This is a genomic window from Ensifer sp. ZNC0028 (genome assembly GCF_000799055.1).
Lineage (GTDB): Bacteria > Pseudomonadota > Alphaproteobacteria > Rhizobiales > Rhizobiaceae > Ensifer.
The window spans coordinates 1-115,343 of record NZ_JTLA01000031.1 but is presented as its reverse complement, the minus strand read 5'-3'; the positions used below and the strand labels follow the sequence as shown (position 1 = coordinate 115,343).

Genomic DNA, 115,343 nt, shown 5'->3' with positions numbered 1-115,343 from the left:
GGGCGACTGGGCGATCCATTGCCACAAGTCGCACCACACGATGAACGCCATGGGTCACGATATCCCGACCTTCATCGGCGCCGACAAGAAATCGGTCGCGGAAAAGATCCGCAAGGTGAAGCCCGACTACATGCCCATGGGTACGGCCGGCATGGCCGACATGGGCGAAATGGAAATGCCGCTCCCCGACAACACGATCCCGATGATGACCGGCTGGGGTCCGCACGGCGCGTTGGAGATGGGCGGCATGTTCTCGGTGGTGAAGGTGCGCGAAGGCATCTCCGCCGGCGATTACAGCGATCCTGGCTGGTACGAAAACCCGCCGGGAACACAGGCCTGGGAATGGACCGGTGCGTTGCCGGAACCGACGCGGGCCAAGGATGCCAAGACCGTGCTCACGCCCAAACCGTGAGAGGGCGGCCGACTGCAATGAACTCTTTCAAATCCATCAGGAACATTACGATGAAGAAATCAGCATTCGCTCTGGCGCTCGTTGTCGCCTCCGCCCTGTCCTCCCAGGCCCTCGCCAGCGGCAGCCACGCCGGTGGCCACGACAAGGTGTCGATCGGCGAGCCCGGCGACAGCAAGAAGTCGACGCAGACGATCCGCGTCACCATGAAGGAAACCGACGACGGCAAGATGATCTTCACGCCCTCGACCATCAAGGTTCGCCAGGGCCAGACGGTCCATTTCGCGATCAAGAACGCCGGCGAACTCGCGCATGAATTCGTGCTCGACGACAAGGCGACGATCCAGGAACACAAGATCACCATGGAGAAGTTCCCGGACATGGAGCACGACGACCCGAACGCCATCCGGCTCGAGCCCGGCAAGTCCGGAGACATCTACTGGACCTTCACCAATGACGGCACCTTCGAATTCGCCTGCCTGGTGCCGGGCCACTACGACGCCGGCATGCACGGCCCGCTCGACGTCGTGAAGAAGTAACCCGAGAAAACAGGAAAGGATGAAACCATGAAAACCGTAGGTACCCTCTTTGCAGCGCTCGCGCTCACCGTTTCCGCCACCTTCGCTCTGCCCGCTTATGCGGCGGAGTTCACCAAGGGCGTGGTCAAGAAGATCGACACCAAGGCCAAGAAGGTGACGATCGACCATGAGGATCTGAAGAACCTCGACATGCCGGCCATGACCATGGTGTTCCGCGCCGACGACGCGGTGCTTGCCAAACTCAAGGAAGGTGCTGCGATCGAATTCGTGGCCGATCGGGTCAACGGCAAGCTCACGGTGACCGAGGTCAAGTAAACTGCGGCAAACCGCCCGGGTCGACTTTGCGCGGCCCGGGCGTCACAATCCTTAAAATCAGGAAGAAACGGAAAGGAGTGTTCGATGAACGTGTTACGCAGGCATTTCGTTGCAGGCACGATTGCGGGCATCACCCTCTTGGCAACAGGCGCAGTCGCGGCAACCGGAACCATGGCGGTCTACAAGGATCCGCAATGCGGTTGCTGCGAACTATGGGCGGACGCGATGGAAGCGGCCGGCTACAAGGTCGAGGTGCGCGACGAGGCCGACATGTCGGCGATCAAGACGCGCTTTGCGGTTCCCGCCGACATGGAAGGCTGCCATACCGCCGTCATCGACGGCTATGTCATCGAGGGGCATGTGCCGCTCGAAGCGGTCAGGAAGCTGCTCTCGGAAAAGCCTGATGTCGCAGGCATCGCGGTTCCCGGCATGCCCTCGGGCTCGCTCGGCATGGGCAACGATCCGCAAGCCTCCTACGATGTCTACACGATCGCCAAGGCAGGCGGCGCGAAATCGACGGTCTATTATCAGGTCCGGCCGGCGAACTAAGAGCCGATCCCAGCCGTTCAACGCCCTCTGGGCGGTCTTGCACGAGACAGTTCGGGCGCCGCCGCGATCGCGGCGGTGCCCGAACTTTGACGTCGCCTCGCCAATTGACATGCCCTAGGCTGCCGTGCCGGCGGCGCCCAAGTCCTGTGGCTCTCCGATCTCGATTGCATGCCCGTCCGGGTCGTAGAATCGAAAGACGCGCTGGCCCCACGCCTGCAGCTCGATCGGATGGATCAACTCCACATGCGGTGCGATGCGCGCGAAGGCTGCGTCTACATCGTCATCCTCGAAGTACAGGAGCACGTTTTTCCGCCCATAGGGTTCGCCCGGAGACAGGTCCTGCCGCCAGATCGTCCGCTCGAGCGCGCGTCCTTCGTGGATGGCAAAGCCGCCCTCGAAAAGCACGAAGTCGCCGAAGTCCTCGCGGATCGTCAGACCAAGTACTGTCTCGTAAAAGATCCGAGATCGGTCGATGTCGCCGACAAAGGGGATCGGATTGATGAAGCGCATGAATTGCCTCGCTGCCGCAACGCCGGGTCGAGGCTAGCGCGCTGCGGTCGCAGGAGGCAAAGGAATTTGTTCGGGCAAGAGCGCTGGCACGTTCGGGCGACTGGGTGGCAGCCGTCGCTCGATCAAGCCCCTCGCCAGCTGGCGTCCTCGTTGCGGGTCAGCAGCGGCGTCCGGAACACCTCGACGACACGCTCCGGCCAATGCGGCGCGCGGTCGGCGAGCGGCTGGCGCCAGCGCTCGGTCTGCAGCATGGCGGCACCGATCGCGACCGGCTCGATGCCGCAGGTCTCCATCAGCGTCAGCCCGGCAAGGATAGACGTACCGCTGGAAATTACGTCGTCGATCAGCGCCACCCGTTTTCCTTCAAGCAACGGCAGCATGCGCGGATCGACATAGAGCCGCTTCTTCTGGTCGGGCGTCGTGATCGAGGAAAGTGGGACGGAGAGATCGTCGACATACCAGAATTTTCTCGAGGTCCCGAGCGGCACGTAGCGGCTGTGGCCGAGCTTGCGGGCGACGGCCGAGGCGAGCGTGAGGCCGAGCGTCGGCAGGCCGGCGACGACTTCAGGCTCATAGGGCGCGAGCTTGGCGGCCAGTTCCGTTGCCAGCGCATCCTCGACGGCAAAGCTCGCCTGATTGACGATCATGGAGGCCAGCGCGTGCTTGCCGTCGGAAAGCGGGCGGATCGGCAACAGGATCTGCCTGCCATCGCCGAGAGACGCCGGGAAGAAATCGCGATAACCTGCCTGAATGTCGAAGCTTTTCGGCGGGTAGATTTCCTGCCAGAAGTCGTGGGGCTGCATCGGTCCGGTCCTCGTCTGCGCGCTTTCGCCCGAAATGAAAGGCGATCAAAAAGGCCGGCTTGCTGTTCTGGTTCCGGCCGTTTTCGTCTATACCGTTTGCGACTTCGATCAAACCGAAAGGGCGCCGCGGCTGAAGCAAAGCACGCGGAATTCACAAGCCCCTTCGCGCAATGAACATGGGAATGCCAGCCGATGCGCCTGCCAGACGGAATAGCCGACGACCTCACCTTCCTCACCGACTTCCGTCGCGATCTGCACGCCCATCCTGAACTCGGCTTCGAGGAGGTCCGCACCAGCGACCTCGTTGCCAAGTGGCTTGAGGATGCGGGTCTAAAGGTCCATCGTGGCCTAGGAAAAACCGGCGTCGTCGGTACGCTGCAGGTCGGCAACGGCACCCGCTCGATCGGCCTTCGCGCCGATATGGATGCGCTCGCCATGCCGGAGATCGCCGACCGTCCCTACAAATCCCGCGAGGCCGGCAAGATGCATGCCTGTGGTCATGACGGCCACACGACAATGCTGCTCGGCGCTGCCCGCCATTTGGCGAAGACCCGCAATTTCTCCGGCACCGTACATTTCATCTTCCAGCCGGCCGAGGAAGGCCGCGGCGGCGCCAAGCGCATGGTCGAAGACGAGCTGTTTAAGCTCTTCCCCTGCGACGCCGTTTATGGCCTGCACAACATGCCCGGTCTCGATCCGGACGAAATGGCCGTCGTGGCCGGCCCGCAGCTCGCCTCATCCGATAGCTGGCGTGTCACCTTCCGCGGCGTCGGCACCCATGGGGCCAAGCCGCATCTCGGCCGCGATCCGGTAACGGCATCAGGCACCTTCCTTGCCTCGCTGCAGTCGATCGTCGGCCGCGTCGTCGACCCCTTGCAGCCGGCCGTCGTCAGCGCCTGCTCCGTGCGCGCCGGCGACCCGAAGGCGCTCAACGTCATCCCCGATATCGTCGAGATTGGCGGCACCGCCCGCGCCTATACGCCCGAAGTGCGCGACCAGCTCGAAACAGAGATCGGCCGTCTCGCGCGCGGTACGGCAGAGATGTACGGGATTTCCGTCGATTACGAATTCGAGCGCCGCATTCCGCCCGTCGTCAACGACGCCGATGCCACGGCCCGGGCGTTGAAAGCCGCTCGCGCCGTCTTTGGCGACAAGACCCGCACGGCGTTTCCGCCGTCGACCGCCGGCGACGATTTCGCCTTCTTCGGGCTGGAGGCGCCCGGCTGCTACGTCTGGCTCGGCAACGGCCCCGCCGTCGACGGCGCGCTGCATCACAACACCGCCTATGATTTCAACGACGAAGCGATCGGTCCGGGCGCCGCCTTCTGGTCGACCCTGGTGGAGCAGGAACTGGCACAGGCGGAGTAACGCGTGCACCGCGAAGATGCTCGCGGGAACCCGTGTTCTCAAGGATTTAGAGCCAGCGCTTAAAGAGCGAGGCTGCCCGCCTCGACGGAAGTGACTTCGGACTTCAACGGCCGCCCAGGCAGGGCGGCCGTTGAATGTCAGGCTTCAAGGATCTCGAGGATCGGGCTTTCCATGACCGTGCCCGTCGCCACGTCGGCAATGCCGCGATCGGTTTGGTGCGGGCCGGCATTGCAGGCAAGCGTCGCGCCGAAGCAGGCCTTGAAGACCAGGTATGGCGGCTGCCAATCGACGATGCGGCCGACCGCTTCGCGGAGTGCTGCAAAGCTGTCCGCCACCTCTTCCAGCGGCGTCTCGGAAACCAGCCCGGCAAGCGGCAACGGCAGGAGCGCGTCAACCTTGCCACCGGACGCGACGGCCATGCCGCCGCCGGCAGCAATCACCGCATTGGCCGCGATCGCCATATCCTGCGCATTGCCGCCGAAGACCGTGAGGTTGTGGCTGTCATGCGAAACCGTGGTCGCAAAGGCGCCGCGCCAGGTGCCCCAGCTCGACAACAGACCAACGCGCGGTCGGCTGTCGGCGCGCCCATGTCGATGCGCGACGGCGATCAGCGTCGTGCCCTCAGGCGGGACGACGAAGCCGCCCTCGACCGTAGCAACGGCTTCGCCCCACTGGGTGAAGCGAGGCCGGTCGATGGTCGCGACGCGGACCTTCGTGCCATCTGCCGGAATACGGAAATCGTTCTCCGACAGCGGCGCGATCTTCATCGTGCCGAGTAGCGCTTGAGAAGCGATACCGCTCAGCGGCTCGATCATCCGTCCGGCATCTGCAATCACTTTGCCATCGACAATGACGGTGCGCGCACGGAAATCAGCAAGATCCCCGAAGAGCACGATATCCGCCCGGCGGCCCGGCGCCACGAGCCCGAGATCGTGGCGGCCGAGGCGCACCGCGCCGTTCAGCGTTGCCGCCCGAAGCGCCCATTCGGCGGGCAGGCCGTAGCGCACCAGTCGACGAACGACGTCGTCGAGGCCGCCGGCATGGGCGAGATCGTCGGGGAAGACGTCGTCAGTGCAGAGCGTTACCGTCTGAGGAAGATGGCCCAGAGCCTTGATCGTCTTGACGAAATCCGGCAGCAGGTGGTCGTGCGAGCCGCGCAGTTCGATCGACAGACCAGCCCGGAGCTTTGCCAAGAGATCGTCGCCCGAGACCAGCTCATGGTCGGAGCTGACGCCAGCCGTCACGAAGGCCTGGAGATCAGAGCCGGCAAGACTGCGCGCATGGCCGTTGACCGGCTTGCCGGCCGCAAGCCCCGCCTGGACGATCCCGGTGATGCGCGCTTCGCCGTCGATGACGCCGCGCATGTTCATCATTTCGGCGATACCGCCGATTTCCGGCCAACTCAGAATGTCGGCAATCACACCAGCGTCGAAATCGGCACCGGCCAATTCAAGGCCGGGTGCCGAGGGCACGCTGGAGGGCGCCAGCAGCACCGTGCGCAGCGGCAGATCGCGACTGGCGTCCGCCGCCCAGCGCACGCCGGCAACGCCGTTGACATTGCCGAACTCATGCGGATCCCAGACGACGGTCGTCACGCCACGCGGCAGCACCGCATTGGCGTAGGTCGCCGGCGTCACCATGGAGCTTTCGACGTGCATGTGCGTGTCGATCAGGCCGGGCGAAACGAAAGCGCCGGTGGCATCAACGACGGTTACTGCGTCACTGCGCGCGCCCGGTTCGTGGACGCTTGCGATCAACGATCCGACGAGGCCGATATCGGCCGGACGAAGCTCTCCGGTCACCACGTCGACGAGCGTGCCGCCCGAAATCAGAACGTCGAACGGCTCGGCACCACGCGCTGCGGCCACTGCCCGGCTGCGGAGCGCCGCATCCATCAAGTCCCGAGGCTGCTCTATGAAACTCACTTCTGCGCTTCCTTCATCAGGGCGCCCAGGATTTGTGCCCGCGTCGTCTCGACATGGGCATCGACAGCATATTCGGCATTGAAGATCGCATGGCTTTCGCGCGTTTCGACGACGGTACGCCCGCGCGTCAGCGTCCCGCCGAGTTCGACATCGATGCGCGCCTTACGAAACGAGATCGCGCCTGGATTGACGAAGGCAACGGCGGCGCAAGGATCATAGATCGCCATGCCGGGCCGGCCACGGCTGGTGCCGATCGAGATGAAGCCGGCAAGCAGATCGGCGATGAGGGCGGCATGGACGCCGCCGGCCGAGCGGATCGGCGCGACGTCATCGGGGTAGGCAAAGACCTTGCGGCAAAGATCGAGATCGACCATGCGCAGCGGCAGGCCATGCGCGATCACGATCGCCAACGCTTCAGGATCGGCAAAGGCGTTGAACTCTGCAGATGCCGTATGGTTGCCGCTGGTGACACCGCCGCCCATCCAGGTGAGATCGGTGATCCGGCTGGCCAGATCCGGACGGGCAAGGCAAAGGGCAGCGAGATTGGTGAGCGGTCCGAGTGCCAGAATGCGCTTCGGCCCCTCCGGCTCCAGCCAGGCGCAAAGGGCGGCAAAGGCGTCGCTTGCCGGCAAGGCGTCAGCCTCCGGCAGCGTCAGGCCGGCGGTCGGCATGCCGGCTTCGCCGAGAATGCGTTCGGCGGTTTCGAGCTTGCCGAGCACCGGAAGGGCACGGCCTTCGTGGATGGGGAAAGCCCAGCCGAAGGCGCGCGCGGCACTGGCTGCATTGCGCTTCACCCGGTCAAGCGGCGTGTTGCCGAAGACGAGCGAAACTCCGTCGATTTCTTCACCGGCATGAAGGACGACAAGCACGGCGGCGATGTCGTCGAACCCCATGTCCGTATCGATCCAGACACCCATTCGACCTTACCCGAACTTCTTGAGGCGCGCGGCCTTCTCGACCGGCAGGTCGAAGGCGATGGCAGAGCCGGTTTCACGGGCTGCAAGCGCTGCGTCCTCTTCCGCCTTGATGGCGCCGAGCGGCGTGTCGAGCAGATACTCGCGCGTGCTGCCGGAGAAAGAGGCTCCGCGCACGGTGCCTTGGAAAGGACCTGAACCAAGGGTCACCATGCGCGGACGCCACGCAAGCCCTGCCGTGTCAGGCGGCAGGGATCCGGAAAGATCGATCGGGCCGTTTTCGGCCTTCAGCTTGCCGCCTTCGACGGCAAAGATGTTTTCGAAACCGACGAAATCGGCGACGAAGCGCGAGATCGGGCGGTTGTAGATATCCTCGGGCGTGCCGATCTGCTCGATCGCGCCGTTCAGCATGACAACGATGCGGTCCGCCAGCGACAGGGCTTCGCCCTGATCGTGGGTGACGAAGATCATCGTGACGCCGGTTTCCTTCTGCACGCGCTGCAGCTCCGTGCGCATTTCGAGGCGCAGGCGAGCATCGAGGTTCGACAGCGGCTCGTCGAGAAGCAGCACCTTCGGTTCCATCACCATGGAACGCGCCAGCGCCACGCGCTGCTGCTGGCCGCCCGAAAGCTCGCCCGGCTTGCGGGCCGAGAACTTGGAAAGCCCGACCGACTTCAGCCCGGCCGTTACCTTGCTCTCGATCTCGGCCGCCGGCAGCTTCTTCAGGCGCAGGCCGAAGGCGACGTTCTCGAAAACCGTGAGGTGCGGGAACAACGCATAGGACTGGAAGACGAGACCGACGGAACGCTTGTTGGCGGAGACGCGGGTGATGTCGGCACCATCGAGCTTGATTGCACCGGAAGCGGGCGTCAGGAGACCGGCAATCGAGCGCATCGTCGTGGTCTTGCCGCAACCGGACGGTCCGAGGAACGCCACCAGTTCGCCCTTGCGGATCGAAAGGTCGAGGTCCTTCACCGCAACGGTGTCGCCATAGGCGAGCGTCAGTTTTTCAAGGCTGAGGAAAGCGGCGTCAGACATAGCGAGAGAATCCCAGGAAGCGTTCGGCAAGGAAGACGATGCCGATGGACATGAAGGCAAGCAGCGCGGAGAGGGCGGCGACCGACGGATCGTAGGTGATCTCCATGTAGGAGAGCATGTCGATCGGCAACGTGCGCACACCGGGGCCGGAAAGGAAGAGCGACACCGGCACCTGGTTGAAGCTCGTCACGAAGCCGAGGATGAAGGCGGCAAGAATGCCGCTGCGGATGTTCGGCATCACCACGCGGAAGAAAGCGCCGGCGCGCGACGAGCCGAGCAGCACGGCTGCCTCCTCGATGTCGGAGCGCAGGTTGTTGAGGCTCGCCGAGACGACCCGTACCGCATAGGGCAGGACCAACGCGGTATGGGCGAGAAACAGCGTCAGCGTGATGTTGAGGCCGAAGGGCACGACGATGTAGCGCAGCAGTGCCAGGCCGACGATGATGCCGGGCACGATGATCGGCAAGGAGACGATCGTGCGGATGGTTTCGCCGAAAGGCAGCTTGTAGCGCGACAGTGCGTAAGAGGCGGGAACGCCGAGCACGAGAGCGGCCGCGGTGCCGCCGATCGCCAGCAGCATCGAGATCGCGAAGCTCTCCTGGAAGCTCTCGACCGTGAAGACCTTGGCGACCCACTTGAGCGAGAAGCCCTGCGGCGGGAAGGCCAGCGTCTCGCCGCCCGAAAGCGACGCGGCAACGATGATGAAGAACGGCCCGATCAGGAAGGCGATCACCAGGAAGAGGACGAGCGGAGTAAAGATACGAGGGGTCATCGCTTGTTCCTCGCAGTGGCAAGCCGTTTCAGGAGAAGATTGGCGGCAAAGCTCATGACGATCAGGATGAAGGCGATGACGCTTGCGGCGACGAAGTCGTTGGCGACGGTGACGCGCTGGTAGAGCAGCGTTTCAAGCATCAGCACCTTGGAGCCGCCGAGGATCGCAGGCGTGATATAGGCGGTGAGCGAACCGGTGAAAACCAGCGTTCCGCCGATCACAAGGCCTTCCTTGGTCAGCGGCAGGATCACCTTGAAGAACACCTGGAACCAGTTGGCGCCGAGAACGCGGGCGGCCGGGATCGCATCCTTCGGCATGTTCTCGAGCGCGCTGATCAAGGACAGGATCATCAGCGGCAGGAACAGCTGCAGCAGACCGATGAACACGGCGGTCTCGGTGAAGAGGAAGCGGATAGGCTCATCCGAAAGGCCGACGAGCTGGAGCGCCTGGTTGACGATGCCGGTGCGGCCGAGGATGACGATCCAGGCATAGGTGCGCGCAACCGACGAGATCATCAGCGGCAGCACGACAAGGCCGATCATCTGTCCCTTGTTGCGCGGCGACAGATTGACGATCGCAAAGGCCGCGGCATAGCCGATGACCGCCGAAACGACGGTAACCATCAGGCCGAGCCGGAAGGTGCGCAGGAAGACGGTGCGGTTCAGCGGATCGGAAAAGAAGGTCGTATAGGCCGACAGCGACCAGCTGTCTGCGCTGCGAAAGCCTTCCGCCAGCAGGATCACCACCGGCGCCAGAAAGACGATCGCCGCAAAGACCGCTGCGGGCAGAGCGAGCGCCAGGGCTTCGGCGCGGTTCTGGAACATCCTTCTTCCTTTCAAGGCATTCCTGGGCGCGTCTCATCGCGCCCGTCGCATCAGGTCTCCACCGGCGATCACGATCCGCCGGTGGAGGTCGCAATGGCTTGGTCTTACTGGCCGACCTGGGCGTTCCACTCCGACAGCCACGCTTCGCGGTTGTCGAGGGCGACGGCCGACGGGATCAGCTTGAGATTCTTCACGGTCTCTTCGCCGTAGGTCAGGTTTTCGGCGATCTCGGGCGACACCTTCACATCCTTGTTGGCCGGGCTGTCGACCAGCTTTTCGGCAAGTGCGGTCTGAACTTCGGTCGAAAGCCAGAAGTCCATGAACTGAAGTGCGAGATCCTGGTTCTTGCCGCCCTTGGTCAGTACCATCACGTTCATGCCGCCGGTCTGGCCTTCCTTAGGCGTTGCCCACTTGATCGGCAGGCCGAGCTTGGTGAAGCCTTCCCAGGAGAAACGACCGATCGGGGCGGCCCAGATTTCTTCCTGCTGCATCAGCTGAACGAGCTGCGAGGACTTGACGTAGAAGGTGACGATCTCGTCCTTCTTGGCGCCGACGGCGGCGATCGCTTCCTTGAGGTCAGGCGTGTTCTTGCCGATGGCTTCGCCGACCATGTAGAGCGCCGGCGGGCCCTGGTTGGTGGTGACGTTCGGGAAGGCAACGTGGCTGGCGTTCTTGTCGTCGAGAAGATCGGCCCAGGAGTTCACTTCCATCTTGTCCGAGCGATAGACGATCGAGGTTGCATAGAAGGTGTAGCCGACGCTCATGCCGTCGCCGTTCGGGTCTTTGGCAAGGTCATAGAGCTTGTTGAAGTTCGAAAGCTTCGAGGTATCGATCTTCTCGATCAGATCGGCGCGGGTGGCCGAAAGTGCGTCGGCCATCGACACGACGGCCATGTCGACCACCGGGCTTGCCTTGTTGGCTTCCATCTTCGCCAGACGCTCGACGCTGTTGCCGGTCTCGACGACGAGCTTGCAGCCGCACTTCTGTTCGAACGGCGTGTAGACCAGTTCCTTGAAGGCGTCTTGGGCAAAGCCGTAGACGGAAATGGTGAGGGTCTTTTCCTGGGCAGACGCAGGGGCGGCGACGAGCAAGAGCGCGCTCGAGGCAAGCAGGAACTTCTTCATGGCTGGGGTCCTCCTTCGGTGACGGATGTGGCTGCGGTGACAGTGGTATGAACGGGTTGAGACGCGGGCGGCGCTGCGGCCGATTGCCGGACGACCAGATGCATTGGCACCTTGGAGGTCGCCGCCGTAACCGGCGCACCGATCTCAGGATCGGACGGGTCGCGCTCGCTGATGGCCTTGACGAGCGCCGCGACGGCGACCGCCGCGATCTCGGTCATGTCCATGCGCGCCGTCGTCAGCGCCGGCGTGATGACCGGCGACCAGATCAGGTCGTCGAAACCGGTGACGCTTGCCTTTTCCGGCACATCGATGCCGGCGCGCTGCAATTCGGTGAGCGCCCGGAGCGCATGAAGATCGGAGATGCAGGCAAAGGCGGTGTAGCCTTCGGCCACCTTATCGGCGAGGCCGAGCGGACAGCCTTTGCCCGCCGCTTTTTCCAATGGCTCGATCCAGAGCGTATCGGTATGGCAGCCCTCGGCAAAGACCGAGCGGATGCCGCCGGCGCGGTCGTTCTGTACGTTCGAGGCGGGATTGTTGCCGATGATCAGCACCCGGCGGTGGCCGAGCGCCTTCAGATGCTCGGCGATCTGCTGGCCGCCACCCCAATGGTCGGCGGCAACCGTGTTTCCGGGGGTCGAGGGCGTATCGATGACGGCGACCGGACAGCCGACATCGGCGATGCGGGTGCCGCGCCTGGGCACGATCACTAGGCCATCGACGTCGCGATCGATCAGACGCTCGATCGCCTTGGTCTGGGTCGAGACGTCGCCGCGGGAGTCGGCGATCAGCACGCCATAGCCCGACGACGAAGCGGCGAGCTCGATTGCCTGGGCGATCTGCGGGAAGAGCGGATTGGCGATATCGGGAAGGACGAGACCGAGAACGCCGGTGCGGCCGGTGCGCAGGGCCCTGCCCGCCTGGCTCGGCACATAGCCGAGCTCGGCAGCGGTCGCGCGGATCTTTTCCACCATCTCGGCGGAGACGCGCCCCTTGCCAGAGAGCGCGTTGGAAACCGTCGCCGCGGAGACGCCCAGCGTTCTGGCAATCCTCGTCAGTTTTGGTCCGGAACGCGCCAAGACAGTGTTCCCGCTATCGCGTGATTAAACGATTAATCAGCCGATATATCAGAATCTCCCGACTGTCGAATCCTTTTGTCGACTCGTTGCATTTTGCAATTTTCGAGGGAAAGCCTACGCGAACAACAATCGATTTCTGTCTGACGCCCGGCATTCACAGCCAGCGGAAGGAATTCGCGCCAATTTGTCAAAGGGTGGCGGGCCTATCCGGGCCGGCCTGATATATCTCTGTCCACACCACGCGGTGAAAAGCGAAATGCGCATCTGCCCAACCGCCGCAATCGCGGGTACAAATTTCAACTTCGCCTGACAAAAGAAATCAATTTTCCCACTAAATTACTAGGGAATAAGTATGATGCACGGCAATCGTCCGATGGCTAGAATTCGGGCGGCGGTGCGATCCGCACAACAGGCATAAGCAGGAGTTTGGGACATGACTGGCACTATCATCGGCTTTGGCAAGACCGCGGGACAGGCCCGCCGGGCGCGCGGCGCAACCTTGGCAGCCACCACGCTGGCACTGGCTCTTGCGTCGAGCACGGCCGTCTTTGCCGAAGACGCCAAGTTCGACCCCAACGCCTCGATCACCATCGGCTCGCTCTATGAGCCGCAGAACCTCGACAACACCGCCGGTGCCGGCCAGGGCATCAACGAAGCCTTCAACGGCAATGTCTATGAGGCGCTGTTCACACTGACCGATGCCGGCGACGTCCAGCCGGGCCTCGTGGTCGAACAGAGCGTCAGCGAGGACGGCCTCACCTACACCTTCAAGCTTCGCTCGGGCGTGACCTTCCATTCCGGCGATCCGCTGACGGCAACCGACGTCAAGTACAGCATCGAGCGCGTGACGGCCGAGCAATCCAAGAGCTCGCGCAAGAAGAGCCTCGCGACCATCAGTGCGATCGAGACCCCCGACGACCAGACCGTCGTCGTCAAGCTGTCGGCGCGCTCAATCTCGCTGCCCTACAATCTGAGCTATGTCTGGGTCGTCAACGACGCGGCCAAGGACCTCAACGCCGGCGAAGACGGCACCGGCCCCTACCGCCTGGACGAATGGCGTCGCGGCTCGTCGCTGGCGCTTGTCCGCAACGACAAGTATTGGGGCACCGCCCCCACCAACGGCGAGGTCGTCTTCCAGTATTTCACCGACGCGACCGCGCTCAACAATGCGCTTCTGACCGGCGCCGTCGACATCATCACCAGCGTCCAGAGCCCGGACTCAATCGCCCAGTTCAAGGACAATCCCGACTTCACCGTCACCGCCGGCCAGTCGACCACCAAGGAACTGCTCGCCTTCAACGATCGCGTCGCGCCTTTCGACAACGTCAAGGTCAGAAAGGCCATCGCCCGCGCCATCGACGACAAGAAACTCCTGACCTCGATCTGGGGCGACTACGGCACGCTGATCGGCTCCTTCGTTCCGCCGACCGATCCGTGGTACGTGGACCTGACCGCCGTCGACGCCTATGACGTCGAAAGCGCAAAGGCGCTTCTGAAGGAAGCGGGCTTTGCCGATGGCTTCACTTTCAAGCTCGACACGCCGAACTACGATCCGCATCCGATCGTCGCGCAGTTCATCCAGAGTGAACTCGCCAAGGTCAACATCAAGGTCGAGATCAACGTGATCACCGCCAACGAGTGGTACACCAAGGTCTACAAGGCGCATGACTTCCAAGCGACGCTGCAGGAACACGTCAACCACCGCGACATCGTCTTTTACGGCAACCCGGACTTCTACTGGGGCTACAACAATCCCAAGGTCGTCGACCTGATCAAGGCGTCGGAAGCGGCCGCCAACACCGACGAGCAGACCGCCAAGCTCAAGGAAGCCAACACGATCATCGCCGAGGACGCAGCCAGCAACTGGCTCTACCTCTATCCGCAGATCGTCGTTTCGAGCTCGGCCGTGTCAGGCTATCCGGTGAACGGACTGAACTCGCAGTTCTTCGCCTACGGCATCAAGAAGAGCGAGCAGTAATCGAAACTGCTCCGCCATCCATGGCGACAGGAGCCCCTGGACCCGATCCGGGGGCTCTTGCCGTTTTCGCACTCGCGCCAGCCCTTTCGGGACCGTTCATCCCGTTCGATGTAAGTTGTTCTAAACTGTCGCCCTTGCTCTAGCCTCCCCCTCTGTTTTGATGCAAAAGCCAGCTCTCTGATCACGGGACCCTGTGAGAAGAAAGGAATGCAGCCATTCTCACCTATCTCGTCCGCCGCTTTGCCATCCTCCTCCTGTCGCTGTTGATTGCGGCGGTGGTGCTGTTCGTGCTTCTGCGCCTGCTGCCCGGTGACCCCGCCAATGCGCTTCTCTCCGTCGGCGCCGATGCTGCGCAGATCGAGAAGGCCCGCGAGCAGGTCGGTTCGAACCTGCCGCTCTGGCAGCAGTTCCTGCGTTTTGCCGGAAGCCTTGCAAGCTTCGATCTCGGCACCTCCTTCGTCAGCGGCAAGCCGGTGATCGAGGAAATCGCCGCGCGGTTGACCGTGACCGTACCGCTGGCGCTGATGGGCTTCGTGCTTGCCATCCTGATCGCCGTTCCACTCGGCATCCTCTCGGCCGTCAAAGCTGATCGCTGGTATGGCGGACTGATCTCGACTATTTCACAGCTCGGCATCGCCATCCCCGTCTTCTGGGTCGGCATTCTGCTGGTCACGCTGTTCGCCGTCACCTTCCGGCTGTTTCCTTCGGGCGGCTTTCCCCGCCGCGGCTGGCAGAACGAGGGACAAGTGCTCTATGCGCTTGCATTGCCCGTCATGACGATCGGCCTCGTCATGGGCGCGTCCCTGCTGCGCTACGTCCGCTCGGCGACCCAGGATGTCCTCGGCAGCGACTATCTGCGCACCGCACGTGCCCTCGGCGCCAGCTTCCCCGAGGCACTTATTCGTCACGGCATCCGCAACGGCGCCGTGCCGATCGTCTCCATCCTCGGCATCGAGCTTGCAACGACCTTGCTCGGCGCGGTCGTCGTCGAGCGCGTCTTTGCCCTGCCGGGCCTTGGCTCGATGCTGCTGCTTGCGATCGAGCAGCGTGACTATCCGAACGTTCAGGGCGTGCTGTTCATCTCCACCCTGCTGGTGCTGCTCATCGGTTTTGCCGCTGATCTCACCCAAAGGCTGATCGATCCGCGTCTGCGCGAACGCGCCGTCGGAGGCAACGCATGAGCCCCGTCGACACAGCCGTTTCCGCGCCGAAGCGCCGGCGCTCGCTGGCGCTTACCGTCGGCCTTGCCCTCGTCGGCCTCAACGTCGCCGTCGCGGTACTGACGCTTTTCTGGACGCCCTATGATGCGCTGAACGCCTCGGGTGGACGACTGGAAGCGCCGTCACTTTTGCACTGGCTCGGCACCGACCGCCTGGGCCGCGACCTGCTTACCCAGTTGATGATCGGCGCCCGTACCGCTCTGCTGGTCGGCACCGGTGCAGTTGCGATCGGGGCTGCGATCGGCGTCAGCCTCGGCGTTGTCGCCGCCTTCGCCACGCGCCTGGCCGACGACGTGATGGCTGCGACGCTCGATATCCTGATCGCATTCCCCACCCTGCTGCTTGCCATGCTGGTGGTGGCGGCAAGCGACAGTGCCAGCCTCTGGTCGGCGATCCTGGCACTCGGGCTTGCCATCTCGGCGATTGTTGCGCGGCTGACCCGCATCCTCGCCAAGCGCGTGCTTAGGCAGGACTACATCGTCGCCTCGCGCACATCGGGAACCTCCTGGGCCGGCGTCGTCTTCCGCCACGTGCTGCCCAATATCTGGCCGACACTGTCGGTCAATTTTGCCCTGCAATTCGGCCTCGCCGTCATTGCCGAAGCGTCGCTCTCCTATCTCGGCCTTGGCGCGCCACCACCGAATGCCTCGTGGGGGCGGCTGCTGCAGGAAGCACAGGGGACCGTCTATACGGCGCCGATCGGCGCGATCGCACCAGGCATCGCCCTCGTTGCGCTCGTCATCGGCATGAATCTTCTGGCCGACGGCCTGCGCGATATCGCCGATCCGACGCGGGGGAGATCGCGATGACAGCGCTGCTCGACATCCAGGGTCTCGACATCCGCGCCGGCGACAAGCCTCTGGTGTCCGGCCTCTCTTTCGCCATTCGCCCCGGTGAACGCATCGGCCTGATCGGCGAATCCGGTTCCGGCAAGTCGATGACGGCGATGGCCGCGACCGGCCTGCTGCCGCCGTCGATCACTGTCACCGGTTCGATCACGCTTGACGGGCAACAGGTTGTCGGCGCCACCGACCGGGTGATGAACCGGCTGCGCGGCGTCGCCGCAGCGGTCGTCTTCCAGGAGCCGTTGACCGCGCTCGACCCCCTGATGAAGATCGGCCGGCAGATCGCCGAACCGGTTCGCCGACGTCTGGAACGGGACGGCGGCAAGGCAACGAAGGAAGCGGTTCAACGCGAAGTCCGCGACCTGATCGCCAAGGTGGCATTGCCTCAGCCGGACCGCATCATCAATTCCTACCCGCACGAAGTGTCCGGTGGCCAGCGCCAGCGCGTGGCCATCGCCATGGCGCTCGCCTGCCGCCCGAAGCTGCTGATTGCCGACGAGCCGACGACGGCGCTCGACGTCACGACGCAGGCCGAGATCCTGAAACTGCTTGACCGGCTGGTGCGCGAGACCGGCATGGCGCTTCTGTTCATCAGCCACGACCTGCCGGTCGTATCCCAGGTGGTCGAGCGCGTCATCGTGCTGAAAAACGGCATCGCTGTCGAAGAGGGCCTGGTCGGCTTGGTCTTCGGCACACCGCAGCACGACTATACCAAGACCCTGGTCGAGGCCGCCCGCCTGTTCGACGAAGCGCTCGGAGCAACCGGATCATGATGCTCGATCTTCAAAACGTCAGCTTCGGCTACTCCCGCCAGCAGACCACCCTCGACAACGTCTCGCTCTCGGTGCGACCGGGGGTGAGCGTCGGTCTGGTCGGCGAATCCGGATCGGGCAAGACGACGCTGCTGCGACTGATGCTCGGGCTCATTCGCCCGACGAGCGGCACCATTCGTTTCGGCGAGGAAATCCTCGATACCGGTAGCAGCGCCTTCATGCAGCGCTACCGCCGCGCCGTGCAGCCAGTTTTCCAGGATCCCTATTCCTCTCTCGACCCGCGCCAGCGGGTGATCGACATCATCGGTGAGCCACTGCGGTCGCTGCGGATCCCGGGCGACCGGACGCAGGCGGTCATCGATGCGCTCGAAGCGGTCGGGCTTCCTGCCGATGCACTCCGCCGCTACCCGCATGAGTTTTCCGGCGGCCAGCGCCAGCGCATCGCTATTGCCCGCGCCATCGTCGCCCGCCCGCAGATCGTCCTTGCCGACGAGGCGGTCAGCGCGCTCGACCTTTCCACCCGCATCCGCATCGTCGAGCTGTTCAAGACGCTCGCCGAGAAACTGACACTGGTTTTCGTCTCGCACGATCTCGGGGTCGTCGCTGCCCTCTGCGAGGAAATGGTCATCCTGGAGCGTGGCAAGGTGGTCGAAAGCGGCAAGACCCGCGACATTTTGGCCGCCCCGCAACATCCCTATACGCAGCGTCTGCTTGCCAGCATTCCGCGCATGCCCGTCTGACAAGGGATTGGCGCGGATATCGCGTCTTTGGCCGAATCCACCTTTATCCCCAAGGGCTTGATGATTCGCGCCTGCATTGATCCAGGACAACCGCTGAGAGGCCCTGTTGAGCATAGTGCCGTCGGCCGCAGAATCCCTGCCGCCGAACGCCCTGACCGGCGATGTTCAACTTCTTCTGGGGGTCCGGAAAATCATGCCTACTCGCGCCATTCTGCCATCTGCCGTCCTTTTCGCCGCGCTTACGGCACCGCTCGCGCTCGCGACGGCGGCAGATCTCTCCGAGCCGGGCGCGGTCGCGGCACCGGAAATGCCACTGGCAAGCGAGCCCGGCCCGTGGATGATCCGTGGCCGCGCGCTCGCTGTCCTGCCTGACGACAAGGGCACGCTCTATCTCAACGGCAGTGCACTCGACGGCGAAAAGGTCGGCGTCAGCAACTCCGTCGTGCCGGAACTCGACATCACCTACTTCTTCACCGACAATATCGCCGCCGAACTGATCCTCGGCACGACGCCGCACACGGCGCGCGGCAGCGGCTCGATCGCCGGCCTCGGCGAGATCGGCAAGGCCTGGCTGCTGCCGCCGACGCTCACACTGCAGTATCACTTCAACGTCACCGACGAGATCAAGCCCTATGTCGGCGCCGGCGTGAACTACACAATGTTCTACAACGAGAAGCCCCGCGGCGACTTCTCCAGCTTCAATCTGAAAAACACCTTCGGCGTGGCACTGCAGGCGGGCGTCGATATCAAGCTCGACGACCACTGGGGCCTGAACTTCGACGTGAAGAAGTTGTTCCTCGAGCCTGAGGTCAACGCCACCCTGCCAGGCGCCGGTGCCGTCAGCGGCAAGGTCAAGCTTGATCCGTGGCTGATCGGCACCGGTATCAGCTACCGGTTCTGACAGAACCGAACGAAACGGCTCGCGGCGCCCTCTTAGAGGCGCCGCGTCAGACGTGATGGGCCGTGACGGCCTTGGCGAGTTCGCCCGACAATTGCTGGCTGCCGGCATGGGAGACGTCTCCCAACGACAGCATACCGACCATGCGCTTGTCCTGGTCGATCACCGGTAGACGCCGCACCTGCTTCGCCTCCATCAGATGGACGGCATGTTCGATCGTCTCGTCCGTGCGGCAATAGACGATATCCCTCGTCATCACGTCCCGCGCCGTCATCGACGCTGGGTCCCGCCCGTTGGCAAAGGCGCGCAGCGCAATGTCGCGGTCCGTGACCATGCCGATCAGGCGGTCGTTTTCGCCGACCGGCAACGCGCCGATGTCCTCGTCGCGCATGATACGCGCGATCGTCTTCAGATCGGTTTCGGGAGAGATCCAGCGAGCGCCGGGATGCATGGCTTCCGATATTCTCATCTCATCCTCCTGTGCGTGAAAGCGGCGGAGCATAGGCTGACATCGTGGCCATTCATTGATCCAGCGAAACGCTGCACCACCCCTACCGCAGTTCGAGGAGGAAATAGGTGGTCGGCCCGGAGGGCCCGTTGTTGGAGAGCCGGAAGGCGACGTCGCCTGTGCCTTGCGCTGCCGGCGCATGCACCTTGCCGTCGAGGCCCACCGGCGAAACGCTCCAGTTCCCCGCCGTTCGCGCCAGCCTCAGATCGACATAGCCTTCCCGCAGCCGAACCGGCAGCCGGCCAAAATCCTCGATCACCTTCTCCTCGGTGTCGCGAAACGCCATGCCGGTGTTCTGCGCATCGGTCGCAAAGATCAGCAGCAGGCGCCGGCTGCCGGCGAGCCCTGCATTCGCATCGAGCGCCGAGATCGCAACAAGCCCGTTGCCATCGGCCCGCTCGACCCGGAGCAGGCCGAGATCGATCGGCTCCCGCAGCGTCGAGAAGGCGGCGGCCTCGGTCCTGTCGGTGACGACGCGCAATTGTCCGGCAAAGCGGTTCAACAGGATCTCTCCGGTGCTACTCTGGTAAATGCCGGTATCGATGCTGGTGCCGTTATCATCAGAAAGCGCGCCGTCTTGGCGCAGGCCGTCGAGTATCCCTTCGCTGTCCTGCTGGCGCGGTTGCTTCACCACGGGCACATCGCCGAGCCGGGCCGCCTCTTCAAGACCGATCCGTCCGACCAGCGCGAGGTCCGTCAGGCGCTCCGGTTCGCGCGCCTGCATGTCGTCGGAAAGATCCTCTTCTCCGCGCACCGCAAACGGGACGGTAACGGCTGAGGTCGCCACGTCGCCACGGCGGTAGAGAAGCGCCGACAGCGTCTCGCCGGCGCGTGCGACGGGATCGAGCGCAATGGCGTACGGCAGCATTGCCTTCTTGTGCGGGAACGGCTCGCCATAGGAAAGAACGATAGGCCCATGGCCGTGACGGCAGAGCGCATCCCAGCCTTGCAGCGCCGCATAGGCCGGCATCGCCAGCCCGGCCTCGTAGCGGTAGCGGTTCCAGAAGAGGTGATCGTATTCGCTGACGAGGAACGGTCGGTCGAGCCAGCGCGTTGCCGCGATCATGCGGATGTAATTCACCCCGTCGGCGATCGAACTGACCTGCGTCGTCTTGCTGCCGGGCGCATAGCCGCTGACCCAGTCGTGATAGGTGTTCATGGTCACGGCTTCGAGGCCGCGCCGACTGAGCGACGCCTGAACCGTCGGCCAGTTGTTGTAGTTGCTGATCAGGCCGCGGTAGCCGAACCCGCGCAGCACCTCGCTCATGCGCGCGGTCGTCGCCTCTTCCGTCTCGGTGAAGAACGCCTGCAGATCGCGCAGCCGCGGGCCGGGAACGTAGCGGTCCGACGGCAGCGCCACGGAGCTCGCTTCGATCGTCTCGCCCGAACTCAGGTCAGGCCACACCTTGGCAAGCGCCGCGGTCGATCCGTAGCGTTTGGCGAGCCATGCGTTGAACGGTTTGGCAAGCTGGGGATCATAGGGCGGCTTGCCCGGCCGATCATGCACGACGGTGTCGAACTCCATGCCGTTCTCGTTGGCGAGAATGACGACCGCGAGCGCATTGTCGCGGATCGGCGCCACGCCCGTATAGGGGTTTACGCGCCCGAGGATCGTCTCCTGCATGCGCTTCCAGTGGTCGAACGCCCGCTCGTCGACAAACAGCTCGAGCTTGAGGTTGCCGCCATCGTCCCAGCGATCGTCAAAGCCGCCGTAAACGCCGCGCAGGGACGACAGGCCGTCCATCATCCAGTAGATGCCGTTACGCTTCAGCGCCGCCAGCAGATAGTGGATCCGGTCGAGCGTCTCGGGGTCGAAATCGAAGTCGCGGTCGCGGCCGAACATCAGGCTGCCGTCGACGAAATGCAGCCGGGCGAGATTGTAGCCGCGCATCGCCAGTTGCCGGGCGTAACGATCGGCGGTTTCGTGATCGGGAAACCCGCCGGAGGCCGGGCTCCAGGCAAGCGATGCGCAGAGCATGCGCTCCGGCTTGTCTGGCGACTTCGCGAAGGCAAGCCGTCCGCCGGCACCGGCGACCAGGCGGTGATCCGCATCGATCGTGCCGTTCGGCAGGAAAGAGGAAAAATCGAGAGGGCTGCCAGCCTCGAACTCAAGCGAGATTTCCCGCACCGGAAGCCACTGGTCTGATGCCTGCACCGGCGCGCAGACGGCAGCCAGCGCCACGGCTGCCGCCAGCAGCGGCTGCCACCTCATGCCGGGGCTCCGAGCAGCTTGCTTTCGATCGGCGCGTCAGGCTTTCGCCGTGCCCGGAAGAAGCCGACCGGCAGCGCCGCCGCATGGAAGAACCAGGCGACGACCGTGTAGAGCCCCATGCTGAACCCGCCCTTGCGCAGGCTCATCAGCCCGACGACGCCGGCAAGGATCGCAAGAACGATACCGAGCGCAACGAGCTTGTCGGGCACGAACAGCAGGATCGCCAGCGACGCTGCCCACCAGAGATAGACCTGCGCCCAAAGCTTGAGCTCCGGCAGCTCCCGGACGAGCTGGAAGAAATAGGGCTGGCCGAGCGAGGCGCGCAGCAACTCCCCGATGCCAAACAGGTACTTGCTCTTCCAGCGGCGCACGAGCAGGCGGTAGGAATTGTCCGTGTGGCCGAAATGCTGGACGAAGCGTCGGTCGAGGCGATGCAGCTTGAAGCCGGCGCTTCTGAGCCGGATGCCGAGGTCAAACTCCTCATAGCCGTGCAGGTTGCGATCGGAGAGATAGCCGACCGCCTCTATCGCCGCCCGGCGATAGAGGCCGCCGCCGTTCATGCGGTCGATCGCGCCGATCCGGTTTTCCGGGGAATTACGGGTGACCCGCCGGGAAAATTCGAGGTTGGAGGTCAGCATCTCCTGCACGTGGCCGGTAACACCAGCCACGGCGGGATCGTCGGCGAGGAACGCTTCCGCCGCCTCGAGGAAGTCGTCGTCCAGCAACATGTCGCCGTCGAGCAGGCAAATATGCGCGTGCCGCGAATATTGGAAGCCGAGTTGCGGGCCGATGCCGCAGCTCGGAAGCGCCGGCGGGCTGATCTGGGCGATGACAACAGGATAGCGCGAGGCGATCTCCACCGTCCGGTCCCTGGAGCCGCTGTCAGCAACGATGACCTCGCCGCCAACGGTTTCGAGCGCCTTCAACGCGCTCTCGATGGTCGCGGCGATGCGCTTTTCTTCGTTCAGCGTCTTGATGATGACGGATACTGCCACGCGATCCCCCAGTCTCGACGGAGCGCAGGCCTGCTCCGGTTGCCGCCGATCTTACCGACGATATTTTGCGTTTTGGTTTACCGCCCCAGCAGCCGCAGCAGCGACAAACGAAAGCGATGAAGGAACCAGCCGCCGAAGACGCCGCAGGCACCGCCAAGCAGCTTGACTGCCACATCCGTCGCGCGCGCGTGGCGATCGGCCGAAACCATCTGCAACAGCTCGAAGCCGATCGCCGTCGCAAAAACCAGAGCGAGCACGAGCCCTAGTCGCCTCGGATAGGCGATCGCAAACAAGAGACCCAGCAGGCCGAAGGCTCCGAAGCGTTCGAGATGGACCATGTGCCCGATGCGGGGCCTGAGATCGAGCGGCGACATCGTAGAATAGGCGATCACGGCAAACAGGATCCATGCGAAAAGGCTGGCGGCGCGTTTGATAGTCATTGTCGGCTTATCTTCCAGGCGGCGTGCGAGGCACGGCAATCATCGAACGATCGGCGATGGCGCCTGCGCGTTCATCGCGTTGCGGGGGCGCGGTCGCATTCTTGAGGAGAGCGGTGCGCGGTGAACGCACGAGGCAGACTCCGGCCGGCGACACGGCGGACGCGAACGCCCGGCTACTTCGCCAGCAACGCGCTATACACCGCCGCGGTCCTTTGCGCCACATTTGTCCAGCTATAGGCGGCTTCCGCGTGCGCCGCACGCTCGCGCACCTCCTCGTCGCTGAGCGGGGCTCCGAGCTTGTCCACGATGCCGGACGCCAGCGCATCGATGTCTCCCAACGGGAAATACTCGTCGGGTGCCAGTTCCAGTTCCTGATTGGCGACGATATCGCTTGCCAGGACCGGCAGCCCGTAGGCCATCGCCTCGAGCAGCGCAATCGGCATGCCCTCGTGGCTGGACGGCAGCACGAAGAGGGCGGCATTGTCGAAGAGTTCCGCCAGCCTGTCGCCCGTCTGAAAGCCGGTGAGCACGACGCCCGGCACGTCGCGCGCAAGCGCCCTCACCTCCTTGGCATAGGGCGTCTCGAACTCAGCGCCGCCGGCAAGAACGAGCTTGGTGTCGCTGAGGCCGCACTTGGCAAAAGCACGGATGAGATCGAGTTGCCGCTTTTCCGGAACCAGCCGTGCGGCGAGCAGGATATAGCGGCGCCGCTCCAGGCCGAACTCCGCGAGAATACCGGCCTCTCCCGTCGGCGGGGTTACCTGGACGCCGTTCGGCACCAGCGTCATCGCGACATGGTGCCGCGCGTGCATCGTCTCGGCGATGTCCTTCGAGATCGCCACGCGACCGTTCGAGAACCGCATGCCGAGGCGCTCGCCGAGCTTCAGCGTGCGCCTGGCGAACCCGCCCCATTTCTGCCGGTCATAATCGTAGCCATGATGGGTCACCACGACCTTCAGACCGAGCATGCGCGCAAGCGGCGTCATCAGCGCCGGGCCTATGGCATGAATGTGCAGCACATCCGGTCGCCGCCAGGCGGCGAGCCAGACCCCGAGGAAGGTATGGACGATCGCTTCCAGCGCCATACGGCGCGGCGCCCAGAGAGGAACGACGTCCACCCCATTCCAGGCGTAAGCCTTGCGATCCTCCAGATAGCCGCGGCGTCCGACCACCTCGACATCCCAGCCGTATCCGAGCAACTTGCTCGCCAGCATTTCGACGTGTTTCTCGACGCCACCCTGAACGTTGGGGATGCCGCGCAGGCCCAGCATCATCACGCGCTTGCGCTCACCGCGTGCGGCCAGCGCGCCGCTCTGAGCGGGGTGGCCGTGCTTTCGGCCAGCGCGTGCGGCGCTAGGCAGGGGCAGCGGGCCGGCTCCGTCCGACAGTCCGGTCTGTACCATCTCCTGCGCAATCACCGGCTGTTGCTGGCGATGACTTCGCGAAACATCAGACTTTCTGCTCATGTGTCGCCTCGAAGGTTGCCCGTTCCGTTTACTAGGGCGATATACTTAATCACCGCCAAGATATTTCATTTACCCCTTATATAAATGACCGAAAACCATAGCGCGAGCCCAGGTTACTACAAATTGTATCGTAACGTTAATGGCGGACGCGATCAGGCCGCGCCCAGCCTGGAATAGAGGTCGATCGTCCTTTGCCGATAGGCGGCGGCGGAGAACTCGTTTGCGATCCAGCGTCGGCCCGAAGCCCCCATCGCAGCGCGTTCGGCAGCCGGCAGACCAGCCATCGTCGAGAGCACGCGGGCGAGATCGTCGGCGTCCCCGGAAATCGCGGTCATGCCGGTCTCGCCCTCGCGGATCATTTCAGGAATGCCGCCGATCGAGGCCCCGATCACCGGCCGCCCCAACGCATAGGCCTCAAGCACGCTGATCGGCGCGTTCTCATACCATTCGGAAGGCAGAACCAGCGCCAGCGACTGCCCGATCAGGCGGTGCAAGGCCTCGCCGGAGAGATAGCCGGCAAAGGTTACGTCGGCGCCGGTTTGCGCAACCAGTTGCCGCAGCATCGCTTCCTCGGGCCCGGTTCCGGCGATCACCAGCCGTTGGCCCGATGCGGCCGCCGCGCGGATCAGCGTCGCCAGCCCCTTCTCCGGCGCCAGGCGCCCGGCAAAGACGAAATAGTCGCCCTCGACCCAGTCGGCCGAATAGTCGTCGACATCGACGAAGTTCGGGATATGGACCATCTGTTCGCGCGGCCAGCCCCATTCGACCAGCTTCTCGACGTAGAATTTGCTTGGTACGACGATGCGGTCCACTTTGTTGCGGTAGAGACCGAGCCCGCGGTGAACGACGGTTTCGGCGAGCACGACGGCGCTCAGCGTCGTCTCCCCCTTGATGCAGCGATGACGCAAGACGTTGTAGATATGGCCGCCGCGACAGTCCTCGCAGACGGCACCGTCACGCAGCATCTTGTAGGAGGGACAGGCGAGCTTCAGATCGTGAGCGGTCATGACGACCGGGATGCCGGCCGCCTTCAGCGTCGAGAAGATCGCCGGCGAAAGATGATGGTAGACGTTGTGTGCGTGGGCGACGGAGGGGCGGGCGCGCTCGATCAGCCGGCTGACGTTCTTCTGCGCTTCACGCGAGTAGATGACGCTTGCCGCCTGAACGACCTTGCGCAGGAGGTTGGTGCGCCGGCCATACTCGATCTCGGAGACGAAATAGTCGGACCATGGCGAGGCTTCGTTATCCTCGTGTTGCATGGCGAAAGGCACCACGTCCCAGCCGATGTCCAAAAACATCTTCATATGGTCGAAAAACACCGCTTCCGCGCCGCCGCGGCGGTAGAAGTAGTTGTTGATGGCAAGCAGCCTGTTGCCGCCGTTCCCCTGCCCCGACATGCGCCCTCCTACCAGCCGAGCCTGTCGAGCGCCTGCTCGACCGGCAACACGACACAGCCCTTCTCAACCGCGTAGCGAACCAGGGTTTCGAAAGTCTCGGGCGTGCAGCCGTAGGGCGTCGGACGCGCGGCGATGTCGTGGGTGAAAAACACGAGCCAGCCCGGTCGATCGACGACATCGTCGATCCAGCCCGTGAGCGCCTGGGCGTCCGCCTCCGGCTGCCGGATCTCGACGGCCTTCAGCATCAGCGGATCGACGGCCGTGCGGTTGATGCTCTCGCCGGCCGCACGGCAGGTGCGGTAGCGGCGCCCCAGTTCCCGCCGCGCCAGCGGCCAGGCGGCATTGTAGGGAAAGGCGAAGTTGGTTGCAGCCGCATTGACGCCGCTCTGGCTGAGATAGGCGGCATTCCGGTCGAGATCCCGGGCGAGCCCACCTCCGCCCAGACGCCTGATCTTGCTGTGGGAATAAGTGTGGCAGCCGACCTCGTGACCTCGACGAGCGAGCTCGGCGCAGCCCTCCGGCGAGATCAGGGTGCGATCCGTCTCGACCCGCCCCCCAAGCCCTCCGGCGATATAAAACGTTCCGCGCACACCATGACGTTCGAGGATCGCGGCGCCGTTGTGCAGTGCTGTGTCCGGCACGTCGTCGAAGGTGAAGGATACGAGCGGCGCATCGGTTATGACGTCACGCGGTTTCGACGCGAGACGCCAGATCAGCCGGTTGGCGACGCGGTCGACAAGGCCGTCCACCCTCGACAGAGCCTGTGAAAAACTAGGCATGCGCCACCATCCTTTGTGCAAGCGGGCGTGGTTCGGTTGCAAGCGCTGCCGAGGACTGCAGGCGCAAACCGCAAATCGCGAAGAGCAAGGTAAACCACAGCACGTTCGGACCATCGAAGAAGAAGGCCTCGAGGCTGGCGCTGTAGATCGAATAGAGCCAGATCCGCAGGAACAGTCGCGTGAGATCGCTGTGCTGCCGGGCCGGCGGAATGCGCGAGATGTGATAGAGCGGGAGCACCACCAGCCAAAGCAGCGTGAGGATCAATCCGGGTATGCCGATCACCAGAAGCGTCTCGAGATAGGAATTGTGCGCATGGGCGGCGCGAACCGCCCAGGTCTCGATGCCGCCGCCGCTGAAGACCACTTCCTCGGTCTGCCAGAAAGCCTTGAAGCCGCGGCCGATAAACGGCTGTTCGGCGATCACCGAAAAGGCGAAGCGCCAGACGTCAGCGCGGTTCGTGAAGGTCGCGTCGATGCCGAGCGACGTGACGAATTCTCCAAGCGGACGGAAGACGGCCGACCCGACGGCGAAAAGGTTGAACAGGGCCACGCCGCCGATTGCAATCGGGATGCGCAGCAGGCGTACGCGTTCGAACAGCCATGCCAGAAGCAGGATGCCCGGCAGCATCGCCGTCGAGGTCTTCCCTCCCGTGTGGATGAGGAAGAAGAAGGCGAGGCCAACGATGGTCACGCCGACTAGCTTCGACCACCGATGCAGGACGTAAAGGCCGAGAAACGAGGCCAGCACCATGGCGACGGCCGCTTCGTTCTTGTGACGAAAATGGCCGCGCCACAGCCCTGCATGCATCGGCTCCAACACTTCGTCGGCCTGGTGAATGGACAGAAGCGGCTTGAACAGAACGCCGTAATAGGCAACCGCGAGCATGACGAGCGTCGAGATCGCCAGCATCTTGGCGAAGTGCCGCTCGTTGGCCGGCAGAAGCAGATAGACGTTGGCGTTGACCGCGACCATCGTCGTCAGGATGATCGCCTTGATGCCGTTGGCCGGATGAGCGGAAACCAGGCAAGCAAAGAGCACCCACAAAAGCAGGACCGCAAGCAGCACCCGCGGCTGCATCAGCCCGCGCCGCATCGGATGCAGCACACCGTAACAAGAGGCGCCGGCAAACAGCAGCAGTGCCACGATCTGGTTCAGCCGGCTGGAATTGTCACCGCCCGGCTCCAGCAGGCTTTCCTTGGTCAGGTCGACGAAGGAATGAAAGGGAATCCAGTAGTAGATGGAAATCGCCAGAAACAGGAAGGTCCCGACGCGGACCCTCAAGGTTTCTGCAGAATTGGCCGGATTGCCGCTGAGATCGGGCACGATGGCCGCCCTCTCACGGCGCCAGGGGCTGCGGACGACGGATGTATCTCCACAGACCGAGGGCAAGCGCAAGCGATATGCCGAGAACGATCCCGAGGAAACCGCCGCCGGCGAGCAGAACCACGGTGCGCGGCGGCCAGCTGCGTGCATTCGGCGGCAAGGCGCGCGAGATCACGCGAACATTGGTCGTGTCGATCTGCTGGCGTTCAGTGATCTGCTGGGCACGCGCCAGGTGGGTCTCATAGATGGCGGCCTTGGCACGGGCGTCCCTTTCGAGATCGCGCAGCTGTACCTGGGCTTCGTTGTCGGAAAATACGTTCGACTTCTCGTCGCTCGCCTTGGCGCGCAAGGCCGAAAAGGCCTGCTGCTCCCGGTCCATGTCCGCCTTGGCGCGATCGAGGATGCGGCGCGCCTCGTCGGCCATGGCCGATTCCAGGTTCGCGCGCTCCGAGCGCGCGTTGACGAGGCGCGGATGGCGCTCGCCATAGGTGCGCTGCATCGAGGCGATCTGCTGCTGCAGCACGTTGTACTGTTCGCGCAGGTTCGTCATGTTGACGGATTCGAACTCGGAAGCGCTTGCGGTCCGCCCTTGCGCGATCGCGTCGTTCATCTGCCGGTAGCGGGTATCGGCCTGGATGAAGCGCTGCTGGGCGTCGAGGACCTGGGTGTTGAGTTCGTTCGAAAGCTGATTGCTCACGAGCTGGCCGTCATTGGTCGACTGCAGCCCGTTCTTGCGGCGGAAATCCTCGACCGCCCGTTCGGATTCGGTGACGTTGTGGCGAAGCTCGTCGAGCCGGGCGTTGAGGCTTTGTGCGACGCGACCGGCACTCTCTGCGGCGGACTGAAACAGCTCCTGCTCGAAGGCCGCGACGATCGCGTCCGACAGCGTCACCGCTTTCGCAGGCTCTTCGCTCCAGACCTTCATCACCACCACGAAGGACCGCTCTTCGCGCCGGGCTTCCACCCGCTCCGACAAGGCGCGCATGGCGGCAAGCTCGTTTCCGGCCTGCTGCTCCGCCTTCGTCGAGAAGAGGTTCTTCAACGAGCTGAAGGCCGAGGGCTTCACGAATTCCGGATCCTCGGTGAGGCGCAATTGGGTGATAACCCGCGACAGCACGTTGCGCGACGTCAGGATGCGCAGCTTGCTTTCCACTTCCAGCAATTGCGCGTCGCGCTGCGGGTTGCTGGTGAAGACGTCATCGCTGACGACATTGAGGTTGGACGGATCGACGACGATATCGGTGTAGACCGTATAGCGCGGCGTCGCCGTCATCGCATAGGCGAGCGCACCGCCCACACACAGGACGAGCGCCAGCACGATCCAGATGAGCCCGTCGCGCAACCAGCCGATGATATCGTCGATGCCGATCCTGTTAAGGTCGCTCAACCCGGGAAAGTAGCTATCACGAGGCGCGTTAGCCGTACTGGACACGGGACGCGCCACGTCAGTGGGGTGGGGCGTGGCGTTCGGAATATCTCTGGATTGGCGCTGGATTTCGGCGGGCCGGTCTGTTGCCGACCTGTCGGCGGCAGTCTCCGCTTCGTGAAGGTCTGACGAGAGCAGATCGAGCAACGAGCCTCTTTCGACCGGTGCACGCTGCTCGCGTGCCGGTTGGCTGGCCCCCTGTTTTCCGGCCTCGTCCGGCCTATACATAAGCATCCCTCACGCACGCCCATCAAGACGCGAAGATCGTGACCCCGCGAGCCGCCTTCTAGCGCAGAATTAAGGTTGTACGGTGAATATTCCGTTAAACGGCAGGATTGTCGCTTAACCCATGGCTTCAGAAGTCGGTCAACAACCGGCTCCAGCTCTCCGATGCCAGGCCGCCGACATAGATATCGTTGCGCTGGGCCGCGTCTTTCAGATCGGCATGCCGCGTCACCATGCAGAAATAGCCGCGATGGTGGAAAGACAGCCATCTCTGGCGCGAGATCGCATTCATGAGGAACGGCTGCGAACTGCCGACGGCGAGCGCATAGCCTTCGGCGTCAAGCGCATGGAACATCTGTGCGGTGACGTCGAACTCGCGACCGGCCTCGCAGACGACGTTGAGCACCGTCGCCCGCTCGCCGGCCTTGCCGAAGTAGAGATAGGCGCCGATGACGCGCCCGCTCTCGTCTCGAACCTCGCGGCAGAGAAGATTGCCGAGCGGCGTGTTCAGTCGCGCGACCATCACCAGCCAGTCGAATTCGCTGCGCGACCAGACCGGCCGGACGGAAAAGCGCTGCAGCATCGGTTCTGCGAGATCGACGAAGGCGGCGGGGTCGATGGCGTGCGTCGTGCAGCCGGCCACCGGATCGGGTTTCGTACGCGGGCGGCGGCGGCGCAACAGCCGGTCGGCAAGCGCGAGCGGCTTGGAAAGGATCGGGGATCGGAGCGCGCGCACTTGCCGACCAACCGTCAACCCCCAGGCTTTGAACGGCCGGAAGGAGCGACGCCAGTCGAGGCTCTGGATCGGCAGCACGACGCCTCCGCCGGCAACCCAGTGATCGGCGCTGACCGGAGACGAGTTGTCGGAAAAGCACATGTCCTGGCGTGTCGCCCGCATGGCGCGCGCCAGGCAGGCGGCGCCGACTGCACCGGCCTTGCCTTCGGACATGAAGGCGCAGAGAAGCTTCGCCACCGTCCGGCGGCCGTTGACCGTGAACTCCATGGGAAGCGCCAGGATGGCGCTGCCGATGCTGCCGGAGCCGTCGTCGTAGACGATGCTGCCGTGTTCCGGCGCGTATAGCGGGCTGCCGAAGAAGATGGTCTCGACATAGTTCTGCAGTTCCAGGCTTGCGCCCTGCTCCCGCTTGCGAAAGATCCGGGTGAACATGCTGCTGACGGCCGGGATATCCCGGGGTTCCATGGCACGCACATTGCCCATGCGGGGCATTTCCCGTCCGAGCGACCGTGCGGCCTGGATTTTTCCCAGTTCAGCCTCCATGCGCCACCCCTGTCGACAGGGAAGCTGCACCGGCCTGCTCCCGATCGCGCCGCACGAAACGCAGGAAGACCGCCCATGAGACGATCACCATCGCGATCTCGATCACGTAGAAGGAAATGAACGTGCCTGTCGGCGGTGCGTACCAGGTCGCCCAAGCGGTGAGTGCCGCCCCGAGCACGCTGCCAAGCCCCATAACCGACGCGCGCGCCGGATGGTGGCCGGACGCGCCAAGCGCCTCCATCGCCACCGACCACATGGCAAGCGGCACGACCACCCAGCACAGGATGCGAACGAAGGAAACGAGAGAGACGTAGTCCTTGCCGAAGAGATAGGGAAGCACCGGCGCCAGCACGAAGACGGCGACGGCTGCGGCAATGCTGATCGAGGTGGCCGCAAACAGCACCTTGCGCACGCGCTCGAAGGCATGATGCAGGCCGGCTGCAGTCGCCTTTGCCGAACCGGGATAGATCAACCGGTTCAAGGCCTCGACCGACAGGTAGCTGCTCTCCAGCATGCGCCGCGCGACGCTGTAGCTGGACATGACCTCGGCACTCGCGACCAGGCTCAGGACCAGAAGATCGGCGTTCTGCCGGACGGCGCGCAGGATGAACGGGATACTGAAATAGAGCCCGAGCGGCAGCTCTTCCCGCACGATCCCGTAGGTCGGGCGTCCCAGTCCCTTGACCGCCCGCCAGCAGCCAAGGGCCACGATCACATGGCACACGAACTGCCACACGGCCCAGGAGGCAACCGACGCCACTCCGAAGGCGATGCAGGCGAGCGCTGCAGCTATGGTGCGCGCCAGGGCGAAGCCGACGACCACCTTGTTGGCCGAGGCAAAATTCGAATGCGCGAGAAAGATCTGCTCCGCCAGCACGATGACGCGCACGAAGATGATGTTGGTCACGAGCATCAAGGTGATCACCGTGACATTGGTCACGGGATCGGGCGAAAGCGTAAAGAAGAACGGCAACACCGCCGCGCCAAGCAGCACCAGCAGCACGCCGCTGATCGCAGTCAGGATGATGTTGTGGCCGAGCATCTGTGGGTACATGCTGCGGTCGCGCGCGACGCGGCGCACCAGGCACTCCATCGCGCCGAGACCGCACAGGTGAACTGCGATGTTGGCAACGGCCGTGATTGCGACGAAGACGCTGAACTCATGCACGCCGAGAAAACGCGCGAGGATCGCAAAGGTCAGGAGTTGCGCAGCCGAGCCAATGACAAGGCTGCCGCCGGATGCAGCATAGGATATGATCATCGAGAGGAACGGTTTGTGCGCGCGTTCCTTCACACCTTCCGAAGCCATTCCGATCTGCCCTTGATCTCAACCGCTCATTGTTACGCTCAAAAAGCGTTCAATGACAGCGAGCACCCGCCTCTGATCACGCGCACGGTAACAGGCAGAAATGATTGCGCGGTTAACGTGCTCGCAGCAATTGTATTTCAGCTTCCGTTTACTCAATTACACTAGGCTGCGGTCCGCACGTCTACAGAGTTTTCCAGCGACATGAGGAGTGGCCGTGGCGCACGACGACATCAATCCGACCGACCGACCGACCGAAGACCGGGCCGCGACACTGCACCGGTTCATGGGTGTCGAACTGGAACTTGCGCCCGACGTCCTGGTTCCGCGGGAAGAAACGGAGCTTCTTGGAAGAAAGGCCGTTTCGATCCTTGAAGGCGGCCCTTCGGACGTCACCATCATCGACATGTGCTGCGGTTCCGGCAACCTCGCCCTTGGCATCGCCAGCGAGATCCCCTCGGCGCGTGTCTGGGGCGCGGATCTGACGGACAGCACCGTCGCGCTTGCCCGCCGCAACGTCGATCGGCTCGACCTCGGCTCGCGCGTCTCCATCCGGCAGGGCGATCTTTTCGCGGCGCTTGAAAGCGACGATCTGCAAGGCAAGATTGACGTCGTGGTCTGCAATCCGCCCTATATCTCGACCGGCCGGCTGGAGGGCGACCGCGCGCACCTGCTCGAGAGCGAGCCGCGCGAAGCCTTCGACGGCGGCCCCTACGGCATTTCCATCCATCAGCGCCTGATCCGCGACGCGCTTGCCTTCCTGAAGCCGGGAGGCTGGTTGTTGTTCGAGTTCGGCGAGGGCCAGGAGCGGCAGGCAGCCGCCCTTCTCTCACGGGCGAAAGCCTATGCACCGGTCACCTTCGCGACCGACCGCGACGGCAAACCGCGTGTCGCCATCGTCCAGAAAATCGCCGACCCGGCGGCGGGCGCCGGAGAGCTCGCCCGATGAGCGAAATCCGTTCGCTAGAATACGCGGACGTTCCAGCGGTCGCCGGAATGTTCCAGCGGGTGTTCCGCGAGGAGCGGACCACTTCGTCAGCCCTTGCCGACTATATGCGGCAGCTCTATCTCGACGGACCGAACTCCGATGCGGAAATCAGACCGCTGGTGCATGTGAACGACGAAGGCCGGATCACCGGTTTCGTCGGCGTCAACGCGCTGCCGATGACGCTGAACGGCCGGCCTCTGCGCGCCGCGATCTGCGGATCGCTGATGGCGGAAGACCGTGAAAGCGATCCCTTGGCCGGAGCGCGCCTCATGAAGGCGTTCCTCGCCGGTCCGCAGGATCTATCGTTCAGCGAGACGGCAAGCGAAGTCTCGGTGCAGATGTGGACGCGGCTTCGCGGCGTGGTTCTGCCGCAGTACAGCCTTGACTGGGTGCGCGTCATCCGTCCGGCGACGTTCAGCCTCAGCGTCGCCTCGAACCGTATCAAGCCCGCCCGGCTCGCCGCACCCTTCGCGCGTGCCCTCGACAATTTCTATCGCAAGCGCATGGGCCAGGGCGAGCAGCGCTGGTCCGCCCTGCCCGAAGCGGGAGCGGCACCGGCCGGCTTCACCGCGACCGAGACGGACCGCAGCGGCTTTGCCGCCGTCGTCGACCAGTTCACCGCGCAATTTCCGCTTCGCCCGGAATGGAGCGATGGCCAGCTCGACCACATCCTTGCCGATGCTGAAAAGAAACCGGAGCAGGGCGAGCTCGTCTACGCGCTGGTAACGGCCCGCACGGGCACCGTCGTCGGAGCCTTCGGCTACTACGCCAAGGCCGGTGAAATCGGTCGGGTGCTGCAGATCCTGGCGCGGCCCGGGCAGGCCGGGCCGGTCATCGACTGCCTGGTCGACGCAGCGTCGAGACGGGGCCTTGCGGGCTTGCGCGGACGCACGCAGCCGGCGCTGATGGAAGCCATGCTCGGCCGACGCATCGCCTTCGTGCACGTCGCCTCGACCGTCGTGCATTCGCGCGACCAGGAGATTGTCGAAGCCTGCCGCGACGGACAGGGCTTCTTCAACGGTATTTCCGGCGAATATTGGAGCCGGTTGATCGGCGGCAGCTTCTCTTGAGCATGACCAGCGGTCCGGCCAGTCCTCAATAGCCGGCGATCTCCTCCACGGGCTGCACCAGTTGCGGCCCGAGATGCAGGTAGCGCGTCGCCTTGCGCTTGGCCGCGATATCCGCCCAGACCCGTTCGACCTGCACAATGGTCAGGCCGGCCGCTTTGGCGACGGCGTCAATCTCGATCCCGTGGTTGAGGCCGTATAGGCAGAGGTCCATGCGATCGTAAGGCAGGGAGAAATAAAACTCCTCCTGCGTCTGCTCCAGCGAATAGGTGTCGGTCGTCGGCGGGCGACGGCAAACTTCGGCGGGAACGCCGAGATGGGCGGCAAGCGCATAGACCTGCGACTTGTAGAGATGGGCGATCGGCTTGACGTCGGCGGCGCCATCGCCGTTCTTGACGAAGAAGCCCTGGTCGTATTCCAGCCGGTTCGGCGTGCCGAGCACGGCGAAGTTCAGCCGGTCGGCATGGTAGTACTCGACCTGCTTGCGGGTACGCTGCTTCATGTTGGTGGCCGCAACGACACCGAGATAGACCGACGGCGGCATGCGGTGTTTCGATTGCACGCCTTCAGGGCTCTGAACCACCAGCGAGGAGATGTTGTAGCCTTCGCCCTCGAGTGCATTGGCGATGACGACCTTCGAGGCCCATCCGTCGCCATAGTTTGGAACCAGTTCCCGAATGAAGGCGTCGCGGCGCTCGTAGCAGCCCATGGCCTTGAGCGTCGGCCCGATGTCCTCGACGATCGCCTCGACGCCGAAGGTTTCAGCCACCAGCCGGCCGAAGCGCAGGCTTTCCGGATCGGAATCGTTTTCCGGCATGAACAGGCAGAAGACGTTCTTGGCGCCGACCGCGCGCACCGCAAGCGCCACGGAGACGCTCGAGTCGATGCCGCCGGAGAGCCCGAGCACCAGACCGCGCTTCTTCATGGAGCGCAACTGCCCGCGCAAGCCGGAAACGATGCGGCCGGTCTCGGCCGCATGGTCGATCGTCAGGGTTTCGGCCGAAAACAGGCCCGTGCCCCCGGTTGTTCTGATGTTCATTGTGCAGGCTCCATCGTCTCGGCGGCAAGTCGGCGGCTGACCTTGCCGGTATCCGTCTTCGGCAGTTCGGTGCGGAATTCGATGATCTTCGGCACCATGAAATCCTCGAGGTGGCGGGTGCAGTGGCGAATGATGTCCTTGTCGGTCAAGTCAGGATCCGTACGCACCACAAGGGCGGCGATCGCGTGGCCGAGCACCGGATCGGCCACACCGACCACGACGGCCTCGGCGATGCCGGGATGGGCATGGAGCACGGTCTCGACTTCCTTGGGCGCCACCTTCTCGCCACGGGTCTTGATGATGTCGTCCTTGCGGCCGACGAAATAGAGAAAGCCCTCTTCGTCCGTCTGGAAGAGGTCGCCCGTATAGAGCACCTTTTCCCACGGGTTCGGTCCGGGCCGCAGCATGCGCTCGGTCGCCGCGTCGTTGCGCCAGTAGCCCTGCATCACATGCGGCCCGCGGATAACGAGTTCGCCGGGAACGCCCGGCGGCACACGGCTGCCCTCGTCGTCGACGACGAAGGCTTCCGTATTCGGGATGGCGATGCCGACGGAGCCCGGCCGGCGATCCAGCTCCTCCGGCGGCAGGTAGGTGCAGCGCTTGCACTCGGTCAGCCCGTACATCGAATAGAGCCGCGCGCCCGGGAAAAGCTCGCGCAGGCGGGCGATGTGCGGCGGCGGCAGCGCCGCGGCGGTGTTGGAGAGATAACGCAGGCTCGGCAGGAACCCGGGCTCCAGATCGCGCATCTGCAGGATCATCGCCGCCATCGTCGGCACCAGCGGGAAGCCGGTAACGCCCTCCTCGCGGATACGCTCGAAGATCGCATGCGGGAATGCAAAGGACTTTTCGAGCACCAGCGTCGCGCCGAGCCTGATCGCCATCAGCAACTGGTAGAGACCATAGTCGAAGGCGAGCGGCAGCACGTTGAGGATGATGTCGTCGTGCTCGTTGCGCAGGTAGGTGGTGATCGATTCCGACGCCGCGTCGATATTTCGATGGGTCATCATCACGCCCTTCGGGCGCCCGGTCGAACCCGACGTGTAGATCAGCATCGCCAGATCGACGTCGATGCCGCCATGCGGCACCGGCGTCGCCGCCGCCGACAGGCAGCCCTCGAAGGGCACCGCGCCGGCGGGCGACTGGCCACTCGGCGCCGCGGTCGATGCAACGAAGATGTCGACCTTGCCGCTGCTTTGCGCCCGGGCTTCCGCCACCACCGACATCAGCTTGGCCTGCGTCAGGATCGCGGCCGGCTCGCAGTCGTCGATAATGTAGGCGAGCTTGTCCGCCTTGGTCGAGGCGTTGATCGGGCTGAAGGTCGCACCCGCCTTCAGGATCGCAAAGATCGAGAGGGCCGCCTCCCAGCAATTGTCCATGAACACGAGGACGCGGTCGTTGCGCTTGACGCCTGCGTTAGCCAGTGCGGCCGCCAGCCGGCCCGACAGCTCGTCGAACTCGCCGTAGCTGAGCCGCTTGCGATCGGTGACCAGCGCCGTCTTGGCCGCATGCCGTGCCGTATTGCCGATGAGAAATTGCTCGAACCGCATGGAACGCCCTCGGGTCTTGGTTAGGCCGTGGCCGGCACTCCGGCCTTTGCCTCGATGAAGGCCGAGATGCGGGCGAGCGAGTCGAGGTTCGCAGGCACGATGTCGGCGTCGGCCATGGCAATGCCGAACTGGTCTTCGATGAAGGCGACGAGTTCGAGAACGCCGGTCGAGTCGATGATATCGTTCTCGATCAGCGAAGCGCCGTCGGCGAGATCGTAGGAGGTATCGCCAAACAGGAAGTTCTCGATGACAAAGGCCCTGACCTTGTCCTTGATGGTTTCCGTCATTTCATGTCCTTTCCCAATGGGTTTCAGGCCGCCTGAGCGGCGCGGATGCTGGTGCCGGTAAAGGTCTGCAGCCAGAGCTGCGTCGACAGGATGCCGACGAAAGCGGCGTTGTCCCTGAAGCCGGTGGTCGGTTGCGACTGGCATTTCTCGTAGAGCTTGCTCACGGCCTTGGCATTGAACAGACCGTTGTCGCCGATGCGCGTCTCGCTCATGGCATCGCGAACGTAATCCAGTTCGCCGGCGCCGGTGAACGAATGGCTGTCGGGCGCGCGATAGGGCTGCTTGGTGCGCTGACCGATCGTCGGCGGAAGCAGATCCTTCGTCGCTTCGCGCAGGATGTGTTTTTCCACCAGGCCCTTCAGCTTCATCTCGGGCGGCAGACGCGTCGCGAACTCGACGAGCCGGTGGTCCAGGAACGGGAAGCGCCCCTCGATCCCGTGCGCCATCGCCATGCGGTCGCCCTGGCTGGAGAGAATGTAGCCGGGCAGAAGGAAACGGCTTTCGAGATACTGCGCCTGGTGCAGCGGATGCCAGCGACCGAAGGCGGCAGGAAGCCGGCTCGCCAGATCTTCGGCGGCGTCGTAGCCCTTCAGCGTGGCGCGCAGATCGGGAGAAAAGAAGATCTTGGTGGCGGCCGTGCTCTTGAACCGCGGCCGATGCGAGAACAATGGGTCGTCGAGCGGCACGTCGCCGGCGCCGAAGAAGGCAGCGAGATACTCCGCCGATTGCTGCTGCAGGCCGGGCAGGTATGGGTAGAGCTTCCGGAACAAATGCGGGCGGATCTTCGAACCGGGCTGGCGGCCGCAGAAGCGACGCACCCGCGCCTCCTTGAAGATATCGTAGCCGGCAAAAACCTCGTCGGCGCCCTCGCCCGTCAGCACGACCTTCAGCCCTTGCTCGCGCACGAGGCCCGAGAGCTGGTAAAGCGGAGCCGGTGCCGTGCGGATGATTGGACGTTCGGCGAAACGGACGACCTGCGGGAACACTTTCGCAATGTCGCCGGCGCGACAGGCGACCGCGCTATGATGCGTGCCGAGAGCCTTCGCCATTTCCATCTGGAAGGCGCTCTCGTCGTGCTCGACGCTATCGAAGGTTACGGAAAACGTGCGCAGACCCTGCGGCGCCATTCCCGCCGCAAGTGCCGAGACAATGGAGCTGTCGAGCCCGCCCGAAAGATAGGAGCCGACGGTCACGTCGGCCCGCATGCGGATCCGGGTCGCATCGGTAAGAAGGGCGCGCAATTCCTCAGCCGCGCTGCGCTCATCCGTAAACAATGGCGGCGCGTCGTGATCCGGATAGTCGAGTTGCCAGTAGGGGCGGATCGACGTCCTGCCCTTCTCGACGATCATCAGGTGAGCCGGCTCAAGCTCGTGAATGCCGCGAAAACCGGTCCGCGGCGCGATCGGTGCCCAAAGGGTAAAGATCTGATCGAGCGCAACCGGATCGAGTTCGGCGGGTATGCCGGGAACCTGAAGCAGCGCCTTGATTTCGGAGGCGAAATAGAATGTCCCGCCATGGGTCGTATAAAACAGCGGGCGCACGCCCATGCGGTCGCGCGCCAGCATCATGCGCTGGCGGCGTCGATCCCAGATCGCGAAAGAGAAATCGCCATTGAGGACGGACAGGCAGTCCTCGCCCATCTCGGCGTAGAGGTGCAAGATGACCTCGGTGTCGCTTCCGGTGCGGAACCGCCGCCCCTTGGCGCGCAGTTCCTCGCGCAATTCGACGTAGTTGAAGATCTCGCCATTGAAGGCAATCGAAAGGTCGCCGGCTTCGTCGGACATCGGCTGCTGGCCGTCGCCGAGACCGACGATCGAGAGCCGCACATGGGCGAGCCCGGCCTCCGGCGCGGCAAGAATACCGCTTTCATCCGGGCCGCGATGCGCGATCGCAGAGGCCATCCTTTTGAGAAGGATTTCCGCATCCGGGACCGACCCGAAATAGCCACCGTAACCGCACATGCCGAGATACTTTCACACCGTTCGATCACTGCCGGACCATAAACCGCATGACGGAATCATGGGTTAATCTCCGGCATTTTCTAGTTGTATGGTAAATACCGCCGTTCAGGCGCCGCCTTGAGGATGCGCGCCGCTGGCCTCTGCCGTCAGCGCTCCGGAATTCGTCTTTTCGATGCCATCCTGAGCATCAGATACAGAAACAGGATTGGCCAGAAAACGCAGACCAGAAGCCCGGCGAAGCGATACATGTTCCAGGGTGCATGCGCCTGCAAGCCTTCGAGATAGGTCATCGCCACAAGAAAAAACGCCGTCAGGCCATAGGCGACACCGGCAACGTATAACCAGGACATGCGACCGCCCTCCGCGACGCGCCACAACCGAAACCAGGAAATAGCAATAGCGAACTTATACCACCGGAAGTAACATCTTGAAACGAAGAATTAACTTTAAGCGGAGGCATGGTTAACCGAACCGGAGATCGTTTCGGCTCTCGGCCAATGCCCGGAGCATTGCCATTCGCGTTCTAAAGACACGGAACGAATTTGAGCTGCCAGCAGTCCTTAGCGGGTGCCCTCGCGGGCCACGAACAGCAGGTCGAAACCGCGGAACTCCCGGCGCGCGATCGATTTGCGCAGCGCCGTCCAGATGGCCGAGGGATTGTCGAGGCGGAAACCTTTGAAGCTGCGGATCAGCCCGACAGTGGCGGTCATGGTGCGAAGGACGCGTGACAGCCTGGAGCCCGTCAGCGACGCAAACAGGATCTGCGGGTGGACCGCCAGCAACACCCCGGCCGTCCGCGTCCGATCGATCGTTCGGAACTGGTCCAACGCACGATACTCGTAACCTTCGATGTCGATCTTGAAACAGAGCCGTTCGGTCCGCGCCATGTCCTGAAGGGTTGCGATCGTCACGGTGCGCGCCCGGATCGCCTCGCCGTCGTCGTCGGCGATCAGGGCCGATGTTTCGGAGCTGCCGAAACCGCCGCCGACGGAATGCAGCACGAGAACGTCATCCTCCGACAGCGCGGCATTGATGACCCGCACCTCGCCACAATTCTCCGGCTGCATTTCCTTGAGGATGCCGAAACAGACAGGGTCGGGCTCGACCGTGATGACGTTGTCGGCAATCTGGGCCGCCCAATAGGGTGTCACGCCGATCCAGCCGCCGATGTCGATGAAGGTCGTCTTGGCGTCGACCAGGCGTTCGATGTTCTGGAACGTGCAGGGCTCCCAGTCACCGTTCTGCAGCCGCGCGAAAAAGCGCTTCTTTTCCGGCTTGTCGGGAAACTGAACGGTCTTGTGGAAATAGGTGATCGAACGCATGGCGTTTCTCTAGCCCATATCCGGACGAAGCGGAATCGATTTTGCGAAGGGCTCGTATGCCCGAAGCGAATGACTGCCCCGGCGCATCACCGTCTGCATTTTCGGGAAGGACCGCCCGTACAAGGGAGCTGCCGACGTCAGGCGTCCACCGGCTCCATCGAACCGCGGGCCTCGCTGAGTTCCGCCGTCGTCTGCGCGAGGCGGTCGGCAAGAACACGCATGATTTCCACCGCCATCTCGGGGAAATCGGCCAGAAGTTTAAGGAAATCGTCCTTGCGGATGCGCAGGGCTTCGAGCGGCGTGCTGGTGCGCACGGTCGCCGTGCGTGGCGTATTACAGAGAATGGCGATTTCGCCAACGATCGAATTCTGCTCGACTTCGGCGATCTTGAACGGTCCGCCCGCCGTATTGATCAGCACCTCGGCCTTGCCGGAAAGAATGACATAGGCGGCGTCGCCGATGTCACCCTGGTAGAAGAGCGCTTCGCCAGCGCTGTACATGACCCTGTCGGACGTGAAGGCCAGAAGTTTCAGCTTTGCCGGCGGCAATCCCGAGAAAAGGGTTATTCGGCGCAGCATTTCGACTTCATCTTTGAGCAACATCACAATCCGTGTCTCCGAGTTCCCGTCGGGAGCAACTTGCCTCCCGCATCGCGGCGGGACCATATGCTCGTGCCCTGACATTAATATTACATCAAGATGCCATTTCCTTATAGTCAGGTCGTTCATCCACATTGGCGTCGTGCAGCAGGCGCCCGTTCTCGAAACGGGCGACGCGATCGAAGAGGTCCGTCAACGCCGGATTGGCGAGGACCCAGATCACCGCCGGATCGCGTCCGCCCTGATCGAGCATCGCAAAAACGTTGCGGACGACCTGTTCCTGGACACGCTGGTCGAGCGCCAAGAGCGGCTGATTGAAGATGTAGTAATCGCAATTGCGGATCAACGCGCGCGCAAGATCGAGCTTTTGCCGCTGCGCGGCGGTCAGCCGCTTGCCGCCGGCGCCGACATTGAAATCGAAGCCGAAGGAAAGCACTTCGTTGTAGAGGCCGCCAGCCTCGAAGAGATCCCGGACGATGGCGCGGATTTTCTCCGAGCCGTCGGCGTGTTTGTGACCGATACGTCCGAAGAGCACGTTGTCGATGATGCTGCCGGACGCGATGAAGCGGTTCGGACGGTAGTGCTCTATCATGCCTGCGAGATCGGCCGGCAGGCCTTCGTCGAACTCGCGCCGGGCGGCAACGATCTTCGCCATCACCTCGTCCGTCAACAGACCGAAGCGGTGCCGCGGCTCGATATAGTCGAAGCAAAGCCTGATCACCTTGATCTGGTCGTCCTCGGAAACCTCGCCCTTGCCCTTGGTGCGGACCTTCTGGAGGATGGCCTCATAAACCGGGATTTCCTCGGCAGTCATGAAGGTCAGCTGCTGGAAGAACGGGTGATCCGGCGGCAAGTCGCGGAACAGTTCGACGACGTTCTCGGCGATCTCGATGCCCATCTCGTAGAAGACATCGCGCAGGCCGACCCGCTGCAGGATCGTCTTGAAGAACGGATGGTTCTCCAGCGCGTCTGCCCATACCACCTGATCGGTGATGGTGCCGAACAGCATGTTTTCGCCGATCGTCGCCTCGACGTTGTAGGTCCCGGGCTCGAAGAACACGACAAGGTCGCTGAGCTTTTCCTTTTCGAGACGCAGCCGGAGCGCGCTGCGCATCTCGACGATGCCAGCGGCAAACTCCGCATGCTCATGGGGATCGATGGTCGAGCGCACGGCCAGCGCCATGACGTCGTTGGTCAGAAGCACGGCGTCGAGAACCGGCCGGATCTGCACGAGCAGATCGTCCGGCCCGTTCGCCCCGGCGGATCCATAGTCGATCCAGTCGCTGTTGACATCGAGATACGGGTTGCCGGCCAACCGGGCCTCGGTCACCTCCCACTTGCGGTGCGTCGCTCGCTCGCCCTCATAGACCTCGTTCGTGAGCGGCGCATGCTTCAGCCCGTAAAGGATGTTGTCGCCGAGGCTGCCCTGGAAGACGTAGACGTCGGACGAAGCATAGGCGATCCGCCGGCCGGTCACCGATTCCGGCAGCTCCAGAATGTCCTGACCATCGACGAGCACCTTGCCGCTTGCCGGCCAGACGAGGCGGCCGAAGGCTTCGGCGAGCACTTCGCCGCCGCCCATCAGCGCCACCTTCTCGCCGGGCTGGACCTGCAGCGAGACATGGTCGAGCAACGTCGAGCCGCCGTCGTCGATCACCGTCAGATTGACGGCCGCAAGCGGGCCGGCGAGCGGCGCCGCAGCGGTCGTCGCCACCGCCTGCACTTTGGGATCGAGCAGCGTGTCGACGCTGAACTGCTCGACCACCTGCGCATATTTCACCTGGACGTCCTGGCGGGCCTGGTCCCAGTCGATCAGTTCCTTCAGCGGACCCGGCAGGTCCTTGTAGGCGCCGATGACGGCGACGAGCTGGCCGATATCGAGGCGGCCCTGCAGGGCGAAATAACCGCCGATCGCGTAGAACAGGAAGGGCGTGACCTGCGCCAGGAAGTTGTTGATGAACTTGACGAGGAATTTCCACTGGTAGAGGTCGTAGCGGATCTGGAAGATCCGGCCGAGGCGAGCCGCAATGTCGGCGCGCTCGTAGTTCGACGTGTCGTGACCGCGGATCGCGCCGATGCCGTCGACGATTTCGCTGACGCGGCCGGAGAGCTCGCGCGCCGTCAACTGCCGCTCGCGTCCAAGCACGAGGAGCCGCTTGCGCATGCGCGGAATGATGATTGCCTGAACCGCGACGATCAGCGTTGCGATCAGCCCGAGCCAGAAGCTCTGCAGGAGGATGAACACCAGCGCCGTCAAGGCCTGGCCGCCGAGCAGCGCAGGCGAGACGAAGGCATCGCCGGTGAAACCGCCGAGCGGCTCGACCTCGTCCTTGATCATCGTCGCGATTTCGGCGGGCTTCACCCGCTTGAAATGGCTGGGCGGAAAACGCAACACCCGGTCGACGAGTTCGAAACGGATGCGCCGCAACAGCCGCTCGCCGAGCCGGCCCTTGAAGGTGTTGATGTAGAATTTGAAGAGGCCGTTGACCACCACCAGCGCCAGGAAAACCAGGCTGAGGGCGAGCAGCATGCCTTCGCGGCCGAGGTGGAAGCCGTCAAAGACATTGAACGTGCCCAAATACGGCAGGTCGAAGGATATCGGCAAAAAGGCCTGCGTGGCCTCCGGGCTGTCGAAGCCATCGCCCTGAATCGGCCCGTTGACGATCTGCTTCGGCAGATCGAACGACAGGAAGTAAGGGATCATCGACAGCGCGACGACAACCAGGATCCAAAGCTGGTCCTTGCGCGTGTGGGTCCAGATATAGCGGGAAAGGCGTGGTTCCATGTTACTGGCGATAGGACCTTATTGAACACGACTGCTGCTGGCGGGCCGGGTTGCCACATGTCCCCTGCACGCATCACTCTTCGGCGACACCTTCGGACGGGTGCCCCACGGCACGCTCCTGAAGGGACGCCTGCATATTCCGCCCGGCGCCGAATCCGGTTGATCGATTATGCAGGTGCGAGGGAAATCTGCAATGGACGCGGTTTCCAACAGGCGGCCTTGAAGTCAACCGGCAGAGGTCGACGCTCCCGAAAGCACACGCCGTTATTGCACTCGCTCGATGCGCAGCTTACAACGACCGCATGAAACAAACCAGCCATCCCCCCTGCCAAACCAGCGATTGGTACGAGCATGCCTTCGATCTCGCACGTGGCATCGCCGCCTATACGCGCAGTCCGCTGATCGAAGGGATCGGCCGGGTGATCGCCAAGCATCCCGACGCCCATATCGCCAATGCCTTCAATCACAAGCAGGTCGCCTGCAAGGTCTGGGCGCGCGATACGCTGTTTGAGGTCGCGGGCCCCTCCTATGGCAAGATCGCCATTCTCGGCGGCTGGTACGGCATTCTCGGCGCCATGCTTCTGGAAGACCAGCGCTTCGACGTGGCAGCCGTCGACAGCTTCGACATCGACCCGGACGTCGAAGCGGTGGCGCGGACGCTGAACGCTGCCTTTCCGGACAAATTTCACGCCGTGACGGCTGACATGTACGCGATCGACTACGCCGCGCTCAAGGCGGACCTGGTGATCAACACGAGCTGCGAGCATATCGCGGACCTCAAGGCATGGCTCGATCGCATTCCGGCCGGCACGCGGGTTCTGCTGCAATCCAACGACTATTTCAGCGAGCCGACGCATATCAACTGCGTGGCCTCGGTCGAGGAATTCGCCAAGCAGGCGGCATTGAAGACGGTCGAATTCGCCGGCGCGCTGCCGACGAAAAAATACACCCGCTTCATGCTGATCGGCACGGTCTGAACCGATCGGAAATGCACGTGTCTGGCCAGACGGCACCCATGCGCTTCGGCACCGTTGCCTGTCTTCGGCAGCGGCAGCTAGTGCCGCTCCTCGACGTTCAGTCATGCGTCTCGGCAGCTCTTGCTTTCATCTCGCTCCAGAGGGACGACGCGGTTCCGGCGAAGGCCCTGTAGCCTGCTTCAAACGGATGTCCGTCGTTATCAGGATAAAAGCGCTGCCCGGCCAGGATCGCATCCCGCAATGCGTCGGTCGTTGCATCGACCGCACTACGATACGGCAGATCAAGCCGACCGGCGATTTTCCGAATTTTATCCTCAAGTGCGATCTGACGTTCAACACTGCGAATGAAGCCGGGATCGGCAACGGCCAGCTGGCCACCACGCCGAAGATGCTCGAAAACCACACGCTCCTTGGACGGGATGAGCAACAGCCCTACGCGTCCCCGTCCCTGCGCGGCCCAGTCGGCCGCGAAACGTTCAAAGTCCGCAAACATCGCTGCCGTCTCGGACGAGGCCAAATCGCTCATGCGACCGGCATCATCCACATAGCGCCGCGAAACGGGCGGAATCCCGTCCGGGAACCGGTAATAATCTGAGGTTTCATCGCTGCCCGCACCAAGGAGGCGCGCGTACAAACTCGCCACACGGTCCTTAATCGCATACTGATAAGCGCTCAGAAGCGCGACGTTCTCGAACAGCTTCGTCTTGATGCTCGCCGATCGCGCCTTGGTGCATTGCGTATGGCTTCCGGTCGGGCTGAAGAGAGCCTGCAGGTGAAGCCGCGCCTGCTCTGCGAGCCAGAAGTCGGAACGCGCGTTCATGATATCGCAGGCCGAAAAAACGATCGCGAAGTCGTTGCCTGGAAAAATGGCGACGATCGCGCCTTTGGCTCCATTTGCCAGCGCGTCATGGATGAGCGCGTGGTAGGTGTAGATGCCGTAGCTTCCGACACCGAAATTGTAGGTGTGTTCGCCGGTGATGGCCTGGAAGACGGCCGGCCAGGCCTGGCCGCTCTCGACGTTGTTGCCATAGGTCATGGAGTCGCCGATTGCAGCGACGTGAAAGTCCTGCCGTGCGCCTGCCGGGTCGCGGAAGCCGTCCCCGTCAACGCCGGAAAGGGTCGGATCGAGACGATAGCCGTACTTCTCGTCGGTGGTTCGGTGCGATTGCGTTCCGATCGGAAACGGCGTGAACACGCGCAGCATTAACTCCCCGGCCCCCAACGCCAGGGTCACTGAGATCAACAGCGCGATCAGATTTCTCAACTGCTCCTCCTGCCTTACGCGCTCGACGTGCCGAAATCCCCTGGCATTGCTCTGCGATCGACGTTCACCGCGACTACGCCACTGCCTCTACGCCCGTCAGCCGGCGCTGGTTCAGCGCACAGGCGATGCCGTGCGCCAGAGGCCAGCGGATGTTGGAGAGATAGACAAGGCAGGAGAGCCGTGCGGGAAACGCTTCACCAAGAAAATGACCCAGTCCTGGCGAGACCTTGCGTTTCGTGCGCAAGGCAACCCAGGTTATCGTTCGGTGGACTTGCACTGCGTATATTCAGAATCGGTATTATTTATTTACCTAACATACGATTCTGGAGGCAGCTAGCCGGAACACGCTGAGCGCGAGTAATATATCCAGGCTACATACTGGCAGACAAGCGAGCGGTCGCCCGAGCGTTGGTTTGCCGAGCGACCTTTCTACGGCGGTGGTTCCGCTCCATCGCGCCCTCCCCGAAGACCGAAGGGGCACCACCGAGCACGGGCTAGCGAACCGCCTGAAGCTCCAGTATCTCGGCCGTTTTAGCGGCACCGTTAAGATCGAGCGGCGGGATCTGCGGCCTTGGCCGCGCCAGCATCATCTCGACGTCGCGGGCCAGCCGCTCCGGTGTTACGTCCGCTTCCGGCAGAACGCCGGCAAGGCCCAGTTTTTCAAGCCTTTCCGCGCGCGTCGATTGCTCGGTCTCGCCGCCGGCGACGAAGGGGATGAGCAGCGACGCACAGCCGGCGCGGAAGATATCGCAGACGGTGTTATAGCCGGCCTGGGAGACCGAGAGCCGCGCACCCGACAAGAGGCTCGCAAAATCCTTGCGGAAGCGGAAGAGATGCACGTTTGCGGGCGCTGCGGCGGCAAAGCCGTCATAGTCGTCCTGCGGCAGGTTCGGCCCGGTGATCAGGCACCATTTCAGGTCGCCCGCAAGCAGCCCGGCCGCCTGCAGTGCCGCACCGATCAGCTCCTTGCCGACCGCGCCGCCGCCGGCCGAAACAAGCACGTCGAACCTTTCAGCCGGGGGTTGAGGGGGATGGCCGGCGACAAGGCCTGTGTAGACGATCTTGTCTTCGATCTCTGCCGTATAGGGATAGGTCTCTTCGAGCCGCGCGAAGGCCGGATCGCCGTGCACGAGCACGAGATCGAAATGCGCTCTGACCACGTCAAGGGTTTCTTCGGCGCGTCCCGGCTTCGTGCGTTCCTGCAGGATATCGCGCAGCGACGCGGCAACGAGGGGTCGCGGCTCCTGCTTCTCGATCACCTCCAGCAGCGGCATCAACTCGAAACGCATCTGGCGACGGCCAAACGGAAAGGCTTCAAAGATGACGATGTCGGGCTTGCAGGCAAGAAAGGCCTCGATCAGAAGGTCCCGGCGCTCTTGCTTGAAAGCTTCGCTGACCGGATTTCCCTCGCCATCGGCGAGTCCGCTAAACCCCTTGTCGCCCGCCAGCACCGGCGGCAGGGCCACATGTTTCACATCGTTTGCCGGGAACCCCGGCACCGGGCTGCCGCCCGTCACGACGGTCACGTCATAGCCTTTGGCCGCCAAGGCGCTCGCGATCCGGCTTGCCCGCGCCAGGTGACCGATGCCGAGCAGGTGCTGTACGTAGAAGAAGACGCGACGGGCGGACATCAGGCGGCTCTCCATTCGCGGACAAACAGGCCGGCGAGTTGTTCGATGCTGGTGTGGTGGTCGAACTGGCCGCGAACCTTCCGCTCGGCCGCATCGCCGAACCGGTGGCGAAGGGCCGGATTGCGGATCAGTTCCTCTAGCGCGACCGCAAGCGCCTGCGGGTCTTCCGACGGAACGACAAGACCGTTTTCGCCATCCTCGAGCAGTTCCGGCACGCCGGATATGTCCGTCGAGACGCAGGCAAGGCGCTGGCTCGATGCTTCCACAAGCACGTTCGGCAAGCCGTCCCGATCGCCATCCGCGGTGATCCGGCAGGCGAGCGCGAAGATGTCGCTTGCCCGATAGTGCGCAAGCACGTCGGTCTGGTCGAGCGCGCCCTTCCAGACGATGCGGTCGGAGATGCCGAGCTCCGTGGCAAGCGTCTTCAACTGGCCGGTCAGTTCCCCGGCACCGATATGCTCGAACCGCCAGTGAAGTTCCGAGGGAAGCTTGGCCAATGCGTTCAGCAACACGTCGTAGCCCTTCTTGCCAACGGCACGCCCGACGCTGACGATGCGGACGGGATCTGAAGGATCGGAGCCTGTGCGGCTGGAATGCGTGTCGTCGAAACGCTGGAAGCGATCGAGGTCGAGGCCATGATAGCTCAGATGAACCCTCGACTTGTCGCGCGCAAGGCTGCGGAGATGCTCGTAGCCCATGCGCGTGCAGGTCACGGTCCAGCGCGCAAGGTCAAGCTTTTCGGACAGTTCCCAGTCGGGCGAGGTCCAGATGTCCTTTGCATGCGCCGAGCAGGTCCAAGGCGTACTCGCAATCACGCTCGCATAGGCCGTCACCGAGGCAGGGGTGTGGATGAAGTGCGCGTGCAGCCAGCGCGGCTGCCCCGGCCACTCGGCGGCGAGCACTAGCGCCTGGCCGAGGCGGCGAAAGCGGTTGCGGCTGAAATCGCGCGGCAGGTCCTTGAGGAACAGGCCCAGGGCGCGCCAGAACCCGGGCTTCGGCAGACAGCGCACGAGCCCGCGCAGGACCCTTAGCGGCTCCTCGTGCAGATATTCCGGCAGGTAGTGGACGTCGGCGCGGATTTCGTCGTGAACCGGGTGGCGCTTGCCATCCGTCGGACGCCGAAGCGAGATCAGGACGAGTTCCATCCCGGCGCGTTCGAGGCCAAGCAGTTCCTGGGCGATGAATGTTTCCGAAAGACGCGGGTAGCCCTTCAGCACGACTGCAATCTTGCGGTCTGTCGGCAATGCTTCAGCTCGATTTCTTCACGATGTTCAGGTGGTCGCTCGATGGTCGATCGAGCCATCTGCCGACGATTTCGGAGATGTGCACGAGGCCTTCCAGCCGCAGGCCGTTGGCGCTGCTTTTCGACGGTGGCGCGCGATAGGGCAGCGCCCTCAGCGCCGCCGCCAGCCGCAACGGATCTTCCGCCTCGTCCGGCAGGAGCATCTCGACCAGCCCGAGCTCGGCAGCCCGGCGCGCGCGGATCAATTGCTCCTCGCGCGGCTGGATGCGCGGCACGATCAGCGCCGGCTTGTCGAAGGAGAGGATTTCGCAATAGGTGTTGTAGCCGCCCATGGCGACGACGCCTTTGGAGCCGGCGATGAGCTCCTCCATGCGATTGTCGAATTCGATGATCTTGATGAAGGGGATCTTGCTGCCCTTGCGGATCAGCTTCTCCCGCTTCTTCACCGGCATGTAGGGCCCAAGCACGATCAGCGCCTTGTGGGTGAGCTCGGGATCTTGCTGATAGGCGTGGATGACGTCGTGGATCAGGTCCGCGCCGTCGCCGCCGCCGCCCGTGGTGACGAGAATGTAGTCGCCCTGGGGCTTATGGCCCGGCAGTTCCTCGCGCGGAACGCTGCGCTGCAGGAAACCGACGAAGTTCATGCGCTCGCGCACCGCCGGCGGCACGTCGAGTTCGGTCAGCGGGTCGTAGAAGTCGGGCGGGCCGTAGACCCAGATCGTGTCGTAATACTGCTCGATCTTGCGCATGGTGTCGCGGCGCTTCCACTCGGCCTCGAGCAGGTGCGGCGCATCCATGACCTCACGCAGGCCGAGGACGAGCGTCGTGCCGTGCGCCTTCAGATAGGTCAGCGTCTCCTCGACCTCGCCGCGCAGGCCCATCGGCTCCTTGTCGACGATGAAGATATCCGGCTTGAAGGTCTCTGCCGTATGGCGAATGATCGCCTGGCGCATCTTCAGCGTCTCGTCGAGTTCGATATGGCGGTCGAGCGAGGTGTAGTCGCCATTGTGCAGCTTGATCACACTCGGGATCTTCACGAAATCCACGCGCGCGCGATAGTCGAACGCGCCGGCAATCGTCGCCCCGGAAATGATCAGGATGTTCAAGCCGCGATAGTCTTCCACCAGCGAATGCGCGATCGTGCGGCAGCGCCTGAGGTGTCCGAGCCCGAACGTGTCATGGCTATACATGAGGATCCGGGCATCTTCAAAACGCCGCATCATGCAAGAAACCTTTCACTCAGGGTACGATGAACCGTTTCACGCGCGCCGTATGGCTGCGTCAAACCGGGCTTCATTTGTAGGGATCGGCGGCGTCACGCAACCCATCTCCCAAGAAGTTGAACGCCAAAATCACAAAAATGACCGGAATTGTGGGAAACAGGAGCCAGGGATAGAAGGCAATGACGCTGACGCTTTTCGCCTCCGTCAGCAAAATACCCCAACTGGTGATGGGCGGCCTGAGACCGAGGCCAAGGAAGCTGAGCGCCGTTTCGCCCAGGATCATGCCGGGAATCGCAATCGTCGCCGTGGCAATCAGATGCGACATGAAACCGGGTACGAGGTGCCGGCCGATGATGCGGCTGCTCCTTGCGCCCATGAGCTGGGCCGCAAGCACATAATCCTCCTCGCGCAAGGCCAGCAACTTCGAACGGACAGCGCGCGCAAGCCCGGTCCAGTCGAGCAGACCGAGGATGATCGTGATCGCCAGATAGATGAAGATCGGGCTCCAGGTCGCCGGCATGATCGCCGCCAGCGACAGCCAGAGCGGAATGCTCGGGATCGACTGCAGCACCTCGATCACGCGCTGGACGATGAGATCGAAGACGCCGCCGTGGTAGCCGGCAAGACCACCGATGACGATGCCGAGCACGAAGCTGACGGTGATGCCGAGCAGGCCGATGGTCAGCGAGATCCGCGCGCCATAGATGATGCGCGACAGCACGTCACGACCGAGGCGGTCCGTTCCCAGGAAGAAGGCCTGGCCGCCCTTTGCCGGACAGACGAGATGCACGTTGCTTTCGAACAGCCCCCAGAAGCGATAGCCGTCGCCGCGGCAGAAGAAGCGAAGCGGCTGCACGTCCTTGGTATCGTCGGCGTAGTTGCGCTTCAGCGTGTCCATATCCAGCGTCATCGTACGGCCGTAGACAAAGGGACCGACGAACTTGCCCTCATGGAAAAGATGCACCCCCTGCGGCGGGGCATAGATGTAGTCCATGTTGCGTGTGTGCAGGTTGTAGGGCGCCAGAAACTCGCAGACGACGATCATCAGGTAGAGCGCTGCGAGAAAGATGCCCGACGCAAGCGCGAGCCTGTGGCGGCGGAACTTCCACCACATCAGTCGCAGCTGCGAAGCCTGGTTGACGCGCACCTGCTCGTCCGTCATCGCCTCGACGGAATAGGGATCGAACGGGGCCGTCGATACGTAGTGCGGCATGGGCTCGCCGGGCGCCGGGAGAAATGACGTCACTTGGTGCTCCTGCCTTGCAGCCGAATTCGAGGATCAAGAATGGCGAGCGCGATGTCGGAGATCAGCACGCCGATCACCGTCAGGAAGGCCAGGAACATCAGGAACGACCCGGCAAGATACATGTCCTGGCTCTGCAACGCCTTGATCAGCATCGGGCCGGTGGTCTCGAGCGACAGCACGATCGCCGTGATTTCCGCGCCGGAGATGATCGCCGGCAGGATCGAACCGATATCGGAGATGAAGAAGTTGAGCGCCATGCGCAGCGGGTACTTCACCAGCGTGCGCATCGGTGACAGGCCCTTGGCGCGCGCCGTCACCACATACTGCTTCTGCAGTTCGTCGAGCAAGTTGGCGCGCAGGCGCCGGATCATGCCGGCGGTACCCGCCGCGCCGACGATGATCACCGGAATCCAGATGTGTTCGAGGATCGACTTCGCCTTTTCCCAACTCATGGGTTCGGCGAGATACTTCTGGTCCATCAGGTGGCCGATGGAAATCCCGAACCAGATGTTGGCGAAGTACATCAGGATCAGCGCTAGCATGAAATTAGGGATGGCGATGCCGATCAGGCCCATCAGCGAGAGGCCGTAATCGCCCCAGCTGTACTGATGGGTCGCCGAGTAGATGCCGATCGGGAAAGCGATCAGCCAGGTGAAGATGATGGTGACGAAGGAAACGAGGATCGTCAGCCACAGGCGATCGCCGACGACGGCGCTGACCGGAAGCTCGTACTCGAAGGAATAGCCGAAATCGCCCTGCAGCATGCCGCCGAGCCAATAGACGTAGCGCAGAACCGGCGGCTGGTCGAAGCCGTACTCCTTCCGGAGCGCCTCGATCTGCTCCATGTCGACGCCTTCGCCCTGCGCCTTGATCTCGGCGACATAGCTTTCGAAATAGTCGCCCGGCGGCAGCTCGATGATGGTGAAGACAAGGGCGGAAATGATGAGGAGGGTCGGAACCATCGCCGCGATACGCCAGAGAATATATCGCAGCATGTCAGCCTTCCTGTTCGATCCAGAAGGTGTCGGGTTTGTAGACACCGAAGTAACACGTGGGGTCGAAGCCGTAGAGCGCAGTGTCAGGCACGTTCCTCAGCTTCTTTGCCACGAGGATCGGCTGGAGCGAGGCGTTGACAATGCCGATCGAGAACACCTGGTCGGTGTAGATCGAGAGCATCCGGCTCCAGATCTCCGTCCGTTCGGCGTCCTCGGCCGAATGCCGCCAGCGCTGCAGCAGTTCCGTCAGTTCGACGGCTGCCGGAAGATCCGGGGCCTGACCCATTTCGCCGTGAGACAGGTAGTTCAGCCCCCAGACCGGCCATTGCAGCTGGTCGTCCGCGGTCGGCGCAAGCTGGCCAGGGTTCATGCTTGCCGTCGGCACGCCGTTGTCTATGCCGAACCACATCGACATGATGATCTCGCCACCGACGGCGCGGCTGCGGAACGTGTCGCGCTGCGATGTCCGGATGAAGAGCGATATCCCGACCTTCTGCCAGTAGTCGGTGATGAGCTGCAGCACGTCCGTCTCGAGCGTGCTTTCGCCGGCCGTTTCCACGACGATCTGCGCGGCGCGGCCATCAGAGAGAATGCGGATCCCGTCGCTGCCTTTTTTCGTAAGGCCCGCCTCATCGAGCAGGGCATTGGCCTGTTCCGGATCGTGGGCGACCCAGGCACTGGCAAACTCGGGCCGGAAGAGCGGGCTATCCGGCAGAATCGTATCGGCGCTTTCCTTGGTCAGGCCGTAGAATACCGCCTTGTTGATTTCGGTGCGGTCGATCGCAAGCGACAGAGCGCGGCGAACGCGTACGTCCTGCAGCAGCGCCCGCCAAACCTCGTCCGAGCAATTGAGATTGGGAAGCAGCGCCAGGCGCGAGCCCTGCGTCTTCTTCCACAGAAGCACCTTCACCGGGTAACGCTTCTCGGAATCCTTCAGGAAGGTATAGTCGACGAAGTCGATACTGGTCGCCTGCAGGTCGCTCTCGCCGGTGCCGGTCTTGGCCGGGATCAACGCCGATGAACTGACGCTGAGCACGAACTTGTCGATGTAGGGTAGCTGCAGGCCGTTCTCGTCGACGCGATGATAGTAGGGATTGCGCTCAAAGACGAATTGTTCGGCCGGAAGCGGCGTCGTGTTGCGCCAGGGGTCCAGCGTCGGCAGGTCCGGGTTTTCCGGGCGGTAGGAACGGGCCATGCGCATGTGCAGCTGGCTCCATTTCTTGACCCGCTCTTCCTTCATCAGCGCCTTGAGCTTGTCTTCTTCCTGATACTTCTCATGGAACTGTTTCAGGTAGGCCGACGGCATCACCACCACCATCGGCTGCGGGCCGGCGAGCTTCTGCAGAAAGTCGGGATTGGGCGTCGACCATGAGTAGCGCACCGTGCGTTCGTCGACGATCTCGAACTTGGCGGCCTCGCCGTCCATGACCAGCGCCGTCGGCAGCCCGGCCGGGCTCAGCTTCTCGTTGTTGAGAACGTCGTCCCAGCAATAACGGAAATCCTCCGACGTCAGCGGCGTGCCGTCGGACCACTTGTGGCCTTCGCGGATGTGGAAGGTGAAGATGCGGTCCTCGACCGTTTCGAAGCTTTCGAGAACGTCCGCTTCGATCTTCAGCGCTTCGTCGAAGCCGACCAGACGGGCATAGCCGTAGATGGTCATCAGGCGGATGTCCTTGGCGCTGCCGATCAGCATCCGCACCTCGCCGCCGTACTTGCCGGGCTGGCGCCCCATGGCCGCAACGTTGATGACACGCGGCGTCTTCGGCAGACGCTCGGCCAGCGGCGGCAGCTTGCCGTCGGCAATCTGCTTTTCCCAGAACGCGGGCTCGCCTGCTGCCGCAAAGAGCCGCGTCGGCAGAGCCACGGTCGCAAGCAATGCCAGTACAGTTCGGCGGGTGATCATGGCCGCAACTCCCTTGCATCCACGGATCGGCGTGCCAGCACGATGTGGTCACCGCCGAGATCCGCGGGGATCAGCGCGTCGCCGGCATCGTCGTCCCGGAACTGTGGCCCCCAGCGCCGCATGTCCGAACCTTCGCTGTCCTTCAGCCGTTCGAAATCAAGCGGCCGGTCGAGATCCGGGTAAGGGACCGCCGCCAGCAGCGACTTGGTATAGGGATGAACCGGATTGCGCATCAGCACCTCGCGCGGCGCCAGCTCGACGATACGCCCGGCGCACATCACGGCGATGCGATCGGCCATGTAGTCCACGACTGCAAGATTATGCGAGATGAACAGGCAGGTCAGCCCCAGCTCCTTCTGCAGGTCCTTGAGCAGGTTGAGGATCTGCGCCTGGACGGAAACGTCGAGCGCCGACACCGGTTCGTCGCAGATCAGCAGTTCCGGCACGAGCGCAAGCGCACGCGCAATGCCGATGCGCTGGCGTTGACCGCCCGAGAACGAATGCGGGTAGCGGTTGATGAAGCGCTGGTCGAGGCCGACGGCCTGCAACAGCGAACGCACCGTCTCGACGCGCGACTTCGCCGTACCGCGGCTGTGGATCTCCAGCGGCTCGCTGAGGATGTTCTTGACGGTCATGCGCGGCGAGAGCGAAGACACCGGATCCTGGAAGACCATCTGGATCTTGGATCGCATGGCCTTGAGGTCGTCGCCCTGCACCTTCAGCACATCGACCGGTCCCTCGCCATTGTCGAAGGTCACCGAGCCCTGGTCGGGCGTGATGGCGCGCATCAGGATCTTGCTGACAGTGGTCTTGCCGCAGCCGCTTTCCCCGACGAGGCCGAGGCACTCGCCACGGCGGATGTCGAAGCTGACATCGTCGACGGCGCGATGCAGCGTATTTTCGCCACCGCCGAACCAGGACGATTTCCGCGTTCCGTAGGTCTTCGAGACATTGCGGACGGACAACAGCACATCGGGACCGGCGCGCCGGTCGGCCGCCGAGGTCCCAAGCAGCGTGCCGGCCTTGACCGGCACTTCGCGCAGCGCCTTCAGCCGCTCGCCGGGCTTCATGTCGAAATGCGGAACCGCGGCCATCAGCCCCTTGAGATAGGGGTGCTGCGGGTTGCGGAAGATCGCCTCGACCGGACCGGCCTCGACGATCTGGCCGTGATAGATGACCACAACCTCGTCGGCCATGTTGGCGACGACGCCAAGGTCATGGGTGATCAGCAGCATGGCCATGTTGAGCTTGACCTGAAGCTCGCGCAGGAGTTTCAGGATCTGCGCCTGAACCGTCACGTCGAGCGCCGTCGTCGGCTCGTCGGCGATCAACAGAGCCGGCCGGCAGATCAAGGCCATCGCGATCATCGCGCGCTGGCGCATGCCGCCCGAAAGCTCGAACGGATACATGTCGTAGGCGCGCTTCGGATTGGCAAAACCCACATAGCCGAGCAGCTCTTCCGTTCGCGCCCGGCGTTCCGCCTTTTCCGCGTCCGTGTGGATCTTCAGGACTTCGGAAATCTGGTTTCCGATCGTGTGGAGCGGCGACAGCGATGTCATCGGCTCCTGGAAAATCTTGCTGATGCGCGTGCCGCGCAGGGCACGGATCTCCTCCCCCTCCCGCTCGAGCGAGAGCAGGTCGATCGGCTTTGCCGCCGTCGTCGGGTCGTTGAACAAAATTTTGCCACCAACCTTGGCGACGTTGGGCAAAATGCCCATCACCGCCTGGCTGATTGCGGATTTCCCCGATCCGGACTCGCCGACGAGCGCCGTCACCTTGCCGGGCAAAATCCTGAAATTCGCGTTATTGACGGCTTGAACTTCGCCGCCGAGCACCGAGAATGTGATCCGCAGACCTTCAACTCGAAGCAGGTCCGCCCCAGATGTCATAGCAGCACGCTTCCCTCATTGCTTTTTATCCGCCGCCTCTAAAAAAAGACTAGCGCAGCTTCTAAGGGCTGTCCAGCACACCCGGTGGCAGACGAGGCTATACCCACCTGCATCTTCAGATGGTTAGAACGAAGGGCAGGCACCGCCTTTCAACACGTCGGCGCAATTGGGCGAGCGCCGGAAGTCGTCGTAAAACAGCGTCCAGTTGGTGTCATCGGCCGCCCGGTAAGGGCCGAACTTGAAGTACTGGTTCTTGCCGAGCCCCTTGTCGTCGTGGCCGATATGGCCGGTCACCGTGATGATCGGCTTGTCGTTGGCGAAGAGTTCGATGCGCCCCGTGCCATTGGCTCCCGGCAGCGTGTAGATCGCGAAATCGATCCAGCCGGACTTCGGGTCGGGCAACGGATTGCCGTGGCTCGTCACTTTGATCGCATCGGTGCACGCATTGAAGAGACTGCCGTCGATCAGCTCCCAATTGCTGTCCGCCGCGACCAGCATGCGCATCTGGTTGACGCCCGGCCGTCCCCAGACGGGGACTTCACCCGGCTTGCAGCTCGCCGGCTTTCCCTCAGGACCGGCCGAGAGCGGCGCGATATAGTTCGTTTCCACCGTGGCGAAGAGCTTGCCAGCCTCGAGCCTCAGGGCGAGGAACGGGCTGAAATCGCCCTCCGCACCCGGGTCGATCTCGCGCTTCCACTGGGCGATCAGATAACGATGGTCCTCGTTCGGGATCGGGTCGGCAAACTTGACGGCAAAGCCATACCAAACACCCTGGTCGTAGGGCACGCGCAGTGCCGTCTTCTCCCAGATCTCGGCCCGCTCGCTGCAACCGTCGAGCGAATCGGGACAGGTCGGAACGACGCTCAGCTTGAGCGCGCCGTTGCCGTTGTGCTTGACGTCGCCCTGAAACTCCACCGTGCCGGCGGTCTGTTCGAAATTCTCGCGATAGTAGAGCCCGCCCTCAGGCGCGAAATCCCGCCCCTCGAAGCCGTCGGAAAGCTTGGTTTCCCATGGCTGCGCCATCGCGCTCCCCGCCATGAGGATGGAAGCGGCGAAAAGGACGGTACGAAACATTCTTCCCCCTACTGAAGCATCTTGTCGATCAGGCCGCGCGGCGGCTGCAGCGGACGCGTATTGCGATGAAGCAGCATGACATGCTCCGCCTCGGAAAGTCCATCCTGCAACACGTCGTCGAAGCGTTCGTCGGCCCTTGCGAGCAAGGCCGCGTCGTTGGGGTAGAGGATCGTGAATTTCTGCCGGACGCCCCGGAGCTTTTCCTGGCCGAGCGCCGTCCAGTCACCGCCGCAATAATTGACGAAGGCTTCGCTTGCGACGACGCTATGGGCGTATTTCTTGGTCAGGTTCTGCAACCTCTGGACTTCGTTGACGGCGGAGCCGAAAGCCGAGAACGTCAGCCGGTCGCGCAGGCCCACATTGCCGAACATCACGTTGCCCACATGCAAGCCGATGCCGTAGCCGATCGGATCGCGCGCCTGCTTGCGCCGCTCGCCGTTCAGCATGTCCATGCGGGCGGTTGCCGCGCGCACGGCGGCAAAGGCCTCGCGGGCGGCAAACTCCGAGGGTTCCTTGTGGCGCCCACAGGGATAGACGGCGATGAAGCCGTCACCGACGAAGCTCAGAATATGGCCGCCGTTGCGATTGAACGGGGCTGCGATCGCATCGAAATAGGTGTTCAGCGTCTCGATATAGGACTGACGCCCTTCCTTTTCCGCAAGCATCGTCGAGCGGCGCATGTCGCCCATGACGAGGATGGCGCGCACGGTCTCGCCGTCGCCGCGGCGAACCTGGCCGCTCATCACGCGCCGGCCGGCGCTGGAGCCGAGATAGGTGGTCAGCATGTTGTCGGCGAGCTTGCCGAGCACCGCCATCTTTGCGGCGACCGCCAGGTGGTATTGCAGCTTCAAAAGCGCACCGATCACGTCATCTGTAAAACCGCCGTGGCGATCGGTCGTCCAGGAACCAACCATGCCGTGGCCTGAATCGGCGCCCAGCGACTGCATGAAGGCGAGATAATCCGTTGCCCCCATTTCCTTGAGGTCGTCGAAGATCGGGAACTCGGACGGCGTATCCTGGTAGAGGCGCCGGCGGACATGCTCGAGATTGTTGTTGAGAAGGTAGTAATAGGGGCTCTGCAGGAACCGCTCGGGATTGAGCGCCAGTTCCTCGTGCCGAAGGCCGCTGACCTCCACGCCCTTGCCGCGCACCCAGGTGAATCCCAGCGCATCATAAAGCGGGTGCAGCATGGAGAAGGAAAGATGGACGCGCATCAGCGGCAGGCCGGCGGCCGCCAACCGCTCGCAGAAGCCCTTGACGATCGTCTCCAGCGGCGCGTCGCTCAGCGATGTGCGCATCAGCCAGTCGGCGACCTTGTCGATGAGGATTTCGGATACGTTGTCGTTCGTCGGGCCCATTTCGCGTCCTCGCATGACAGACCGTCCCGCGTCAGCATCCGGAGACGGCGAACGCCCCGGCAATTTGCCGGTTCATGTTCGCGGTGGATGATGATGAGCCGTGCCCGTTAAGAAAATGCTCCAACCGATTCCGGCGTCGATGACGTGCAGGCACCCGGAATGCGGCACTTATATGTTGGAGATATTCACGCGCGCCGCCAATTTCCAGAGGCGGACGAAGATTTTTCCGGTCTGTTGCAGCACGAAGATTTGATAGCCGGCTCACCGGCCTGCCGACGGCCGCAGCGCCGTGCCTCGCTTGACTTGGAGCTTGTTTCTCTCCAACAAACCACGACATGTTCGCGCGCCGCGCCTGTCTGTCCACGAGATCCGGAACCGAAACTTGACCTCACCTCATTTCGAAAGCCTGCTGTCGTCCATCTCCGCCCGGAGCGCCAAGGTCGGCGTCATCGGGCTCGGCTATGTCGGCCTGCCATTGGCGATCGCCGCGGCGCGCGCGGGCTATTCCGTCATCGGTTTCGACATAGATCCCGGCAAGATCGTCGCGCTCGACGCGGGCAAGTCCTATATCGGCGCGGTCTCGGATGCTGTTCTGGCTAAGGAGAGCAGCGCCGGCCGCTTCCGTTCCACGACGGATTTCCTCGAACTGTCCCGTTGCGACGTCATCGTCATCTGCGTACCGACGCCCCTGACCAAATACCGCGACCCGGACCTTTCCTTCGTCGAAAAGACGTCGCGGGCGATCGCCGCGACCCTGCGCCCCGCGCAGCTCATCGTCCTGGAATCGACCACCTACCCCGGCACGACCGACGGCATCGTGCGCAGCATTCTCGAGGAAACCGGCCTCAAGTCCGGCGCCGAATTTTTCGTCGGCTTTTCACCGGAACGCGAAGACCCCGGCAACCCGGTCTATGAGACCGTGAGCATTCCAAAGGTGGTCGCCGGCGACGGGCCCGAGGCGTCAAAGCTGATGGAGGCGTTCTACGCCTCCGTGGTTAAGACCGTCGTGCCGGTCTCGTCCAACGCCACGGCGGAAGCCGTGAAGCTCACCGAGAACATCTTCCGTTCGGTCAACATCGCGCTCGTCAACGAATTGAAGATCGTCTACGAGGCGATGGGCATCGATGTCTGGGAAGTGATCGAGGCGGCAAAGACCAAGCCGTTCGGATACATGCCGTTCTATCCCGGCCCCGGCCTGGGCGGGCACTGTATTCCGATCGACCCCTTCTACCTCACCTGGAAGTCGCGCGAGTACGAACTGCCGACGCGCTTCATCGAGCTTGCCGGCGAGATCAACTCGGCCATGCCGCGCCACGTCGTCAGCCGGCTGGCCGAAGCGCTGGACCGGCACGCGGGCAAGGCGCTCAGCCGCTCCAACGTGCTTGTCATCGGCCTCGCCTACAAGAAGAACGTTCCCGATATTCGCGAGAGCCCTTCGCTGCGTCTGATCGAACTGATCGAGGAGCGTGGCGGCCGTACCGCCTATCACGATCCCTACGTCGCCGAGATCCCGCCAACGCGCGAATATGCTGCTCTGAAGGGCCGCCGTTCGGTTACGCTCGACGAGCCCACGGTGGCGGCGTTCGACGCCGTGCTGATCGCCACCGACCACGATCAGGTGGACTACGCGGCCCTCGCCAAGTGGGCGCCGCTCATCGTCGATACCCGCAATGTCTTCCACCGCAACGGCCTGACGGGCAGCCACATCATCAAGGCATAGCGCGACGGATGACGCGCATCGCCGCCGCAACGTTAGGCAGAGCCACCCGCGAAGGGTGGGGCGGCCTTGTTGCGCGCCAGCGCAGCCTTGAGATTGCTTGCCGCCACCGCATAACCGCCTGAGGCACCGTCGACGAAGTGTATGTGGTCTCGGGTCATGGGCGTCGGCACGATGCAGGTCATCAGCGCCGAATCCTGCCGGTGCAGGCCATAATGCCCGACACCTTCGGCCTCTGCCCGCTGCAGCCGCGCCTCGATCCGCTCGAGGCGCGCGGCGCTGATATCGATCGTCATTTTCAGTCCGTCGTCGAATTTGCGGAAGTCGGTGTTGTCGGCAAGGTCGCGGCGATACCGGTTCGTATCGAAAGGCCCGAGATTCCAGCCCATGCGAAGGCAGACGAAAAGTGCCAGCGTCTGCACGGTGATGACGCAACGCTTCAGGAAACGTCGCCCCCGCGGAGCGGCCGCACGCGTCTCGGTGTCGATCCCCTGGAAAGAGAACCGCGCGGTCGGCCCGAGCTCGGGAACAGGGTGACCGCCGCGGTCTTCCTCGTCGGCAAGCGCGACGACGTCGGCGATCAGCGCCTGAAATTCCGGGCCGTTGCCCTTTGCCCCCGGCACCGCGATGATCGAGGCGATGGTGCCGTGGCGGGACTCGATCGGGTTCCAGCGACAGGAAAGGCCGGTCAGGTCGGGCCGGCTTCCGGCAGGCGCCGCCGCGACGTGATAGCGCCCGGCCTTCATTGCCGCCTCGGCCCAGCTAGCGCCACCGCCAGCAAACATCGCGTAGGAAACCTCGTCGCTCGCCTTGAAGCGGGCGACGCGCATGTCGAGCCCTTGCTGGCGAATGTCGCTGACCGGAACGAGCGCGGTTCGCAACTCAAGGTCTAGTTCCTCCGCCACCCAGGTCTTTACCGCCGCAAGCGCATCCCGCGCCCGGTCGGCCATCGAGGCCGGCAGCGCCGCCAAGGCGCCATCCCCCCCGAATACAAAGGGCATCGTCTTTTCTTCGAGCACGTTCATCAGGGCGGATATGACGCTCGCGCCGGCCATGTTGACCGTCTTGTAGCGACCATCGGCAATCGCACCGGTCGAATTGACGATATCGGCGACGGCCAGCAGCCAGCCGTCAGGCAATGGCCGGTAATTTGCCTCGTCCGCGACGCCCTCGAAGGCGTCGAACAGCGGCACGCTATCGTAAAATCGGCCTTCCATTGCTTCAGCCATCAGCGCCTCGATCTTCGCTCGCTCTTAACGTTCGATAGATAATTCACGCAGGAGCGCAACAAAAAGTTTCATTGGCTGTTACCACGGGGACACCTCTTTCCGGTTCGATGGCCTAGAAGACATGCGAGGAGCGGATTTGGCTGGAGCGGGACTTGGCGACGCGAAGGTTAGTTTCCAAATAATAACCCATGGCATTGCAGGGGTGTGGCCATCTGTGCTTGTTTAACAGTCACACAAGGATCAAAATGATCCAAGCGTGCGTAGTGAAGCCGAAACTGAATGCGTGACGACAACTTTCGAGTGCGGTTCTGGGGCGTAAGAGGAAGTTTGCCGGTCTCCGGCCAACAATACGTCGCCTATGGGGGAAATACATCCTGCATCGAGATTCGATGCGGCAAGGACGTATTGCTGTTCGACGCCGGTTCCGGCCTGCGCGAGGCGGGCTATGCCCTGATCGCCGAAGGTGTCGAAGAGTTCGATCTGTTCTTCACCCACAGCCACTACGACCACATCATCGGTCTTCCCTATTTCAAACCCATCTACAAGTGTCGCAATTCGGTGCGCTTCTGGTCCGGCCATCTGCACGGCACCATGACCACGCGGGAGATGATCCGCGATTTCATGCGCCCGCCGTGGTTCCCGGTGGATCCCGACATCTGTCAGGCTAGCCTCGATGGCATGGACTTCAAACCGGGTGACGTGCTGACCCCACGTGCCGGCGTCACCATCCGCACGACGAGCCTCAACCATCCTGGCGGCTGCGTCGGCTACCGGATCGAATGGAACGGCCGCGCCGTCGCGCTCGTCTACGATACCGAGCACGAGCCGGGCGTTCTCGATCCTGGGGTCCTTGAGCTGATCGCCGGTGCCGACCTGTTCGTCTACGACTGCACCTATCTCGAAAGCGAGATGGAGCATTTTCAGGGTTACGGACATTCGACCGGGATGCATGGCGCAAGACTGGCAATGGCCGCCGGCGTCAAGCAGCTTGCCATGTTCCACCACGACCCGTCGCGCACCGACGAGGCGTTGGCCGCCATGGAACGCGACGTCCAGGCGACGTTCCCCGGTGCCTTTGCCGCCCGTGACGGACAGATCGTCGAGCTCGACTGAGCATACGATACCGCGTCGGAGCAGGCTTCACATTCCCCTGCGCAGAAAATCCCGGGCGGAACTATTTCTCGCCCTGCGGATTCCTTCTTTCCAAAGAAGGAGTAGCGCATGAACAAGGACAAGAAGGCCCAGCAGGCGATCGAGGAAACCGGCAAGGAACCCTCGGGTGGGCAGAATCTTCCGACTGCAGGTCCCCATGCGAAGGATCGGCTGACCGACAAGAGCAAGACGCCCGGCTCCGGCTTGCTGCCGGACAACGACGACGACGCGATCGTTCCCGGTAGCGGCTGAGGGTGTCTAAGCGTGGCCGTCGCATGCGACGGCCGCATCGACCTTACATCGCGGCAAGCGCCCATTCCGAGACGCTTTCGAGACAGTCAGCGAAGCATTTGTCAGCACAGATCTGTCAGGCTGTGAGATCGGCACCGGTCCGCCAGCGACAGGCCGGATGCCCGGCCGTCAGGGCGAACAGCGCCTCCATGAAGGACCAGACGCCGGCGTCGTGAACCAGATGATGGGTGAGCACGCCGATGGTTCGCCCGGTCTGATCCCGCTTCTCTTCATCGCCACCGCAGACCTGCCGCAGCCGGGCGATTAGGTCAGACACGATTGCCGCGTGGTCGCGGCAACCGCGTGTTCCCTGCCAGTCCATCACATCGACATGGGTGTTGACGAGCTTGAACGGCGAAGGCTTTTCGGGGCCGTAGACCGAGAGCGCTTCAAAACCGATCCCGGGCAGGCCATCCAGAAGCGCGGCATCGATCCGGTTCCACGGCGGCACCAGCATCGGCACGAAGCTGCGCGGAAACAGCGCCTGGAGGCGCGCATAGCCCTCGGCGAGTTCCTGGAGAACCGTTGAGCGCGGCCGGTGGGCGCCGAGTTCCTGCTTCTTCTCTTCCGGTAGAGCGTGGTTGCGATGCGCCCAGCCGTGCACCGCGATGCTGACGCCGGCATGCCCATCCAGGTGGCGCGCAAGCGCCTCGCCCGTCAGCGCCGGCGGCACGGCGATGACCACGGGAAGCTGGTGGCTGTCGACCAGCGACAGCAGGCGGTCAAGCGCTGCCGTCGGCTCGGCGGCATCGTCGTCCCGCAGCCAGAAATCCACCTGTCGCCCGGATTCAGCCACGCGGTCGAGCGCGGCGGCAAGCTGCTGCCAGTGGGATTGCGTCATGCCGTCGCCTCCAGGTGCTCGTCGAATATCGTGCGCAGCCGCCCCGTCGCGGCAGGAAAGGAACGTTCCTCGTGGACGAACCGTGCGGCTGCTGCGCCCAATCTTCGGCTACGAGCCGGGTCCTCTATTAGCGCCCGCATCGCCGCCGCGAAGGCCGCCACATCGCCGTCGGACGTGAGGATCCCTGTCTCGCCGTCCTTGACCACTTCTGGCACGCCGGCAGTATTTTGCGCAACGATCGGCAGGCCCGCCGCCTGGGCTTCGAGGTAGGCAAGCCCATAGGCCTCGCCGCAACCCGGCCAGACATAGAGGTCGCCGCGCGCAAGAATGGCCGGCAGATCGGCAGCGCTCCTTTCGCCGAGCCATTCCAGCCGGTCGGACGCCAGGGTCGAAAAAGCCTGTTGCACCTCGTTGCGGCACGGACCGTCACCGACGATCGTCAGGGTCCAGCGGCTATCGGCGATGCGTGTCAGCGATTGCGCCAGCATGCGGTAGCTGTCCATCTTGTCGCCGCTGCGCATCATCGCGACAACGACCATGCGGCAGAGGTCATCCGTGCTTCCGCCGGCCGGCACGAAGGGGGTCGCATCGATGAACGGCGCAAGCATCGCGTGGCGGCAGTCGGGCGCGGCCTCCAGCAGCCCATCGCGGTCCCGGCGCGTCAGACAGATGTTGACCGCCGCCTGCTTAATGGCCTGGAGCACGTGGCGCTGGGCGATCGCGCGCACACCCTCGTTTCGCCGCGCCGAATACGAAGCTTCGGCCGTCACATAGGGGATGGCGAATTCGGCGGCGAGTGTCGGACCGAGGAGATCGGGCGCCTTGTAGTAGGGATGGTAGCAGAACCAGAGATCGGGGGCGCCGTCGCGCGTCCAGTCCTGCCGAAGGCGGGCGATCTCACCGGCCGCCCTTTGCTCCAGCTCATGAAATTCTGCGTCCGATGCGGTCGCCATGAAGCTGCGCAGGCCCGAGACGACCGCGACCTCGTGCCCTCCCGCGTCGAGTGCCGCAACCAGCATGCGCGCCATCAGCCGGTCGCCCGAGGGAACCGGATGGTCAGGAGATTTCAGCGGTGCGTAAAAGGCGATCTTCATCCGCAGCGAGCTATCGTTTCTCCGCAGCGCAGTGTCAACCGACTGCACCGGAAGCTTGCCGCTTTCCGATGGCAACGCGGGAATGAAAAGGACGCGTCCGCGCCGCCAATTGCGGCCAGGGGCATGCCAGGCGCGGCCGCCACCGGTTCATCGGTCGATCGGTAAATCGTAGTAATCCCGGCGGATCAGTTTCAGCGAGCGGTCCGGCTCGATGACATAGGTTTCCTGAACGAAGCTGTTGCCGCTCGTGAAGCGGTGCGGGACGATGCTGCCGACCGGCGCTTTCGTCAGCTTCGTGCGGGGCTGCCCGCCATAGGTGATGCTGCCGGGGATCGGCTCCAGGTCCGGCGTCGTACAGCCCGCAAGCGTCACCGCGGACAGAGCAAGCAGGCCATACAGCCCACCAAGACTTCGGATGCTTTTCACCATGATCACCTGGCGAGCCCGGTGCCCAACGCGCGGTGCCCGCCACTCCTTGTTTCGTTTCTCTTCTTCCAGCCCGTGGCCGGACCGCGAAATGTGACCGCCACGCCCACTAAGGTGTTGCGACCACCCCTGTGCTGCCGGCCTTCTCGACCGAGGTTTCCGTATCATGCTCCGACAGCAGGCTATAGGCGACATAGTATTTGTAGATGTTGCTGACGTATTGCACCGTCTCGCGCCCGACGATCGCCGCCGCGGCATTCTCGACATTGCCGAACCAGAGGTTCGGGTCGAGCCCCATATCCTTGGCCTTGGCCCTGAACTTGCGGAGGTTTCCTGGCCCGGCATTGTAAGCCGCGAAGGCGAAAAGCATCTGGTTTTTCGGTGTGACGGCCGGGTCGTTGATGTAGGTATCGACGAGGTAACGCAGATATTTCGAGCCGGCCTCGACGTTGAGGTTTTCGTCCTTGTCGATGCCCTGGATGTTGACGGCCTTGTCGGCGGCGGTCGATGGCAGAAGCTGCATGATGCCGACCGCGCCCCGGTGGCTGCGGCGGGACTGGTCGAGCTGCGATTCCTGGTAGCCCTGCGCCATCAGCATCAGATGGTCGAAGGAATAGGTCTTCCCGTGCGTGCGGAAGATTTCCACGAGTTGCTTGAAGCGCTCGACATCGGCCGGCGCATAGGCGCGCTTCAGCATCTTGTCGCCCTTGTAATAAGTGCTCCTCAGAATGTTGCCGAAGGTGGTCCCCACCTTGTGGGTCTTGACGAAGTCGTCGAGCACCCCCTTGAGCTTGGGGCTGTCCTTGCGGATCGCCCAGGCGATTTCGCCATGGTCGGAAACGACGATATCGTCACGCACCTTGAGGTCGGTGAACACCTTCACCCAGATGTCCGCCTTGTATTTGTCGACGACCGTCCAGGGCAACAGGCCGGCGTTGATCATCTCCAGGACATCTTCGTCCTCGAGATTCTCATCCATGTCCTTCAGCGCGATCGGCGCGCGGCCGGCCTTTTCGAAGCCGGCACTGAGCGCCGCCAGGTGCTCGTAGTAGCTGCTCGATCGGCGCACATGCAGTTCCTGTCCGCTCAGATCGTCGACGCTCGTGATCGCCGGAGCCGAAGGACCGGTGACCAGCACCTCCTGCGCTTCGTCAAAGAGCGGCGCAGTGAAATCGACCTTTCCAAGCCGTGCCTCGGTGATCGTCAGATTGGCCATGACGATGTCGCCGAGCCCTTCTTCGAGCGCCGACAGCAAACGTGCCCGCGGCATCGGTAGGAACCCGACGCGGATCTTGTCGATCTGCTTCTTGCGTCCCTTGTTGAGCTCGTTTTCGAGCGCCGTGCCGAACTCGACGGCTGTGCCCAGTTGCTGGCCGCGATCGACGAAGTAGATGGTCTTGCTGAACGGCACGAGAATGCGGATTAACCGCCGCTTCTCCATTCCATCGAAGTCGTCCTTGTGGGGAACGAACATCGAGCGAAGGAATTGCTCGTTCGACTGTGCCAGCGCACCGCTTCCCGTGAAGAACACGAGAAGCAGCAGCCCCAAGAGAACGCGTTTCATGTCAGCCCCCAGCCCGAGAACCCTGTTGCCGAAATGCTATTCCTGCGGCGGACCGCCTTCGCCGAGCGCGGCGGCCGCATTCTTCTTGGCGATGGCGTCACGGGTCGCAGCGGCCGCGGCGACCGATTGCTGCTGCTCGTCGCCCGCCACCTGCACGGTCGGCGAGGCGAAATTGATGCCATTTTCCTTGAAGGATTCCTTGATCATGACCTGCGCCCGACGCCTTACCTGGGTCTGTGCCCCCGGCTTGGTCTTCATGGCGAAACTCAAGGTCATGCCGTAGTCGCCAAAGTTCTCGACGCCCTTCATCTTGACCGTTTCCAGGATCAGCGGCCCGATGTCCGGATCCTCGAGCAGCTTGGCGCCGATGCCCTTCACCAGCTTCTTCACCTTGGCGACGTCGGCATCGAAGGAAACGTTGATCAGGAACTTGTCGATCACCCAGTCTCGGCTCATGTTCTGCACCGCGCCGAGCGAGCCGAAGGGCACCGTATAGACCGGGCCACGGTGATGCCTGAGCTTGACGGAGCGAATGCTGAAGGACTCGACCGTGCCCTTGTAGCTGCCGCTCTGGATGTACTCGCCGATCCGGAAGGCATCGTCCATCATGTAGAAGATGCCGCTGATGACGTCCTTGACCAGCGTCTGCGAGCCGAAGCCGATCGCCACGCCGAAGACGCCGGCGCCGGCGATCAGCGGGCCGATTTCCACCCCTAGGCCGGAGAGCACCATCAGCACGGCCACGACGGCGATGAAGGCCGCCAGAAAATTGCGCAGGATCGGCAGCAAGGTCATCAGGCGGGTGTTGCGCGCGCGCTCGGCCGCATCCTCCGTCGCATGGTTGGCCTGCTTGACGCGCAGGTTGATGAAACCCTTCACCAGCTGCCAGACCAGATCTGCAGCCAGCAGAATGACGATGCCCGCCAGGACGCCGCGGAAACCCCGATTGAAAGCGTCGTCCTGCATCATCGACGTGGCGCCTACCTTGAAGACGAGCGCCAGCCAGCCGGCTGCCAGCGCGATGACCAGCAGCCGCGCGCCGCGCTCGATGAAGATATTGCGCATGACACGGGCCCCGTCTTCGGCCGAGGCGTCCAGCATCGTCTTGGTGAAGGCACTGGTGAAGCGCAGCAGCGGCGGCAGGCCGATCAGGTAAAGGCCGATCCAGAACAGCACGTCCATGCCGGCGACCCAGAGCAGCCACAGCACGATCAGGAACGCGACCAGGAACACATTGCCGACGATGCGGCGCGAGCCGATGACGGCGCCGACCGGACGTCGCACCACGGTCAGGATCCCGAGCCCCAAGACCACCAGGCCGAGCACTGCGGTGATGAGATTGCGCACGTCGGCAGAAATCGACAGCGCACTCATCGCATCGCCGACACCCCACACGAGCGCTCCGCCAGCGATCAGCCACAAGGCATGCCGATGCCAGAAGCTTGCCTCATCAGGCGTGAGCGAGAGGTAGCCCCCTCGTCCATCCGCGCTCTCCTCATTGACAGGCCCGCCCGTAAGGACGGCCGACGCGATGATCATCAGTAGGCGCGCTCCGATCCAGGCACCGAGCAGCGGCGCGATCGTCGTTTCCAGCCGCGGCGGCCAGTCGGCGATCGCCAGCACCGACATGGTGGCAGCCGCAAAGACGATGAGCGGCAGGACCCGTGTGAGCATGGTGCGGGCAGGCCCCGTCAGCACCGCCCCCTTCAGGCTGCGTCCGAGCAGCCAGCGCAGGAGGTATTCGGCGCCGTAACCGATCGCCAGGATCAGGAAAAACCCTTTGAGAATGGGCGCAGTGCCGTGGCTCTCCATGTCGCCGGCAAGGCGCTCCTGTGCCGCCCGAATTTCCGGACCGACGCGCGGAACCGCATTGCCGATGCCGGTCAGGTGACGCCGGATTTCGGCGGTCCACCGCGCCACGACACCGGTCGCGGGCGTTCCGTCCGCTGTATCAGCCGACGCGGCCGGCGCCGTCTGTTTCGTCGACAGCCACTGCTTCACTTCCGGATCATCGAGAAGCTGGATCAGTTGCTGGACCTTTGCGGGCGGGGCCGCAGGCGCGGCCTCCTGCGCCAGTCCCGGCGAAACCAGCCCGAAGACAACGGAAAGAAAAACAAGGAGACCGATGACCGGCCCCAGAAACAAACGACCCGACGACCTGACACAGCCCATTCTCAACACCCCCGACGAACATGCCCGTCCCCCGACCGGCACGACTCCCAATCTTTACAAAGGCTAACATACCACCGAACTGTTGCGCTAACGTCAAAAAGCGGCGCGGTCAACGGCGGCGGAAACCGCCACCGCCATGGAACCCGCCACCTCCGTGGAACCCGCCTCCGCCATGGAAGCCACCCCCGCCGCCAAATCCACCACCGCCCTGGAAGCCGCCGCCACCGTGGAAGCCGCCGCCGTCAAAGCCGCCACCGCCAAAACCACCCGGGCGGTCGAAGCCGCCGCCGCCACCGGCCGGGAAGTTCAGCGGCCGCTGATCGAAGGACTGCCGCTCGAAGGTGCGCTGGTTGCCAAGCTGCCGGCCGATATTGTCGATCGCCAGATGATCGGGAGCGTGCTCGCGGGCAGCCCGCGCCGCACCCTGGCCGGTTTGCTGGCGCGTCTCGATCCGCTGGTTGAGGTTTGCAGCCGCATCCGGATGGTTGGCGGAGAATTGCTCACCGGCTTTTGTCCTGTCCTGGATCAAAGGCTTCTGGACCGGCTGCCAGCCGTCCGGCGTATGCTTCTGCCATTGTCCGTCGTCACGTCGATAGACGTTTCCGTCGCGGCCGGCATAGACGTCACCGCCCTTGCCCCCGGTGACAAAGCCGTGGTTGCCGTCCGACGTGCGCCAGTTGACGCCGGCGCCGTTGGCAGTCGAGCCGCCGCTGATGCGGGCAAAATCGGACCCGTGCTTGACGGCGGCCGTGCCCCAGCTGCCGTAAACGTTATGCCCTCCACGGGCGATCGCCGCGTTGCCGGTGCGCGGATTGTAGGCGGCAACGAAGCCGCGGTCTCCGTTCGGCCCGTAGCCAACCGCGCCGCGAATATAGGTGCCCGTGCGCGGATTGTAGGCCGCACCGGCAGCAATGCCGCGATAGGGCCCGTAGGCATATCCGTAACGGCCGAACGTGCCGATGGCGGGGTTATAGAAAGCGCCGACGCCATAGGTCACCGGGCGCGGATAATAGGGCCAGTAGCCGCCACCGGCCCAGCCGTAATCCCAATAGTCGTCATAGTACCAGCCGGTGCCGTAGACGAAGGTATCCCAGGCAAGATAGGCGCCGAGATAACCCATCGTATAGCCGAACCAGACCGCATCGGGCTCGGTATCGTAGATGCGCACATAGGTGGCATTGTAGATCGGCGACGACGGCGGGATGGCATAGATCTCGTCCGGCACCGCCTTCGCCACGGCGAATGGCCCGGTCGGTGCATCGCCAACGAACCACACCCCGTCCTTCAGCACGAAGTACTTGTCGCCGACCTTGATGACGGTCTCGTTGGTGTTGACCGCATAGGTCAGGGAGGTCCCGTCGATCTTTTCGAACTTCGGGTCGCCGCTGTAGGCGACGTCCACGGTGACCGAACCGTCGAGGGCGACACGCGCCTTTTCGGGGATGCTGGCCTTCAGCCGTGCCTCTGCATTCTCGGAGGTGCCGGGAACGGATGAGCGCACCGTGTAGTAGGCCGCATCCTGCGGGATGTTCTGGAAGTCCTGCGGCAGTTTGGGTGTCGCAAAGGTCCAGGGTCCGTCGAGCGAGGCGCTCGCGAACCAGCGCCCGGATACGAGGATGTACCAGCTGCTATCGGCGTCACGGTAAAAGACGTCGCTCTCGGTGTTGGTCGCAACCTTGAGGCCGGTGCCCGGAACCTGCTCGAGTTTCGGCTCACCGTCGAAGGCGAGCAGCTCCGACGGCTTGTCCGAATAGATGACGTCGGGCACGATCACCTTGTCCGCCTGCGGCGGGATCGCCGCCTTGGCATCCTTCCAGTTGTCGTCGTCCGGCAGCTTGCTGAGAATGTCGGGAAGCGATGCCGCAGGCTGCCATCCCGAGGAAATATCCTTGGACTGCAGCCATGACTTGTCGTTGCGCAGGTAGTAGGCCGCGTCGGCCTCGACCTTGAACAGGTCCCAATTGGTGTTGACCGCGAAGGAGAGCCCCTCGACGCCCTTGACCGGGGCGAGCACGATCTTGCCATCGGTCTGCACCAGGATTGCCGGCTTCTTGCTGACGAAGATCGGCGGTGCGTCGGCCTTCAGCCCCTCGACATTGCCGAGCCGCTGATAGTCGGCAAGGCTCGCCGTCAGCTTGTCCTCCGAAACGGTAATCGTCCCGACCGGCATCAGCTTGCCAACCTCAAGCGTCAGGTCCGCCAGCTCTTTGCGGTCGAGGACGGAAAAGTTGATCTCCGTCATCTTGATGTCGGAAACGACGACCTGGCCCGACGCACTGTCGGCGTCGGTCTTGCCGGTAACGCCGACCACGCCGAAGATCGGTTTGGCGTCGTCGGACTGCTTGTATTCGGCGGCAATCAGCGCATCGAGTTCGGTAAAATCCTTCCAGGCGTTGATCTGCGGCTGGTAGAGCGTGATGGTCGCGCCGCTATCGGTCTTGTAGGCGCGCGGCCAGCCGAGCCCCTTGGGATCGGCATCGTTCAGGTACTTGCCGCTGACGAAGCCGTTCTGGCCGTTGAAGCTCACCGCGCACCAGGTGCCGGCATCGTCGCATTCCTTGACATCGACCTCGGTTCCCTCGGCGATCGTGCCCAGGCTGTTGAAGCCGGTTCCCGGTCCTTCCCGGAAATTGACGGAAGCGCTCGTCGTCGCCGGCCCGGCCTGCGCCGGAACGGTGGCAATCGCGAGGAGAGTGAAAGCGAGCGTCAGTCTGCGCATTAACGGTTCTCCGAGATCCCGGGCGGCCCAACGCGCGCCCGCAACGACTGAAGCCGGAGCTGACACCGGAACCGGTTGAGCCATAAGCATCTTTGCCCGCTGCCGTAGCGCAAGTACGTAACAGTAACGGCGACCGTAACGGGTCAGCGAGACGATGGATGCGACGGCGCGGAGCGCGTCGCAACATACGCCCGGCACGGAAGCGATTCGGAGCGCGGCAGGGGCGCATGCAGTTTCACCGCCGCTTACGGTCCTTCAGGTCGCCCGCTTCTGTCCCGATCGCGACGGTCGCTATCCCGTCTCCCCAAGGGAAATCATCAAAGCGTCGCAAATCTTTGTGTTTTAGCCCGTAGTGATTGCATAGAGTCATTTATTCAAGCAAACTCATATGCATGATTTGACCACTCCTACGTGCGGAGGAAATACAAGTGAACACGAAAGCCCCCAGCCAGATCGATGTCTTTGTCGGTTCCCGCGTCAGGATGCGTCGGTTGATGGCCGGACTGAGCCAGGAGAAGCTGGCCGACGGTCTCGGGATCACATTCCAGCAGGTACAGAAGTACGAAAAAGGCACCAATCGCATCGGCGCGAGCCGTCTGCAGGCGATCGCCGATATCCTCGGCGTGCACCCGAGCTTCTTCTTCCAGGAGGGTGAAGACCCTGCCGGCGCACGCAACGGCGACACAACGCGCGAACCGAGCGAAATCTCGTCCTTCGTTTCGTCGAAGGAAGGCATCGCGCTCAACCGCGCTTTCCTGAAGATCACGGACCCGGTGCTGCGCAAGAAGATCATCTCGCTGGTGGCAGCCGTTGCCCAGACGCCGGAGACCGAGACCGCCCGCTCAAGCGCGAGCCACGCTCAGGACCTGCACGGCTAAACACCCGCGCCCGACAGGCCAGCGCCCGACAGGAATGACCGGATGACATTCAGACTGCAGACCCTCGGGCGCTTGCGGCTCGTCGATAACGGCGGGCGTGAGGTAGCGTTTCCCGAAAAGGGTCTGCTGATCCTGTGTCATCTGATCGTCGACGGCCACAGCGAGCAGTCCAGAAACGATATCGCCAAGCTGCTTTGGGATGAGATCGTCCCGAGCCAGGCCTTCGTCAATCTGCGCAAGACGATCTCCCGCATCAGCGCACGCCAGGAAGAGCTCGGGTGTCATTTCCTGAGTTTCTCGCCGTCGTCCGTGCGCCTCGACGCCAGCCGGCTCAAAAGCGACGTCGATGCCATCGGGCGCGAGGCCGGCGATCCGCTTTCGCGCCTCCAGTGGGCGGTCGAAACGTTCCAGGAGGACTTCCTCAAAGACCTGAAGTCCCAGGGCCAGGCGCTGCATGGCTGGATCGAGCGGCAGCGTGGCGAGCACATGGCGCTGCTGCGCGAAAGCCTGCTGCTCGCAGCAGCGGAGGCGACGAACAACCATCGCAAGCTGGTCAAGGCGGCGGCGACCCGGCTGCTCGAGCGCAACCCGCTCGACGAGGACGTGCGCAAGATCCTGACCCAGGCGTTTCAGCTCGAAGGCAATCACCTGGAGGCACGGGCCGTCTCGAATGGCGGCGGTGCCATCGCGGTCAGCAGGCCGGAATTTCGATCGGTCTCCACGATAATTGCGCCCACGCCGGAGGCGGCCGTCGACACGCGCCCGCCGCGCGTCGTCCTTCTGCCGCCGAACAACGGCGCGATCGACAGTCCGGCAACACAATTTGCGAGCGCCCTGATCGAGGATGTGACGATCGGGCTTTGCGCGCTTCGCTCGGTTTCGGTGATCGCGCCCTATACGGCCGCGCAGATCAGCCTGCAGGCCGACAAGGCCAACACCTACCAGAAGCATGCCATCAGCTACATTCTCGACACGCGCCTCACCGACGAAGGCAGCCGGCTGACACTCTTCACGCAACTGATCTTCTTTGCCAATGACGAGGTGATCTGGGCCGACCGTTTCAATCTCGACGGTGACGGGCTGATGGCGTCGCGACGGGAAATCGCCCGCCAGATCGCGCTGGCGATCGCCAACCAGGTGGAGCGCAACGAGACCCATCGCCAGAGCTACGAGACCAATGTCGGTTCCTACCGCAACTTCCTGCTCGGCCAGCGCTATCTCAAGCAGCTCAATCTTCCGGAGGTACGGCGCGCCCGCAAGAGTTTCCGCGAAGCGCTCTACCAGAACGGCGACTTCGCGCCGGCGATGAGCGGTCTGGCCCGCAGCTATTTCGTCGAATGGCTGCTGACGGCCCGTGGCGACGCCGAATTGCTGGCGCTTGCCGAACGGCATGCGCGCGATGCGGTTGTGGCCGACGACACGCTGGCGACGGGCTACCGCGAGCTTGGCGTCGTCAAGCTCTACTTGAGACAGTTCGACGAGAGCATGGAATACCATGACAAGGCGGAGGCGCTGAGCCCTCAGCACGCCAACGTGATCGCGAGCTATGCCGATACGCTGGTGCAGGCCTCACGCCCCGAGGGCGGCCTGCGCAAGATCCAGGCAGCAATCGAGCTCAACCCGATTGCGCCGGACGAGTATTTCTGGACCGCGGCCGGAGCCAGCTACTCCCTTGGCCAGTATGAGCAGGCGATCGCCTATATCGAGCGCATGCGCGATCCGACCCCTGCCGACCGCCTGGCGGCGGCAAGTTGGGGCATGCTCGGCAACCGGAAGAAGGCGCGCCAGTTCGTCCGTAAGACTTTCGACGTGCATCCCGACTTTGATCTCGACAAGTGGATGACGATCGTTCCCTTTAGGGAAGAATGGCAGCGCGTTCATTATTGCGAGGGCCTGCGCAAGGCAGGCTTCTGATTTCTCACATCAGCAACGGCCAGGAGGGGAAAATGGCAAAAGTAGTGGTGATCGGTTTGGCGGACGACAACCGTCTTTGGGTCGCGGATCTGGATGCGGGCACGGTCACGCAGATTGCGACGCCGACGCAGGGACCGCTGGCTGCGGCCAACGACCTGCGCAACAACAGTGGCGCCATGGTGCACAAGGGCGTCAATCTCGCCGTCGTTGCAGCCTCGTCCGGCTCCGTTTCCGGCGGGTTCATGGACGGCTAGTCCACGCGTGGCACAAGCCGCCGAAACCGGCCGGCCGTCGGACGAGCATTCCAGCCGTCCGGCGGCCGGCGCGTTTTGCTATAGCGATCGCGCCTGCCCGCCCGAAGAAACATTCCGGCGGATCGAGGCATATTTGCCGGCGCTCGGCGTCACCCGGCTTGCACGGCTAACCGGCCTCGACCGGATCGGCATCCCGGTGTGGAGCGCCGTATCGCCCAACGCCCGATCAATCGTCATCAACCAGGGAAAAGGCATCACCGATATCGGCGCCAAGGTTTCGGCGGCCATGGAGGCGATCGAGCGCGCGGTGGCCTGCGCACCGTCGGCCGCGACAAGAAGGGCCACCAGCCGGGCTCTTTCCGAAACAGGCGACCGAACGTTGCATCTGCCGGGGCTCATCGCGGCCGGGCAAGCAGACCTTCAGGACGACGAAACCATCGACTGGCTCCGGGGCATCGATCTCTTGGACGGCGCAACCACCTGGGTTCCGCGCGAAGCGGCGATCCTCGACCGCACGATCGTCGGCTGTCGCTACTGGCAATCCTCCGACGGCCTGGCATCGGGTAACACCGAGACCGAGGCGATCCTGCACGGTTTGCTCGAGCGCATCGAGCGCGATGCAGAAACGCTGTGGCGAATGCTGCCGCTAAGCGGCAAGCACCGCGGCTGCATCGATCCGGGAAGCTTCAAGGATCCCGTTCTCGACGAACTCGCGGAACGGATCGCCGCAGCGGGCCTGGACCTGCGCCTCTTCGACATGACGAGCGACGTCGGCATTCCCTGCTATGCCGCGACCCTTGCAGAAGCGGGCATTCTGTCCGCCAGGCAGCCGCGCTATCACGACGTCACCATCGGGCACGGCGCCCATCCGGTCGCGCGGCGCGCCGCCATCCGTGCGGTGACGGAGGCTGCCCAGTCGCGGCTCACCTATATCAGCGGCGCCCGCGACGACGTGTTTCCGGAAACCTTCACCCGCGACCTTCCCGAGGAAACGCGAGGCCTGTTTGCCGCCGCGCCGCAGCGGAGAAGCTTAGCGGCGCCAGATGCCCCGACCGGGCCGAAGGCGCTGCTCGATGACGTCATGTGGCGGCTCGAAACGGCCGGCATCCGGACGGTTGTCGTCGTTCCGCTGATGGAAGGCGTTGCGCCTTTCTCCGTGGTCAAGGTCATCGTTCCGGCCCTTGAAAATCCCGACGGTCTGCGCAAGCGCCGTTTCGGCGAACGGGCGCTCGCGCGCGCACTGGAGGCCGGATGAACGTCGCCTTTGTCGGCCCGACCTTGCCCGACGTACGAGACGCCGCGGACAAGAGCGTTCTCGTCCTCCCGCCCGCCGTCCAGGGCGACGTGCTGCGCGCTGTCGAGGACGGCGCAACCGCGATCGGGCTAATTGACGGCAACTTCGAGAATGTCGCGCCCGTCTGGCACAAGGAAATCCTCTATGCCCTGTCGAGAGGCGTGCAGGTCTTCGGCGCGGCCAGCATGGGCGCGCTGCGGGCGGCAGAATGCGCCCCCTACGGCATGGTCGGCGTTGGTGAGATCTACCGGCAATACGCCGAGGGCGAGCGCGCGGACGACGCCGACGTTGCGCTGATCCACGGCCCCGCCGAACTCGGCTATCTGCCGCTGACGCTACCGCTGGTCAATGTCGATGCGACGCTCAGGCGCCTTTCGCAGAGCCACGCCCTTGCCCCGGAGCTCGCAGCGTCGATCGGCGCGACCGCGTCCGCCATGTTCTACAAGGAGCGCAACTGGGCGAGCATCGCCGCGCGCGTGGCGCTTCCGGCGGGCACGGACCGCACCCGTCTCGTTGCTCTGCTCGCGCGCGAATATGTCGACCAGAAGGGCATCGACGCGCGACATTTGCTGGACGCACTGCGACATGCGCCGGCCCAACGAACGGTTGTACCGCAAAGCTGGAAATTCAATTCTACCAGCATGTGGAAGAGGTTGTCCGGTCAACCTGACGCTTCATCTTAAGGGTGTGGTTTTCAGATACAACGTGTGTCACGCTCATGTCACGCGCACTCCCGCCAAGTCACGCTATGATTGGTCACGCTGGGCTGGGCCTTTGGGTCCAATGGAAGCTGGGGAAAATCATGCTATCTTCATTTGCTGTACCGGTCGAACCGGAAGACAAGGAAAAGGAGCTCTTGGCACTGGCTCGTCTCGTCACCTATGCGCGCGACTCCGCCAAGACCCTCAACGTCGAAGGCGTGCAATACTGCCTCGAACTCGCGCTCGCATCGCTGCTCAAGGAAGCCGAGGACTGTGGCAGCCAGAGAGCACATCTGACCAACGAGCTGCTGACGCGCCCGAGCCTCGGTCGCTGCTAGGTTCGACGCCGCTTCTGGGATTGCCGTCATCCGGCGATTGGTCTGCCTCCGCGAACCCTTAGTTTTGCGGATAAGCGACGGCATGACCTCCATGACGCCGACAACCGGATAGCCCCGTTTTGCCAAAGGCGAAGCGGGGTTGCCGCTGTTGTTCGGCCCGCGGTGGGCCTCTCCCCGCGCTTCGCCGCGCGCGGATTTGGTCGCCGAACGATCACTCTCTCGCACCGCATGAGTCAGCCCCCTGAGAATCCGGAAAACAAGCGGCCGGGACGGATATTCCCCACAAACCAGTTCCGTTCGAAAGCCCGCTTCGCGCTTTCGCTCAAATTTAGTCCATAATTTCCATAGATAATATTGAGTGAGCGAAGCACCTCCGGTTAGGCTTCTCCCATCACGTGCGAACCGGCGCAGGGCTCTTGTCCGAGCGACTGCCCCGAACGCCCGAACGACCAAGGGAGACCAGCTTGAGCCAGACAAATCCAACCCTGCCCGTCCTTGACCTCTCGCGCTTTGCGGCAGGCCACCCCGAGCGGGCCGCAGCGCTCGACGAGTTGCGTAGCGTTGCCCGCTCGGTGGGCTTCTTCTATCTCGAGGGCCACGGCATTCCGCAGGAAGAGATCGACGGCATTCTTTCGCTTTCGCGCCGCTTCTTCGCGCTGCCGGAGGATGACAAGCTGGCGATCGAGATGCGCAAGTCGCCGCACTTCCGCGGCTACAATCGCGCCGGCCTCGAATATACCCGGGGCACCCAGGACTGGCGCGAACAGGTGGACTTCGGCCCTGAGCGCCAGAGCCTCGAAGTTGCGTCCGGCGACGCGCCGTGGAAGCGACTCGTCGGCCCGAACCAGTTTCCAGATGCCTTGCCGGAACTGAAGCCGGCGATCCTTGACTATATCGAGGCGGTCACCGGGCTCGGTATCCGGCTGATCGAGATTTTCTCCGAAGCGCTCGGGCAGAAGCCTGATGTCTTCGGGCCGATCTACCGCGATGGCCCCAACCAGTTGCTGAAGATCATCCGCTATCCCGGCCGCGACAAGACCGAAAGCGACCAGGGCGTGGGCGCCCACAAAGACGGCGGCTTCGTCACGATCCTGTTGCAGGACGTGGTCGGCGGGCTGCAGGTCGACGACGGCAAGGGCGGCTGGATCGACGCGCCGCCGAAGCGCGGCAGCTTCGTCATCAATGTCGGCGAACTCTTGGAACTGGCGTCGAACGGCTATCTGCTCGCCAACATCCACCGGGTGGTGACGCCGCCGGCCGGCGGTGATCGGCTCTCGGTCGCCTTCTTCCTCGGCGCCAATCTCGCATCGACCATCCCGGTCCTCGATCTGCCGTCACATCTTGCAGCCGAAGTCCGCGGCGTTACCCAGGATCCGCAGAACCCGCTCTTCCACGAGGTCGGCCGCAACGTGCTGAAGTCCCGGCTGCGCTCGCACCCCGATGTCGCCGCCGCGCACCATGCAGACCTGCTGGAGCAGCCAAAGGCGGCCGTGCCCGCCTGAACAACCGGACAGCGCCGATCAACCTGAGAGCCAAGGAGAAATGGCATGACGATCCATCAGAAGCCGGAAGAGCCTGCAGTCGAGATCAAGGTGCCGACCGGCCTGCGCGAAGCCAGCGGCCGGCTGCATCCCGAAACGCTGGCGCTGCACGGTGGCAGCTATCGCTTCGATCCGGCAAGCGGCGCGGTCGCTGTGCCTATCTACCAGACGACCTCCTACCAGCTGCCCGGCACCGACGGCGCCGACAAGCTCTTTGCGCTGGAGGCGCCCGGGCATCTCTACACCCGCGTCTCCAACCCGACGCAGGACGCCTTCGAACAGCGGCTGGCGGAAATCGAAGGGGGTGCAGCAGCGCTCGCACTTGGCTCCGGCCAGGCGGCATCGGCTTTCGCGCTTCTGAACCTTGCGCGCTCCGGCGACAATGTCGTCAGCGCCGCAGGCCTTTATGGCGGCACCTGGGCGCTGTTTGCCGCGACGCTGAAAAGCTTCGGCATCGAGGTCCGTTTCGTCGATGCTGCTGATCCCGAAGCCTTTGCCCGGGCGACGGACGAGCGGACGCGCGCCTACTACGCCGAGTCCCTGCCGAACCCGAAGCTCGAGGTCTTTCCGATTGCCGAGGTCGCCGAAATCGGCAAGCGCTTCGGCATTCCGCTGATCGTCGACAACACCGCAGCACCGCTGACGATCCGTCCCTTCGACCATGGCGCGGCCGTCGTCGTCTACTCGACGACGAAATACATCGGCGGGCATGGCACCTCGATCGGCGGCGCGATCATCGACAGCGGCCAGTTTCCCTGGCACGAGCATGAGGCGCGGCATCCGAGCCTGCACGAGCCGGACCCGAGCTACCAGGGCAAGACCTGGCTCGAAAAAGCGGCCGCAATCGCGTTTCATCCCTATATCCTGCGCGCCCGCGCTGTGCTCCTGCGCGACCTTGGCGCGGCGATCAGCCCGCTGAACGCATTCCAGTTCATCCAGGGCCTGGAAACGCTGCCTCTGCGGATCCGGCAGCACAACGAGAACGCCATCAAGGTCGCCGAGTTCCTGCGCACCCACCCAAAGGTCGAGCGGGTGATCTTCCCGAAGTTCCAAGATGGCGAGGCAAAGGCGCGCGGCGAAAAATATCTGCTGAACGGCCACTACGGCGCGCTCGTCGGCTTCGAGCTGAAGGACGGTCGCGAGGCGGGACGGCGCTTCATCGACGGGCTGAAGCTGCTCTACCACGTCGCCAATATCGGCGACGCGCGCTCGCTCGCCATCCATCCGGCAACGACGACGCATTCGCAGCTGTCTGAGATCGACCAGCTGAAAACCGGCGTGACGCCGGGCTATGTCAGGCTTTCGATCGGGATCGAACACGCCGACGACATCATCGCCGACCTCAGGCAGGCGATCGACGCCGCCTGAGCGAACGACGCTTTCGCATCTTCCGCGGGCTCATCCACGAGGGGTGAGCCCGCGGAGACGTTTTCGGTTCAAGACACGTCCATAGGCCTTTGTTTCGTTTCATGCGAAAAGGGGCGGTCATGTCGGATTGATGTTGCCGGGCGCGTCCGTCGCCGCGGCACATCGAGACGCGCACAAGGAGGAAAAGACAATGAGCACGAACACCCAGGTCCTGCTTGCCGCGCGGCCATCCGGGAAACCGGCACCCAGCGATTTCCGCGTCGTCGAAACGGCAATTCCGGAACCGGCGGAAGGCGAGGTTCTCCTGAAGATCCTCTACCTTTCGCTCGACCCCTATATGCGCGGCCGGATGAATGCCGGCCGGTCCTATGCCAAGCCGGTGGAGATCGGTGCGGTCATGGAGGGCGGTACGGTCGCCCGCGTCGTTCGCTCGCGTCACCCGGATTTCAGCGACGGCGACTTCGTGCTTTCCCACTCCGGCTGGCAAAGCTATTCGCTATCGCGCGGTGCTGACCTGCGCAAGCTCGATCCGGCGGCCGCGCCCCTGTCGACGGCGCTCGGCATTCTCGGCATGCCCGGCTTCACCGCCTATGCGGGACTGCTGACGATCGGCAAACCCCAGCCCGGCGAAACGGTCGTCGTGGCGGCCGCAAGCGGCGCTGTCGGCTCGGCGGTCGGGCAGATTGCCCGTATCAAGGGCGCGCGCGCAGTCGGCATCGCCGGCGGCGCGGACAAATGCGCCTTCGTCCGCGACACGCTCGGCTTCGATGCGGTGATCGATCATCGCGCGCCGGATTTCGCCGAACAACTCGCCGCCGCCTGCCCGAAAGGCATCGACGTTTATTTCGAGAATGTCGGCGGCCATGTCTGGGATGCGGTATTTCCGCTGCTGAACGACTTCGCCCGCGTACCCGTCTGCGGCTTGATTGCGCACTACAACCAGCCCGCGGGCGCGCAAGCCGGGGGCGACCGGCTGCCGGGCGTCATGCGTGAAGTGCTGAGCCGGAGCCTGCTCATCCGGGGCTTCATCCAGCGCGAGTTTGCCGACCAGCGGCCGCTCTTCTATCAGGAGATGGCCGGCTGGATCAAAAGCGGCGAGGTGCGGTATCGCGAGGACATCGTCGACGGGATCGAGAATGCGCCGGAGGCCTTCATCGGTCTGCTCGACGGCCGCAATTTCGGCAAGCTCGTCATCCGGGTCGCCGCCGAAAGCTGAAAGGCGGCCGGTGCTCAGCGTTACTGCTGGGCGACCGGCTGTAGGCCGGCCTTGGCGAGACCGTCATCGAGCAGTGCGATCAGGTCCGGCGCGTAGCCGCGAGCGACGAGTTCCGCCTCGTATGGCTGTGGCGAGCGCGTTTTACCCAGGCGCAATCCGTCGAGCGCGCTTGTCGCCTCCCGCGTCAGGCCGAGCTGGCCTGCCGCTGCCACGCGCAGAAGATTGACGGCCGTGTCCGCCGGATTGGCAAGCTCGCGGGCACGCCTCAGTGCTTCGCGGTAGCGGCCGCTGCGATAGTCTTCCAGCGCCAGGGTCAGCGCGGCGTCGTGGTGCAGATACTCGCCGCCGGCATCCGCCACGCGGGCCAGGTTCACACCGTCCGAATAGGCGCCGCTGACGAACAGCAGCAGGCCGAGCCGAGCCGGAATGGCATCGTCGAGCGGATTGAGCGCCGCCGCGCGACGACCGGAGATGAACGCCGCTTCCGTCTCGCCAGCCGCAAAGCGCGCCTGCATCTGGGCCACATAGCTCTGGCTCGATTGCGGTGCCAGCGCAACGGCCTTGTCCGCAAGTTTCAAGGCACGCTCGGCAACCGTCGGCGCAGCGCTGGCTTCGCCGGTCGCAACCAGGACCATCGCCAGGCTCGCCAGAACATCGGCGTCGGCGGCCTGGTAGGAGACCGATTTTTCCAGGCACCCGTGAGCCGAAGCCAGGCCCTCAGGATCGATCCGTGCCAGCGCCACATCCGCCTGAAGGACGCAGCCGTAGCCGATCGACGGCGTCACCAGCTGCCGCGCAGCCTCCAGGCTGACGATGACGCCCTCCTCGCCGGCAAGTGAAAGAGCAAGACGGGAAAGCAGCTTCTCCTGTATTTCGCGCGCATCGCCGCTGTCGAGCGCCGCCTTCGAAATGCCGGCCCTCAGGGCCTCGTTGCTTTGCACGTCGATGACCTGCCAGGAGACCTCGTGCCGGCGTTCGTCGGTGCTGTAGGCGATCGAAAGCCTGTATTCCTTGCTACCCTGCAGCTTGACCGGCGGCGCGGACGAGACCCACCCGGTGATCGAAGCCACGTCGACACCCGCGGGCGAGACCGGCGCGAGGGTACGGACAGCGGAAAACTGCGAGAGCGCGTGGACGAGATAGTCTCCCGCCTTCTTCTGCACGTCGTCGTCGGCCCCGAGCCGCGTCGGCACGTCAACGACGATTGTCGGCTTGGCCGAGAAAACCGGTTGCCAGGGAAGATGGTCGGCCACTGACAGGTAGAAGGCCCCGGCCATGACCACCGCGCCGGCACCGAGTGCGGCGAAGCCGGCAAGCGGGGGCCATTTGCGCGCAACGACGGCCGGCGCAACCACCGGCTCTACGGGCTGCTCGGCTGCGGGCTCTGAAACCGGCGCAGCGCTCTCGGGCATCCCTCTCAAGGGCTCGCCGCTGATCACGAACTGTGGGACGTAATTGCCCTTCGGCAACTCGATGCGAAGCTCCGCTCTTTCGCCGAGCGCCTCGTAATACTGCGCCATGGCAGCGCGCAGGCGCTACGCTTCCACCCGAACGATCGGATCGGTCGCAGGATCGAAGGAGGCGGGCCGCCCGAAGACGTCGATGGCGATCGTGTAGGCTTTCACCTGGCCAGAACGGCCAGCGAAAAACTCGTCAACCAGATACCGCAACAGCTTGCGATGACGCTCGGTCGCGTGAAACTGGCTATCGGCAAGAATGCGCTCAAGGGCGGCTCGCGCCTCGCATTCTGCAACGGCAATGCAGTTCATATGACCCGCATTTCTGCTGGCTTCCATGATGCGCTCCCAACTGCCACAACCCCAAAGAGAGTGCAACGCGAGGCGAACTCTAGACGAGAGCTTCTGTGGCGGAAAGAAGAATATCGCACCGTCACAAAATATTTTTATCGAAGAATTGAATCATTTTAAATTGAAACAGGAACCCCCGATAATTCCCATAGAATTCTTGTGGGGTTTTCGTCGCCCTGGCAAGCTCAAACGAGGTATTCGTTAATCACAACGGACTAGGCTCATGTCCCCGTATCGGCGATACAGACGGAAATGACCTCTTCTTCGATCTCGCGACAGATCAATTCATACTCCGAGATCATCGAATGATCCAGTGGGGCGAGACGCCTTTGCCGGTCAAGCATCGAGCTTGCTTCCTCATAGGCTTCGCAGAGGCTTGCCAGGGACTGGTTCTTGGCACTGATCAATTGCAACTGGCCGCGCAATGCCGGCAGCTTGAGCATAAGCTTCAGAAGTCCCCGTTGAAAGGCTGCGCTGGGCATGGGTTACCATCCGCCTGAACGACAATCGATGCTCATGCATTGGCATTCCCCGGGGTGCCAGTGACGACCAGACACCGTTGCGGGCGGGGGCCGGCTCGCCGGTCGGCGCTTGTGGCCAATTTGGCCCTCGCTTACCTCTCCCCTGAACGAAAAGTGGCACGAACGCCGATTTTCGGAAGTACGTAACAGTAACATTGGGCCGTATTGGCCGCCGTCTTGGCGATCTTCGCCCCTAATCCTCATGAATTGCGCCGTCACCGGCCGCATGGGCGATATCGCGATCGATCCTGGGAAATATTCCTCGGCGGGATAGACGCGCCAGAGCACCGTCGTTCGCGCGGCGATGGCCAGCTGGTGGCGCGCGCGCAGCAAGTCGCGCTCGCCACCGGCCTTTGTCTCGACATCGATCGCTGGCGCACACAGCCCCAGCGGCGCAGCCGTCTATTTTTCGAAGGCGTAGATCTTGCGCCAGTCGTTCTTCATGTCGACCAGCAGCCAGTTGCGCTGCTCGGCCTCGGTCATCGCCTTGTCCAGCTTGCCGACAGGGGATTGCCGATCATAGGCCCATTCGCGCTCGCCGTCCGTATGGTGCACGATCATGCCGAAACGCGGGCCGGGGCCCGCCGTCACCCAACGCAGCATCTCGTAATCGCCATCAGAATTGCCGGCGGCAAAGATCGGCCGCCGGCCGATAAAGGTGTTGATCCCGACCGGCTTGCCGGCACCGTCGTCGATGAAGTCGATCTTGGGTTCGCGCATCAGCACCGGCGCGTCGCCGTCGAGTTCGTACTTCGTCGCGATGCTGCTGCCCACCACCTGCTCGGGCGGGATCCCATACATCTGTTCGGTCATCGGCCGCATGAACTCGATACCGCCGCCCGAGACGATATAGGTCTTGAAGCCGTTTGCCCTGAGATAATCGAGCAACTCGCGCATCGGCAGAAAGGTGATCTCGTTATAGGGGCGATCGAAGCGCGGGTGCCGGGCGGTCGCAAACCAGTCCTTGACCGTCTTCGTGAACGCGTCCGTCGTCATTCCGGCATGGGTCGCCATGACCAGCTCGACGATGCCTTTTTCGCCGGCGGCGGCAACGCCTGCCATGTCGCCCTTCAGCAACGATGCGAACGGCTCCTTGTCCTTCCACTCGGGATGCTCGGGCGCCATCGCCTTGACGCGGTCGATGGCGAACATGCCCTGGAAATAGTTCGGCTGCTCGGTCCACAGCGTGCCGTCATTGTCGAAAACGGCGATCCGCTCTGCCGGCGCCACGAAATCGGCGCTGCCTTCGCTGGTGACCCGTGTGACGAAATCGACGATCTCGGTTTTCGCTGCGCCATCGTTCCACGAAGGGAGCGTGTCGGCCGGCGTATCCGCTGCCAGGAGCGCGCTCGGCGATGCAAAGGCCGCAGCGAACGTAAACAGCAGGCCGGCGAGCCTGGAGCGACGCCGCAGTCTACCGGCATCGTCGGCCACCAAGGACCCGGAACGCATCGCTGTTGCCGTCATCATCCATCCTCCTCGCGGAACGGTTTTTAAAGTCCTCTGGGCGGATCAGGGCCGCCGAATGCAACGGAACCCGATGTGGGTCGTCGCCGCGTTTTCCTCATGCGCGTGACGCGCCGCCGGCCGATACCGACGACAATAGTTGGGCGCACAGAGGTGCGAGCCCCCTTTCACCACCCGACGGGCAATGTGGAGCGTGGGCTGACGCGGATCGAAGCTCGCCTCCCGGTCTCCGCCCCGCGGATTGGCGGGAATGCAGCAGCTCTTTTGCGCCGGCGCCGGGTGGCGGGTCGACCAGAAGTCGCTGGTCCATTCCCAGGTATTGCCGATCATGTCGTAGAGGCCGTAGCCATTGGCGGGGAAGCTCGCGACCGGCGAGGTCCGCTCGAAGCCGTCAGGCCTCAGATTTTCCGTCGGAAACAGGCCGTGCCAGGTGTTCGCCATGAAGCGCCCCTCCGGGACCAGTTCGTCTCCCCAGGCAAATTCCGCGCCTTCGAGCCCGCCTTTGGCGGCGAACTCCCATTCGGCCTCCGTCGGCAAATCCTTGCCCGCCCAGGCTGCATAGGCCTTGGCGTCGAGAAAGGAGACCTGCACCACCGGATGGTCGAGCTTGCCGCGGATGTTGCTTTGCCGCCCGTAGGGCCGACGCCAGTCGGCGCCGAACTTGAAGTTCCACCATTGCGACGGACTGTTGCCGGCCACGCGTTTCGGCGGATCGAAGATCACCGAGCCCGCCCGCATCATCTCCGGAAGCGCACCGGGATAGTCCTTCGGGTCCGGCGTCTTTTCCGCCTCGGTCACGTAGCCGGTCGCCTCGACGAAAGCCGCAAACTGCCGGTTGGTAACGGGCGTGACGTCGATCCAGAAGCCGTCGACCTTCACCGGATGGGCCGGCGCCTCCTCCGGATAATGCTTGTCCGAGCCCATGACGAAGGTCCCGCCCTCTATCCAGACCTGCTCGCGGGCGCTGATTGCCGCCGGCGTTTCGTCGACAAGGGGCATTTTCGGGGACATTTGCATCTGGCTCTGATCTCCCTGGGCACCATCCGCCAAGATATCCGCGGACGGCCGGCCCACGTTAGCGCCAAATGCCCGCCGCCCAAAGTACGTAACCGTTACGCAACCGCCCGAAGCCTCTGGGATGCGAAGCCGCCTGCCGTGGGGCGTACCTGCCAGCGTCACGCAGTCCTTCGTTACTGTTACGTTCTTTCCAATCGGACTGATTTAACAATAAGCTGAAGCGAAAGTGCATGACGACTGATGTTGCCGACAGGGCAAGGGAGCAGGACTTCATGGGTGCACGCGACGATATCCAGCAACTCGGCAAGCGCATCGGCGAAGCGATCATCGGCCAGGAGGGCATGATCGAGCGCTTGCTGCTGGGGTTGCTCAGCAACGGCCATCTGCTGGTCGAGGGCTTGCCCGGACTTGCGAAAACCCGCGCGATCAAGAGCATGGCGAAGAACCTCGATGCGGAGCTTTCGCGCATCCAGTTCACGCCGGACCTCTTGCCGGCCGACATCACCGGCTCCGAAGTCTATTTCTCCGAGGGCGGCAAGGGCGCGTTCCAGTTCCAGGAAGGGCCGATCTTCGCCAATCTCATTCTCGCCGACGAGGTGAACCGCGCGCCGGCCAAGGTGCAGTCGGCCCTGCTCGAGGCGATGGAGGAGCGCCAGGTCACGATCGGCGGCAAGAGCCATATGCTACCCGATCTCTTCCTGGTCATGGCGACCCAGAACCCGATCGAGCAGGAAGGCACCTATCCGCTGCCCGAGGCGCAGCTCGACCGCTTCCTCATGCACATCCAGGTGGACTATCCGGATGCGGCCTCGGAGGCGGACATCATGCGGCTCGTACGCTCGGAGGAAACCAACGCCAAGTCCAACAACCATGCGACCGAGAAGCTCGCCCAGGACGCGGTTTTTGTGGCGCGCAAAGAAATTTCGGCGATCACCGTTTCCGAAGCGATCGAGAACTACATCGTCGCGCTGGTGATGGCGACGCGCTATCCCGACAAGGTCGACAAGGATCTCGCCAAATGGCTCCAGGTCGGCGTCAGCCCGCGCGGCGTCATCGGCCTCGACAAGGTTTCGCGGGCGCATGCCTGGCTGAACGGCCGCGACTTCGTCACGCCCGACGACGTTCAGGCGACCGTGCACGACGTCTTTCGCCATCGCCTGGTGCTTTCCTACGAAGCCCATGCCGGCGGCACTACCGCCAACCAGGTGATCGACCGCATCGTCGAGCTCGTCGCGGTCGCCTGAGGATGGAGGTTCGTCGATGGCCATATCCTTGCCGGCCCTCGCCCGCTCACGCGGCATCATAAAGCCCCGCACGGCCGACACCACCGGCGTCTATACCTCCGTGGACGCGCTTGTCGGTCTCGAAGCCATGGCCCGCGACCTGACGTTCCTGCGCAAGGCGCCGGTGCGGCGCCTGCTTGCCGGGCGTCATGAATCGCGCATGCGCGGCCGCGGGCTCTCGTTTGAGGAACTGCGCAACTACCTGCCCGGCGACGACATCCGCGCGATCGACTGGCGCGTGACGGCGCGCACCGGAAAACCGGTCGTGCGCGTCTACGACGAAGAGAAGGACCGTCCGGCCCTCATTGTCGTCGACCAGCGCATCAACATGTTCTTCGGCAGCCGCCGCGCGATGAAGTCCGTCGCCGCGGCAGAGGTCGCGGCACTTTCCGCCTGGCGCGTGCTAGCGCTCGGCGACCGTGTCGGCGGCTTCGTCTTCGGCGACGAGGAGGTGACCGAGACGCGCCCCTATCGCAGCCGCGAAGCGGTGATCCGGCTCGCCGACAGCATCGTTCGCCACAACACCGCGCTGCAGGCGGGTTCGCAGGCGCCGCATGGCGCCGAGCAGCTCGATGTCGTGCTGACGACCGTCGCCAACATCGCCCGGCACGATCACCTGGTCATCGTCATCAGCGACTTCGACGGCTACAGCCTCGAAACCCGCGACATGCTTTTGAAGCTCTCGGCCCACAACGACGTGATCTGCGTTCTGATCTACGATCCCTTCCTGCTCGAACTGCCGCGCAAGGGCGATATCGTCTTCAGCGGCGGGCTGCTTCAGGCCGAAGTGCAGTTCGGCCACGGCAACGTGCGCGAGGCGATCGACAGCTTTGCCCGCAAGCGCGGGCGGGCGCTGCGCGCCTGGCAGGAGGAACTCGGCCTGCCGATGCTGCCGATCTCATCAGCGGAAGAGGTGGCGCCGCAGCTGCGCACCATGCTCGGCCAGCTCGCCAGCCGGCAGCGGAGGCGATGATGGCAACGGCGGCCCCTCCGAAAGACCCGCTGCTCGACGCCGCCCTTCGCGGGCTCGCGGATATCGCCTTGCCGCAGCCCGTCTCGATGATGCCTCAAACCCAGGCATGGGCAGCGCTCGGCTGCTTCATATTGCTGCTGATCGCGCTTGCCTGCTGGCGCTGGTATCGCCGCTGGGAGGCCAATAGCTACCGCCGCGAAGCGCTCGCCGACCTCAGGAGGATCGAGGCCGGAGTGGCTTCCGCGGGCACGCGTGGCGAGGCCCTTGTTGCCCTGCCTGTCCTTTTGAAGCGGACCGCGCTTTCGGTCTGGCCGCGTGAGGCTATTGCGCGCCTGCACGGCACCGGCTGGACCAAATACCTCGACGCTCATTCCGGCGGCCCCGTCTTCCCGATCGCCTCTGCGCGTTTTTTCGAGGAAGCCGAGTATCGCGGCAACCAGGCGCTCGCCGCGGTCCCTGAGGCAGAGGCAAGGGCTTACATCGCAGCAGCGCGGCATTGGATCGAGGCGCATCATGTACGTGCTTGACCACGCCTGGGCGCTGATCCTCTTGCCGTTACCCTTCCTCGTCTGGTGGCTGCTTCCGCCATACCGCGAGCAATCGGCTGCCGTCAGGGTGCCCTTCTTCAAGGACATCACGGCGGCCGCCAATCTCGGCCCGACCGAAGGTTCCGTCGTTCCGAGGACCAATCTCGGGCAGAAGGTGATCGCGCCCCTGTGCTGGACGCTGATCGTGCTGGCACTGGCCCGGCCGCAATATGTCGAGCCGCCGATCGAAAAGGTAGAGCCGCAGCGCGACCTGATGCTGGCGATCGATCTTTCGCAATCCATGGACACGCGCGATTTTCGCGATCCCGCCGGCAACCTGCAGACCCGCGCCGAAGCCGTGCACAAGGTGGTCGCCGACTTCATCGACCGGCGTCCCAATGACCGGCTCGGCCTGATCGCCTTCGGCGATGCGCCCTATCCGCTCGTTCCGTTCACGCTCGACCACAAGACCGTCAAGCTGATGCTGGCCGATAGCCTGCCGGGCATGGCCGGGCCCCGCACCGCCGTCGGCGATGCCATCGGGCTTGCGATCAAGATGTTCGACGCCAGCACCGCGCCGGACAAGGTGATGATCCTCTTGACCGACGGCAACGACACCGCCAGCAAGATGCCACCCGACAAGGCCGCCGGCATCGCCGCCGAGCGAAAGGTGGTGATCCACACGGTCGGCATCGGCGATCCCAATGCGCAAGGCGAACAGAAGCTCGACACGGCAGCTCTCCAGCAGATCGCTGAAGTGACGAAGGGGCGCTACTTCTTCGGACAGGATCAGGCCGGTCTGCAAAACATCTACCAATTGCTCGACCAGTTGACGCCGGCAAACCAGAAGACGCTCTCCTGGCGGCCGCGCATTGAACTGTTTCACTATCCGCTTGGCGCGGCACTGCTGCTCGTGCTCGCCTATCATGCGGCCATGTGGCTCCTGTCCTCTCTCGGTGACCGACGTCAGCGCCGGGAGGCAGCGCCATGATCGCGGATTTTCACTTTCTGCGGCCGCTGTGGCTGCTGGCGCTCGCCGCTGTCCCGCTGCTGATCTACCTCGTCACTCGTCGCGGCGATGTTCGCTCGCAGTGGCAGGACATGATCGCACCGCATCTGCTCGATCATCTGCTGATCGACAAGGGGAGCAAACGACGCTTCCAGCCGGTGCACATCACCGCCGCACTGATCGCCGTTGCGGCGATCGCGGCCGCCGGGCCGACATGGCAGCGCGAACGGCCGCCCTTTGTGGAGGACACCGCACCTCTGGCAATCGCCATCGACCTCAACCCGACGATGAACGCGACCGATGTTTCGCCGACGCGGCTCGAACGTGCCAAGCTGAAGGTCCAGGACATTCTCGAGCGACGGAAAGGCTCGCGCACCGCCCTGTTCGCCTATGCCGGCTCCGCCCACATGGTGCTGCCGCTCAGCGACGACACGGCGCTGGTGAAGTCCTACCTTGCCGCGCTGTCACCGCAGATCATGCCGGTCGACGGCAAGGACACGGCCAAGGCCCTCCAGGCGGTCGAAAAAGCGCTCGCCAACGAAACGGTGCCCGGCACCATCCTGTTCATGAGCGACGGCGTCGAGCGTTCCGCCTTCAAGGCCTTCGGTGAGTATCAGGGGCGCAACTCATTGATGGTGCTCGGCATCGGCACGGCCGAGGGCGGCCCGGTCAAGACGGCGGACGGCGGGTTCCTGACCGACGCCAGCGGCGCGCATGTCCGGGCGAAGCTCGATGTCGAGGGCCTCAAGGCGCTACAGTCGGCCTCCAAGGCCGAGGTCGCCTCGGTGACCGCCGACGACGCCGATGTCAGCTGGATCGTCAGGCGCATCCAGACGAATTTTGCCGCGAAGACGGCCGAGGGGCTGACGCGCTGGCACGATCTCGGCTGGTGGCTGACGATCCCGATCGCCGTCTTCGGCCTCTTCTGGTTCCGCCGTGGCTGGACCATCCGCTGGGCGGTCTATCTGCTCGCCGCCATTTCGCTGATCGGCAACGATCGGGCAGAGGCAGCGGACAACCGCTTCATCGACCTCTGGCTGACGCCGGACCAGCAGGGCCGACGCGCCTTCGAACAGGGCGATTTCCAGGGCGCGTCAGAAACGTTCGCCGATCCCGCCTGGCGCGGCGCGGCGCTCTACCGCGCCGGCCATTTCCAGGATGCAATCGACGCCTTTGCCGAGACCGACACGGCCGAAAGCTACTACAATCAGGGCAATGCGCTGCTGCACCTCGACAAGGCCGAGGAGGCGATCGCCGCCTACGAGCAGGCGTTGAAGCGCCGTCCCGACTGGCCGGACGCCAAGAAGAACCTCGACATCGCCCGGAAAAGAAAGACCGACAAGGACAAGCAGGAACAGGACGCACAGCAGGAGCAGGCAGGCATCGACCCCGACCAGGTCCAGTTCGACGACAAGGGCAAGAAGGGAACGGAAGCCACCGTTCAGGGCGGACCGCAGACGGCCGACATGTGGATGCGCAACATCCAGGTGTCGCCGGCCGAACTGCTGGCAAGAAAGTTTGCGATCGAAGCGAAGGAAGGGGCCCCGTGACAGCCCTCGTCGCCCTGCAACGTCTGGTTCTCTGGCTCGTCGGCCTGTCGCTCTCGTTCGCGGGCACGGCCCTCGCCGCCGATCCCTTCGCCCGCGCAACGGTCACGACGAAGGGGCCGATCTATGCCGGCCAGCAGGTCGAGGTCGACGTCGACGTCTTCGTGCCGAACTACTTCCTTTCGCCGCCGCAGTTTCCCCTGTTCGATCTTCCCGGCACTGTCGTCACCATGCCCGACGAACGCGGCATGAACCTCAACGAGACCGTCAACGGCGAGGCCTTCTCCGGCATCCGCAAAACCTACGCGATCACCCCGCAGACACCCGGCGACTACGTGCTGCCGGCTGCAGTCATTCCGTTCGGCTATGCCGCCGTGCCCGGGCAGACGAGCAAGGGTCAGGTAACGTTGCCTTCGCTCACGTTCACGGTCGAAGCCGTTCCTCAGAGCGCGGGCGGAAAGGCCGGCGTCACCACCGGAGAAATCACCATCGCCCAGTCGTTCGACCGCGATCCAGCGGGACTGAAGGCGGGCGATGCACTGGTGCGGACCATCACCATTCGCGCGGCCGGCCTCGCACCGATGATGATACCCGAACCGACCTTCGATGCCCCGGCAGGCGTGCAGGTCTACCGGCATGACCCCGTGCTTTCGCAGGAACGCACGTCACGCGGAGAGATAACCGCGGGATTGCGCAAGGACGTGGCGACCTACGTCTTTGCAAAGCCCGGCAGCTATTCGCTTCCGGCGATCAGCCTGCCGTGGTTCGATCCGGCCAGCGGATCGATGCAGTCGGCCGAAGCGGCTGGCGCTGCCGTCAGCGTCGGTGCGGCTCCAGTGGTGGAGCCTGCGCTTGCCCCGCCGACCTCGCCGCCGTCCGAGGAGCCCTTCGACTGGCTGTGGTGGCTCAGCATCGTGGCATCGGTCGCCGCCCTCGCGGCGCTTATCCAACTGACCGCCAATCTGTTCGGCCGCCTCGAAACCCGGCTGGAAACCGCACTCGAACAGAGGGCGCAATCCGAGGCGACGGCATTTCGCCACGTGCTCGACGCTTGCCGGGATCACGACCCGTTGCGGCTGGAGACGGCGCTCGACCATTGGTCACGTCGGACCGGCAACACGCCACTCTCGCGCTGGCTCGACAGGTTCGCCGATCCGGCGACGGCGAACGCTTTTGCCGACTTTCGCCGGAGCCGCTACGGCAGCGGCGGCTCCCATCAGGACGGGCCTGATCTCCTCCGGTTGCGCGGCGGATTGAAGGTGGCGAGACAGCGCTGGCTTTCGGAAACCTCCGCCGATGGCGGCGGCCCGACATCGGACTTGCCCGACCTCAATCCCGGCCTGGAGGCCGCGCCACCAAGGCGCTTCGGAGCCGTCGGCCTGACCTGATTTACCGGCCGTCGCCGACCTTCGTAACTGTTACGTACTTACCTGCGGACACCCGCCGGTAGAAGTTGAATCGGTGAATTCAAAGCTTTGCCTGCATTCCGAGAGCGATTGCTTACTGCCTCAGGGAGACATGAGATGAGTATCGATCTGAAGAACCGGCTTGGCCGGCTCGCCGCGTGTACCATCGGGCATGCCGCGAAACCGAAGGCGCTGGCGCTCGCCGGCACCGTGCTGATGTCGACGATTTCCGCCTCCGCGCTGCCGGCCTTCGCGCAGGACGCGGCGAAACCCAACATTCTTGTGATCTTCGGCGACGATATCGGCCAGACCAACATCAGCGCCTATTCCTTCGGCGTCATGGGCTACAAGACACCGAACATTGACCGGATCGCCCGCGACGGCGTGATGTTCACCGATTACTATGCCGAAAACAGTTGCACCGCCGGTCGGTCGACCTTCATTACCGGCCAGACGGTGCTGCGCACCGGCATGTCGAAAGTCGGCATTCCCGGCGCGCCGGTTGGCATCCAGGACCGCGACGTGACCATTGCCCAGGCGCTGAAGCCGCTCGGCTATGCCACCGGCCAGTTCGGCAAGAACCACCTTGGCGACCAGGACCGCTTCCTGCCGACAGCGCACGGCTTCGACGAGTTCTTCGGCAACCTCTATCACCTGAACGCCGAGGAAGAGCCCGAACGGCCCTATTGGCCGAAGGACGATCCGGCCTTCCTCAAGGCCTATGCGCCGCGCGGCGTGCTGCACTCTTTCGCCGACGGCAAGGTGGAAGATACCGGCGCCTTGAACACCAAGCGCATGGAGACCATCGACGACGAAACCACCGCGGCCGCGATGGAGTTCATCAAGAAGCAGACGGAAGCGAAAAAGCCGTTCTTCACCTGGATGAACACCACGCGGATGCACATGTTCACCCACATCCGCCCTGAGTACCAAGGCCAGAGCGGCATGCCCGGCAACGACTATGCCGACGGCATGGTCGAGCATGACGGCGACGTCGGCAAGCTGCTCAACCTGCTCGACGAATTGAAGATCGCCGACAACACCATCGTCGTCTACACGACCGACAACGGCCCGAACCAGTTCTCCTGGCCGGATGCGGCGACCACTCCGTTCCGCAGCGAAAAGGATTCGAACTGGGAAGGCGCGTTCCGCGTACCGGCGATGATCCGCTGGCCCGGCAAGATCAAACCTGGCATCTCCAACGAGATGGTTTCCGGCCTCGACTGGTTCCCGACGCTGCTGGCGGCTGCCGGCGACAAGGACATCAAGGACCGGTTGCTGAAGGGCACCAAGCTTGGCGACAAGGAGTTCAAGGTTCACCTCGACGGCTTCAACCAGTTGCCCTACCTAACCGGCGAGCAGCCGAAGAGTGCGCGCAGCGAGTTCTACTATTTCAACGACGACGCCAAACTCGTTGGCATGCGCTTCGAAAACTGGAAGTATGTCTTCTGCGAAATGCGCAAGCCCGGCGGCTTCGACGTCTGGCAGGATCCTTTCACCTGCCTGCGTGTTCCGAAGATCTTTAACTTGCGCATGGACCCCTATGAGCGGGCCGATATCGTTTCCGACCAGTACAACGACTGGCGAACGAAGAACGTCTACCTGACCGCCCAGGCCGTGGCGCGGACCGCAACCTTCCTCGAGACCTTCATCGAGTATCCGCCGAGCCAGAAGCCGGCAAGCTTCTCGGTCGACCAGATCGAAGAAAGCGTGCACCAGAAGATCGACGAGATCCTGGCGAAGTCGCAACCGGCTCAATAACACTCTCGGAGGCGGCGCGCCCTGCGCCGCCTTCCTTTCTGCCTTTGCTAGAGATGGCGTGCCGCAATGACGAAGACCATTCCGCCCGCTCGAACGGTTGCCATGGAGGCATCGAATGAAGATGCCGTGGCGGCAGAGCGGACGCACTTCGCTCCGGCAGCCGCTGCATTCATGCTCTTCCTCTCCGGCACGGCCGCCCTGGTCTTCCAGGTGCTCTGGATCAAGCAGCTTTCGCTGGTCACCGGCGTCGATGTCTATGCGGTCAGCACCGGGGTCAGCGCCTTCTTCCTCGGCCTTGCGCTCGGCAGTTTTGTCCTTGGCCGCGCCGGCGACCGTTCCCGACAGCCGCTCCGCCTTTATGCCCTGCTTGAAACCGGCGTCGCCCTGCTCGGCGCCGGCGTTACCTTCATCCTTTCCAGGATTGCGCCGGTCTTCGTCGTGATCGAGGGCACCAGCCCGCTCGCCGCCTGGGCCCTGCTGATCCTGATCGTGGCTTCGCCAGCGTTCCTGATGGGCGGCACCCTGCCGGTGCTGCTGCGGGCGCTGAATGCAGCTCCGGGCGGGGTCGCGGCAAAGGGCGGCCGGCTCTATGCCGCCAATACGCTCGGCGCGATCGCTGGCTGCCTTGCGGTCTCCTTCGTTCTCATTCCGGCCCTCGGCGTTCAGGCGACCGGGCTCGCGGCCGCGGGGCTCGGCCTTGTCGCCGCAGCGATCGCGCTTTCCCTGAACACCCCAGCCGCCCGAGAACCCGTTCAAGGGGCGCTGCCTGCGGAAACGCGTAGCGCCGGCGGTTCGCGGCTGGCGCTCGTCCTTTATGCGGTCGCCGGCGGTATCGCCCTTGGGTATGAAGTTGCCTGGTCGCAAGCGATCGTGCAATTCATCTCTACCCGCTCCTTCGCCTTTTCGGTGGTGCTTGCCACCTATCTGGCCGGCCTTGCCCTCGGCGCCGCCCTTTTCGCGCGCCGGAGCGAGCGTCTCTCCGATCCCTGGAGTAGTTTCGGCCTGCTGATCACGCTTGCCGGCCTGGTTGCGCTTGCCGAACTCGCATTGCTCGGCCCCTGGCTGACCACGCTGCAGACCAGCGCCGAGGCCGCCGTCGCCGGCCTTACCGGCAGCATCTTTGCGGGCATGTGCGCGCGGTTCCTCGTTGCCGCGCTGACGATCGTCTTCGTTCCGACGCTGATCCTCGGCGCCGCCTTCCCGGTCGCCCTCAGGCTCGCGGTCGATCCGCAACATGCCGGCCGCGATACCGGCCGGGTTCTGGCGCTCAACACGCTCGGCGGCATCTTCGGCACGCTTCTGACCGGCTTCGTGCTGATCCCGTCCCTCGGCATTGTCCGGAGCTTTGCCGTTCTCGCCGTGGCCGCAGCCGCAATCGGCCTTGTCGCCGTCAGCCGCGGACAAGGCGGTTGGACCAGTCGGCGGCTTCTCGCACCGGCGCTCGGCGTCCTCACCGTGATGATCGCCCTCGTCGTGCCGTCGGACCGGCTGGCGAACCTGCTCAACCTGTCGCGCGGCAACGGCACGATCGTTTCCTATGAGGAGGGCCTCGGCGCGACCGTCGCCGTCATCGAGCAGGGCCAGCCCGACCGCCGCTTCCGCCGGCTCTACATCCAGGGCGTTTCCAACACCGGCGACGCCATGCCGTCGCTGCGCTACATGCGGCTGCAGGCGCTGTTGCCGCTGGTCATTCATAAGGGCGAACCGAAATCGGCTCTCGTCATTGGCCTCGGCACAGGCATCACCGCCGGTTCTTTGCTTGCCTATCCCGGTCTCGACCGGCGCGTTGCCGCCGAACTCCTGCCCTCGGTCGCCCGCGCCTCGGCGCTCTTTGCCGGCAACTTCAATGCGGCCGGCGATAGCCGCCTCGACGTGCGTGTCGCCGACGGGCGGCGCGAACTGATGCGCAGCCAAGAGCACTACGACCTCATCACGCTCGAACCGCCGCCGCCGTCCGCCGCCGGCGTCGTCAATCTCTACTCTTCCGACTTCTACGCTCTGGCGCGCGCGCGCCTCGCGCCGAACGGCCTGGTCGCGCAGTGGCTGCCGATCGCCACCCAGAACGACGAGGACACCCGCGCGCTCGTGCGCAGCTTTCTCGGCAGTTTCCCCCACGCCACGCTCTGGTCGACCGAACTGCACGAGATGCTGCTCGTCGGCTCGCTCGAGCCGCAGGAGCTTGACGCCTCCCGCATCGCCGCCCGGCTCTCCGACCCGACGCTTGCGGCAGCGCTTGGCGAGGTCGGAGTTTCCGGGCCGGCCGACCTCATCGCCACCTGGATGACCGACCGGGCCGGGCTCGAGCGCTATGCCGGTTCCGCCCTTCCCGTCACCGACGACCAGCCGCGGATCGAATATGCAAGCTGGGTTCGCCCCGACGAATTGCAGCGCACGCTTCCGGCCCTCGTTGCCCTGCGTTCGAAGGCGCCAATTGCCGGCGGCGACGCCGCGCTCGAAAAATCCGTAAGCGACGCCCACAACCGGCTGATGCTGTTCTACCAGGCCTCGCTCAACGCCTATGCCGGCTATCGCGACGAGTGGGCGCGCGACATGGAATTGCTGATGCGCGTGGAGCCGGACAATCCCTACTATCGCTGGTTCGTTTCAAGCAGCGAGCGCTGATCGCACGCTGCAGATCCAGCGCTTCCACGCACCTGTCGTTCGTTGCTTTTCGACAAGCTCGCGATCGATTCCTGCACAACGGCGTTTTGACGCAAAAAATTTGCACCTGGAGAAACAGCTCCGGCACAGATTTGCAACACCGAGGCATGTTCGGCGTAGTATCCTGTCCCCTGTCGATCTGCCCTGAGGCAGACAGGGAGGCATTGCATGGACAAGACGGACAAACAAAACACCGATTTACGCGCGGCGCTAGACGGCGAGATCGGCATTCTCGCACGCCGCCGTATCGAGGCCGGCATCATCGCGCCGATCTATGAGGCGATGCGCGAGGAGATCGGCGAGGAACGCGCCCAGGCGATCCTCGACAAGGCGATCACCAAGGCCGCGATCGAGGCCGGCCGGACCTTTGCCGCAAAGACCCCCGGCGGCACCAACCTGCGCACCTTCCAGGAACTGCAGGATCTCTGGACCCAGGACGACGCCCTCGTCATCGAGGTGACGAAAGCGACCGACGACGAATTCCACTACAACGTGAAGCGCTGTCGCTACGCCGAGACCTATCGCGAGATGGGGCTCGGCCATATCGGACACCTGCTGTCCTGCAACCGCGACGGCGTCTTCTGCACTGGCTACGATCCGCGCATCACGCTGGAGCGCACCCAGACCGTGATGCAGGGCGCGTCCCATTGCGATTTCCGCTACCGGCTCAACAAGGACGCGCCGGAGCAGTCGAAATGAACGCGGAAGCCATGCGCAGCGAACCGAGCCGCATCAACACGCCGGCGACCAACGGCGACCGGCTCTGGGCCGATATCGTCTCGACCGCGCGCTTCGGGGCTGCGGACAAGGGCGGCGTCACGCGACTGACATTGACCGAGGAGGATCGCGAGGTCCGCGATTGGTACGTTGCCGAATGCCGAGCGCTCGGCTGCACGGTCGAAATCGACGCCATCGGCAACATCTTCGCGACCTATGCAGGCGAGGACATGTCGCTGCCGGCGATCGCCGCCGGCAGCCATCTCGACACCCAGCCGCAGGGCGGCCGCTTCGACGGTATTCTCGGCGTGCTTGCCGGGGTCGAAATCCTGCGCACGCTCAAGGAAAGCGCCACCCGGCTCCGCCATCCGCTCGTGGTCGTCAACTGGACGAACGAGGAAGGCTCTCGCTTCTCGCCGGCAATGCTGGGCTCCGGCGTCTTTGCCGGCGCGATGGCGCTCGATGACGCCCAGGCGCGCACCGACCGCGAAGGTGTCGCGGTTGGAGCAGCACTCGATGCGATCGGCTATCGCGGCGAGGCCACGATCGATCCTGCTTCCTTTGCCGCCTATGTCGAGCTCCATATCGAGCAAGGGCCGCTGCTCGAAGCGTCGGCGACCGAAATCGGCGTTGTCACCGGTATCCAGGGATTGCGCTGGTTCGATGTCGCCATCACCGGCACGGAGGCGCATGCGGGCAGCACGCCGATGGCGCAGCGCGACGATGCGCTCGTGGCGGCGGCCGAGATCGTCCTTGCCGTCCGCGACATCGCCCACCAGAACCCGCCGGGCGTCGGCACCGTCGGCTTCGTCGAGGTCGGCCCGAATTCGCGCAATGTCGTGCCGGGTTCCGTGCGGCTGCAGATCGACATGCGCCATCCGTCCGAGACCGGGCTCGACCAGATGCAGGCGGCTCTTGAAGACGCTGTCCGCAAGGCTGGCCCTGGCGTCGCCTTGAAACACATCTGGTCGAAGGCGCCGGTCGTTTTCGATCCGACGATCGTGAACGCCGTGCGCGCCAGTACGGGAGCGCTCGGCTATTCGGCGACCGACATGGTCTCCGGCGCCGGCCATGATGCGGCCCATATCGCGACGATCACCCCGACCGCCATGATCTTCGTGCCGTCCAAGGACGGGCTGTCGCACAACGAGGCGGAATACACGTCACCTGAGGAATGCGCCCGCGGCGCCGAGGTCCTGTTCCAGACCATCCTGGAAATCGACCGCCGCTGATCATCAATACAAAACACCCACGGCAGAATGTCTGCCGTGGGTGCTTCGTTTGCTCTCGCGATGATCTTAGCCGCGCTGCGAGTCCAGCTTTTCCTGGTCCTTCTCGACCTGCTGGGCCTTGAGGTAGCTTTCGATCAGCAACTGGTATTCCGGGAAGATCTTGGTGTAGATCTCGGCCCACTGCTGGGCGTCGTCGCGATGCCAGGTGCGCTGCAGTTCAGATGCGACGGCTGCCGTATCCATCGGCACCACGCCCGCCTGAACGACACGGGCAAGCGTGATTTCCTCCGCCATCTTCGAATAGGTGCCCGAGGCGTCGATGACGACGAACACCTTGTAGCCCTCATGGACGGCGCTGATCGCCGGGAAGGCCATGCAGACGCTGGTGATCGTGCCGGCAATGATCAGGGTCTTGCGGCCGGTTTCCTTGACGGCGGCGACGAAGTCCGGATTGTCCCAGGCGTTGATCTCGCCGCGGCGGGCGACATACTTGGCATGCGGCGCATTGGCATGGATTTCCTGGATCAGCGGGCCGTTCGGACCCTGTGGCACGGAGGCGGTGGTGATGACCGGCATCTTCGTCAGCGTCGCCATGCTGGCAAGCGCTGCCGCATGGGCGCGAAGCTTCGGCATCGGCATGTCGTTGACAGTCTGGAACAGGCCGCTCTGGTGGTCGATCAAAAGCATCACCGCATCATCGGGATCGATTACCGGGCGCTGTCCGTTGAAGTTTGCAGGGGTCATGGTCTTGCTCCTTGTTGATTGACGTTTGTGTCGAGACAACGGCCCGGTTGATTTGCGGCCGTTGCTCCTTGTGAGGCTCTAGATCTTTAGGCGGATCGCTTCCGCCGGCGGGTCATCCGAGCATCGACCCGGTGCGTGCGCCGAGCCGGGGCTAGGCGATCGCGATCTTGCCGAAGCGACCGGACTGGAAGTCCGTCATCGCCTGCCTGATTTCCTGCTCGGTGTTCATGACGAAGGGGCCGTACATGGCGACCGGTTCGTCGATCGGCTCGCCGGCCAGGATGAGTGCAGTCGCATCCGAACTGGCGTCCAGCGTGATGCCGCTACCGTCGCGACCGAAGAGCACGAACTGCGCCTCGCCGACGAGATCGCTGCCGTTGACGAGCACGTTGCCGCGCAGGACCGCCAGGCCGAGCGAGTGGCCCTCGGGCGGGTCAAGGCTGAGCGAACCCTGCTGCTTCAGGCGCAGGTCCCAGAGATTGAGCGGCGTGTAGGTGCGCGCGGGTCCCTGCGTTCCGGCGTAGCTTCCGGCGATCACCCTCAGCGATCCCGCACCGTCCGGCAGGCTGACCGTCGGAATGTCGCGATCGAGCAGCGTCTGGTAGCCGGGGTCGACACTCTTGTGGGCGGCCGGCAGGTTGACCCAGAGCTGCACCATTTCAAGCGTGCCGCCTTCTCCGGTGAAACGCTCCGAATGGAACTCCTCGTGCAGGATACCGCCGGCGGCCGTCATCCATTGTACGTCGCCCGGACCGATATGGCCGCCATTGCCGGCGGAATCGCGGTGGTCGACCTCGCCCTGGTAGACGATGGTCACGGTCTCGAAGCCGCGGTGCGGATGGACGCCGACGCCGCGCGGCGTCACACCCGGCGCAAAATTCATCGGCCCAGCGTAGTCGAGCAGCAGGAAGGGGCTCGCATGATCGCCGGCGCGGTCACGCGCCAGCAGCGAACGAACCGGGAAGCCATCGCCAACCCAATGCGGATGCGCATTCCCGAAGATGCCGAGTATCTTTCTCATGGCTGTTTCTCCTTGGCCTCGCCAAGTCAGCGAGAGCGTTGGAGGGAAGATATGCGTGCACCAAATCTGGCGGTAGACGGCTAAACCGGTCTATAGTGTCCTGAAAACAGGACAAACGCCCATGCAGGATTTGAACGATCTCAAGCTGTTCGTCGACGTCGTCGAGCAGAACGGCTTTGCCGCCGCGGCCCGCAAATTGAACATGCCGCGCTCGCGCCTGAGCCGTCGCATCGGCCTTCTCGAAGAGCGCCTCGGGGTGCGGCTGGTGCAGCGCTCGACGCGCCACTTCGTCATCACCGAGATCGGGCACGAATATTACCGTCATTGCGTGGCCATGCTGGTGGAGGCCGAGGCCGCGCAGGAAATGATCGACCGCACCCGCTCCGAACCGCAGGGTGTGGTTCATGTCAGCTGCCCGTCGTCGGTCGTCTATTTCCAGGTGGGCGAGATGATCGCGCGCTTCATGGCCGAATGCCCGAAGGTCGAGGTCGTGCTCGAAAGCACCAATCGACGCGTCGACGTCCTGCGCGAAGGTATCGATGTCGCCATTCGCGTGCGCTTCCCGCCGCTCGAGGAAAGCGATCTCGTCGTCAAGCGGTTCGCCGAGAGCAAGCAAAGGCTGGTCGCCAGCCCCAGGCTGCTTGCCGGCATGAGCAACCCGCCAGCACCGGCGGATCTCGGTGGACTGCCGAGCCTTGCCTGGAACCCCGATCGCCAGAGCCACGACTGGCGGCTCGACGGCCCCGACGGCGCGACCGCGATCGTCCGGCACCGGCCGCGGCTGGTGACAGAGGATATGGTGGCCCTGCGGCTCGCCGCGCTCAACGGCGTCGGCATCTGCCAACTGCCGACCATGGTGGTGCGGCAGGACCTGAAGGACGGCACACTTGTGGACGTTTTGCCCGACTGGGCGCCGAAGGCCGGCATCATTCATGCGGCCTTCCCGTCGCGGCGCGGCCTGCTTCCATCCGTGCGCGCCCTGCTCGATTTTCTCGGCGCCGAATTTGCGGAACTTGCCCGTCTGGACGAACCCCGGACCTGATCGCCGGAAGCCGGCCGTCAGACGACGGCGGCGACCCGGGTCTTGAGGATTGCCGAAAAGCGCGGATCAAAGGTCCGGCTGATCGGCTCGGCGGCAGCACCGATCGCCACCGCCCAGGGGTCGGTGAAGCCGACCTGAAGCCTCGGAAGCGTGCGGTCTCGCCGATCGGCGATCGACGGCAGCAGCGGCATCATCGCGTCGGTCAACAGGCGCGCAAGGCCCGGCGGCAGGCCACCGCAGAGGATCACAGTCTGCGGGTCGAAGATCGTTTCCAGCGCCTGGACAGCCGCGCGCATTTCGAAGGCGGCCGCGTCGATCCAGCGAAGCAGGCTGTGATCCGGGCTCGCCGCCACGGCATCAATGCGCGCATAGAGGTCCGGGTCGGCCGGATCGAGGTCGAGAAGCTTGCACAGCGACGCGATCGAGGCACGGTGTTCGAGCGGCATACGCTCGTCGGAACTGGCCCCGCGCGGCAGGCTGAGGATCATGCCGATCTCGCCGGCATTGCCGTTGGCGCCGCGATAAAGCTCGCCGTTGAGGATCAGGCCCGCGCCGAGACCGTAGCCGAAGTAAATGCAGATCGCATGATCGACGCCGTGCGCCGCTCCGACCATGCGCTCGGCGGTCGCGGCCGCAGCGGCGTCGTTCTGCAGGCCGACATCGAGCCCGGTACCGGCGGCAAGCGTTTCGAGCAACGGAAAGTTCTGCCAGGCGGCCATCATCCACGGGTCGTCGGCATCGGCGTCCACACCGAACGGACCGGGCATGGCGGCGCCAAGCCCGACGAGGCGATCCTCCGAATGCGGCGCCAACGCCGTCAGGTCGCGGCGGGTCTTTTCGATCAGCTCGAGGATGGTCCTGACCCCGGTCGCCGGTCCGCCGGCCGGCAGGTTGGCCTCGCCGCGGGCAAGCACCCGGCCGACAAGATCGACCGCGATCGTGCGCGTCACGTGCCGGTCGATCTGCAACCCGATCGCAAACGCGCCTTCCGGCACCAGCCGGTAGGGCGTGGACGGCTGCCCGCGGCCGTTGCGCACGGCCTCCAGCGACTCGACCAGCCCGTCTCGCTCCAGGTCCTCGATGATGTTGGAAACGGTCTGCTTGGTCAGCGCCGTCGCTCGGGCAAGGTCAGCGCGGGACAATTGGCCGTTCAGCCGCAACGCGTCGATCATGACGCGGCGGTTATGCGCGCTCGTCCCCTCCTGATTGGTGCCGCTCTTCGCCCGGATCAGGCGCATATCGTTCATCCAAAAACCCCTCTTGACACTGTTAGAATATTGAACAAAAAATAAGTCAAGACAATTGACTTAATAGAAGCCGAAAAGAGCTTCGGGGGAACGACAGCGGCGGCAAGACCACCGCGAGCGCTCCAATTGATATGTCGACAGCCGCTTCGTGAAAGGCGGACTTCTCGCATGCGGCGTGCCGCATAAGGCATGCCGGGAAATCTGAAACGCTTATGTCATTGGGAGGTAGGAATGTTGAAATCCATAAGAACGACGCTGCTTTGCGCGACCCTTGCCGGCGTCTCCTTTGCTGGCCACGCGCATGCCGAAACGACGCTCAACGCACTGTTCATGGCCCAGGCCGCCTATAGCGAGGCGGATGTGCGCGCCATGACCGAGGCCTTCACCAAGGCCAACCCGGATGTGAAGGTCAATCTCGAATTCGTTCCCTACGAAGGCCTGCACGACAAGACCGTGCTGGCGCAGGGTTCCGGTGGCGGCTACGACGTCGTGCTCTTCGACGTGATCTGGCCGGCCGAATATGCCGCCAACAAGGTGCTCGTCGACGTCACCGACCGCATCACCGACGAGATGAAGTCCGGCGTTCTGCCCGGCGCCTGGACGACGGTCGAATATGACGGCAAGCGCTACGGCATGCCTTGGATCCTCGACACCAAATACCTGTTCTACAACAAGGAAATCCTGGAGAAGGCCGGCATCAAGGCGCCGCCGAAGACCTGGGACGAGCTTGCCGAACAGGCGAAGGTCATCAAGGACAAGGGCCTGCTCGCCACCCCGATCGCCTGGAGCTGGTCGCAGGCGGAAGCCGCGATCTGCGACTATACCACCCTCGTCAGCGCCTATGGCGGCAAGTTCATCGACGGTGGCAAGCCGGCCTTTACGTCGGGCGGCGGTCTTGATGCGCTCAATTACATGGTGACGAGCTACACCTCCGGGCTCACCAATCCGAACTCCAAGGAATTCCTGGAGGAGGACGTGCGCAAGGTGTTCCAGAACGGCGAAGCTGCCTTCGCGCTCAACTGGACCTATATGTACAACCTCGCCAACGATCCGAAGGAAAGCAAGGTCGCGGGCAAGGTCGGCGTCGTGCCGGCACCGGGCGTGGCCGGCAAGAGCGAAGTCTCGGCCGTCAACGGCTCGATGGGTCTCGGCGTCACCTCGACCAGCAAGAGCCCGGACGAGGCGTGGAAGTACATCGTCTACATGACCTCGCAGCAGACGCAGAACGCCTATGCCAAGCTCAGCCTGCCGATCTGGGCCTCGTCCTATGAGGATGCCAGCGTCACCAAGGGCCAGGAAGAGCTGATCGGCGCTGCCAAGCTCGGCCTTGCGGCCATGTATCCGCGTCCGACGACCCCGAAGTACCAGGAACTTTCGACCGCCCTTCAACAGGCGATCCAGGAAGCGCTTCTCGGCCAGGCTTCGGCCGAAGACGCCCTGAAGACGGCGGCCGAAAACAGCGGCCTTTGAGCCGCCCTCCCAAGCCCCGGGCGGGAAACCGCCCGGGGACCGCGGGAACTGGCGGCAGCACCGCCACGCTTCAACACTTTGATTTGGCGCATCATTCGCTTGGGTCGATGACGATCCGGGGCAGTATGCGATAGCATGACGGGGCTCCCTAGGCCCGAGAAGGTTTCCATCCTATGTCCGGCACCTGGATAACAACGCGCGCATGGCTGCTCATGCTGCCACTGCTGGCGGTGATGATCGCCGTCATCGGCTGGCCGTTGATCGACACGATCAGGCTTTCCTTCACCGACGCCAAGCTCGTCGGCACGGAAGGCACGTTCGTCGGCTTCGACAACTATGCCAAGATGCTTGGTGGCTCGAATTTCCAGCGTGCGTTCATCACGACGACCTGGTTCGCGGTCGTCTCGGTCACGGCGGAAATGGTGCTCGGCGTGCTCGCAGCCCTGCTGCTCAACCAGCAATTCCGCGGCCGCACGGCGCTCAGAGCCCTGATGATCCTGCCCTGGGCGCTCCCGACCGTGGTCAACGCCACGCTGTGGCGGCTGATCTACAATCCGGAATATGGCGCGCTCAATGCCGCCCTGACGCAGATCGGCCTGATCGACAGCTACCGCTCCTGGCTCGGCGAACCCAGCTCGGCGCTGACGGCGCTGATCATCGCCGACTGCTGGAAGAACTTTCCGCTGGTGGCGCTAATCGCGCTCGCCGCCCTTCAGGCCGTACCGCGCGACATCACCGCCGCCTCGCTCGTCGACGGCGCGGGCCCGGTCAATCGGTTCCGCTACGTCATCATGCCCTATCTGGCAGGCCCGCTGCTGGTTGCGCTGGTGCTGCGCACCATCGAGGCCTTCAAGGTCTTCGACCTCATCTGGGTGATGACGCGTGGCGGACCGGCCAACAGCACCCGGACGCTGTCGATCCTGGTCTACCAGGAAGCCTTCTCCTTTCAGCGGGCAGGATCCGGCGCCTCGTTAGCGCTGATCGTAACCCTGCTTGTCACCGTGCTCGCCGTCGCCTACGCGGCCATGGTGCGCAAAGCCGCGGGAGCCTCGTGATGGAACGCCAAAGCCCAATCTTTACCGTTTTCGTCTATGCGGCGGCACTGCTCTTGGCGGCGATCATTCTCGCCCCGATCCTTTGGCTCTTCGTCATGAGCATTTCGTCGGCCGCCGACCTCTCGGCGAAACCGCTCAACTGGTGGCCGGAGGAAATCGACCTTTCGCGCTACCGGCTGCTGCTGTCGACGATCGAGAACAGCGCGGGTGCGGCCTTTACCGCTTCGCTTTTCAACAGCCTGAAGGTCGCCGGCATGGCGACGCTGGCAGCAATCGCGGTCGCCATTCCGGCCGCCTGGGCGGTGTCGCGCACGTCAAATGTCTCCTGGTCGCTCTATGCGGTGATCGCCACCTACATGCTGCCGCCGGTGGCGCTTGCCGTGCCGCTCTACATGGGGCTTGCCTATCTCGGGCTTCTGAATTCGGTGTTCGGCCTGGCGCTCGTCTACCTCACCATTCTCGCACCCTTCACCACCTGGCTCTTGAAATCCGGCTTCGATTCCATTCCCAAGGAAATCGAGAGTGCGGCGATGATCGACGGCGCTCGCCTCGACCAGATCCTGCGGCTCATTACCCTGCCGCTCGCGGCACCCGTCATGGCGACATCGGCCCTCTTTGCCTTCCTGCTCGCCTGGGACGAATTCTTCTACGCGCTGCTCTTCACGTCGGATCTGCGCGCCAAAACGCTTACGGTTGCCATTTCCGATCTCGCCGGCGGCCGTGTCTCCGATTACGGGCTGATCGCCACAGCCGGGGTGCTGGCCGCCCTGCCCCCGGTCCTGATCGGCCTCGTCATGCAACGTGCCCTGATCTCCGGGCTTACCAGCGGCGGTGTGAAGGGATGACGGCTATGACCACTTCGGAACGCCCCGCTGGGCTCGTCGCAATCGATCGTGAAATGGCGCGCCAGGCGGCCGACGCCATCGCCTCGGTCCGCGGAGCAGCACCGCGCGCCGCGGAGATCGCCCGCTCGCTGAAGGCGACCGGCAAACTCCTCCTGCTTGGCATGGGTGGCTCGCATGCCGTCGGCCGCGCCGTCGAACCGCTCTACCGCGCCCATGGCATCGACGCCGTCGCCCTGCCGCTTTCAGAGCAGCTCGGCCAGCCGCTGTCGATCGAGGACAAGACGATCCTCGTCACTTCTCAGTCCGGCGAAAGTGCCGAAGTGCTGCGCTGGTTCGGCGAGACCAATGGCGGAACGCCGCACACGTTCGGTCTGACGCTGGAAGGCGGCTCCTTCCTCGCCAGCAACGCGCCGTCGCTCGTCGGTGTCGGCGGGACTGAAAAAGCTTTTGCCGCCACCCGCAGCCTGACCATCAGCTTCGCCCTGCATCTCGCCGTGCTCGCGGCGCTTGGCGACGATCCCGCCGACGCGCTTTCCGCATTGGAAAATCCGCAAGCGCCGGATACGTCCGCAGCACTTGCAGCGCTGACGGACGTGCGCTCCGTCGTCACTTCGGGCCGTCGTCTGCAGGGTCTCGCCGAGGCGATCGGCCTCGGCCTCACCGAACTCTCTCGCCTGCCGTGCTTCTCGCTCGAAGGCGGCCAGCTTCGGCATGGGCCGATGGAAATGCTCGGCCCTTCGGTCGGCGTCGTTCTCTTCCGTGGCGCGGATGCGACCGCCGGGCTCGTTCGCGCCATGGCGATCTCGGCTGCCGAAGCCGGTTCGCCGGTCGTCGTCTTCGACGCGTCCGGCGAGGCGGCGATCGATGGCGTCACCACCATCCCCTTTGCATCGGCTTCCGGCCTGGCGGCGATCTTCGCCATGCTGCCGGTCGCCCAATCCTTCATGATCGCCTTTGCGGCGGCCCGCGTCGAGAATGCCGGCACCCCCGTGCGCTCGACCAAGATTACCCGGAGCGAATAACGATGCGTCCTCTTGCCGTGGTCGGCAACGCCAATGTCGACCTCATCCTCGGGCCGGCGGCCCCCTGGCCCAAGGCCGGAACCGAAATCATCGTCGACCATGACGAGTTGCGCGTCGGCGGCTGCGCCGGCAACAGCGCGCTTGCCTGGGACGCGCTCGGCGTCGACTACGCGATCGCCGCCAATGTCGGCAACGACCAGTTCGGCACCTGGCTGAGGCAGGCCTTTCCCGAGCGATCCAAGGCCTGGCCGGTCGAGACTGTCGGAACCACGCTCTCCGTCGGCATCACCCATCCCGATGGCGAGCGCACCTTTTTCACCACGCGCGGGCATCTGCCGCTCCTCAATTTCGAGGAAGTCCGTGCCATGCTCGACGGCGAAAGACTGCGCGGCGGTTACGCGCTTCTCACCGGCTCGTTCCTGACCGACGCGCTGACCGCAGACTATGACCGCTTCTTCGAGTGGGCCGATGCGCACGACATTGCAGTGGCACTCGACACCGGCTGGCCGCTCGACGGCTGGACCGAGGCGAACTGCGCGGCGACCATCGGCTGGTTGAAGCGTTGTCGGCTGGCGCTCTTCAACGAGGTCGAGACGACGACCCTGACAGGCGTTTCCGACCCAACCGAGGCGGCGCGGGAGCTCCGCAAACACATGCCCGAAGACGCGATCGTCGTGGTCAAGCGCGGCCCGCACGGCGCGATCGCCATCGACGCGGAAGGCCGCGTTTCATCTGCGGCAGCACCCGTCGTCACCGTGGTCGATACGATCGGCGCCGGCGACGTCTTCAATGCCGGCTTCCTCGCGGCACTTGCAGCCGAAGTCCCGCTCGAAGCCTGCCTGCGCACCGGCGTCGCCATCGCCTCCGAGGCGATATCCACCCTGCCGCGCAGCTACGGCCAACCGCTTTCGTCCTACCTTCAGGAGACCGGCGCATGAGCGCTCTTGCCATAGAGAACATCCACAAGCGCTATGGCGAGATTGAGACGCTGAAGGGCATCGACATCGCGCTCGAAAGCGGCGAGTTCCTCGTCCTTCTCGGCTCGTCCGGCTGCGGCAAGTCCACGCTTCTCAACATCATCGCCGGACTGGCGGAGCCAAGCGGCGGCGACATCCGCATCGGCGAGCGCTCAATTCTTGGCGCGCATCCGAAGGACCGCGACATCGCCATGGTGTTCCAGTCCTATGCGCTCTACCCGAACATGAGCGTTGCGCGGAACATCGGCTTCGGCCTGGAGATGCGCAAGGTTCCGGTCGCCGAACGCGAGAAGGCGGTAAAAGAAACCGCAAAACTGCTGCAGATCGAAAACCTGCTCGAGCGCAAGCCAAGCCAGCTCTCCGGCGGCCAGCGCCAGCGCGTCGCCATTGGCCGGGCGCTGGTGCGCAATCCGCAGGTCTTCCTCTTCGACGAGCCGCTCTCCAACCTCGACGCCAAGCTGCGCATGGAAATGCGCACCGAACTCAAGCGCCTGCACCAGATGCTGAAGACGACCGTCGTCTATGTCACCCACGACCAGATCGAGGCGATGACGCTTGCAACCCGCATCGCCGTCATGCGCGACGGCCGTATCGAGCAACTGGGAACGCCGGAAGAGATTTACGATCGGCCCGCCACGCTCTACGTCGCCGGCTTCGTCGGTTCACCGCCGATGAACATCCTGGACGCGACCGTTGCACAAGGTCGGGTGACGATCGCCGGCGGTGATCAGGCGATCGCCCTACCGCCCCAATTTCGCGGCCTGGTCTCCGATGGTCAGCGCGTCAAGGTCGGCATCCGTCCGGAAGCGCTAAGACTGGCCTCCGGCGACGAGGCCGCGCCACAGTTCAAGGCGCGTGTCGAGGTGGTTGAACTGACCGGCCCGGAACTCGTCACCACCGCGCGGATCGGTGACCAGCGCATCACCGCCTGCCTGCCTCCGCGCAGTTCGCTGCTTGCCGGCGACGAGCGCGCCTTCACCATCGAGGCGGATGCGCTGCATCTCTTCGATCCGCAAAGCGGCCGGTCGTTCGCGAAAGGCTGAACCTTTCGCGGAAAATGAGAGCCGGCCGTCGCTTTTGCGGCGGCCGGCCCGATCATAGAACCCGGATCAGTTGAAGGACGAGCTTTTCAGGAACTCCGCCAGACGTTCCGTCTGCGGCTTCACGAACATTTCCTTCGGATTGCCCTCTTCACCGATGCGCCCCTGGTTCATGAAGATCACCCGCGTCGAGACCTCATAGGCAAAGCGCATTTCGTGGGTGACGAGCAGCATGCTCATGCCGTCTTCGGCAAGCCCCTTGATCACCTGCAGCACCTCGTTGACGAGTTCCGGATCGAGCGCCGAAGTCACCTCGTCAAACAGCATCAGCTTCGGGTTCATTGCGATCGCCCGGGCGATCGCCACGCGCTGCTGCTGTCCGCCGGAGAGCTGGCCGGGAAAGTGATCCATGCGCGACAGCAGCCCGACGCGGTCCAGCCATTTCTCCGCAACCGCCCGCGCCTCGTCGCGCCCCATGCCGCGGACCTTCATCAGGCCGAGCATGATGTTTCTCGCCGCGCTCATATGCGGGAAGAGGTTGAACTGCTGGAAGGCCATGCCGGTCATCGCCCGCTGGCGGGCGATTTCCTTTTCCTTCTTGCGTTTGCGCACCCCGCCCACGGTCTCGTAGCCGATCTCCTGGCCGTCGATGCGGATCGAGCCGCCCTGGAATTCCTCCAGCATGTTGATACAGCGCAGCATCGTCGTCTTACCCGAGCCGCTGGAGCCGATGATGGAGATGACCTCCCCTTGCGCCATGGTGCAGTCGACGCCCTTCAGCACTTCGACGGCGCCGTAGCGTTTGTGGAGATCGCGGATTTCAAGCAATGTCTGGGTCATCGGAGCCGAAGCCTCAGGATGGGACAGCGGTCTTGCGTTCGACGTAACGGCCGAAGCGCTCGATGCTGTAGTTGATGACGAAATAGAGGAAGCCGGCGAAGAAGTAGAACTCGAGGCTCATGAAGCTGCGCGAGATCTGCTCCTGGGTGCGAAGCAGAAGCTCGGCGACGCCGATGATCGACAGAAGCGTCGAGGCCTTGACCATTTCGGCCGCCGTATTGACCCAGGCCGGCAGCGCCTGCCGCAACGCCTGCGGCCCGAGCACGTAGACGAAGGTCTGCGAAAATGTCAGGCCGATGGCCTTCGCCGCCTCCGTCTGCCCCTTCGGAATTGCCTGCAGCGCGCCGCGAACGAGCTCGCCAACATGGGAGCTGCAGAAGATCGACAACGCCAGGATGCCGGCCTGGAAGGGCCCGAGATCGATGCCGACGGTGCTGAGCACATAGTAGCTCGCAAGAACGAGCACGAGAACCGGCGTACCCCGGATGAAATCCGTATAGCCGCGCACGATCCATTGCACCGGCCGATAGCCATAGGTGAGCGCGAGGCCGACGAAGACGCCGAGTACCGTTCCGACGACGATCGACAGGAAGGAGATCGAGATCGAAACACCGAGCCCCTTCAGCAAGGGAATGCGGGCGAGCCAGAGCTGATCGAGAAATGCTGGAAAATCCATCGCGATCACCTCGGCACGGAGAGACGACGCTCAACCGCGCGCATCAGGGCGGCAAGCACCGAACAGGTGGCGACATAGAGGCAGCTCGCGACGATCCAGGTCTCGATCACCCGGAAGGTCTCGACGTTGATCTTTCGCGCCTCGAAGGTGAGTTCGGGAACGGCGATCGCCGCGGCAAGCGAGGTATCCTTGAACAGCGAGATCATCGTGCTACTGAGCGAGGGCAGCACGTTGCGCAGCATCAAGGGCAGGATGATCGAGGTGCGGATCTGCATTTCCGTGAGCCCGATCGCCAGCCCCGCCTCGCGCTGCCCCGGCGGTACCGAGAGCAGCCCGCCGCGAAAAACTTCAGCGAGATAGGCGCCGGAATAGATCGCCAGCGTCAGCACGAAGCTCTCGATCTTGCCGAGCCTGACGCCGAGTTGCGGCAAGGCGAAGTAACTGAACAGCACCAGAACCAGGATCGGCGTGTTGCGGATGACGGTCACGTAGAGACCGGCCGGCTTGCGCAGGAACGGGTTTTTCGACACCAGACCGAAGGCCGTGACGAGGCCGATCAGGCAGCCCGCAAGGATCGCCGCGAAGGCGAGGCCGAGGCTGAGCGCCAGCCCTTCGAGCAGAAGATCGAAGGAGCGCCAGACCGCGGAAAAATTCAGAGTATAGCCCATGTTTCAGCCACCCATGCCGAAGGACGGAGAGCGACCCCGCAGGCGGCGGGATCGCCCGGAGAGGCTTACTTGTACTCGACCGGGAAACCGATCTGCGGCGGAGCAAGGTCCTTGCCGAACCAGGTCTTGAACGACTTCGCATAGAAGTCGAACTCGACGCCGGTCATCGCCTCGTGCAGTGCGGTGTTGACGAAGTTCAGCCAGTCCTGGTCGCCGCGCTTGACGCCGCAGGCATAAGTCTGCGGGTTCCAGCCGTAGCCGGCATCCTTGTAGCGGTTGGGGTTCTGGGTCATGTACCAGGCGAGCGACGACTGGTCGGTGGCGACCGTGTCGGCGCGTCCGGATTCCAGCGCCTGATAGATGAGGTCGACGGATTCGTACTGGTCGACCGTCGCTTCCGGCAAGGCGGCATGCACCATCGCCTCGGCATAGACGTTCTGCAGCACGGATACGGTGACGGACGAGCCGGCGGCCTTGAGCGCGGCGTAATCGGCATATTTGCCGTCGGCCTTCAGCATCAGGCCCACGCCCTCGCGATAGTAGGGAATGGTGAAGGCGATCTGCTGCGCGCGCTCACCGGTCACCGTCATGAACTGGCAGGTAATATCCACCTTGTTGGTGGTGATGTTCGGAATGCGGGCGTCGGACGACTGATTGACGAACTCGATCTTTTCCGGATCGCCGAACAGCGCCTTGGCGATGATACGGCCCATGTCGACATCGAAGCCCTGCAGCTTGTCGTCGGCGCTCTTGAAATGCCACGGCGCATTGGTGCTGCCGGTGCCCATGACCAGATGACCGCGGGCGATCACTTCGTCCAGCTTGCTCGCCGGTTCCTGGGCCGCGGCCGTACCGGCCATAGCCATGACTGCGATGGCAGCCGCTGCAAAAACGGTCTTGCTCATTTCATTCCTCCCTTTTTTAGCCTCCCCACCATTATTCTATTACTATGCATCATAATCTTGAATAATGGATTGACGTATCAAAGGCCCGCGGTCATATCTTGTCAAGGGCAGTTGAGGTAGTTTCGCCCCGATCCTGCGCCGCCCAAGAGGAGTTGAGTCGCGATGCCCCTGCCGATCGAAACCCCGGCCGTTCTCGTCGATCTTGAAATTGCCAAGCGTAACATCGAGCGTTTTCAGGCCTATGCGGATGTGCACGGCATTCGCGTCCGCCCGCACATCAAGACGCACAAGCTGCCGCAGATGGCCGAGCTTCAGCTTCAAGCCGGCGCCATCGGCATCACCTGCCAGAAGGTCACCGAGGCGGAAGCGATGGTTGCGGGCAGCGACCGGATCAAGGACGTTCTGATCACCTACAACATTCTCGGCGACGCCAAGATGGCGCGGCTGGAGCGGCTCAATGACCGCGTTTCGCTCGCGGTCGTCGCCGACAGCGAAACGGTCATCGACGGGCTCGCCGGCTATTTTGCCGGCAAGGACAAGCCGCTGCGCGTGTTCGTCGAATGCAACACCGGCGCCGATCGCTGCGGTGTCGGCTCCCCGGCAGAGGCCGCCAAGCTCGCCCGCCGGATCGAAGAGGCAAAGGGGCTCGTCTTCGGCGGGCTGATGACCTATCCGCCCGTCAACGGCCAGGCGAAGGTCCAGGCCTTCATGAGCGAGGCGAAGCAGCTGATCGAAGCCGACGGCATTGCCGTGCCGGCGATTACCTCCGGCGGCACGCCGAGCATGATGCATGCCGACGGCGCGCCCGTTGCCAGCGAGTACCGCCCCGGCACCTATATCTACAACGACCGCTCGCTGGTTTCGCGCGGCGTCGCCGGCTGGAACGAGTGCGCGCTGACGGTGCTTGCGACCGTCGTCTCGGTCCCTTCCGAAAACCGGGCTATCATCGATGCCGGCAGCAAGGTGCTGACCTCGGATCTGCTCGGCCTCACCGGCTACGGCCACGTGCTCGGCCGGGACGACATACGCATCGACCAGCTGTCGGAGGAACACGGCCGCCTCGTCACGGACGGACCGATCGGCTTGAAGGTCGGCGACCAGCTGAGGATCGTGCCGAACCACGCCTGCGTCGTCACCAACATGTTCGACGCCGTCCATATCGTCGAAGGCGATAAACTGAAGGATGTGTGGCCGGTGGTGGCGCGCGGCCACGTGCTCTAAGCACCCCCCATAGGGAACGAATAGCGCTGAATTGAAGCGTTTTGCCCGACAAATTCGTCTTTCATCGCCATCGGTCTTGCCGCCGAATGCATCTCCTGTGCCCTTCCGCACGCGAGATGCCGGACGGTAGAATCGACGCCATGACACTGGACAGCCGCGTCGCGCCCTCCATGTTACTGGCGATGGTTTGGCACCGCCGCCGAAATGGTTGCAGGCAAACCGTTCCCGAAAAGCCCGACAAAACGATAGGACATTTCCCCATAGCTGCCTCTGGCATCATCGGTTTACGTTGTAGCAGTCGACAAAATTGATAGTTTTATCTGGTAACCAATGGAGGTCGAAATGGTCTTTGGACGAATTACCGGAATGGTGGGACTGGCAATCGTGCTCGGAGGCCTGCAGCTGGGAGCTGCAAGTGTTGCATTTGCCGACACGACGATCTTGAACGTGTCATACGATCCGACACGTGAACTCTACAAGGACTTCAATGCTGCCTTTGCCGAGAAGTGGAAGGCGGACACCGGTGAGACCGTGACGATCCAGACGTCGCACGGCGGTTCGGGCAAGCAGGCCCGCTCGGTGATCGACGGGCTGCAGGCGGACGTCGTGACGCTGGCGCTCGAGGCGGATATCGACGCGATCGCCAAGGAAACCGGCAAGATCCCGGCGGACTGGAAGTCGAAGTTCGAAAACAACAGCGCCCCTTACACCTCGACGATCGTGTTCCTGGTGCGCAAGGGCAACCCCAAGGGCATCAAGGACTGGGGCGATCTGGTCAAGCCGGATATCCAGGTGATCACGCCGAACCCGAAGACCTCGGGCGGCGCGCGCTGGAACTTCCTCGCTGCCTGGGCCTATGGCCGCTCCGCCAATGGCGGTGACGATGCGAAAGCCCAGGAATACGTAACGGAGCTCTTCAAGCACGTTCCGGTGCTCGACACCGGCGCACGTGGTTCGACGACGACCTTCGTCCAGCGTGGCCTCGGCGACGTGCTGCTTGCCTGGGAAAACGAAGCCTACCTGTCGCTCGAGGAACTCGGCCCCGACAAGTTCGAGATCGTCACGCCGTCGATCTCGATCAAGGCGGAACCGCCGGTGGCCCTCGTCGACGGCAACGTCGATGCCAAGGGCACCCGCAAGGTGGCGGAAGCCTATCTCGGCTACCTCTACAGCGATACCGGCCAGAAGATCGCCGCCAAGCACTACTACCGGCCGTTCAAGCCGGCAGCGGCAGACCCGGCCGACATCAAGCGGTTCGGCGAACTGAAGCTCGTAACCATTGAAGATTTCGGCGGCTGGAAAGAAGCCCAGCCGAAATTCTTCGGCGATGGCGGCGTCTTCGACACGCTTTACAAGCCAGGCCAATAGACCTGAACAGCGCGCGCAGCCGGCGAGCCCGGTTGCGCGTCTTGCTTCGCGCCGGGCCGAGCCCTCGAGCGAAGCGCGTTTCATCGTACCGCGTAAAGACTGCAAAGGTAGTGCCATTGACGGATGCGACGAAGACTGCACCCTGGCGATTTCGCCAGCCGAGTGTTTTGCCTGGATTTGGATTGTCGC

Annotated in this window: 103 protein-coding genes (1 of these 103 running past the window's edge); 45 read left to right on the top strand and 58 right to left on the bottom strand. The window is 63.7% G+C overall.

Features of this window, described 5'->3' with window-relative positions; all coding sequences use genetic code 11:
- The 4 genes from L981_RS08315 to L981_RS08300 all read left to right on the top strand — a co-directional run.
- On the top strand, positions 1-412 hold the final stretch of the coding sequence (locus L981_RS08315; protein WP_043613785.1) for a multicopper oxidase family protein. 926 nt of this gene lie to the left of the window's left edge; the window shows 412 of its 1,338 coding nt (coding positions 927-1,338); the start codon falls outside the window, past its left edge; it ends in the stop codon at positions 410-412.
- Positions 413-462: 50 nt separating this feature from the next.
- Entirely contained in the window at positions 463-948 is a 486-nt protein-coding gene (locus L981_RS08310) for a plastocyanin/azurin family copper-binding protein (protein WP_043613783.1), read from the top strand.
- Between the two features lie 27 nt (positions 949-975).
- Positions 976-1,263 (top strand): copper-binding protein, encoded by a 288-nt coding sequence (locus L981_RS08305; protein ID WP_043613781.1) that lies wholly within the window; start codon positions 976-978, stop codon positions 1,261-1,263.
- A gap of 90 nt (positions 1,264-1,353) precedes the next feature.
- Positions 1,354-1,812 carry a DUF411 domain-containing protein gene (locus L981_RS08300; RefSeq protein ID WP_052201672.1) on the top strand — a complete coding sequence of 153 codons (459 nt, stop codon included), beginning with the start codon at positions 1,354-1,356 and terminating at the stop codon, positions 1,810-1,812.
- Between the two features lie 114 nt (positions 1,813-1,926).
- On the opposite strand, the gene L981_RS08295 is transcribed toward L981_RS08300, so the two are convergent.
- Both L981_RS08295 and L981_RS08290 read right to left on the bottom strand, forming a co-directional pair.
- Positions 1,927-2,322 carry a VOC family protein gene (locus L981_RS08295; RefSeq protein ID WP_043613777.1) on the bottom strand — a complete coding sequence of 132 codons (396 nt, stop codon included), beginning with the start codon at positions 2,320-2,322 and terminating at the stop codon, positions 1,927-1,929.
- Between the two features lie 122 nt (positions 2,323-2,444).
- Positions 2,445-3,161, bottom strand: coding sequence for a phosphoribosyltransferase (locus L981_RS08290; RefSeq protein WP_256364278.1), 717 nt, complete (start codon positions 3,159-3,161; stop codon positions 2,445-2,447).
- Between the two features lie 156 nt (positions 3,162-3,317).
- Between L981_RS08290 and L981_RS08285 the strand changes: the two genes are divergently transcribed.
- A complete protein-coding gene (locus tag L981_RS08285) occupies positions 3,318-4,493 on the top strand; it encodes a M20 aminoacylase family protein (protein ID WP_043613773.1) in 1,176 nt (391 codons plus the stop codon).
- A gap of 137 nt (positions 4,494-4,630) precedes the next feature.
- Here the strand turns inward: L981_RS08285 and L981_RS08280 are convergent, their stop codons facing one another.
- The 7 genes from L981_RS08280 to L981_RS08250 form a co-directional block, all read right to left on the bottom strand.
- Positions 4,631-6,388: an adenine deaminase C-terminal domain-containing protein gene (locus tag L981_RS08280; RefSeq protein WP_052201663.1), complete on the bottom strand. Its 1,758-nt coding sequence runs from the start codon at positions 6,386-6,388 to the stop codon at positions 4,631-4,633.
- A 26-nt stretch (positions 6,389-6,414) separates the two neighbouring features.
- Entirely contained in the window at positions 6,415-7,335 is a 921-nt protein-coding gene (locus tag L981_RS08275) for a nucleoside hydrolase (RefSeq protein WP_043613769.1), read from the bottom strand.
- Between the two features lie 6 nt (positions 7,336-7,341).
- A complete protein-coding gene (locus L981_RS08270; protein WP_043613767.1) occupies positions 7,342-8,370 on the bottom strand; it encodes an ABC transporter ATP-binding protein in 1,029 nt (342 codons plus the stop codon).
- Positions 8,363-9,142 carry an ABC transporter permease gene (locus L981_RS08265; RefSeq protein WP_043613765.1) on the bottom strand — a complete coding sequence of 260 codons (780 nt, stop codon included), beginning with the start codon at positions 9,140-9,142 and terminating at the stop codon, positions 8,363-8,365. Before L981_RS08265 ends, L981_RS08270 begins: the two co-directional genes overlap by 8 nt.
- Positions 9,139-9,966 carry an ABC transporter permease gene (locus L981_RS08260; protein WP_043613763.1) on the bottom strand — a complete coding sequence of 276 codons (828 nt, stop codon included), beginning with the start codon at positions 9,964-9,966 and terminating at the stop codon, positions 9,139-9,141. Before L981_RS08260 ends, L981_RS08265 begins: the two co-directional genes overlap by 4 nt.
- Positions 9,967-10,070: 104 nt before the next feature.
- The gene (locus tag L981_RS08255) at positions 10,071-11,090 is read right to left on the bottom strand and encodes a PotD/PotF family extracellular solute-binding protein (protein ID WP_043613760.1); all 1,020 of its coding nucleotides are present in this window, start codon (positions 11,088-11,090) and stop codon (positions 10,071-10,073) included.
- The gene (locus L981_RS08250) at positions 11,087-12,166 is read right to left on the bottom strand and encodes a LacI family DNA-binding transcriptional regulator (protein ID WP_043613758.1); all 1,080 of its coding nucleotides are present in this window, start codon (positions 12,164-12,166) and stop codon (positions 11,087-11,089) included. The genes L981_RS08255 and L981_RS08250 overlap by 4 nt, the downstream gene beginning before the upstream one ends.
- 433 nt (positions 12,167-12,599) lie before the next feature.
- On the opposite strand from L981_RS08250, the gene L981_RS08245 reads away from it, so the two are divergent.
- From L981_RS08245 to L981_RS08220, 6 genes are all read left to right on the top strand, one after another.
- Complete coding sequence (locus L981_RS08245) at positions 12,600-14,144, top strand: ABC transporter substrate-binding protein (RefSeq protein WP_043613756.1); 1,545 nt, start codon at positions 12,600-12,602, stop codon at positions 14,142-14,144.
- A 215-nt stretch (positions 14,145-14,359) separates the two neighbouring features.
- Complete coding sequence (locus L981_RS08240; protein ID WP_052201662.1) at positions 14,360-15,325, top strand: ABC transporter permease; 966 nt, start codon at positions 14,360-14,362, stop codon at positions 15,323-15,325.
- Positions 15,322-16,173, top strand: a complete 852-nt coding sequence (locus tag L981_RS08235) for an ABC transporter permease (protein WP_043613751.1) — start codon at positions 15,322-15,324, stop codon at positions 16,171-16,173. Before L981_RS08240 ends, L981_RS08235 begins: the two co-directional genes overlap by 4 nt.
- Positions 16,170-16,982, top strand: coding sequence for an ABC transporter ATP-binding protein (locus L981_RS08230; protein ID WP_043613749.1), 813 nt, complete (start codon positions 16,170-16,172; stop codon positions 16,980-16,982). The genes L981_RS08235 and L981_RS08230 overlap by 4 nt, the downstream gene beginning before the upstream one ends.
- Positions 16,976-17,722 (top strand): ABC transporter ATP-binding protein, encoded by a 747-nt coding sequence (locus L981_RS08225; protein WP_043613747.1) that lies wholly within the window; start codon positions 16,976-16,978, stop codon positions 17,720-17,722. Before L981_RS08230 ends, L981_RS08225 begins: the two co-directional genes overlap by 7 nt.
- Positions 17,723-17,915: 193 nt before the next feature.
- Complete coding sequence (locus tag L981_RS08220; RefSeq protein ID WP_043613895.1) at positions 17,916-18,623, top strand: OmpW family protein; 708 nt, start codon at positions 17,916-17,918, stop codon at positions 18,621-18,623.
- Positions 18,624-18,669: 46 nt separating this feature from the next.
- On the opposite strand, the gene L981_RS08215 is transcribed toward L981_RS08220, so the two are convergent.
- The 11 genes from L981_RS08215 to L981_RS08165 all read right to left on the bottom strand — a co-directional run bounded on the left by L981_RS08215 (position 18,670) and on the right by L981_RS08165 (position 31,980).
- Positions 18,670-19,089, bottom strand: a complete 420-nt coding sequence (locus L981_RS08215) for a CBS domain-containing protein (protein ID WP_043613745.1) — start codon at positions 19,087-19,089, stop codon at positions 18,670-18,672.
- A gap of 82 nt (positions 19,090-19,171) precedes the next feature.
- Positions 19,172-21,340 (bottom strand): hypothetical protein, encoded by a 2,169-nt coding sequence (locus tag L981_RS08210; protein WP_043613743.1) that lies wholly within the window; start codon positions 21,338-21,340, stop codon positions 19,172-19,174.
- Positions 21,337-22,335 carry a glycosyltransferase gene (locus tag L981_RS08205; protein ID WP_043613741.1) on the bottom strand — a complete coding sequence of 333 codons (999 nt, stop codon included), beginning with the start codon at positions 22,333-22,335 and terminating at the stop codon, positions 21,337-21,339. The genes L981_RS08210 and L981_RS08205 overlap by 4 nt, the downstream gene beginning before the upstream one ends.
- Positions 22,336-22,412: 77 nt before the next feature.
- Positions 22,413-22,775, bottom strand: a complete 363-nt coding sequence (locus tag L981_RS08200) for a VanZ family protein (RefSeq protein ID WP_043613739.1) — start codon at positions 22,773-22,775, stop codon at positions 22,413-22,415.
- Positions 22,776-22,948: 173 nt separating this feature from the next.
- Positions 22,949-24,049, bottom strand: a complete 1,101-nt coding sequence (locus tag L981_RS08195) for a glycosyltransferase family 4 protein (protein ID WP_043613892.1) — start codon at positions 24,047-24,049, stop codon at positions 22,949-22,951.
- A gap of 344 nt (positions 24,050-24,393) precedes the next feature.
- Positions 24,394-25,638, bottom strand: coding sequence for a glycosyltransferase family 4 protein (locus tag L981_RS08190; RefSeq protein ID WP_043613737.1), 1,245 nt, complete (start codon positions 25,636-25,638; stop codon positions 24,394-24,396).
- Between the two features lie 8 nt (positions 25,639-25,646).
- A complete protein-coding gene (locus tag L981_RS08185; RefSeq protein WP_043613735.1) occupies positions 25,647-26,417 on the bottom strand; it encodes a polysaccharide deacetylase family protein in 771 nt (256 codons plus the stop codon).
- Positions 26,410-27,741, bottom strand: a complete 1,332-nt coding sequence (locus tag L981_RS08180; RefSeq protein ID WP_043613734.1) for an O-antigen ligase — start codon at positions 27,739-27,741, stop codon at positions 26,410-26,412. The genes L981_RS08185 and L981_RS08180 overlap by 8 nt, the downstream gene beginning before the upstream one ends.
- Before the next feature lie 13 nt (positions 27,742-27,754).
- Positions 27,755-29,395 (bottom strand): GumC family protein, encoded by a 1,641-nt coding sequence (locus L981_RS08175; RefSeq protein WP_043613732.1) that lies wholly within the window; start codon positions 29,393-29,395, stop codon positions 27,755-27,757.
- Positions 29,396-29,522: 127 nt separating this feature from the next.
- A complete protein-coding gene (locus L981_RS08170) occupies positions 29,523-30,620 on the bottom strand; it encodes a GNAT family N-acetyltransferase (RefSeq protein ID WP_245281608.1) in 1,098 nt (365 codons plus the stop codon).
- A 40-nt stretch (positions 30,621-30,660) separates the two neighbouring features.
- Positions 30,661-31,980, bottom strand: coding sequence for a lipopolysaccharide biosynthesis protein (locus L981_RS08165; protein WP_043613728.1), 1,320 nt, complete (start codon positions 31,978-31,980; stop codon positions 30,661-30,663).
- Positions 31,981-32,263: 283 nt separating this feature from the next.
- On the opposite strand from L981_RS08165, the gene L981_RS08160 reads away from it, so the two are divergent.
- The gene (locus L981_RS08160) at positions 32,264-32,926 is read left to right on the top strand and encodes a HemK/PrmC family methyltransferase (protein ID WP_082005943.1); all 663 of its coding nucleotides are present in this window, start codon (positions 32,264-32,266) and stop codon (positions 32,924-32,926) included.
- Positions 32,923-34,035: a hypothetical protein gene (locus L981_RS08155; RefSeq protein ID WP_043613725.1), complete on the top strand. Its 1,113-nt coding sequence runs from the start codon at positions 32,923-32,925 to the stop codon at positions 34,033-34,035. Before L981_RS08160 ends, L981_RS08155 begins: the two co-directional genes overlap by 4 nt.
- Positions 34,036-34,060: 25 nt before the next feature.
- Here L981_RS08155 and nadE read toward each other — a convergent pair whose 3' ends face one another.
- The 8 genes from nadE to L981_RS08115 form a co-directional block, all read right to left on the bottom strand.
- On the bottom strand, positions 34,061-35,071 hold the full coding sequence (gene nadE / locus L981_RS08150; protein WP_043613723.1) for an NAD(+) synthase: 1,011 nt from the start codon (positions 35,069-35,071) through the stop codon (positions 34,061-34,063).
- Complete coding sequence (locus tag L981_RS08145) at positions 35,068-36,618, bottom strand: class I adenylate-forming enzyme family protein (protein ID WP_043613721.1); 1,551 nt, start codon at positions 36,616-36,618, stop codon at positions 35,068-35,070. Before L981_RS08145 ends, nadE begins: the two co-directional genes overlap by 4 nt.
- Positions 36,619-36,638: 20 nt before the next feature.
- Positions 36,639-36,905, bottom strand: coding sequence for an acyl carrier protein (locus L981_RS08140; RefSeq protein ID WP_034799210.1), 267 nt, complete (start codon positions 36,903-36,905; stop codon positions 36,639-36,641).
- A 23-nt stretch (positions 36,906-36,928) separates the two neighbouring features.
- Positions 36,929-38,866, bottom strand: coding sequence for an asparagine synthase (glutamine-hydrolyzing) (gene asnB / locus L981_RS08135; protein WP_043613719.1), 1,938 nt, complete (start codon positions 38,864-38,866; stop codon positions 36,929-36,931).
- Positions 38,867-39,012: 146 nt separating this feature from the next.
- Positions 39,013-39,216 (bottom strand): hypothetical protein, encoded by a 204-nt coding sequence (locus L981_RS08130; RefSeq protein WP_043613717.1) that lies wholly within the window; start codon positions 39,214-39,216, stop codon positions 39,013-39,015.
- Between the two features lie 210 nt (positions 39,217-39,426).
- A complete protein-coding gene (locus tag L981_RS08125) occupies positions 39,427-40,188 on the bottom strand; it encodes an FkbM family methyltransferase (RefSeq protein ID WP_043613715.1) in 762 nt (253 codons plus the stop codon).
- A 137-nt stretch (positions 40,189-40,325) separates the two neighbouring features.
- Entirely contained in the window at positions 40,326-40,790 is a 465-nt protein-coding gene (locus tag L981_RS08120) for a cyclic nucleotide-binding domain-containing protein (protein WP_034799203.1), read from the bottom strand.
- A gap of 91 nt (positions 40,791-40,881) precedes the next feature.
- Positions 40,882-43,572: an ABC transporter transmembrane domain-containing protein gene (locus tag L981_RS08115; RefSeq protein WP_043613713.1), complete on the bottom strand. Its 2,691-nt coding sequence runs from the start codon at positions 43,570-43,572 to the stop codon at positions 40,882-40,884.
- A 302-nt stretch (positions 43,573-43,874) separates the two neighbouring features.
- On the opposite strand from L981_RS08115, the gene L981_RS08110 reads away from it, so the two are divergent.
- Complete coding sequence (locus L981_RS08110; RefSeq protein ID WP_043613711.1) at positions 43,875-44,549, top strand: class I SAM-dependent methyltransferase; 675 nt, start codon at positions 43,875-43,877, stop codon at positions 44,547-44,549.
- A gap of 97 nt (positions 44,550-44,646) precedes the next feature.
- Here L981_RS08110 and L981_RS08105 read toward each other — a convergent pair whose 3' ends face one another.
- The 11 genes from L981_RS08105 to L981_RS08060 form a co-directional block, all read right to left on the bottom strand.
- Positions 44,647-45,813 (bottom strand): hypothetical protein, encoded by a 1,167-nt coding sequence (locus tag L981_RS08105; RefSeq protein WP_043613709.1) that lies wholly within the window; start codon positions 45,811-45,813, stop codon positions 44,647-44,649.
- Positions 45,814-45,886: 73 nt separating this feature from the next.
- Entirely contained in the window at positions 45,887-46,090 is a 204-nt protein-coding gene (locus L981_RS34420; protein ID WP_156134006.1) for a hypothetical protein, read from the bottom strand.
- Between the two features lie 217 nt (positions 46,091-46,307).
- A complete protein-coding gene (locus L981_RS08100) occupies positions 46,308-47,444 on the bottom strand; it encodes a glycosyltransferase family protein (protein WP_245281606.1) in 1,137 nt (378 codons plus the stop codon).
- The gene (locus L981_RS08095) at positions 47,444-48,688 is read right to left on the bottom strand and encodes a glycosyltransferase family 4 protein (protein ID WP_043613705.1); all 1,245 of its coding nucleotides are present in this window, start codon (positions 48,686-48,688) and stop codon (positions 47,444-47,446) included. Before L981_RS08095 ends, L981_RS08100 begins: the two co-directional genes overlap by 1 nt.
- A 4-nt stretch (positions 48,689-48,692) precedes the next feature.
- Entirely contained in the window at positions 48,693-49,910 is a 1,218-nt protein-coding gene (locus tag L981_RS08090) for a glycosyltransferase family protein (protein WP_043613703.1), read from the bottom strand.
- A gap of 70 nt (positions 49,911-49,980) precedes the next feature.
- Entirely contained in the window at positions 49,981-51,123 is a 1,143-nt protein-coding gene (locus tag L981_RS08085) for an ABC transporter permease (RefSeq protein ID WP_043613701.1), read from the bottom strand.
- 29 nt (positions 51,124-51,152) lie between these two features.
- Positions 51,153-52,151, bottom strand: coding sequence for an ABC transporter permease (locus L981_RS08080; protein WP_043613700.1), 999 nt, complete (start codon positions 52,149-52,151; stop codon positions 51,153-51,155).
- Between the two features lies 1 nt (position 52,152).
- Positions 52,153-54,054: an ABC transporter substrate-binding protein gene (locus L981_RS08075; RefSeq protein WP_043613698.1), complete on the bottom strand. Its 1,902-nt coding sequence runs from the start codon at positions 54,052-54,054 to the stop codon at positions 52,153-52,155.
- Complete coding sequence (locus L981_RS08070) at positions 54,051-55,943, bottom strand: ABC transporter ATP-binding protein (protein ID WP_043613696.1); 1,893 nt, start codon at positions 55,941-55,943, stop codon at positions 54,051-54,053. The genes L981_RS08075 and L981_RS08070 overlap by 4 nt, the downstream gene beginning before the upstream one ends.
- Positions 55,944-56,066: 123 nt before the next feature.
- Positions 56,067-57,017, bottom strand: coding sequence for a polysaccharide lyase (locus tag L981_RS08065; protein WP_043613694.1), 951 nt, complete (start codon positions 57,015-57,017; stop codon positions 56,067-56,069).
- An 8-nt stretch (positions 57,018-57,025) separates the two neighbouring features.
- Positions 57,026-58,375, bottom strand: coding sequence for an adenylate/guanylate cyclase domain-containing protein (locus L981_RS08060; RefSeq protein ID WP_043613693.1), 1,350 nt, complete (start codon positions 58,373-58,375; stop codon positions 57,026-57,028).
- 382 nt (positions 58,376-58,757) lie between these two features.
- On the opposite strand from L981_RS08060, the gene L981_RS08055 reads away from it, so the two are divergent.
- Complete coding sequence (locus tag L981_RS08055; protein WP_043613691.1) at positions 58,758-60,095, top strand: nucleotide sugar dehydrogenase; 1,338 nt, start codon at positions 58,758-58,760, stop codon at positions 60,093-60,095.
- A 32-nt stretch (positions 60,096-60,127) separates the two neighbouring features.
- Here L981_RS08055 and L981_RS08050 read toward each other — a convergent pair whose 3' ends face one another.
- Positions 60,128-61,321 carry a DUF3095 domain-containing protein gene (locus tag L981_RS08050; RefSeq protein ID WP_052201661.1) on the bottom strand — a complete coding sequence of 398 codons (1,194 nt, stop codon included), beginning with the start codon at positions 61,319-61,321 and terminating at the stop codon, positions 60,128-60,130.
- A 279-nt stretch (positions 61,322-61,600) separates the two neighbouring features.
- Between L981_RS08050 and L981_RS08045 the strand changes: the two genes are divergently transcribed.
- The gene (locus L981_RS08045) at positions 61,601-62,434 is read left to right on the top strand and encodes an MBL fold metallo-hydrolase (RefSeq protein ID WP_043613689.1); all 834 of its coding nucleotides are present in this window, start codon (positions 61,601-61,603) and stop codon (positions 62,432-62,434) included.
- Between the two features lie 108 nt (positions 62,435-62,542).
- On the top strand, positions 62,543-62,725 hold the full coding sequence (locus tag L981_RS08040) for a hypothetical protein (RefSeq protein WP_043613687.1): 183 nt from the start codon (positions 62,543-62,545) through the stop codon (positions 62,723-62,725).
- A 115-nt stretch (positions 62,726-62,840) separates the two neighbouring features.
- Here L981_RS08040 and L981_RS08035 read toward each other — a convergent pair whose 3' ends face one another.
- From L981_RS08035 to L981_RS08005, 6 genes are all read right to left on the bottom strand, one after another.
- Positions 62,841-63,605, bottom strand: a complete 765-nt coding sequence (locus L981_RS08035; protein ID WP_043613686.1) for a polysaccharide deacetylase family protein — start codon at positions 63,603-63,605, stop codon at positions 62,841-62,843.
- Positions 63,602-64,699 (bottom strand): glycosyltransferase family 4 protein, encoded by a 1,098-nt coding sequence (locus L981_RS08030; protein WP_043613685.1) that lies wholly within the window; start codon positions 64,697-64,699, stop codon positions 63,602-63,604. The genes L981_RS08035 and L981_RS08030 overlap by 4 nt, the downstream gene beginning before the upstream one ends.
- A gap of 147 nt (positions 64,700-64,846) precedes the next feature.
- Entirely contained in the window at positions 64,847-65,128 is a 282-nt protein-coding gene (locus L981_RS08025; protein WP_043613884.1) for a hypothetical protein, read from the bottom strand.
- 106 nt (positions 65,129-65,234) lie between these two features.
- Positions 65,235-66,689: a lytic transglycosylase F gene (locus L981_RS08020; protein WP_043613684.1), complete on the bottom strand. Its 1,455-nt coding sequence runs from the start codon at positions 66,687-66,689 to the stop codon at positions 65,235-65,237.
- A gap of 36 nt (positions 66,690-66,725) precedes the next feature.
- Positions 66,726-68,861, bottom strand: a complete 2,136-nt coding sequence (locus L981_RS08015) for a mechanosensitive ion channel family protein (RefSeq protein WP_043613683.1) — start codon at positions 68,859-68,861, stop codon at positions 66,726-66,728.
- A gap of 109 nt (positions 68,862-68,970) precedes the next feature.
- A complete protein-coding gene (locus tag L981_RS08005; protein WP_052201660.1) occupies positions 68,971-71,580 on the bottom strand; it encodes an SH3 domain-containing protein in 2,610 nt (869 codons plus the stop codon).
- A gap of 428 nt (positions 71,581-72,008) precedes the next feature.
- Here L981_RS08005 and L981_RS08000 point away from each other — a divergent pair, with 428 nt between their 5' ends.
- The 9 genes from L981_RS08000 (at position 72,009) to L981_RS07960 (ending at position 81,084) form a co-directional block, all read left to right on the top strand.
- Positions 72,009-72,458, top strand: a complete 450-nt coding sequence (locus L981_RS08000; RefSeq protein ID WP_043613681.1) for a helix-turn-helix domain-containing protein — start codon at positions 72,009-72,011, stop codon at positions 72,456-72,458.
- 42 nt (positions 72,459-72,500) lie between these two features.
- Positions 72,501-74,372: a hypothetical protein gene (locus L981_RS07995; RefSeq protein WP_043613680.1), complete on the top strand. Its 1,872-nt coding sequence runs from the start codon at positions 72,501-72,503 to the stop codon at positions 74,370-74,372.
- Positions 74,373-74,404: 32 nt separating this feature from the next.
- Positions 74,405-74,626 carry a hypothetical protein gene (locus L981_RS07990; protein ID WP_043613678.1) on the top strand — a complete coding sequence of 74 codons (222 nt, stop codon included), beginning with the start codon at positions 74,405-74,407 and terminating at the stop codon, positions 74,624-74,626.
- A 7-nt stretch (positions 74,627-74,633) separates the two neighbouring features.
- The gene (locus L981_RS07985) at positions 74,634-75,881 is read left to right on the top strand and encodes a YcaO-like family protein (RefSeq protein ID WP_082005937.1); all 1,248 of its coding nucleotides are present in this window, start codon (positions 74,634-74,636) and stop codon (positions 75,879-75,881) included.
- A complete protein-coding gene (locus L981_RS07980) occupies positions 75,878-76,603 on the top strand; it encodes a TfuA-like protein (RefSeq protein WP_043613676.1) in 726 nt (241 codons plus the stop codon). The genes L981_RS07985 and L981_RS07980 overlap by 4 nt, the downstream gene beginning before the upstream one ends.
- Before the next feature lie 119 nt (positions 76,604-76,722).
- Positions 76,723-76,959 carry a hypothetical protein gene (locus L981_RS07975; protein WP_034799160.1) on the top strand — a complete coding sequence of 79 codons (237 nt, stop codon included), beginning with the start codon at positions 76,723-76,725 and terminating at the stop codon, positions 76,957-76,959.
- 464 nt (positions 76,960-77,423) lie between these two features.
- A complete protein-coding gene (locus L981_RS07970) occupies positions 77,424-78,461 on the top strand; it encodes an isopenicillin N synthase family oxygenase (RefSeq protein ID WP_043613674.1) in 1,038 nt (345 codons plus the stop codon).
- 45 nt (positions 78,462-78,506) lie between these two features.
- Entirely contained in the window at positions 78,507-79,868 is a 1,362-nt protein-coding gene (locus L981_RS07965; RefSeq protein ID WP_082005936.1) for an O-acetylhomoserine aminocarboxypropyltransferase/cysteine synthase family protein, read from the top strand.
- 190 nt (positions 79,869-80,058) lie between these two features.
- Positions 80,059-81,084 (top strand): NADP-dependent oxidoreductase, encoded by a 1,026-nt coding sequence (locus L981_RS07960; RefSeq protein WP_043613672.1) that lies wholly within the window; start codon positions 80,059-80,061, stop codon positions 81,082-81,084.
- Between the two features lie 20 nt (positions 81,085-81,104).
- Here the strand turns inward: L981_RS07960 and L981_RS07955 are convergent, their stop codons facing one another.
- The 5 genes from L981_RS07955 to L981_RS07935 form a co-directional block, all read right to left on the bottom strand.
- Positions 81,105-82,604, bottom strand: a complete 1,500-nt coding sequence (locus tag L981_RS07955; protein ID WP_043613670.1) for a tetratricopeptide repeat protein — start codon at positions 82,602-82,604, stop codon at positions 81,105-81,107.
- A 15-nt stretch (positions 82,605-82,619) separates the two neighbouring features.
- A complete protein-coding gene (locus L981_RS07950) occupies positions 82,620-82,880 on the bottom strand; it encodes a hypothetical protein (RefSeq protein ID WP_156134004.1) in 261 nt (86 codons plus the stop codon).
- 233 nt (positions 82,881-83,113) lie between these two features.
- Positions 83,114-83,374 carry a hypothetical protein gene (locus L981_RS07945; RefSeq protein WP_043613666.1) on the bottom strand — a complete coding sequence of 87 codons (261 nt, stop codon included), beginning with the start codon at positions 83,372-83,374 and terminating at the stop codon, positions 83,114-83,116.
- A 441-nt stretch (positions 83,375-83,815) separates the two neighbouring features.
- Positions 83,816-84,865 (bottom strand): HAD family phosphatase, encoded by a 1,050-nt coding sequence (locus tag L981_RS07940; RefSeq protein ID WP_082005941.1) that lies wholly within the window; start codon positions 84,863-84,865, stop codon positions 83,816-83,818.
- A 60-nt stretch (positions 84,866-84,925) separates the two neighbouring features.
- Positions 84,926-85,891 (bottom strand): formylglycine-generating enzyme family protein, encoded by a 966-nt coding sequence (locus L981_RS07935; protein ID WP_082005940.1) that lies wholly within the window; start codon positions 85,889-85,891, stop codon positions 84,926-84,928.
- A 278-nt stretch (positions 85,892-86,169) separates the two neighbouring features.
- Here L981_RS07935 and L981_RS07930 point away from each other — a divergent pair, with 278 nt between their 5' ends.
- The 10 genes from L981_RS07930 (at position 86,170) to L981_RS07885 (ending at position 99,013) form a co-directional block, all read left to right on the top strand.
- Positions 86,170-87,141 carry a MoxR family ATPase gene (locus tag L981_RS07930; protein WP_043613664.1) on the top strand — a complete coding sequence of 324 codons (972 nt, stop codon included), beginning with the start codon at positions 86,170-86,172 and terminating at the stop codon, positions 87,139-87,141.
- A 16-nt stretch (positions 87,142-87,157) separates the two neighbouring features.
- The gene (locus tag L981_RS07925; protein ID WP_082005935.1) at positions 87,158-88,153 is read left to right on the top strand and encodes a DUF58 domain-containing protein; all 996 of its coding nucleotides are present in this window, start codon (positions 87,158-87,160) and stop codon (positions 88,151-88,153) included.
- Complete coding sequence (locus tag L981_RS07920; protein ID WP_245281605.1) at positions 88,153-88,680, top strand: DUF4381 domain-containing protein; 528 nt, start codon at positions 88,153-88,155, stop codon at positions 88,678-88,680. The genes L981_RS07925 and L981_RS07920 overlap by 1 nt, the downstream gene beginning before the upstream one ends.
- Positions 88,667-89,671, top strand: a complete 1,005-nt coding sequence (locus tag L981_RS07915) for a VWA domain-containing protein (RefSeq protein ID WP_043613660.1) — start codon at positions 88,667-88,669, stop codon at positions 89,669-89,671. Before L981_RS07920 ends, L981_RS07915 begins: the two co-directional genes overlap by 14 nt.
- Entirely contained in the window at positions 89,668-91,239 is a 1,572-nt protein-coding gene (locus L981_RS07910; protein WP_043613658.1) for a VWA domain-containing protein, read from the top strand. The genes L981_RS07915 and L981_RS07910 overlap by 4 nt, the downstream gene beginning before the upstream one ends.
- On the top strand, positions 91,236-92,624 hold the full coding sequence (locus tag L981_RS07905; RefSeq protein WP_052201658.1) for a BatD family protein: 1,389 nt from the start codon (positions 91,236-91,238) through the stop codon (positions 92,622-92,624). The genes L981_RS07910 and L981_RS07905 overlap by 4 nt, the downstream gene beginning before the upstream one ends.
- Positions 92,625-92,759: 135 nt before the next feature.
- A complete protein-coding gene (locus L981_RS07900) occupies positions 92,760-94,403 on the top strand; it encodes an arylsulfatase (protein ID WP_082005933.1) in 1,644 nt (547 codons plus the stop codon).
- Positions 94,404-94,469: 66 nt separating this feature from the next.
- Positions 94,470-97,025: a fused MFS/spermidine synthase gene (locus L981_RS07895; RefSeq protein ID WP_245281604.1), complete on the top strand. Its 2,556-nt coding sequence runs from the start codon at positions 94,470-94,472 to the stop codon at positions 97,023-97,025.
- A 207-nt stretch (positions 97,026-97,232) separates the two neighbouring features.
- Entirely contained in the window at positions 97,233-97,763 is a 531-nt protein-coding gene (locus L981_RS07890) for an L-2-amino-thiazoline-4-carboxylic acid hydrolase (RefSeq protein ID WP_043613656.1), read from the top strand.
- Positions 97,760-99,013 (top strand): Zn-dependent hydrolase, encoded by a 1,254-nt coding sequence (locus L981_RS07885; protein ID WP_043613654.1) that lies wholly within the window; start codon positions 97,760-97,762, stop codon positions 99,011-99,013. The genes L981_RS07890 and L981_RS07885 overlap by 4 nt, the downstream gene beginning before the upstream one ends.
- Positions 99,014-99,079: 66 nt before the next feature.
- Here the strand turns inward: L981_RS07885 and L981_RS07880 are convergent, their stop codons facing one another.
- Together L981_RS07880 and L981_RS07875 are read right to left on the bottom strand one after the other, a co-directional pair.
- Positions 99,080-99,757: an isochorismatase family protein gene (locus tag L981_RS07880; protein WP_043613652.1), complete on the bottom strand. Its 678-nt coding sequence runs from the start codon at positions 99,755-99,757 to the stop codon at positions 99,080-99,082.
- A 151-nt stretch (positions 99,758-99,908) separates the two neighbouring features.
- On the bottom strand, positions 99,909-100,778 hold the full coding sequence (locus tag L981_RS07875; protein ID WP_043613650.1) for a pirin family protein: 870 nt from the start codon (positions 100,776-100,778) through the stop codon (positions 99,909-99,911).
- A 121-nt stretch (positions 100,779-100,899) separates the two neighbouring features.
- Between L981_RS07875 and L981_RS07870 the strand changes: the two genes are divergently transcribed.
- Positions 100,900-101,820 (top strand): LysR family transcriptional regulator, encoded by a 921-nt coding sequence (locus tag L981_RS07870; protein ID WP_043613648.1) that lies wholly within the window; start codon positions 100,900-100,902, stop codon positions 101,818-101,820.
- Between the two features lie 17 nt (positions 101,821-101,837).
- On the opposite strand, the gene L981_RS07865 is transcribed toward L981_RS07870, so the two are convergent.
- Positions 101,838-103,067, bottom strand: a complete 1,230-nt coding sequence (locus tag L981_RS07865) for an ROK family transcriptional regulator (protein WP_043613646.1) — start codon at positions 103,065-103,067, stop codon at positions 101,838-101,840.
- Positions 103,068-103,298: 231 nt separating this feature from the next.
- Between L981_RS07865 and L981_RS07860 the strand changes: the two genes are divergently transcribed.
- The 6 genes from L981_RS07860 to L981_RS07835 all read left to right on the top strand — a co-directional run bounded on the left by L981_RS07860 (position 103,299) and on the right by L981_RS07835 (position 109,479).
- Positions 103,299-104,537: an extracellular solute-binding protein gene (locus L981_RS07860; RefSeq protein WP_043613644.1), complete on the top strand. Its 1,239-nt coding sequence runs from the start codon at positions 103,299-103,301 to the stop codon at positions 104,535-104,537.
- Between the two features lie 173 nt (positions 104,538-104,710).
- A complete protein-coding gene (locus tag L981_RS07855; protein WP_043613642.1) occupies positions 104,711-105,592 on the top strand; it encodes a carbohydrate ABC transporter permease in 882 nt (293 codons plus the stop codon).
- Positions 105,592-106,437, top strand: a complete 846-nt coding sequence (locus L981_RS07850; RefSeq protein WP_043613640.1) for a carbohydrate ABC transporter permease — start codon at positions 105,592-105,594, stop codon at positions 106,435-106,437. The genes L981_RS07855 and L981_RS07850 overlap by 1 nt, the downstream gene beginning before the upstream one ends.
- Positions 106,434-107,459 (top strand): SIS domain-containing protein, encoded by a 1,026-nt coding sequence (locus tag L981_RS07845; RefSeq protein ID WP_043613638.1) that lies wholly within the window; start codon positions 106,434-106,436, stop codon positions 107,457-107,459. The genes L981_RS07850 and L981_RS07845 overlap by 4 nt, the downstream gene beginning before the upstream one ends.
- A gap of 2 nt (positions 107,460-107,461) precedes the next feature.
- The gene (locus L981_RS07840; RefSeq protein ID WP_043613636.1) at positions 107,462-108,397 is read left to right on the top strand and encodes a PfkB family carbohydrate kinase; all 936 of its coding nucleotides are present in this window, start codon (positions 107,462-107,464) and stop codon (positions 108,395-108,397) included.
- Positions 108,394-109,479 (top strand): ABC transporter ATP-binding protein, encoded by a 1,086-nt coding sequence (locus L981_RS07835; protein WP_043613634.1) that lies wholly within the window; start codon positions 108,394-108,396, stop codon positions 109,477-109,479. Before L981_RS07840 ends, L981_RS07835 begins: the two co-directional genes overlap by 4 nt.
- A 66-nt stretch (positions 109,480-109,545) precedes the next feature.
- On the opposite strand, the gene L981_RS07830 is transcribed toward L981_RS07835, so the two are convergent.
- The 4 genes from L981_RS07830 to L981_RS07815 all read right to left on the bottom strand — a co-directional run bounded on the left by L981_RS07830 (position 109,546) and on the right by L981_RS07815 (position 112,565).
- Positions 109,546-110,316: an amino acid ABC transporter ATP-binding protein gene (locus L981_RS07830; RefSeq protein ID WP_043613632.1), complete on the bottom strand. Its 771-nt coding sequence runs from the start codon at positions 110,314-110,316 to the stop codon at positions 109,546-109,548.
- A gap of 13 nt (positions 110,317-110,329) precedes the next feature.
- The gene (locus tag L981_RS07825) at positions 110,330-110,992 is read right to left on the bottom strand and encodes an amino acid ABC transporter permease (protein ID WP_043613630.1); all 663 of its coding nucleotides are present in this window, start codon (positions 110,990-110,992) and stop codon (positions 110,330-110,332) included.
- Between the two features lie 5 nt (positions 110,993-110,997).
- Positions 110,998-111,660: an amino acid ABC transporter permease gene (locus tag L981_RS07820; protein ID WP_043613628.1), complete on the bottom strand. Its 663-nt coding sequence runs from the start codon at positions 111,658-111,660 to the stop codon at positions 110,998-111,000.
- A 65-nt stretch (positions 111,661-111,725) separates the two neighbouring features.
- A complete protein-coding gene (locus tag L981_RS07815) occupies positions 111,726-112,565 on the bottom strand; it encodes a transporter substrate-binding domain-containing protein (protein ID WP_052201656.1) in 840 nt (279 codons plus the stop codon).
- Positions 112,566-112,727: 162 nt separating this feature from the next.
- Between L981_RS07815 and L981_RS07810 the strand changes: the two genes are divergently transcribed.
- Both L981_RS07810 and L981_RS07805 read left to right on the top strand, forming a co-directional pair.
- Positions 112,728-113,786, top strand: coding sequence for a D-TA family PLP-dependent enzyme (locus tag L981_RS07810; RefSeq protein ID WP_043613626.1), 1,059 nt, complete (start codon positions 112,728-112,730; stop codon positions 113,784-113,786).
- Between the two features lie 330 nt (positions 113,787-114,116).
- Complete coding sequence (locus L981_RS07805) at positions 114,117-115,154, top strand: sulfate ABC transporter substrate-binding protein (protein WP_371258846.1); 1,038 nt, start codon at positions 114,117-114,119, stop codon at positions 115,152-115,154.
- Positions 115,155-115,343 lie beyond the last annotated feature (189 nt).

Coding starts and splice junctions, on each gene's coding strand:
- L981_RS08165 (WP_043613728.1), bottom strand. CDS start 31,980: ATGGCTTCGGAAGGTGTGAAGGAACGCGCGCACAAACCGTTCCTCTCG.
- L981_RS08215 (WP_043613745.1), bottom strand. CDS start 19,089: ATGAGAATATCGGAAGCCATGCATCCCGGCGCTCGCTGGATCTCTCCC.
- L981_RS08155 (WP_043613725.1), top strand. CDS start 32,923: ATGAGCGAAATCCGTTCGCTAGAATACGCGGACGTTCCAGCGGTCGCC.
- L981_RS07940 (WP_082005941.1), bottom strand. CDS start 84,865: ATGCGTTCCGGGTCCTTGGTGGCCGACGATGCCGGTAGACTGCGGCGT.
- L981_RS08130 (WP_043613717.1), bottom strand. CDS start 39,216: ATGTCCTGGTTATACGTTGCCGGTGTCGCCTATGGCCTGACGGCGTTT.
- L981_RS07810 (WP_043613626.1), top strand. CDS start 112,728: ATGCCCCTGCCGATCGAAACCCCGGCCGTTCTCGTCGATCTTGAAATT.
- L981_RS08295 (WP_043613777.1), bottom strand. CDS start 2,322: ATGCGCTTCATCAATCCGATCCCCTTTGTCGGCGACATCGACCGATCT.
- L981_RS08045 (WP_043613689.1), top strand. CDS start 61,601: ATGCGTGACGACAACTTTCGAGTGCGGTTCTGGGGCGTAAGAGGAAGT.
- L981_RS08025 (WP_043613884.1), bottom strand. CDS start 65,128: ATGGTGAAAAGCATCCGAAGTCTTGGTGGGCTGTATGGCCTGCTTGCT.
- L981_RS08035 (WP_043613686.1), bottom strand. CDS start 63,605: ATGACGCAATCCCACTGGCAGCAGCTTGCCGCCGCGCTCGACCGCGTG.
- L981_RS08280 (WP_052201663.1), bottom strand. CDS start 6,388: ATGGATGCGGCGCTCCGCAGCCGGGCAGTGGCCGCAGCGCGTGGTGCC.
- L981_RS08100 (WP_245281606.1), bottom strand. CDS start 47,444: ATGTCCGCCCGTCGCGTCTTCTTCTACGTACAGCACCTGCTCGGCATC.
- asnB (WP_043613719.1), bottom strand. CDS start 38,866: ATGTGCGGTTACGGTGGCTATTTCGGGTCGGTCCCGGATGCGGAAATC.
- L981_RS07915 (WP_043613660.1), top strand. CDS start 88,667: ATGTACGTGCTTGACCACGCCTGGGCGCTGATCCTCTTGCCGTTACCC.
- L981_RS08275 (WP_043613769.1), bottom strand. CDS start 7,335: ATGGGTGTCTGGATCGATACGGACATGGGGTTCGACGACATCGCCGCC.
- L981_RS08145 (WP_043613721.1), bottom strand. CDS start 36,618: ATGCGGTTCGAGCAATTTCTCATCGGCAATACGGCACGGCATGCGGCC.
- L981_RS08060 (WP_043613693.1), bottom strand. CDS start 58,375: ATGGGCCCGACGAACGACAACGTATCCGAAATCCTCATCGACAAGGTC.
- L981_RS08175 (WP_043613732.1), bottom strand. CDS start 29,395: ATGTATAGGCCGGACGAGGCCGGAAAACAGGGGGCCAGCCAACCGGCA.
- L981_RS07950 (WP_156134004.1), bottom strand. CDS start 82,880: ATGGAAGCCAGCAGAAATGCGGGTCATATGAACTGCATTGCCGTTGCA.
- L981_RS07930 (WP_043613664.1), top strand. CDS start 86,170: ATGGGTGCACGCGACGATATCCAGCAACTCGGCAAGCGCATCGGCGAA.
- L981_RS08305 (WP_043613781.1), top strand. CDS start 976: ATGAAAACCGTAGGTACCCTCTTTGCAGCGCTCGCGCTCACCGTTTCC.
- L981_RS08200 (WP_043613739.1), bottom strand. CDS start 22,775: ATGACTATCAAACGCGCCGCCAGCCTTTTCGCATGGATCCTGTTTGCC.
- L981_RS07890 (WP_043613656.1), top strand. CDS start 97,233: ATGGACAAGACGGACAAACAAAACACCGATTTACGCGCGGCGCTAGAC.
- L981_RS07990 (WP_043613678.1), top strand. CDS start 74,405: ATGGCAAAAGTAGTGGTGATCGGTTTGGCGGACGACAACCGTCTTTGG.
- L981_RS07850 (WP_043613640.1), top strand. CDS start 105,592: ATGGAACGCCAAAGCCCAATCTTTACCGTTTTCGTCTATGCGGCGGCA.
- L981_RS08080 (WP_043613700.1), bottom strand. CDS start 52,151: ATGCTGCGATATATTCTCTGGCGTATCGCGGCGATGGTTCCGACCCTC.
- L981_RS08210 (WP_043613743.1), bottom strand. CDS start 21,340: ATGAGGTGGCAGCCGCTGCTGGCGGCAGCCGTGGCGCTGGCTGCCGTC.
- L981_RS07875 (WP_043613650.1), bottom strand. CDS start 100,778: ATGAGAAAGATACTCGGCATCTTCGGGAATGCGCATCCGCATTGGGTT.
- L981_RS07925 (WP_082005935.1), top strand. CDS start 87,158: ATGGCCATATCCTTGCCGGCCCTCGCCCGCTCACGCGGCATCATAAAG.
- L981_RS08230 (WP_043613749.1), top strand. CDS start 16,170: ATGACAGCGCTGCTCGACATCCAGGGTCTCGACATCCGCGCCGGCGAC.
- L981_RS08235 (WP_043613751.1), top strand. CDS start 15,322: ATGAGCCCCGTCGACACAGCCGTTTCCGCGCCGAAGCGCCGGCGCTCG.
- L981_RS08285 (WP_043613773.1), top strand. CDS start 3,318: ATGCGCCTGCCAGACGGAATAGCCGACGACCTCACCTTCCTCACCGAC.
- L981_RS07820 (WP_043613628.1), bottom strand. CDS start 111,660: ATGGGCTATACTCTGAATTTTTCCGCGGTCTGGCGCTCCTTCGATCTT.
- L981_RS07855 (WP_043613642.1), top strand. CDS start 104,711: ATGTCCGGCACCTGGATAACAACGCGCGCATGGCTGCTCATGCTGCCA.
- L981_RS08185 (WP_043613735.1), bottom strand. CDS start 26,417: ATGCCTAGTTTTTCACAGGCTCTGTCGAGGGTGGACGGCCTTGTCGAC.
- L981_RS07910 (WP_043613658.1), top strand. CDS start 89,668: ATGATCGCGGATTTTCACTTTCTGCGGCCGCTGTGGCTGCTGGCGCTC.
- L981_RS07805 (WP_371258846.1), top strand. CDS start 114,117: ATGGAGGTCGAAATGGTCTTTGGACGAATTACCGGAATGGTGGGACTG.
- L981_RS07980 (WP_043613676.1), top strand. CDS start 75,878: ATGAACGTCGCCTTTGTCGGCCCGACCTTGCCCGACGTACGAGACGCC.
- L981_RS07860 (WP_043613644.1), top strand. CDS start 103,299: ATGTTGAAATCCATAAGAACGACGCTGCTTTGCGCGACCCTTGCCGGC.
- L981_RS07900 (WP_082005933.1), top strand. CDS start 92,760: ATGAGTATCGATCTGAAGAACCGGCTTGGCCGGCTCGCCGCGTGTACC.
- L981_RS07830 (WP_043613632.1), bottom strand. CDS start 110,316: ATGACCCAGACATTGCTTGAAATCCGCGATCTCCACAAACGCTACGGC.
- L981_RS07825 (WP_043613630.1), bottom strand. CDS start 110,992: ATGGATTTTCCAGCATTTCTCGATCAGCTCTGGCTCGCCCGCATTCCC.
- L981_RS08075 (WP_043613698.1), bottom strand. CDS start 54,054: ATGATCACCCGCCGAACTGTACTGGCATTGCTTGCGACCGTGGCTCTG.
- L981_RS08050 (WP_052201661.1), bottom strand. CDS start 61,321: ATGGCTGAAGCAATGGAAGGCCGATTTTACGATAGCGTGCCGCTGTTC.
- L981_RS08220 (WP_043613895.1), top strand. CDS start 17,916: ATGCCTACTCGCGCCATTCTGCCATCTGCCGTCCTTTTCGCCGCGCTT.
- L981_RS08030 (WP_043613685.1), bottom strand. CDS start 64,699: ATGAAGATCGCCTTTTACGCACCGCTGAAATCTCCTGACCATCCGGTT.
- L981_RS08120 (WP_034799203.1), bottom strand. CDS start 40,790: ATGTTGCTCAAAGATGAAGTCGAAATGCTGCGCCGAATAACCCTTTTC.
- L981_RS07960 (WP_043613672.1), top strand. CDS start 80,059: ATGAGCACGAACACCCAGGTCCTGCTTGCCGCGCGGCCATCCGGGAAA.
- L981_RS08270 (WP_043613767.1), bottom strand. CDS start 8,370: ATGTCTGACGCCGCTTTCCTCAGCCTTGAAAAACTGACGCTCGCCTAT.
- L981_RS08110 (WP_043613711.1), top strand. CDS start 43,875: ATGAAACAAACCAGCCATCCCCCCTGCCAAACCAGCGATTGGTACGAG.
- L981_RS07870 (WP_043613648.1), top strand. CDS start 100,900: ATGCAGGATTTGAACGATCTCAAGCTGTTCGTCGACGTCGTCGAGCAG.
- L981_RS07965 (WP_082005936.1), top strand. CDS start 78,507: ATGACGATCCATCAGAAGCCGGAAGAGCCTGCAGTCGAGATCAAGGTG.
- L981_RS08245 (WP_043613756.1), top strand. CDS start 12,600: ATGACTGGCACTATCATCGGCTTTGGCAAGACCGCGGGACAGGCCCGC.
- L981_RS07865 (WP_043613646.1), bottom strand. CDS start 103,067: ATGAACGATATGCGCCTGATCCGGGCGAAGAGCGGCACCAATCAGGAG.
- L981_RS08065 (WP_043613694.1), bottom strand. CDS start 57,017: ATGTTTCGTACCGTCCTTTTCGCCGCTTCCATCCTCATGGCGGGGAGC.
- L981_RS07880 (WP_043613652.1), bottom strand. CDS start 99,757: ATGACCCCTGCAAACTTCAACGGACAGCGCCCGGTAATCGATCCCGAT.
- L981_RS08085 (WP_043613701.1), bottom strand. CDS start 51,123: ATGCCGCACTACGTATCGACGGCCCCGTTCGATCCCTATTCCGTCGAG.
- L981_RS08020 (WP_043613684.1), bottom strand. CDS start 66,689: ATGAAACGCGTTCTCTTGGGGCTGCTGCTTCTCGTGTTCTTCACGGGA.
- L981_RS08195 (WP_043613892.1), bottom strand. CDS start 24,049: ATGATGCTGGGCCTGCGCGGCATCCCCAACGTTCAGGGTGGCGTCGAG.
- L981_RS07945 (WP_043613666.1), bottom strand. CDS start 83,374: ATGCCCAGCGCAGCCTTTCAACGGGGACTTCTGAAGCTTATGCTCAAG.
- L981_RS07955 (WP_043613670.1), bottom strand. CDS start 82,604: ATGGCGCAGTATTACGAGGCGCTCGGCGAAAGAGCGGAGCTTCGCATC.
- L981_RS07845 (WP_043613638.1), top strand. CDS start 106,434: ATGACGGCTATGACCACTTCGGAACGCCCCGCTGGGCTCGTCGCAATC.
- L981_RS07885 (WP_043613654.1), top strand. CDS start 97,760: ATGAACGCGGAAGCCATGCGCAGCGAACCGAGCCGCATCAACACGCCG.
- L981_RS07995 (WP_043613680.1), top strand. CDS start 72,501: ATGACATTCAGACTGCAGACCCTCGGGCGCTTGCGGCTCGTCGATAAC.
- L981_RS08070 (WP_043613696.1), bottom strand. CDS start 55,943: ATGACATCTGGGGCGGACCTGCTTCGAGTTGAAGGTCTGCGGATCACA.
- L981_RS08310 (WP_043613783.1), top strand. CDS start 463: ATGAAGAAATCAGCATTCGCTCTGGCGCTCGTTGTCGCCTCCGCCCTG.
- L981_RS07815 (WP_052201656.1), bottom strand. CDS start 112,565: ATGAGCAAGACCGTTTTTGCAGCGGCTGCCATCGCAGTCATGGCTATG.
- L981_RS08015 (WP_043613683.1), bottom strand. CDS start 68,861: ATGGGCTGTGTCAGGTCGTCGGGTCGTTTGTTTCTGGGGCCGGTCATC.
- L981_RS08090 (WP_043613703.1), bottom strand. CDS start 49,910: ATGATGCGGCGTTTTGAAGATGCCCGGATCCTCATGTATAGCCATGAC.
- L981_RS08255 (WP_043613760.1), bottom strand. CDS start 11,090: ATGAAGAAGTTCCTGCTTGCCTCGAGCGCGCTCTTGCTCGTCGCCGCC.
- L981_RS08115 (WP_043613713.1), bottom strand. CDS start 43,572: ATGGAACCACGCCTTTCCCGCTATATCTGGACCCACACGCGCAAGGAC.
- L981_RS07840 (WP_043613636.1), top strand. CDS start 107,462: ATGCGTCCTCTTGCCGTGGTCGGCAACGCCAATGTCGACCTCATCCTC.
- L981_RS08140 (WP_034799210.1), bottom strand. CDS start 36,905: ATGACGGAAACCATCAAGGACAAGGTCAGGGCCTTTGTCATCGAGAAC.
- L981_RS07920 (WP_245281605.1), top strand. CDS start 88,153: ATGGCAACGGCGGCCCCTCCGAAAGACCCGCTGCTCGACGCCGCCCTT.
- L981_RS08170 (WP_245281608.1), bottom strand. CDS start 30,620: ATGCCCCGCATGGGCAATGTGCGTGCCATGGAACCCCGGGATATCCCG.
- L981_RS08005 (WP_052201660.1), bottom strand. CDS start 71,580: ATGCGCAGACTGACGCTCGCTTTCACTCTCCTCGCGATTGCCACCGTT.
- L981_RS08260 (WP_043613763.1), bottom strand. CDS start 9,966: ATGTTCCAGAACCGCGCCGAAGCCCTGGCGCTCGCTCTGCCCGCAGCG.
- L981_RS08265 (WP_043613765.1), bottom strand. CDS start 9,142: ATGACCCCTCGTATCTTTACTCCGCTCGTCCTCTTCCTGGTGATCGCC.
- nadE (WP_043613723.1), bottom strand. CDS start 35,071: ATGAACATCAGAACAACCGGGGGCACGGGCCTGTTTTCGGCCGAAACC.
- L981_RS07835 (WP_043613634.1), top strand. CDS start 108,394: ATGAGCGCTCTTGCCATAGAGAACATCCACAAGCGCTATGGCGAGATT.
- L981_RS07935 (WP_082005940.1), bottom strand. CDS start 85,891: ATGTCCCCGAAAATGCCCCTTGTCGACGAAACGCCGGCGGCAATCAGC.
- L981_RS08190 (WP_043613737.1), bottom strand. CDS start 25,638: ATGTCGGGGCAGGGGAACGGCGGCAACAGGCTGCTTGCCATCAACAAC.
- L981_RS08040 (WP_043613687.1), top strand. CDS start 62,543: ATGAACAAGGACAAGAAGGCCCAGCAGGCGATCGAGGAAACCGGCAAG.
- L981_RS07975 (WP_034799160.1), top strand. CDS start 76,723: ATGCTATCTTCATTTGCTGTACCGGTCGAACCGGAAGACAAGGAAAAG.
- L981_RS08160 (WP_082005943.1), top strand. CDS start 32,264: ATGGGTGTCGAACTGGAACTTGCGCCCGACGTCCTGGTTCCGCGGGAA.
- L981_RS08125 (WP_043613715.1), bottom strand. CDS start 40,188: ATGCGTTCGATCACCTATTTCCACAAGACCGTTCAGTTTCCCGACAAG.
- L981_RS07895 (WP_245281604.1), top strand. CDS start 94,470: ATGACGAAGACCATTCCGCCCGCTCGAACGGTTGCCATGGAGGCATCG.